At 39.7% G+C, this 115,343-nt stretch carries 105 protein-coding genes, 1 tRNA gene, 1 other RNA gene and 6 pseudogenes (1 of these 113 running past the window's edge); 62 read left to right on the top strand and 51 right to left on the bottom strand.

Annotated elements, in window-relative coordinates; genetic code table 11:
• From ACQ86H_RS22770 to ACQ86H_RS22760, 3 genes and pseudogenes are all read left to right on the top strand, one after another.
• On the top strand, positions 1-2,548 hold the 3' portion of the coding sequence (locus ACQ86H_RS22770; RefSeq protein ID WP_431292592.1) for a glycosyl hydrolase 115 family protein. The gene continues 266 nt to the left of window position 1, outside the view; 2,548 of the gene's 2,814 nt are visible here — the last part of the coding sequence; its start codon lies beyond the left edge, outside the window; the stop codon is at positions 2,546-2,548.
• Between the two features lie 64 nt (positions 2,549-2,612).
• Positions 2,613-4,132: pseudogene (locus ACQ86H_RS22765) on the top strand (glycosyl hydrolase 115 family protein); the annotation flags it as partial.
• 393 nt (positions 4,133-4,525) lie between these two features.
• Positions 4,526-5,596: a hypothetical protein gene (locus ACQ86H_RS22760; RefSeq protein WP_431295454.1), complete on the top strand. Its 1,071-nt coding sequence runs from the start codon at positions 4,526-4,528 to the stop codon at positions 5,594-5,596.
• A 247-nt stretch (positions 5,597-5,843) separates the two neighbouring features.
• Here ACQ86H_RS22760 and ACQ86H_RS22755 read toward each other — a convergent pair whose 3' ends face one another.
• From ACQ86H_RS22755 to ACQ86H_RS22745, 3 genes are all read right to left on the bottom strand, one after another.
• Complete coding sequence (locus ACQ86H_RS22755) at positions 5,844-7,013, bottom strand: alpha/beta hydrolase (protein WP_431292591.1); 1,170 nt, start codon at positions 7,011-7,013, stop codon at positions 5,844-5,846.
• Between the two features lie 413 nt (positions 7,014-7,426).
• A complete protein-coding gene (locus ACQ86H_RS22750; RefSeq protein WP_431292590.1) occupies positions 7,427-8,542 on the bottom strand; it encodes an alpha/beta hydrolase-fold protein in 1,116 nt (371 codons plus the stop codon).
• A 321-nt stretch (positions 8,543-8,863) separates the two neighbouring features.
• Positions 8,864-9,454, bottom strand: a complete 591-nt coding sequence (locus tag ACQ86H_RS22745) for a GIN domain-containing protein (RefSeq protein WP_431292589.1) — start codon at positions 9,452-9,454, stop codon at positions 8,864-8,866.
• A 386-nt stretch (positions 9,455-9,840) separates the two neighbouring features.
• Between ACQ86H_RS22745 and ssrA the strand changes: the two genes are divergently transcribed.
• Positions 9,841-10,206, top strand: a transfer-messenger RNA (tmRNA) gene (gene ssrA / locus ACQ86H_RS22740).
• Between the two features lie 249 nt (positions 10,207-10,455).
• On the opposite strand, the gene ACQ86H_RS22735 is transcribed toward ssrA, so the two are convergent.
• On the bottom strand, positions 10,456-10,647 hold the full coding sequence (locus tag ACQ86H_RS22735) for a hypothetical protein (RefSeq protein ID WP_431292588.1): 192 nt from the start codon (positions 10,645-10,647) through the stop codon (positions 10,456-10,458).
• A 500-nt stretch (positions 10,648-11,147) separates the two neighbouring features.
• Here ACQ86H_RS22735 and ACQ86H_RS22730 point away from each other — a divergent pair, with 500 nt between their 5' ends.
• The 23 genes and pseudogenes from ACQ86H_RS22730 (at position 11,148) to ACQ86H_RS22620 (ending at position 41,103) form a co-directional block, all read left to right on the top strand.
• Complete coding sequence (locus tag ACQ86H_RS22730; protein WP_138820400.1) at positions 11,148-11,339, top strand: hypothetical protein; 192 nt, start codon at positions 11,148-11,150, stop codon at positions 11,337-11,339.
• A 561-nt stretch (positions 11,340-11,900) separates the two neighbouring features.
• Positions 11,901-13,571: a catalase/peroxidase HPI gene (gene katG / locus ACQ86H_RS22725; protein WP_431292587.1), complete on the top strand. Its 1,671-nt coding sequence runs from the start codon at positions 11,901-11,903 to the stop codon at positions 13,569-13,571.
• Positions 13,572-13,579: 8 nt separating this feature from the next.
• Positions 13,580-14,176, top strand: a complete 597-nt coding sequence (locus tag ACQ86H_RS22720; RefSeq protein ID WP_431295453.1) for a peroxidase family protein — start codon at positions 13,580-13,582, stop codon at positions 14,174-14,176.
• A 545-nt stretch (positions 14,177-14,721) separates the two neighbouring features.
• Entirely contained in the window at positions 14,722-15,450 is a 729-nt protein-coding gene (locus ACQ86H_RS22715) for a hypothetical protein (RefSeq protein ID WP_431292586.1), read from the top strand.
• Positions 15,451-16,167: 717 nt separating this feature from the next.
• Positions 16,168-16,614: a carboxypeptidase-like regulatory domain-containing protein gene (locus ACQ86H_RS22710; protein WP_431292585.1), complete on the top strand. Its 447-nt coding sequence runs from the start codon at positions 16,168-16,170 to the stop codon at positions 16,612-16,614.
• On the top strand, positions 16,608-19,367 hold the full coding sequence (locus ACQ86H_RS22705; RefSeq protein ID WP_431292584.1) for a SusC/RagA family TonB-linked outer membrane protein: 2,760 nt from the start codon (positions 16,608-16,610) through the stop codon (positions 19,365-19,367). The genes ACQ86H_RS22710 and ACQ86H_RS22705 overlap by 7 nt, the downstream gene beginning before the upstream one ends.
• Before the next feature lie 26 nt (positions 19,368-19,393).
• Positions 19,394-20,950, top strand: a complete 1,557-nt coding sequence (locus ACQ86H_RS22700) for a RagB/SusD family nutrient uptake outer membrane protein (protein WP_138820404.1) — start codon at positions 19,394-19,396, stop codon at positions 20,948-20,950.
• Between the two features lie 362 nt (positions 20,951-21,312).
• Positions 21,313-21,810, top strand: a complete 498-nt coding sequence (locus tag ACQ86H_RS22695; RefSeq protein WP_025142534.1) for a phosphoheptose isomerase — start codon at positions 21,313-21,315, stop codon at positions 21,808-21,810.
• A gap of 179 nt (positions 21,811-21,989) precedes the next feature.
• A complete protein-coding gene (locus ACQ86H_RS22690; RefSeq protein WP_431295452.1) occupies positions 21,990-22,676 on the top strand; it encodes an acyl-CoA desaturase in 687 nt (228 codons plus the stop codon).
• A gap of 1,104 nt (positions 22,677-23,780) precedes the next feature.
• Positions 23,781-24,116 carry a DUF1475 family protein gene (locus ACQ86H_RS22685; protein WP_431292583.1) on the top strand — a complete coding sequence of 112 codons (336 nt, stop codon included), beginning with the start codon at positions 23,781-23,783 and terminating at the stop codon, positions 24,114-24,116.
• An 88-nt stretch (positions 24,117-24,204) separates the two neighbouring features.
• A pseudogene (locus tag ACQ86H_RS22680) lies at positions 24,205-25,004 on the top strand (DUF1295 domain-containing protein).
• A gap of 150 nt (positions 25,005-25,154) precedes the next feature.
• On the top strand, positions 25,155-26,186 hold the full coding sequence (locus ACQ86H_RS22675; protein ID WP_138820408.1) for an SAM-dependent methyltransferase: 1,032 nt from the start codon (positions 25,155-25,157) through the stop codon (positions 26,184-26,186).
• Entirely contained in the window at positions 26,170-27,558 is a 1,389-nt protein-coding gene (locus tag ACQ86H_RS22670; RefSeq protein ID WP_431292582.1) for an NAD(P)/FAD-dependent oxidoreductase, read from the top strand. The genes ACQ86H_RS22675 and ACQ86H_RS22670 overlap by 17 nt, the downstream gene beginning before the upstream one ends.
• 183 nt (positions 27,559-27,741) lie before the next feature.
• Positions 27,742-28,547: pseudogene (locus ACQ86H_RS22665) on the top strand (DUF1365 domain-containing protein).
• Positions 28,548-28,561: 14 nt separating this feature from the next.
• Positions 28,562-29,185, top strand: a complete 624-nt coding sequence (locus tag ACQ86H_RS22660) for a class I SAM-dependent methyltransferase (protein ID WP_431292581.1) — start codon at positions 28,562-28,564, stop codon at positions 29,183-29,185.
• 35 nt (positions 29,186-29,220) lie between these two features.
• Entirely contained in the window at positions 29,221-29,799 is a 579-nt protein-coding gene (locus ACQ86H_RS22655) for a class I SAM-dependent methyltransferase (protein WP_431295451.1), read from the top strand.
• Between the two features lie 197 nt (positions 29,800-29,996).
• Positions 29,997-32,201, top strand: coding sequence for a TonB-dependent receptor domain-containing protein (locus ACQ86H_RS22650; RefSeq protein WP_431292580.1), 2,205 nt, complete (start codon positions 29,997-29,999; stop codon positions 32,199-32,201).
• 101 nt (positions 32,202-32,302) lie between these two features.
• Positions 32,303-32,443, top strand: a complete 141-nt coding sequence (locus ACQ86H_RS22645) for a hypothetical protein (protein WP_431292579.1) — start codon at positions 32,303-32,305, stop codon at positions 32,441-32,443.
• A gap of 378 nt (positions 32,444-32,821) precedes the next feature.
• Positions 32,822-35,893, top strand: a complete 3,072-nt coding sequence (locus ACQ86H_RS22640) for a SusC/RagA family TonB-linked outer membrane protein (protein ID WP_431292578.1) — start codon at positions 32,822-32,824, stop codon at positions 35,891-35,893.
• 11 nt (positions 35,894-35,904) lie between these two features.
• Positions 35,905-37,338: a SusD/RagB family nutrient-binding outer membrane lipoprotein gene (locus ACQ86H_RS22635; RefSeq protein ID WP_431292577.1), complete on the top strand. Its 1,434-nt coding sequence runs from the start codon at positions 35,905-35,907 to the stop codon at positions 37,336-37,338.
• Between the two features lie 81 nt (positions 37,339-37,419).
• Positions 37,420-39,504 (top strand): S9 family peptidase, encoded by a 2,085-nt coding sequence (locus ACQ86H_RS22630; protein WP_431292576.1) that lies wholly within the window; start codon positions 37,420-37,422, stop codon positions 39,502-39,504.
• Between the two features lie 307 nt (positions 39,505-39,811).
• Positions 39,812-40,282, top strand: a complete 471-nt coding sequence (locus ACQ86H_RS22625) for a hypothetical protein (RefSeq protein ID WP_431292575.1) — start codon at positions 39,812-39,814, stop codon at positions 40,280-40,282.
• Complete coding sequence (locus tag ACQ86H_RS22620; protein ID WP_431295335.1) at positions 40,201-41,103, top strand: transposase; 903 nt, start codon at positions 40,201-40,203, stop codon at positions 41,101-41,103. The genes ACQ86H_RS22625 and ACQ86H_RS22620 overlap by 82 nt, the downstream gene beginning before the upstream one ends.
• Before the next feature lie 369 nt (positions 41,104-41,472).
• Here ACQ86H_RS22620 and ACQ86H_RS22615 read toward each other — a convergent pair whose 3' ends face one another.
• The gene (locus ACQ86H_RS22615; RefSeq protein ID WP_431295450.1) at positions 41,473-42,126 is read right to left on the bottom strand and encodes an ABC transporter substrate-binding protein; all 654 of its coding nucleotides are present in this window, start codon (positions 42,124-42,126) and stop codon (positions 41,473-41,475) included.
• A complete protein-coding gene (locus tag ACQ86H_RS22610; RefSeq protein WP_431292574.1) occupies positions 42,123-43,106 on the bottom strand; it encodes an ABC transporter substrate-binding protein in 984 nt (327 codons plus the stop codon). Before ACQ86H_RS22610 ends, ACQ86H_RS22615 begins: the two co-directional genes overlap by 4 nt.
• A gap of 46 nt (positions 43,107-43,152) precedes the next feature.
• On the opposite strand from ACQ86H_RS22610, the gene ACQ86H_RS22605 reads away from it, so the two are divergent.
• Positions 43,153-43,605, top strand: coding sequence for a hypothetical protein (locus ACQ86H_RS22605; RefSeq protein ID WP_431292573.1), 453 nt, complete (start codon positions 43,153-43,155; stop codon positions 43,603-43,605).
• A gap of 183 nt (positions 43,606-43,788) precedes the next feature.
• On the opposite strand, the gene ACQ86H_RS22600 is transcribed toward ACQ86H_RS22605, so the two are convergent.
• Entirely contained in the window at positions 43,789-45,126 is a 1,338-nt protein-coding gene (locus ACQ86H_RS22600; protein ID WP_431292572.1) for a sigma-54-dependent transcriptional regulator, read from the bottom strand.
• Between the two features lie 287 nt (positions 45,127-45,413).
• On the opposite strand from ACQ86H_RS22600, the gene ACQ86H_RS22595 reads away from it, so the two are divergent.
• From ACQ86H_RS22595 to ACQ86H_RS22555, 9 genes are all read left to right on the top strand, one after another.
• On the top strand, positions 45,414-47,882 hold the full coding sequence (locus ACQ86H_RS22595; RefSeq protein WP_431292571.1) for a PIG-L family deacetylase: 2,469 nt from the start codon (positions 45,414-45,416) through the stop codon (positions 47,880-47,882).
• 100 nt (positions 47,883-47,982) lie between these two features.
• Positions 47,983-48,234 carry a hypothetical protein gene (locus ACQ86H_RS22590; RefSeq protein WP_431292570.1) on the top strand — a complete coding sequence of 84 codons (252 nt, stop codon included), beginning with the start codon at positions 47,983-47,985 and terminating at the stop codon, positions 48,232-48,234.
• A complete protein-coding gene (locus ACQ86H_RS22585) occupies positions 48,192-48,800 on the top strand; it encodes a sodium:solute symporter family transporter (RefSeq protein ID WP_431292569.1) in 609 nt (202 codons plus the stop codon). The genes ACQ86H_RS22590 and ACQ86H_RS22585 overlap by 43 nt, the downstream gene beginning before the upstream one ends.
• A 49-nt stretch (positions 48,801-48,849) precedes the next feature.
• Complete coding sequence (locus ACQ86H_RS22580) at positions 48,850-49,674, top strand: sodium:solute symporter family transporter (protein ID WP_431295449.1); 825 nt, start codon at positions 48,850-48,852, stop codon at positions 49,672-49,674.
• A 91-nt stretch (positions 49,675-49,765) separates the two neighbouring features.
• Complete coding sequence (locus ACQ86H_RS22575) at positions 49,766-50,389, top strand: class I SAM-dependent methyltransferase (RefSeq protein ID WP_431292568.1); 624 nt, start codon at positions 49,766-49,768, stop codon at positions 50,387-50,389.
• A gap of 125 nt (positions 50,390-50,514) precedes the next feature.
• The gene (locus ACQ86H_RS22570; RefSeq protein WP_138820420.1) at positions 50,515-51,033 is read left to right on the top strand and encodes a DUF2911 domain-containing protein; all 519 of its coding nucleotides are present in this window, start codon (positions 50,515-50,517) and stop codon (positions 51,031-51,033) included.
• Positions 51,034-51,751: 718 nt separating this feature from the next.
• Complete coding sequence (locus ACQ86H_RS22565; RefSeq protein ID WP_431292567.1) at positions 51,752-53,842, top strand: glycoside hydrolase domain-containing protein; 2,091 nt, start codon at positions 51,752-51,754, stop codon at positions 53,840-53,842.
• Between the two features lie 65 nt (positions 53,843-53,907).
• The gene (locus ACQ86H_RS22560; protein WP_138820422.1) at positions 53,908-54,099 is read left to right on the top strand and encodes a hypothetical protein; all 192 of its coding nucleotides are present in this window, start codon (positions 53,908-53,910) and stop codon (positions 54,097-54,099) included.
• Positions 54,100-54,240: 141 nt separating this feature from the next.
• Entirely contained in the window at positions 54,241-54,699 is a 459-nt protein-coding gene (locus ACQ86H_RS22555) for an NUDIX domain-containing protein (RefSeq protein ID WP_431292566.1), read from the top strand.
• On the opposite strand, the gene ACQ86H_RS22550 is transcribed toward ACQ86H_RS22555, so the two are convergent.
• Positions 54,688-55,791: a DNA alkylation repair protein gene (locus tag ACQ86H_RS22550; RefSeq protein ID WP_431292565.1), complete on the bottom strand. Its 1,104-nt coding sequence runs from the start codon at positions 55,789-55,791 to the stop codon at positions 54,688-54,690. The genes ACQ86H_RS22555 and ACQ86H_RS22550 overlap by 12 nt on opposite strands.
• Before the next feature lie 172 nt (positions 55,792-55,963).
• Here ACQ86H_RS22550 and ACQ86H_RS22545 point away from each other — a divergent pair.
• Positions 55,964-56,385: pseudogene (locus tag ACQ86H_RS22545) on the top strand (NAD(P)-dependent oxidoreductase); the annotation flags it as partial.
• Positions 56,374-56,817 (top strand): NAD(P)-dependent oxidoreductase, encoded by a 444-nt coding sequence (locus ACQ86H_RS22540; protein ID WP_431295448.1) that lies wholly within the window; start codon positions 56,374-56,376, stop codon positions 56,815-56,817. The pseudogene ACQ86H_RS22545 and the gene ACQ86H_RS22540, both read left to right, overlap by 12 nt.
• Positions 56,818-56,906: 89 nt before the next feature.
• Here ACQ86H_RS22540 and ACQ86H_RS22535 read toward each other — a convergent pair whose 3' ends face one another.
• The 5 genes from ACQ86H_RS22535 to ACQ86H_RS22515 form a co-directional block, all read right to left on the bottom strand.
• On the bottom strand, positions 56,907-58,118 hold the full coding sequence (locus ACQ86H_RS22535; protein WP_431292564.1) for an ATP-binding protein: 1,212 nt from the start codon (positions 58,116-58,118) through the stop codon (positions 56,907-56,909).
• Positions 58,119-58,222: 104 nt separating this feature from the next.
• Positions 58,223-58,498, bottom strand: a complete 276-nt coding sequence (locus ACQ86H_RS22530; protein ID WP_431292563.1) for a DUF1634 domain-containing protein — start codon at positions 58,496-58,498, stop codon at positions 58,223-58,225.
• 136 nt (positions 58,499-58,634) lie between these two features.
• Positions 58,635-59,468 carry a sulfite exporter TauE/SafE family protein gene (locus ACQ86H_RS22525; RefSeq protein ID WP_431292562.1) on the bottom strand — a complete coding sequence of 278 codons (834 nt, stop codon included), beginning with the start codon at positions 59,466-59,468 and terminating at the stop codon, positions 58,635-58,637.
• Positions 59,469-59,479: 11 nt separating this feature from the next.
• Positions 59,480-59,692 carry an FCD domain-containing protein gene (locus tag ACQ86H_RS22520; RefSeq protein ID WP_431295447.1) on the bottom strand — a complete coding sequence of 71 codons (213 nt, stop codon included), beginning with the start codon at positions 59,690-59,692 and terminating at the stop codon, positions 59,480-59,482.
• Between the two features lie 59 nt (positions 59,693-59,751).
• A complete protein-coding gene (locus ACQ86H_RS22515; protein ID WP_431292561.1) occupies positions 59,752-60,129 on the bottom strand; it encodes a FadR/GntR family transcriptional regulator in 378 nt (125 codons plus the stop codon).
• Between the two features lie 328 nt (positions 60,130-60,457).
• Here ACQ86H_RS22515 and ACQ86H_RS22510 point away from each other — a divergent pair, with 328 nt between their 5' ends.
• Genes ACQ86H_RS22510 through ACQ86H_RS22500 form a run of 3 tightly spaced genes read left to right on the top strand, consistent with a single transcriptional unit; the run spans position 60,458 to position 65,283 of the window.
• Positions 60,458-60,847 (top strand): BlaI/MecI/CopY family transcriptional regulator, encoded by a 390-nt coding sequence (locus ACQ86H_RS22510; RefSeq protein ID WP_138820429.1) that lies wholly within the window; start codon positions 60,458-60,460, stop codon positions 60,845-60,847.
• A 32-nt stretch (positions 60,848-60,879) separates the two neighbouring features.
• Positions 60,880-62,805, top strand: a complete 1,926-nt coding sequence (locus ACQ86H_RS22505; RefSeq protein ID WP_431292560.1) for a M56 family metallopeptidase — start codon at positions 60,880-60,882, stop codon at positions 62,803-62,805.
• 30 nt (positions 62,806-62,835) lie between these two features.
• Positions 62,836-65,283 (top strand): outer membrane beta-barrel protein, encoded by a 2,448-nt coding sequence (locus ACQ86H_RS22500; protein ID WP_431292559.1) that lies wholly within the window; start codon positions 62,836-62,838, stop codon positions 65,281-65,283.
• Between the two features lie 557 nt (positions 65,284-65,840).
• Here the strand turns inward: ACQ86H_RS22500 and ACQ86H_RS22495 are convergent.
• From ACQ86H_RS22495 to ACQ86H_RS22465, 7 genes and pseudogenes are all read right to left on the bottom strand, one after another.
• Positions 65,841-67,083 (bottom strand): annotated as a pseudogene (locus ACQ86H_RS22495) (gluconate:H+ symporter).
• Between the two features lie 156 nt (positions 67,084-67,239).
• Positions 67,240-67,422 (bottom strand): hypothetical protein, encoded by a 183-nt coding sequence (locus ACQ86H_RS22490; RefSeq protein ID WP_431292558.1) that lies wholly within the window; start codon positions 67,420-67,422, stop codon positions 67,240-67,242.
• Between the two features lie 159 nt (positions 67,423-67,581).
• Positions 67,582-69,315 (bottom strand): ABC transporter permease, encoded by a 1,734-nt coding sequence (locus tag ACQ86H_RS22485; RefSeq protein ID WP_431292557.1) that lies wholly within the window; start codon positions 69,313-69,315, stop codon positions 67,582-67,584.
• 14 nt (positions 69,316-69,329) lie between these two features.
• Positions 69,330-69,659, bottom strand: a complete 330-nt coding sequence (locus tag ACQ86H_RS22480) for a hypothetical protein (protein ID WP_431292556.1) — start codon at positions 69,657-69,659, stop codon at positions 69,330-69,332.
• Entirely contained in the window at positions 69,659-69,811 is a 153-nt protein-coding gene (locus tag ACQ86H_RS22475) for a hypothetical protein (RefSeq protein ID WP_431292555.1), read from the bottom strand. Before ACQ86H_RS22475 ends, ACQ86H_RS22480 begins: the two co-directional genes overlap by 1 nt.
• Positions 69,808-70,113 carry a hypothetical protein gene (locus tag ACQ86H_RS22470; protein WP_431292554.1) on the bottom strand — a complete coding sequence of 102 codons (306 nt, stop codon included), beginning with the start codon at positions 70,111-70,113 and terminating at the stop codon, positions 69,808-69,810. The genes ACQ86H_RS22475 and ACQ86H_RS22470 overlap by 4 nt, the downstream gene beginning before the upstream one ends.
• Entirely contained in the window at positions 70,106-70,795 is a 690-nt protein-coding gene (locus tag ACQ86H_RS22465; RefSeq protein WP_431292553.1) for an ABC transporter ATP-binding protein, read from the bottom strand. The genes ACQ86H_RS22470 and ACQ86H_RS22465 overlap by 8 nt, the downstream gene beginning before the upstream one ends.
• Before the next feature lie 120 nt (positions 70,796-70,915).
• On the opposite strand from ACQ86H_RS22465, the gene ACQ86H_RS22460 reads away from it, so the two are divergent.
• On the top strand, positions 70,916-71,581 hold the full coding sequence (locus ACQ86H_RS22460) for an arylesterase (protein ID WP_431292552.1): 666 nt from the start codon (positions 70,916-70,918) through the stop codon (positions 71,579-71,581).
• A gap of 181 nt (positions 71,582-71,762) precedes the next feature.
• On the opposite strand, the gene ACQ86H_RS22455 is transcribed toward ACQ86H_RS22460, so the two are convergent.
• From ACQ86H_RS22455 to ACQ86H_RS22420, 8 genes are all read right to left on the bottom strand, one after another.
• Positions 71,763-72,428: a hypothetical protein gene (locus ACQ86H_RS22455; RefSeq protein WP_431292551.1), complete on the bottom strand. Its 666-nt coding sequence runs from the start codon at positions 72,426-72,428 to the stop codon at positions 71,763-71,765.
• On the bottom strand, positions 72,428-72,649 hold the full coding sequence (locus ACQ86H_RS22450) for a hypothetical protein (protein WP_431292550.1): 222 nt from the start codon (positions 72,647-72,649) through the stop codon (positions 72,428-72,430). Before ACQ86H_RS22450 ends, ACQ86H_RS22455 begins: the two co-directional genes overlap by 1 nt.
• Positions 72,649-73,650 (bottom strand): hypothetical protein, encoded by a 1,002-nt coding sequence (locus tag ACQ86H_RS22445; RefSeq protein ID WP_431292549.1) that lies wholly within the window; start codon positions 73,648-73,650, stop codon positions 72,649-72,651. The genes ACQ86H_RS22450 and ACQ86H_RS22445 overlap by 1 nt, the downstream gene beginning before the upstream one ends.
• 145 nt (positions 73,651-73,795) lie before the next feature.
• Positions 73,796-74,212: a hypothetical protein gene (locus ACQ86H_RS22440; protein ID WP_431292548.1), complete on the bottom strand. Its 417-nt coding sequence runs from the start codon at positions 74,210-74,212 to the stop codon at positions 73,796-73,798.
• 90 nt (positions 74,213-74,302) lie between these two features.
• On the bottom strand, positions 74,303-74,770 hold the full coding sequence (locus ACQ86H_RS22435; protein ID WP_431292547.1) for a hypothetical protein: 468 nt from the start codon (positions 74,768-74,770) through the stop codon (positions 74,303-74,305).
• Between the two features lie 55 nt (positions 74,771-74,825).
• On the bottom strand, positions 74,826-75,392 hold the full coding sequence (locus ACQ86H_RS22430) for a hypothetical protein (protein WP_431292546.1): 567 nt from the start codon (positions 75,390-75,392) through the stop codon (positions 74,826-74,828).
• A gap of 56 nt (positions 75,393-75,448) precedes the next feature.
• Positions 75,449-75,979 (bottom strand): hypothetical protein, encoded by a 531-nt coding sequence (locus tag ACQ86H_RS22425; protein WP_431292545.1) that lies wholly within the window; start codon positions 75,977-75,979, stop codon positions 75,449-75,451.
• 10 nt (positions 75,980-75,989) lie between these two features.
• On the bottom strand, positions 75,990-76,319 hold the full coding sequence (locus tag ACQ86H_RS22420; protein WP_132400116.1) for a DUF4870 domain-containing protein: 330 nt from the start codon (positions 76,317-76,319) through the stop codon (positions 75,990-75,992).
• Positions 76,320-76,548: 229 nt separating this feature from the next.
• Between ACQ86H_RS22420 and ACQ86H_RS22415 the strand changes: the two genes are divergently transcribed.
• Together ACQ86H_RS22415 and ACQ86H_RS22410 are read left to right on the top strand one after the other, a co-directional pair.
• The gene (locus ACQ86H_RS22415) at positions 76,549-77,754 is read left to right on the top strand and encodes a hypothetical protein (protein ID WP_431292544.1); all 1,206 of its coding nucleotides are present in this window, start codon (positions 76,549-76,551) and stop codon (positions 77,752-77,754) included.
• 140 nt (positions 77,755-77,894) lie between these two features.
• Positions 77,895-78,392 (top strand): helix-turn-helix transcriptional regulator, encoded by a 498-nt coding sequence (locus ACQ86H_RS22410; RefSeq protein WP_431292543.1) that lies wholly within the window; start codon positions 77,895-77,897, stop codon positions 78,390-78,392.
• Between the two features lie 16 nt (positions 78,393-78,408).
• On the opposite strand, the gene ACQ86H_RS22405 is transcribed toward ACQ86H_RS22410, so the two are convergent.
• The 3 genes from ACQ86H_RS22405 to ACQ86H_RS22395 all read right to left on the bottom strand — a co-directional run bounded on the left by ACQ86H_RS22405 (position 78,409) and on the right by ACQ86H_RS22395 (position 80,132).
• The gene (locus ACQ86H_RS22405; protein WP_431292542.1) at positions 78,409-78,936 is read right to left on the bottom strand and encodes a hypothetical protein; all 528 of its coding nucleotides are present in this window, start codon (positions 78,934-78,936) and stop codon (positions 78,409-78,411) included.
• A gap of 120 nt (positions 78,937-79,056) precedes the next feature.
• Positions 79,057-79,659 carry a suppressor of fused domain protein gene (locus ACQ86H_RS22400; protein WP_431292541.1) on the bottom strand — a complete coding sequence of 201 codons (603 nt, stop codon included), beginning with the start codon at positions 79,657-79,659 and terminating at the stop codon, positions 79,057-79,059.
• 140 nt (positions 79,660-79,799) lie between these two features.
• Complete coding sequence (locus ACQ86H_RS22395; protein ID WP_138820443.1) at positions 79,800-80,132, bottom strand: DUF4870 domain-containing protein; 333 nt, start codon at positions 80,130-80,132, stop codon at positions 79,800-79,802.
• Between the two features lie 236 nt (positions 80,133-80,368).
• On the opposite strand from ACQ86H_RS22395, the gene ACQ86H_RS22390 reads away from it, so the two are divergent.
• Together ACQ86H_RS22390 and ACQ86H_RS22385 are read left to right on the top strand one after the other, a co-directional pair.
• Positions 80,369-81,418: a hypothetical protein gene (locus ACQ86H_RS22390; protein ID WP_431292540.1), complete on the top strand. Its 1,050-nt coding sequence runs from the start codon at positions 80,369-80,371 to the stop codon at positions 81,416-81,418.
• A 312-nt stretch (positions 81,419-81,730) separates the two neighbouring features.
• Positions 81,731-82,189, top strand: coding sequence for a helix-turn-helix transcriptional regulator (locus ACQ86H_RS22385; protein ID WP_431292539.1), 459 nt, complete (start codon positions 81,731-81,733; stop codon positions 82,187-82,189).
• Between the two features lie 100 nt (positions 82,190-82,289).
• On the opposite strand, the gene ACQ86H_RS22380 is transcribed toward ACQ86H_RS22385, so the two are convergent.
• The 3 genes from ACQ86H_RS22380 to ACQ86H_RS22370 all read right to left on the bottom strand — a co-directional run bounded on the left by ACQ86H_RS22380 (position 82,290) and on the right by ACQ86H_RS22370 (position 84,509).
• Positions 82,290-82,829, bottom strand: coding sequence for an AAA family ATPase (locus ACQ86H_RS22380; RefSeq protein WP_431292538.1), 540 nt, complete (start codon positions 82,827-82,829; stop codon positions 82,290-82,292).
• A gap of 365 nt (positions 82,830-83,194) precedes the next feature.
• Complete coding sequence (locus ACQ86H_RS22375) at positions 83,195-83,671, bottom strand: hypothetical protein (RefSeq protein WP_431292537.1); 477 nt, start codon at positions 83,669-83,671, stop codon at positions 83,195-83,197.
• A gap of 352 nt (positions 83,672-84,023) precedes the next feature.
• Positions 84,024-84,509 carry a hypothetical protein gene (locus ACQ86H_RS22370; RefSeq protein WP_431292536.1) on the bottom strand — a complete coding sequence of 162 codons (486 nt, stop codon included), beginning with the start codon at positions 84,507-84,509 and terminating at the stop codon, positions 84,024-84,026.
• Positions 84,510-84,918: 409 nt separating this feature from the next.
• Here ACQ86H_RS22370 and ACQ86H_RS22365 point away from each other — a divergent pair, with 409 nt between their 5' ends.
• From ACQ86H_RS22365 to ACQ86H_RS22355, 3 genes are read left to right on the top strand one after another with little or no spacing between them, the layout of a single operon-like run.
• The gene (locus ACQ86H_RS22365) at positions 84,919-85,794 is read left to right on the top strand and encodes a universal stress protein (RefSeq protein WP_431292535.1); all 876 of its coding nucleotides are present in this window, start codon (positions 84,919-84,921) and stop codon (positions 85,792-85,794) included.
• Positions 85,795-85,850: 56 nt separating this feature from the next.
• Positions 85,851-86,888: an alcohol dehydrogenase AdhP gene (adhP, locus tag ACQ86H_RS22360; RefSeq protein ID WP_431292534.1), complete on the top strand. Its 1,038-nt coding sequence runs from the start codon at positions 85,851-85,853 to the stop codon at positions 86,886-86,888.
• Between the two features lie 30 nt (positions 86,889-86,918).
• Positions 86,919-87,347 (top strand): pyridoxamine 5'-phosphate oxidase family protein, encoded by a 429-nt coding sequence (locus ACQ86H_RS22355; RefSeq protein ID WP_431292533.1) that lies wholly within the window; start codon positions 86,919-86,921, stop codon positions 87,345-87,347.
• Between the two features lie 131 nt (positions 87,348-87,478).
• On the opposite strand, the gene ACQ86H_RS22350 is transcribed toward ACQ86H_RS22355, so the two are convergent.
• From ACQ86H_RS22350 to ACQ86H_RS22315, 8 genes are all read right to left on the bottom strand, one after another.
• Positions 87,479-87,563: transfer RNA gene (locus ACQ86H_RS22350), tRNA-Ser, on the bottom strand.
• A 172-nt stretch (positions 87,564-87,735) separates the two neighbouring features.
• A complete protein-coding gene (locus tag ACQ86H_RS22345) occupies positions 87,736-88,176 on the bottom strand; it encodes a DoxX family protein (RefSeq protein ID WP_246862714.1) in 441 nt (146 codons plus the stop codon).
• A 556-nt stretch (positions 88,177-88,732) separates the two neighbouring features.
• Positions 88,733-89,557, bottom strand: coding sequence for a response regulator transcription factor (locus ACQ86H_RS22340; protein WP_138820452.1), 825 nt, complete (start codon positions 89,555-89,557; stop codon positions 88,733-88,735).
• A complete protein-coding gene (locus ACQ86H_RS22335; protein WP_431292532.1) occupies positions 89,542-89,907 on the bottom strand; it encodes a sensor histidine kinase in 366 nt (121 codons plus the stop codon). The genes ACQ86H_RS22340 and ACQ86H_RS22335 overlap by 16 nt, the downstream gene beginning before the upstream one ends.
• A gap of 1 nt (position 89,908) precedes the next feature.
• Complete coding sequence (locus ACQ86H_RS22330) at positions 89,909-92,047, bottom strand: ligand-binding sensor domain-containing protein (RefSeq protein ID WP_431295446.1); 2,139 nt, start codon at positions 92,045-92,047, stop codon at positions 89,909-89,911.
• A gap of 164 nt (positions 92,048-92,211) precedes the next feature.
• Complete coding sequence (locus ACQ86H_RS22325; RefSeq protein ID WP_431292531.1) at positions 92,212-92,709, bottom strand: ligand-binding sensor domain-containing protein; 498 nt, start codon at positions 92,707-92,709, stop codon at positions 92,212-92,214.
• A gap of 99 nt (positions 92,710-92,808) precedes the next feature.
• On the bottom strand, positions 92,809-93,510 hold the full coding sequence (locus ACQ86H_RS22320) for a TlpA family protein disulfide reductase (protein ID WP_431292530.1): 702 nt from the start codon (positions 93,508-93,510) through the stop codon (positions 92,809-92,811).
• Positions 93,489-94,325, bottom strand: a complete 837-nt coding sequence (locus tag ACQ86H_RS22315; RefSeq protein WP_431292529.1) for a hypothetical protein — start codon at positions 94,323-94,325, stop codon at positions 93,489-93,491. Before ACQ86H_RS22315 ends, ACQ86H_RS22320 begins: the two co-directional genes overlap by 22 nt.
• A gap of 585 nt (positions 94,326-94,910) precedes the next feature.
• Here ACQ86H_RS22315 and ACQ86H_RS22310 point away from each other — a divergent pair.
• The 12 genes and pseudogenes from ACQ86H_RS22310 to ACQ86H_RS22255 all read left to right on the top strand — a co-directional run bounded on the left by ACQ86H_RS22310 (position 94,911) and on the right by ACQ86H_RS22255 (position 108,228).
• Positions 94,911-95,408 (top strand): carboxypeptidase-like regulatory domain-containing protein, encoded by a 498-nt coding sequence (locus ACQ86H_RS22310; protein ID WP_431292528.1) that lies wholly within the window; start codon positions 94,911-94,913, stop codon positions 95,406-95,408.
• Positions 95,342-97,435, top strand: a complete 2,094-nt coding sequence (locus ACQ86H_RS22305; protein ID WP_431295445.1) for a SusC/RagA family TonB-linked outer membrane protein — start codon at positions 95,342-95,344, stop codon at positions 97,433-97,435. Before ACQ86H_RS22310 ends, ACQ86H_RS22305 begins: the two co-directional genes overlap by 67 nt.
• A gap of 74 nt (positions 97,436-97,509) precedes the next feature.
• The gene (locus ACQ86H_RS22300; RefSeq protein ID WP_431292527.1) at positions 97,510-98,112 is read left to right on the top strand and encodes a hypothetical protein; all 603 of its coding nucleotides are present in this window, start codon (positions 97,510-97,512) and stop codon (positions 98,110-98,112) included.
• A 19-nt stretch (positions 98,113-98,131) separates the two neighbouring features.
• Positions 98,132-100,036: a RagB/SusD family nutrient uptake outer membrane protein gene (locus tag ACQ86H_RS22295; RefSeq protein ID WP_138820456.1), complete on the top strand. Its 1,905-nt coding sequence runs from the start codon at positions 98,132-98,134 to the stop codon at positions 100,034-100,036.
• 12 nt (positions 100,037-100,048) lie between these two features.
• Positions 100,049-100,750, top strand: coding sequence for a DUF3823 domain-containing protein (locus ACQ86H_RS22290; RefSeq protein ID WP_431292526.1), 702 nt, complete (start codon positions 100,049-100,051; stop codon positions 100,748-100,750).
• Between the two features lie 245 nt (positions 100,751-100,995).
• Positions 100,996-101,961 (top strand): glycoside hydrolase family 43 protein, encoded by a 966-nt coding sequence (locus ACQ86H_RS22285; protein ID WP_431292525.1) that lies wholly within the window; start codon positions 100,996-100,998, stop codon positions 101,959-101,961.
• Positions 101,962-102,079: 118 nt separating this feature from the next.
• Positions 102,080-103,117 (top strand): glycoside hydrolase family 43 protein, encoded by a 1,038-nt coding sequence (locus ACQ86H_RS22280; protein WP_431292524.1) that lies wholly within the window; start codon positions 102,080-102,082, stop codon positions 103,115-103,117.
• 119 nt (positions 103,118-103,236) lie between these two features.
• Positions 103,237-104,211 (top strand): 1,4-beta-xylanase, encoded by a 975-nt coding sequence (locus tag ACQ86H_RS22275; protein WP_431292523.1) that lies wholly within the window; start codon positions 103,237-103,239, stop codon positions 104,209-104,211.
• 328 nt (positions 104,212-104,539) lie between these two features.
• Positions 104,540-105,286, top strand: coding sequence for a sugar-binding domain-containing protein (locus ACQ86H_RS22270; RefSeq protein ID WP_431292522.1), 747 nt, complete (start codon positions 104,540-104,542; stop codon positions 105,284-105,286).
• Positions 105,235-105,414: pseudogene (locus ACQ86H_RS22265) on the top strand (hypothetical protein); the annotation flags it as partial. The gene ACQ86H_RS22270 and the pseudogene ACQ86H_RS22265, both read left to right, overlap by 52 nt.
• A 36-nt stretch (positions 105,415-105,450) precedes the next feature.
• Positions 105,451-106,392, top strand: coding sequence for a glycoside hydrolase family 2 TIM barrel-domain containing protein (locus tag ACQ86H_RS22260; RefSeq protein ID WP_431292521.1), 942 nt, complete (start codon positions 105,451-105,453; stop codon positions 106,390-106,392).
• 294 nt (positions 106,393-106,686) lie between these two features.
• Positions 106,687-108,228, top strand: a complete 1,542-nt coding sequence (locus tag ACQ86H_RS22255; RefSeq protein ID WP_431292520.1) for a glycoside hydrolase family 43 protein — start codon at positions 106,687-106,689, stop codon at positions 108,226-108,228.
• Between the two features lie 373 nt (positions 108,229-108,601).
• Here ACQ86H_RS22255 and ACQ86H_RS22250 read toward each other — a convergent pair whose 3' ends face one another.
• The 9 genes from ACQ86H_RS22250 to ACQ86H_RS22210 form a co-directional block, all read right to left on the bottom strand.
• Complete coding sequence (locus ACQ86H_RS22250; protein WP_431292519.1) at positions 108,602-109,096, bottom strand: hypothetical protein; 495 nt, start codon at positions 109,094-109,096, stop codon at positions 108,602-108,604.
• Positions 109,065-109,598 carry a hypothetical protein gene (locus ACQ86H_RS22245; protein ID WP_431292518.1) on the bottom strand — a complete coding sequence of 178 codons (534 nt, stop codon included), beginning with the start codon at positions 109,596-109,598 and terminating at the stop codon, positions 109,065-109,067. The genes ACQ86H_RS22250 and ACQ86H_RS22245 overlap by 32 nt, the downstream gene beginning before the upstream one ends.
• A 38-nt stretch (positions 109,599-109,636) precedes the next feature.
• Positions 109,637-109,804: a GNAT family N-acetyltransferase gene (locus ACQ86H_RS22240; RefSeq protein WP_431295444.1), complete on the bottom strand. Its 168-nt coding sequence runs from the start codon at positions 109,802-109,804 to the stop codon at positions 109,637-109,639.
• A complete protein-coding gene (locus ACQ86H_RS22235) occupies positions 109,804-110,079 on the bottom strand; it encodes a hypothetical protein (RefSeq protein ID WP_431292517.1) in 276 nt (91 codons plus the stop codon). The genes ACQ86H_RS22240 and ACQ86H_RS22235 overlap by 1 nt, the downstream gene beginning before the upstream one ends.
• A gap of 75 nt (positions 110,080-110,154) precedes the next feature.
• Positions 110,155-110,904, bottom strand: coding sequence for a hypothetical protein (locus ACQ86H_RS22230; RefSeq protein ID WP_431292516.1), 750 nt, complete (start codon positions 110,902-110,904; stop codon positions 110,155-110,157).
• A gap of 184 nt (positions 110,905-111,088) precedes the next feature.
• On the bottom strand, positions 111,089-111,688 hold the full coding sequence (locus ACQ86H_RS22225; RefSeq protein ID WP_431292515.1) for a hypothetical protein: 600 nt from the start codon (positions 111,686-111,688) through the stop codon (positions 111,089-111,091).
• Positions 111,689-111,834: 146 nt separating this feature from the next.
• The gene (locus ACQ86H_RS22220) at positions 111,835-112,260 is read right to left on the bottom strand and encodes an MOSC domain-containing protein (RefSeq protein WP_431292514.1); all 426 of its coding nucleotides are present in this window, start codon (positions 112,258-112,260) and stop codon (positions 111,835-111,837) included.
• Positions 112,254-112,658, bottom strand: coding sequence for an MOSC N-terminal beta barrel domain-containing protein (locus ACQ86H_RS22215; RefSeq protein WP_431292513.1), 405 nt, complete (start codon positions 112,656-112,658; stop codon positions 112,254-112,256). The genes ACQ86H_RS22220 and ACQ86H_RS22215 overlap by 7 nt, the downstream gene beginning before the upstream one ends.
• An 11-nt stretch (positions 112,659-112,669) precedes the next feature.
• Positions 112,670-114,961, bottom strand: coding sequence for a mechanosensitive ion channel family protein (locus tag ACQ86H_RS22210; RefSeq protein WP_431292512.1), 2,292 nt, complete (start codon positions 114,959-114,961; stop codon positions 112,670-112,672).
• Between the last annotated feature and the right edge of the window lie 382 nt (positions 114,962-115,343).

Raw genomic sequence — 115,343 nt, 5'->3', positions numbered from 1 at the left:
GAGTAAATCCACCATTTCCGGCAAGTGGGAGAGTTTTATCATATCAACAGTTAAAAAACCGTTTCCTGGCGTTGATCAGGCCCTGGTTATTGCAGGGAGCGATAAACGCGGAACCATATATGGTATCTATGAATTGTCTGAACAGTTAGGCGTATCTCCATGGTACTGGTGGGCTGATGTGCCGCCAAAAACCCGGAAAAGCGCTTATGCTGTTTCCGGAAGTTACAGCTCAGGTGAACCGGCAGTGAAATACCGCGGAATATTTATTAATGATGAAGCCCCGGCAATGACCGGATGGGCAAAAGAAAAGTTTGGCGGGATGAACAGTAAGATGTACACCCGTATGTTTGAGTTGCTGCTCCGCCTGAGGGGCAATTACCTTTGGCCAGCCATGTGGGGTAATGCATTTAATGAAGATGATTCCGAAAATCCACGTCTCGCTGATGAATATGGCATTGTAATGGGCACTTCTCATCATGAACCAATGATCCGAGCGCAACAGGAATGGAAAAAGCACGGGGTTGGCGCCTGGAATTATGCCACAAACCCTCAGGGCTTAAATGCTTTCTGGCAAGAGGGGATTAAAAGAAATAAAAACTATGAAAGCCTGGTCACCATGGGGATGCGGGGAGATGGAGATGAACCAATGGTTGAAGGAGGTGATATGGCATCCAATGTTAAACTGCTGGAAAATATCATAACCGAGCAGCGCAAAATTCTTTCTGAAAATATGGAAAAGTCCGTAGAAAAGATACCACAGCTCTGGGCTTTATACAAAGAAGTAAAAGATTATTACGATTTCGGAATGAAAGTTCCGGATGACATTACCCTGTTGTGGGCTGATGATAACTGGGGCAACTTAAGGCATTTGCCCACGGCCCGGGAGCGTAGTCGGACCGGGGGATCCGGAATATATTATCATTTTGATTATGTTGGTGCGCCCAGAAATTATAAATGGCTTAATACCACCTCCCTGCCAAAAGTTTGGGAGCAGATGAATTTAGCCTACAATTATGGCGCCGACCGTATTTGGGTAGTCAATGTGGGTGATCTGAAACCAATGGAGATTCCGATAGAGTTCTTTTTACGGATGGCATGGAACCCCAAAGCGATGAGCCGGGAAAAGCTGCCAGGTTTTCTGCTGCACTGGGCAACACGTGAATTTGGATCTGACCAGGCGAAAGAAATTGCAGGTTTGGTGCGCTTGTACTCTAAATATACAACCAGGCGCAAACCTGAGCTGCTGGGGCCAGAAACTTTTAGTCTGGTAAACTTTAGTGAAGCGCAGCGCGTTGCCAGGGAATGGAGCGCATTAAGCGAAAGGGCAGAGCAGGTGAATAATAAATTGCCACAACAATATAAAGATGCGTTCTATCAATTGGTTCGTTATCCGATACAGGCGATGAAAACGGTGACGGATTTATATATTGCTGTTGGAAAAAACAGGCTGTATTTTAAGCAGGGAAGGGCTGCCACAAACCTTCAGCGTAACCTTGCTCTCGATCTTTTTAAACAGGATCAGCAGCTTAGTGATGAATATAATCTTAAAATGGCAGGGGGTAAGTGGAATCACATGATGGATCAGGTCAGGATTGGTTATACGAGCTGGAACGATCCAAAGAAAAATATCATGCCCAAAACAGAAGAAATCGAGGTGCCTTCAAAATCAGGCTTCGGGGTAGCTGTTGATGGTTCATCCGCTAGCTGGCCATCAAATGCTCCGGCGCCTACGCTTCCGCGATTCGAATCTTTAAATAAATTTCAGTCCTACTTTGAAGTTTTTGCAAAAGGATCCGCTCCAGTCAATTTCGAACTGGAATCCGATAACTGGATTCGTTTGAAAAAGGAAAGTGTTCCCGGAACAAATGACTACAGGGTACTGGTGGATATTGACTGGGCGAAACTAAGCGGTGGAAAGCATCAGGGTAAAATCCAAGTATCAGACGACTCGACGGTGGTGGTGATTAAAGTTGAAGCCAGCAAGGCAACACCTAAGCAATTGGCTGAAGCAAAAGGAAGCTTTGCAAGTTTAGGTGCACCAATTGCATTTGAGGCTTTTCAGGCAAGTAAAAAGGTAAGCAGAAATGGTGTAAGCTGGGAAGCTATACCCGGTTATGGAAGAGGAGATGCAGGGATGTCGATTTTTCCTGTCACTTCAGCTTCGTTGGGTAAGCCTGGTAACCCAACATTAGCATATCCTGTTTTCTTTTCTGAAAGCGGGGAGGTTAAAATTGATCTTGTGGTGGGGCCTACTGTAAATTTCTCCCCGGAAGGATTAAGGGTGGGGATTTCGGTAGATGGTGCGGCCCCTCAAATCCTGACCATTATAGCCAGGCCTAGTGCTTCAGGGTCTGATGCAAGTTGGGCAAACGCGGTCAGGGATAATGCAAGAACGCTTACTTCTTCACATTTCTTTAAAGTTCCAGGCAGGCATACCTTAAAAATATGGATGGTTGATCCGGCAGTAGTGCTGGAAAAAATAATAATATATAACGGGAAACTTCCGGCTAGTTATTTGGGCCCGCAAGAAAATAAGCTTATTCAATAGCAATTATAACCATGCAATTACATCAGTTAAACATTGGCATCAACCTTTTAATGAATTGAGAAATATGAAACTTAAGTTCCTGAGCTTATTCACTTTTACTTTATTTTTACTCCAGCATACACTGGCCCGGCAGCTCACGGCGCCCCCTTTGGCGGGTCTGCCTCAATATATTACTACGGTTGCAGCAAAAAAATCTTTTAAAATCGCAGCCAACAAAGTAACGGCCAGAATATATGTGGATCCTCAGGACTGGGAAGGCGTAATTAGGGGGGCAAATGATCTCTCTGCAGATATTGAACGGGTAACAGGCCTAAAGGCTGCTGTTTATTCACAGGTAAATCCAGTAATAAAAAGCATCCTTATTGGCACGATTGGAAAAAGTAGAATCATAGATAAACTAATTGCGGAAAAGAAGCTTAATGTATCAGCCGTAAAAGGAAAGTGGGAGTCTTTTGTCATTCAGACCATTGATGGTGATCTCATCATTGCAGGCAGCGATAAAAGAGGTACACTGTACGGAATTTACGATATTTCTGAGAAGATCGGAGTTTCTCCATGGTATTGGTGGGCAGACGTACCGGTAAAAAAGAGTTCTGCACTTTTTCTGAAAGCAGGACGATATGTTCAGCAATCACCAAAAGTCAAGTATAGAGGGATTTTTATAAACGATGAATGGCCTTCAATGGGTGGGTGGACGAGCGCTAAATTTGGGGGATTTAATAGCAAGATGTATGAAAATATGTTTGAACTCCTGCTTCGCCTGAAAGCAAACTATCTCTGGCCGGCGATGTGGAGTGCTGCCTTTCATTCCGATGATCCTGATAATTTTATTCTTGCCGATAAGATGGGAATTGTTATTGGAACATCTCATCATGAACCTATGGCCCGCCCACATCAGGAATGGGTCAAAAACAAAAACAAATATGGCAACGGAGAATGGGATTTTGAAACCAATAAAGCAGGTATTGAGCAGTTTTTTAAAGAAGGCGTTGAGCGCATCAAAACCAAGGAAGAGATCATCACCATTGGAATGAGAGGCGATGGTGATGTCGCCATGGGTAGTGGTGATGACCAGGCTAATATCAAAACGCTAAGACATGTGGTATCTGCCCAGCGGAATATAATTGGACAGGTGTATGGTAAGAACCCTGCGGAAGTACCTCAATTATGGGCTGTTTTTACTGAGGTGCAGCGCTATTATGATGCAGGTTTAAATGTTCCTGAAGATGTGATTCTGCTTTTATGTGACAATAACTGGGGGTATATCCGTAGAACCGGACCGGAGCAGGAAAAAAACGGAGTGGCGGACTTGGGCTGTATTATCATATTGATATGAATGGGGGACCCTGGAACGACCGGTGGGTAAATACCACAACAATTCCCAAATTAAGAGAACAGTTTAATTTGGCCTACCAAACCGGAATCGACAAGCTCTGGGTGGTAAATGTAGGGGACTTAAAACCAAAAGAATTGCCAATCGATTTTATTATGCGCTATGCATGGAATCCAGAGGCGCTGCCAGCGGATAAAGTGATGGATTATACAACCAGCTGGGCTGCTCAGAATTTTGGCCCCAGCTATGCTGCAGAGATTGGAGGTATTGTATCAGACTATTCTAAATATAATTTATACCGTAAGCCCGAAGTTCAGTCTACAAGAATATTTAGTGTCGTAAATTATCATGAGGCAGATTTGGAGGTGAAGAAATGGAGGGCTTTAACAAGAAAAGCAGAAGAATTGGCTTTGAAAATTTCTCCCCAATATCAGGATGCCTATGATCAGCTTGTGCGCTATCCCACTAAAGCATCGGCAGGGGTGGCAGAGATTTACCTGGCTGCTGCTAAAAATAATTTATATGCAAAACAGGGAAGAGTAACGGCCAATGATTATGCACTCCGGGTTCGCGAACTTTTTGCCCTCGACAGTCTTCTGAGTGAAAATTATAATAAGCGCATTTCAAAAGGTAAATGGGATAAGATGATGTCAGATAAACATATAGGTTATTCGATGTGGTCGATGCCAAAGGAAAATAAGTATCCTGAGCTGGTCATGGTGAAACCGCTCAGTAAGGCTTCCATGGGGATTGCAATTGAAGGTTGTGAAAACGCATGGCCTGGGAATGAAAGGGCAGTCTTGCCTGTTTTCGATCGCCTGCTTAAGCCATCCTATTATATTGATATTTTCAATAAAGGAACAGGGTTTTTCAGCTTTACAGCAACCCCTGACATGGGCTGGATTAAACTCAGCGAGACTGAAGGCTCTGTAGCGACCGAAAGAAGAATTCAAGTTGAACTTGACTGGAATAGCATGAGCATCGGAACAGCCAAAGGGAAAATAACCATTAAGTCTGGTCGGGATTCGGTTACCGTCGGTGTTGAAGCGATCAATGCCAGGTTGCCTGTTATAACAGAACCTTATTTCGGAAACTTTAGTGGCTCAGAGTTTTCAATACCTGCCCCTCTGTTCAATCGCAACGTTCCGGGCAGTAAGGCTAGGTGGGTCCTTTTACCAGACCTTGGGCGTGCTGAGGGAAATATGGGTATCTATCCGGTTACTGCTCCAAGCGTGAAAGCGTCTGAAGCACCATACCTGGAATACAAAGTGTTCATCAACAATACCGGCAAAGTCAGGATATGTCTGGGCATACTGCCTACACAGGATATCAATCCTGCCAGGGGCCTGCGCATCGCAGCTGGACTAAATGATCAGCAGGCTATTGTTCTTGATGCAAGAAAAGGTTTTGCAGATACTTTTAGTGAATATACGCCTGAGAATTTATCCAGATCGAAAACGCTGAAAGCCATTCAGCCTGCAAATCCTGGTATCAAATTAATTTCCAATGGCCCGCGAAGAAATGAAATTTTTGATAATTTAAGGTGGTTGGATTTCGAACTTAATGTGGAGCGGGCAGGCCTCCAAAATCTTCGTATTTACATGGTGGACCCGGAAATTGTATTAGAGCAGATTGTTGTTAATCCTGACAACAGGTTTCCAAGTTATTTTGGAGCACCTGTTATGCAGCATATCCCGGGAAAAGAACTAGATTAAGGAATATAACCCTCAATAAACCTGATATCAATATATCCATAGGAGGATAGTCAAGCATTAATTTACTTAATAAGTAGTGCAAAAAAACATCGTACACTGATCTTCCGTATTTGTCATTGTATTCATAACCTGGCAATGGGAGATCATCAGTACGGCTTATCTGGCTGGATTTACCTGTGTTTGAAAGGAATTGTCGCACAGCCCTGCAAAAACATAATTTTCTGGCTTTCAAAAAGACCAGCATAACCTATCTAAATAACAAGGGCGCAAAATTTTGCAGACTGCGTCTCCAGGTAAGCCATTCATGGGCTGTTTTTGGAGATTCGTAATAAGTGTACCTGATTCCCTGCTGTTCCAACATCGCCCTGAAAGCCCCTACAGATTTGGGGAAAGGGGCAGGTTCTTTGGTGCCTAGTCCCAGCCATAATAACTTGAGTCTCTTGTTCACCTCAGTTCCACTCTTAAACTTTCCTTCCATAAATACATCCGGATCGATTACATCTGAACTGGGATAATTTGAGGTGCCGCTGAAACCGCCATAATAAGCGAACTTATCCAGGTTTTTCATCACGATGCGCATCGTTTGATTTGCACCCATTGAAAGCCCCGCAATAGCCCGGTGTTCGCGGTCGGCCAGGGTGCGGAAGCGTTTATCGATCATTGGAATCACTTCTTCAATCAGTACATCTTCAAAAATCGAAATCCCCTGTCCTTTTCCCGGTGTCTCAGTTGCTTCTGGTTTAAGTGCGTAACCATTGTCTGTAACAATGATCATCGGCTTTGCCTTATTTTGCGCAATTAAATTATCCAGGATTAAATTCGCTTTTCCCTGATTAACCCAGCCCGTTTCATCTTCGAAGCTTCCGTGTTGAAGATAAAGCACGGGGAAACGGGAATTTTTGTCCTCGTAATAACTTGCCGGTGTATAGATGAAACATCTTCTCCAGGTTTGAGTTAAATTAGAATAGTAAATATTTTCACTAACCAGGCCATGGGGCACCTTTTGCAACGCATAAAATGCTTCATCATAAGCCGGAACTTCGATGCCACTGCCCAGCCTCCCTGCACCGTAGAAATAACGGCTGTTTGGATCCGGAATTGAGGCACCATCCACGTTGAGCTGGTAATAATGAAAACCTTCGTCCTGTGGTTCGGATTCGCCTGTCCAGAGGCCTTCCCCGTTTTTTATCATCTCGTATTTTTTCCCAGCCAGATCCAGCTGGACTTTAGCCGCCTGAGGTGCATATAGGCTTACCCTAACTTTGCCTTCATCGTTTACCTGGGGGAATAATTTGCCGGGCTGATTGCTTTCAGCTGGTCTGAATACTTTTAAATCAGACTTCATTTCAGTCTGGGCTAAACAAACCTGGCTAAATAAACAGCCGGCAAAGAGGAAAATAACATTTTTAGCTTTCATGTTTGATAATTAGCGTCTGCTTAAATTAAATAAAATTCATTTCGTATGTCAGTCTGAGCATAGTCTAAGGCCATTTCAACCTATTAATAAAGCAATCGAGTACGCCACCATTGGCAGATTAAAAAATCGCCGTCATTTCGACTGAAGTGCAGCGAAATGGAGAAATCTTTGAACTGGAATTGCAATAAATCTTTAAACTATGTTAAAAGATTTCTCCACTGCGGTCGAAATGACGCTCCTTGTATATCTATCATCAACCATCCGATGTATTTGAAAAATACTAACCTCTACCATTGACAGACCATTCCAAAAAAGGTCGTCATTATAAGGAGGAACGACGAAGCAATCTATCATGCAAGTAATTACTATAAAGATTGCTTCCCCCGAAAATCGGGGCAAGCTGTCAGCTTAATCTATTTAAATAATAGCGGAGCAAGTTCACACAGGCTCCGGCGCCAGGTTTGAAATTCGTGGCCGGTATTTTCCGAAACATAGGAAACTGCATTATGGCCTGCTTCTTTTAATGCCGAAACAGCATTTTTTACGCTTTCAGGACGTTCCTTGCTTCCACAGCTAATAAAAATTAATCGCGGTTTTGCTTTGTCTTTCAGCTCAGCAGGGTTGTATGTTCCGCCACTAAGCAGCGCATAATAGCCAAAAAGTTCCGGTTTGTTAAGTGTAATGGTATGCGTCTCCATCCCACCCATCGATAGTCCTGCCATGGCACGACCGTTTGCTGTGGTTATGGTTGAAAAGTTGGTGTCTATATACGGAATGAGTTCCTCGGTTAATACGGTTTGAAAACCATCAATCTTAAAGTCTTTCATGCGTCCCCATTTGGTTTCATTGGTCATTCCGTAGGTCATCACGATGATAAATGGCTTACTTTTCCCTTCTGCAATCAGGTTGTCCATAATCAGGTTCGCCCGGCCCTGGTTACTCCAGGCGGTTTCGTCTTCGCCCCATCCATGCTGTAAATACAGCACCGGAAAACGTCGTTTATCTTTGCCGTAGCCTGGCGGTGTGTAAACGTATGCCCTGCGCGATGAATTTGTGCTTTTTGAAGGAAAAAGGATTTGCTGCACATTTCCATGGGCTACATTTTTATCTGCGTAGAAATCTTCATCCTTTGCAGGAATTTCAATTCCACTTTCCCAACGCGAAGAGCCAAAATAGTTCATAGCACCGGGGTCATTAAATACTCCGCCATCAATGGTCAGATGATAATAGTGAAAACCTTCGTCCATGGCCCCGGCAGTGGTACCCGTAAAAAATCCGTCAGCAGTTTTGGTGAGCTTCGTTCCTCCCTGTCCTCCAAGGCCAAGGCTTACCCTGATACTGTCTGATTGAGGTGCTTTGATTCGGAACCTGGCGTAGCCTTGTGAATTGACCTGCGGGAATTGCTGGCCGGGCTGGTTCGTTACAGCAGGTTTAAAGTCTTCTTTAATTGCCTCCGGATTGTTTTGAGCCTGGCATATTCCAAAGCTAAGGCTTGCTCCTAAAGCAATTATAATAAATTTGAATTTCATAATATTTGGTTAATTAAGTTGTTTTGGCTCCTTAACTCCGAGATGAAGAATTAAACAGATTCATAAAGATAATAGATGTATGCATTGAGGCATGCTTAACTTGTTTAGTTTTCTAGCAGAAATGTTTAACAGCATCCATTAACCGGTTCTTTATTTTAATTATTGAATTGTTTAGTGTTGAAAATTAATGAGTTATGTGATTTTCAGTATGTAGTTCAGTTTGTAACCTTGCAGATACGTTTGATCAAATATTTAGCTTTCGTGGCGAACAAAAAAGGCGGCCTGTAAACAGACCGCCTGAACCGAAATATAATTCTTTTTTTATTTGCTAAGAGAGGCTAATGCATTTTCAGTGTTTAAGCTGGTTTTTGTATTAGCTGCAATAAATTTGTCCATCATCAGCTTTTGTCCTTTGCCCATTACCAGCGTATGGTCGCCGGTTGAACCGCTTAAGGTTAAATCAGCGTGATCTTCAATCACTGTATACAATCCTTCGGTTTGTGAGTTTAAGTCTAGTGATGCATTTCCGCTTAGAAAAACCTGCAGGTATTGCGTATTAATTTTACCCTGTGTTTTTACTTTGGCATTATCCATTGCATGGATGCGGTAGATCTCATTTACATAAATAGTAAGTTTCGCGGTGCTGTTATCCAAAGCGCTAATTTCTAAACCATCTCCGCTCTGCGTAACCTTAACTTCGCCGGTATTCTCATCTGCATAGCTGATGCCGGTACGTTTTCCCTGTATAATGGTCAGCTCTACATTTCCTTTTACTTTGATGCGTTTGAAGCTCAATACTTTTGAAGCGTGAACAGGTTTGATGGTTTCAGTTGCGTTAGCTGATAATACTGCTGAAGTAGATAATACCAATGCTAAAGATGAGGCGAATAATGTTTTGAATAAAGTTTTCATATACTTTGAGTTTTATTTTTATAAATGTTTTTATTGTTGTTTTGATATTAAGACGTGCAGCCACCGGAAACGTTTCAGCACAAATTACAGCATTATACCAGCCTGGGAAGCTAATCGACCAACGCCCGGAATTTAAAGACAAAAAGAAGCTTGTCGCTGTGTATTTTCCAGGTTTTCTTTCCCGGATTGCTGATTAGATATCTTTTTTACTTGGAGAAATCAGTCTTATCCTTTTCTGTGTGCTGATGCTCTTGCGGTTTGGGCAACAATCAAATCTATATTGATCCGGAGCAGGTCTTTCTATGGGCAGATGATATGAATTGTTATTTACCGCAGTTTTTTGTATATTTGTGGTCTGGTATTTTTTTACCAGGAAAACTTTCTCTGGGGCCGTTCTTGGATTTGACGGGGTGGCGAAAGTTATGTTAGCATGCAGTGCGTTGTTCGGAGAGCACTTAAAGTGAACGATCACATTTTAGTTGGCGAAAATACTTACGCCTTAGCTGCTTAGTTTAGAACTAATTAGCTTTTGTCCCTCTAACTGCTGCATTGTTGGGTTAGAATCCGGGGCATCGAAACAACAAAGCTGGCTTTAAGGAGATGCGACTTAAAGTGAGATCAAGTATCTAAGGATTTAAATAAGGTCGGTTTTCAGCCCGTTTATTTCCCGAAAATCAATTGAAAAATAAGCATGTAGAAGGTATAATTTATCTCACAACTGGACAAGGGTTCGACTCCCTTCGGCTCCACAAATTTTCATTAAAAGCTGCGAAATTTCCACGATTTTCCGCAGCTTTTTTCTTTCCCATACAAAATCCCATACAATTCTTTTGCATAATATGTTTTATAGATTTATAGTGCATAAATGGAAATTATTGGTTTTTAAATTAGAATGCGATGAAAATGCAAAGATTCCTTACAATTCTGGAAGTATTAGATTATTTAACTTCACAAAACTATAAAGGAATCTTTCGAAAAGAAAATCTCTTTTTTATTTCAAATCACAATAAACTAAATAGCCTGTTCGTGCTCTGATTGGGCATTTCGGCAAAAATGGCCAGCCGTTCCGCATTTAAACTGTCACCCCATTTCGCTTTAAAGTGACCACCTGTTTCGGGGCAAACTGGCCGTTCTGATCTTTCGATCAGCTTTTTCGCAACTGGCTTTCGGGAATAATTTTTCAATTTCTGCATAAAATAAAGGCTCCTGGGAGCATATCTACTATTCGGGATGACTACGGTCACTTCGCTGTTTTGAAGGGGGTATGGCGTTTTTTTACGCGTTCCAGTACCTGCGAATGGATTTTGATCGCTAGAAAGGTCTGAATTGAGGATAAATCCGGCAGTAAGATGGATTAAACCGAAAAGTCCTGAGGAAAATGGATTTGGATCCGAAGTGTATATTTGTTCGGAGGGAAAGGAACTTAGATGTGCATCATCCGGTAATCAATTTGGTGGCCAGTTTGGCCCGAAACAGAGGGGTCACTTTCACCGAAATACACAATTTATAAAATGAGCGAAAAAGACATATTGTTACTAATTGAGCTTGCAGAGAAAAAACTCGCTGAAGTAGAAAATATGTCAAAGACAGAAGCTATTTATCTTTGAACGACGCTGGTATTTTGACAAAAAAAGGCAAGCTGATGAGTGCCTATTCTGAATTAGAGGAAGAACCAGCTTAAGCATTATCATTAATGTACGATCAAAGGCATAATATGATTATTGGCTTTCATGGCTGTGATGAAAGTAAAGCAAATCCATTAGTAAACGATCCAGATACGATTTCATTTAGTAAAGAAAATTACGATTGGCTTGGTCATGGGTTATACTTTTGGGAAAATAATTGCGACAGAGCTTTAGAATTGGCTAAACATCACTTTACCTAAAATAGCCCACTTAAATACAAGGGAAACAAATTTCAATTTTGCACTATAAAAAGGGGCTATTATGCATGAGGCTGAAAAACCTCATGCCAACAAGCTTAATCCTTTGGTTTGTGGATGTGCGGCTTCAGATCAGGATGTTTCGGTTTGGTCTCCGGCAGAACTCTCCTTCTCTTATCGTCATTCCCCTCCTCTGTTTTGGGCTTAGGCCCAGGTTTGATTGCTTCCATAATAAATTTTAAATTAATAATTAGTTCTCGGACCAATATAAGCCCTATACAAAGCTAATCTAACCCGGATCAATTAATTTACGGTTTCCCATAAATGGTAGATATATTGGAATAAGGATACCGCCTTAAGCAAAGGAAAGATGTTGAGGACTTTATGAGATAATGCAATAGATAATTGCAAAAAGAAATTGCTGATATACCATAGTAATAGATGTTAACTATTCCGTTATAGAATTAAATGATTGTGATTAGTTATTTCAATTCTCTAAATTTATCATTATCCTGATCGACCTGTTAAAAAGGATGAGTATTTCACTAACAAAATAATATACAGATGGAAAAAGAATCAAACGATATCAGCAAGTGTCCGTTTCATAATGGCAGCATGAAAAGTAATGTAGGTGGTGGTGGCACCAGAAATGGCGACTGGTGGCCGAAGCAGTTAAAGCTGAATATTTTGCGTCAGTATTCTAACTTATCCAACCCAATGGATGGCGAATTTAATTATGCTGAGGCTTTTAAAAGTTTAGACCTGGCTGCGTTAAAAGCAGACCTTTATGCACTGATGACCGATTCGCAGGATTGGTGGCCGGCAGATTTCGGTCATTACGGAGGTTTATTTATTCGCATGGCCTGGCACAGTGCCGGAACATACCGGGTGGGCGATGGCCGTGGTGGTGCTGGTGCCGGATTACAACGTTTTGCGCCGCTGAACAGCTGGCCAGATAATGTGAGTCTCGATAAAGCGCGTAGATTACTTTGGCCGATTAAACAAAAATACGGTCGCAAAATTTCATGGGCAGATTTAATGATTTTGACCGGTAATATTGCCTTAGAATCAATGGGTTTTAAAACCTTTGGATTTGCTGGCGGTCGCGAGGATGTTTGGGAGGCTGACGAATCGGTATATTGGGGTTCGGAAACTACCTGGCTGGGTGGCGATCTTCGCTATGGACATGGCTCTGATGGTGCAGATAAAGCACACGGTGTGGTGGTTACAGATGATGACGCCGATGGTGATGTACACTCCCGAGATTTAGAAAAACCACTTGCAGCCGTGCAGATGGGATTAATATATGTAAACCCTGAAGGACCTGATGGAAACCCGGACCCGATTCTTGCCGCTAAAGATATCCGCGATACTTTTGGCCGTATGGCGATGGATGATGAAGAAACGGTGGCCTTAATTGCAGGTGGACATACTTTTGGCAAAACCCATGGTGCCGCTTCAGCAGATCATGTAGGCAAAGAGCCTGAAGCCGCTGGTATAGAAAGCCAGGGTTTGGGATGGAACAACAGTTATGCTTCTGGCAAAGGTGCTGATGCGATTACGAGCGGACTAGAAGTAATCTGGACCACCACACCAACGCAATGGAGTAATAATTTTTTCGAAAACCTTTTTGGATTTGAATGGGAGTTGACTAAAAGCCCTGCCGGTGCACACCAATGGAAAGCTGTAAATGCTGAAGCGATTATTCCTGATGCATTTGATGGATCGAAAAAACACCTGCCAACGATGCTGACCACCGATCTTTCTTTAAGATTCGACCCGGCTTATGAAAAAATATCAAGACGTTTCTTAGAAAACCCTGAACAGTTTGCTGATGCATTTGCAAGGGCATGGTTTAAGTTGACCCACCGCGATATGGGCCCTGTGGCACGTTACCTGGGGCCAGATGTACCGCAGGAAGAATTGCTGTGGCAGGATCCGATACCTGCTGTTGATCATGTATTAATTACCGAAAGTGATGTTGCCGCGTTAAAGGCAAAAGTACTGGCTTCAGGATTGAGTGTGGCCGAACTGGTTGCTACCGCCTGGGCTTCGGCTTCTACTTTCCGCGGTTCTGATAAACGTGGTGGCGCTAATGGTGCGAGGATCCGTTTGGCACCACAAAAAGATTGGGCGGTTAACAATCCTCCGCAATTGCAAAAAGTATTGGGCGTATTGGCGGGTATTCAAAATGAATTTAATGCAGCACAAATGGACGGTAAAAAGTTTCTTTAGCTGATTTAATTGTACTGGCAGGTACTGCTGCTGTTGAAAAAGCAGCCGCCGATGCCGGACATGCTGTTACTGTTCCTTTTACGCCAGGCCGGATGGATGCCTCGCAGGCACAAACCGATGTGGAATCTTTTGGTTATTTAGAGCCAGCGGCAGACGGTTTCCGTAACTACCGTAAAGCTAAATCGCCGGTTGCTACCGAAGAATTCCTGATTGATAAAGCCCAGTTGCTTACTTTAACCGCACCAGAATTAACGGTATTGATAGGTGGTTTGCGTGTATTGGATACCAATTACGACGGTTCTAAAAATGGCGTCCTGACTACAAAACCAGGTCAGCTTACCAACGATTTCTTTGTGAACTTATTAGATATGGAAACCGCCTGGAAAGCCGTTGCAGAAGACAAAGAACTTTATATCGGAAGCAGCCGTTCTACTGGTCAGCCAAAATGGACGGCAACCCGCGCCGATCTGGTATTTGGTTCTAATGCCGAATTAAGGGCAATAGCAGAGGTGTATGCAAGTTCAGATGCACAAGATAAATTCGTGAAAGATTTTGTAGCCACCTGGAATAAAGTAATGAATTTAGATCGTTTTGATTTAAATTAATTAGAAATACAAGGCAAAATTTAAGAGCCTGTTTAAAAAATTAATAAAATTAATTCGTATGTCAGTGTGAGCGTAGTCGAAGACCCTTTCATCGCATTAATAAAGGCAATCCATTACGCTTAACGTTACAGCAAAGTGCTTTGTCATATTTGCTATAAAAATTTGAACAGGCTCTAAAGACACCAATTTTGCAATGCCCCTAAAAAGTTACACACTTTCTGGGGGCATTTTTATGATAAAGAAAAAAACAGTTTAGAATTTCTTCTTTTCTTTAAAATCCCGAAAATTTATTACCTTTGCCGCATTCCTGATGAACAATCTTTTAATGTTTAGGAATTATGACAGCATATATCTACATATAGTCCCCTTCACAAATTGCCTTATCGGCGATAATTTACTATAATTTGTTTTTTATTTGATTGATTGCCTCAAGGGCTGTTCAGTTTGTATTGTACAACATTTTATTTTCCAAAGAAGGGGTATATCCTTGCTCAAGGATGAATGGAGACCCACATTCAAGTTAAAGGAAATTAAATGAAAGTCCGATGGACACACATGAATTGCCATGCAGGATTAGAAGCGCACGGCAGAAAAAGCGGTCGGTAAAAACAGACCGCGACAAACAATTAATCAGGCTGAGTAAAAGAAGATCGGAGCTTTGGATACAAAGACGGGCACTGCCGATGGTACCACTTGACAAGCCCTATCAAAGAGGCTGGAAAAGATATTTTGTACTCCGTGCAGATATTGCATTTAGTGTAAGAGCTGAATTTTATACCACATTGCTGGCTAAGATCAATACAGTTGAATACCACCACGATAAAACATTTAAACGAAAAAAACGCCGTAAAGGAAGGTATGGATATGAAGTCAAAAAGCAATCGCTGCGCGAACTCACCCCATATTTATGGGAAAGCAGTAGTTTAGGCCTTACCGAACAGGAGAAGGCGTGTTTTAGCCAGGTTGAAATGTACAATGTTCGCACACGCCAGCAGGAAATCAGGTATGTTTTTAACGAACCGTGGCGGTATAGGTTAAAAATTGCACCCAATATGGTTACACACAAAAAATTACTGGATACCGACCTGGTAAGGGAGCTTGATCTTATTAACAACCACATTAGAGGCAATAATTTTTGGGGACGCATGCATTCGTTAACCAATGGACGAAAGTATAACTCTTGGCGGTATTATCAAGGGTTGGCAAAATACAGTACAGTAAAGAAAATCCCGAAGTATAGATCGAAAGAAACGTATTTGGAGTTAGATTTTTAAAATTTTATCAATAACTAAAACAAAACTCAAACTTATTTGTCTTTTAATTTCATTAGTTTGTTTGGTTTAGTTTTATTGGTGGATGCGAATAAAACAAAATAATTAGCCTCATAGAAATATGGGGCTTTCTCATTTATATACGGCATTAACCTATACGCCATATTGGTAAAAGCAATATAGATGACTGTTGCTGATAAGAAACCAGTTGCGCTTTCTTTTGATAAAAAAACTGATTTTTTTTATCAAATTCTTAAAAATATACTTAAGTAGGTGAGGCTTAATGAATTCAGTTCGCACCATTTTTTGATTTACCAGCAATATTTATTCAAAAATTTTGTTGCCTGTAAAAGTAATCATACTGTATTCTGACTTATACGAAAATGTAATGCTAATGATTGAAATAATATTCTTGATTTTATGATAAAATAATTAATATTGAGTTGATAAATCGATTTATCAATAACCAAATATGACGATGAGCTTAAGAATATTTATGCACTGTGGTGCAGTACATGTCTGTGTAGTTTATTTGTATGTAGTTTTAATCCGATTAAAATATGATCTCCCATCACACACAATTGCTTTTAACCTAAAGCCTTCCGATTAAAAATGATGATTTGCCGTCAATTGTTTTTTATTGAATAATTCATAAAACGTTTTATTTGCTGGCAGTTTGAACGATATATTATTAACTAACCATTTACTAAACCTAAACCAATGAAAATTAATCTACTAAAGATTTCAGGGCTTTCTGTGCTTTTTTTGCTCAATAGCCCTGCTTTTTCGATGAATCCGGTTGCTAAAAAATCCGAGGGATTTTCCGGACCAAATGTAACTTTTGTGCATATCCATAACCGAAAAGTAATTACCGGAACCGTATCAGACGAAAAAAACCTTCCTATTCCCGGAGTAGGCATCAAAAACATTTCTTCAGGTAAAACTGCGGTAACTGATGAAACCGGTAAATTCAGTATTGAGGCCAACCCGAATGAGGTGATCCGTTTTTCTTATGTGGGTTATCAAAATAAAGATGTTACCGTAGGGAGCGAAGCCAATATCAGTGTTAAAATGCTACCTGCTGAAGCCAATAAGTTAGATGAAGTGGTGGTAATTGGTTACGGATCGGTGAAAAAACAGACCTTACAGGTTCCGTTGGTGTGGTAAAGGCCAGCGAACTTCAGGAACGTCCGTCGTCATCGTTAAACCAGGCACTCGCTGGCCGTATCTCGGGCGTACAGGTAAACACCAACTCGGGTAGACCCGGCGGGCAAACGAATATCAAAATCCGTGGCTTTAGTTCAATCAATACGAGCAATAATCCGCTTTATGTGGTAGATGGTGTGGCTTTGCCGGTGGGATCGCAAACACAGAATAGTAACGCTATTGATTACATTAACCCAAGTGATATCGCTTCTGTAGAGGTGTTAAAAGATGCATCCTCAACAGCCATCTACGGTGCGAGGGGTGCAAATGGGGTAATTTTAATTACGACCAAAAAAGGAACTGCAAATGCCCAGCGTATTACCTATGATGCAGATTTTGGTGTAAATACACTGGCCGCACACCATGTAAAAATGCTTGATGCTTTTGAGTATGTTAAAGTGCAGGATCTGGCTTATGAGAACATTAAGGTTTACGATCCGGTAGGTTGGGCAGCGGGAAGTTACGCATCTACACCGATTCCAAAAGCAGCCAGAATTGCCTTACCTCAGTTTTTCGATAGTAATGGAAATCCATTATATAATACCGATTGGTTAAAGGAATCTACACAGAATAAACTTTCGCAAAATCACCAGCTGGGTTTTACAGGTGGAAACGAAAATAGCACTTACGGTGTTTTTGCAGGCTATCGCGATGACCAGGGGCTTTTGCTGAACTCTTATTTAAAACGTTATTCGGGCAGATTTAATTTCGACAGTAAAATTAAACCCTGGTTAAAGGTAGGCGGTAATTTGAGCTACAATAACCAGAACGAAAACATTGTTGATCAGGGAACGGGCGGCTTAAATTCAGTCCGCATGATTACGGAAGCATTCCCTTTTCTACCCATTAAACTGGCAGATGGCAAGTGGGGCGACAATAAACTGATTCCATGGGCAGAAGGAGGCTCCAATCCGGTACACATCTTAACCGATCAAAAATATGGAATGGTTACCCAAACTGCTTTGGGGAGTATTTATTCTACCATTAGTTTTAACAAAGATTTAGAATTCCGTACCCAGTTAGGTGCCAATATTGTGAGCCGTAACATTAACGAGTACAATGCCAAACAATTATACGGGATCTCTGATGGACAGAATGGAACGGCGAATGTAACCAATGATCGGGAAACCTTCTGGTCGCTGGAAAACTATTTAACCTATAACAAACGTTTTGCCGAATCGCATGCCATTAATGCCTTATTGGGGATCTCCTGGCAGGCCACCAACTTCTTTAGCAATACCAGCCATGCCGAGAATTTTGTAACCGATTTTTATGGAAACAATAACATGGGCTCCGGAAGTAAATCGATTACGGTGGGCTCCAGCCGGAACCGGTCGGCTTTTAACTCTTATTTTGGCAGGTTAAACTATGCCTTTAAAGATAAATACCTGGTTACTTTTACAGGCAGGGTAGATGGCTCATCCAAATTCGGAGAGAACCATAAATTCGCCTTTTTTCCTTCGGCAGCACTGGCCTGGAAAGCCTCAGACGAAGATTTTCTTAAAGGAAACAAGACCATCTCTAACTTGAAATTAAGAACCAGTTATGGTTTAAGTGGTAATTCAGAGCTCCCTGCTTATCAGTCGCTTGCTACATTGGTTAATAACTCAGCCATTATTAATGATAGCAGGGTAACAGGTATTGGTATTGGCAGGTTGGCCAATCCGGACCTGGTTTGGGAAAAAACAGCACAGGTTGATGCAGGTTTAGAGCTTGGCTTATTGAACAACCGTATTAATTTAGAGGCCGATCTTTATTACAGAAAAACAACCGATATGTTATTGGATGCCCCGGTTCCACGTACCACAGGATACTCGGTGATCAGGAAAAATATCGGATCTATGCAGAACAAAGGTTTAGATTTAGGGATTAATACGGTAAACGTACAAACTGACAATTTTACCTGGAAAACCAGTTTTAATATCTCCCTTAACCGCAACAAGGTACTTTCTCTGGCCACTCCTGATGATATTTTTGGAGTGGGTAACCCAAATTTCACCAATCAAACCGGTATCATCAGGGTAGGTGAGCCTGTGGGTTCATTCTGGGGGCTGGTACGTTTAGGCACCTGGAGCGAAGCCGAAAGGGCAGAAGCAGCCAAATTTGTGAGTTACCGCGGAGGTAAAACCTTGCTTCCAGGCGATATTAAATATTTGGATGTAAACGGCGATCATGCCATTACGGATGCCGACCGCCAGATTATTGGTAACGGAACGCCAAAAGGCTGGGGATCGTTTGGTAACGCATTCCGCTATAAAAACCTGGAGCTGATTGTAGAGCTTCAATATTCTTATGGCAATGATGTGCTGAATATGACCCATCACTCAGGTGAAGACAGACAGGTACAGGCCAATAGTTTTGCCAGCGTATTAAATGCCTGGACTCTCCAGAACCAAAATACACCGATTGCCGCAATCAGGGATCAATCTGCCGGATATGTAACCAACGTTGATACCCATTGGTTAGAAGACGGTTCTTTCATCCGTGGAAAAAACCTTTTACTGAGTTATACTTTTGATAAAACACTTGTCGAAAAATTACGCTTAAGCAAACTCCGTGTTTATGCATCTGTTCAAAATTTCTTCCTGGCCACCAGGTACACTGGTAACGATCCTGAGGTTACTACCTATGGAAATGCATTTGCTCAAGGTCAGACATTTTTCGATTATCCAAAGCCAACTACTTTTATGGTAGGCTTAAACATTGGATTATAAACATTAACTAAAGAAAGGATATCAACATGAAAATAAACATAAAAAATATCGCTGCTTTGTTGTTGCTCAGCTGCGCTATAATCGGGAACGCGGGATGTAAGAAGTTTTTAGATGAAACAGATCCCACCAATCTTTCGCCCGATAATTTTTATACTTTACCAGAACATGCAGAAGCAGGCATTGCTGCCGTTTATGCAGAGCTTCGGTTTATTGGCAACGGGGCCGGTATTTATTCCAACAACTGGCAGATGCTGGATGCGCCAACCGGCATACAATCTACCGAAACCGCACAAAACTCCGATCTGAACAATTTGTATTCACTCATTTATGATGGCACAAACTTGCATGTTAACCAAAACTGGAATGGATTTTATAAAGTAATTGCACAAGCCAACCTGGTGTTGGATAAAGTTCCGGGCATTAACCCGATGGACAATGCACAGAAAAAAAGGATTTTGGGAGAGGCTGCTTTCATCAGGGCCTGGGCCTATTTTTACCTGGTGCGTTTATGGGGCGATGTGCCTTTAATCACTAAACCGATTACCAGCCCTAATGACCCTAATTTTTCTCCTTCACGTACACCACAGGAACAGGTTTACAAACTCATTGTTGATGACCTGGTGGCTGCAGAAGCGGCCGGTTTGCCTTTTATGGATGCCAGCGGGCGTGTTTCTACAGCAGCAATTAAATCTGAACTGGCAAAGGTATATTTAACCATGGCCGGACAACCCCTTAACAAAGGAGCGACTTATTATAAATTAGCAGCAGATAAGGCCAAAGAGGTAATCGATTATTCAGCAGGTAATCAGGCATCACTTGGTTTGTTCGCTAATTATGGAGCCCTGCATGACGCAAAGAATGACAATAAAGTAGAACATTTATTCGGAATCCAGTACAATGATGCTGCCGGATCTGGTAACCCCCTGCAGTCATCTTATTTACCTTTGCACCAGCCATTGGTTTCTAAAATTGATGGAATTGGAACGGCTATTCCAACGGCCAGTTTTTATGGCTCGTATGAGGCAGGAGATTTAAGGGCTAAAAACAGAGAAGGTTATTTCTTTACCGACTATTATACCGATGGATTTAAAATGCCGCTGGTTAACCGTGGTAAACCTTATATTTTTAAACACTTCGATCTGGTTGCAAATGGAACACTAGGCGTAGAGGGAACAAGCAGGAGCGATCTGAATATTCCACAGATCCGTTATGCCGAAACCTTATTAATTTATGCCGAAGCACAGAACAGGGCAGATGGTAGTCCGAATGTTGCTGCTTATGCTGCGGTAAATACGGTGCGAAAAAGGGCGCAACTGGCTGATCTTGCGGGCTTGAGTCAGACACAGTTTGAAGAAGCTGTTTGGAGAGAGCGCTGGCATGAGCTGTGTTACGAGGGCATTACCTGGTTTGATATGGTCCGCCTGCGTAAAGTGTACAATGAAAGCACCAATAGTTTTGATAATTTTGTTGGCCACATTAATAAAAGTGTAAACCAACCGTTGCAAACCAAACATTTATTGTTTCCGATTCCTACTCCGGAAATCAAGAATAACCCTAACCTGACTCCAAACCCAGGTTATTAAAAAACAGTATTTTATTGTTTCTAATGGTGGGTTCACACCTACCATTAATAATTTTTTAACAAAAACGGGTGCCCGATATTCGGATACCCGTTTTTAATTAGGTGAGAGAAACATTAATCAAAGTCTTCATCTCCTGACTAAAGCGCAGTCAAATCGAGATCTAAATAATCAATAATTACCATCTCTAATCAGTGTATAAATGGATTTTGAGGCGATTCATGAATTGCGCTTAAAAAATTAAAGGCGGGAAAGAGATTTTTTAATTTATTAGGCTTATTTTTGCGGGAAATTATGGAACCGCACAGGAGATGAGTGAATCCCTGTTAACCTCAACAATCATTAGAAAAACTAATATTTTATCAATGACAAACGACAAAAAAGAAATATTCGAAAGCGTAGCGCAACGTTTAAAAATTGAAGGTTTTAATGTAGTAAACCGCGATGAAACCCGTCCTTGGGGTGGTTTCTTTGTAATAGACGAAGCGCAGGCGCAACAATTTGCAGATACTTATTTTGATGGATTAAATGTTGAAGACCTTAAAATTGGCGGTAAGTTAAGCCCGAAAATTTTAATCGTTGCACCAAATACACGTCTTTCTTGGCAATATCACCACCGCAGAGCTGAGATTTGGCAAGTAGTAACTGGTACTGTTGGCATCAAAACCAGCCAAACTGACGAAGAAGGTGAAGTGAAAAAATACGCGCCAAAAGACCAGATTAAATTACAACAAGGCGAACGCCACCGTTTAATCGGTTTAGAAGACTGGGGTGTTGTTGCAGAAATATGGCAACATACCGATGCTTCAAACCCATCAGATGAAAGCGATATTGTACGTGTTCAAGACGATTTCGGTAGATAATAATTAATAAAATAATAGAATCCTGTTCTATATAGTCGAGCAGGATTCTTTTTATCTAAACGTTTAATTTGGAGCATTTTTCTACTCGATTAAAACTAAACGCTTTCAAAATACGTTTATATAGCATACACCCCATACATGATCATCCTTATTTTTTTCTTTGCCATTGGTTTTTATCCCTGTTTAGCCAAACCTTTTTCCTTCACCGTTACTCTTCTCACAAGATGTTTAAAATGGAACTTTTTTGGGAACGGTTTTTCTACCTGGTATTGCTGATTTCGCAAGGTTCATCATTTCTAAATCCAAGAGCTTATGCCATCCTCCACCGGATGCACCATGCTTATAGCGATACGGAGAAAGATCCGCACTCACCACATTTTTTTAAGGATGTTTTCGGGATGATGATTGCAACGAAGAACATGTATATGAATTATCTGCAATATAAAATACAACCTGAACCAGCTTTTCAGGGGAATTATCCCGAATGGCCGATGGTTGATAGGATTGGAAATTCATGGGCCTGGAGAATAGCATGTGGTTTATTTTATATTGGCTTTTATATTGCTTTCGCCAACCATTGGTGGATGTACATTTTATTGCCGGTACACTTTTTAATGGGGCCGTTACACGGCGCAATTGTAAACTGGTGTGGCCATAAATACGGTTATTCAAACCATGATAATGATGATCATAGTAAAAACTCTTTACCCTGGGACTTTTTGTTGATGGGTGAGCTTTTTCAGAACAACCACCACAAAAAACCGAATAGCCCAAATTTCGCGACCAAATGGTGGGAATTTGATCCAACCTACCCGGTAATGAAGGTATTGCACTGGATGAAGATTATTAAAATTAGAAAGGTTTAAAGTTTTAAGGCCTAAGACCAAAGCAGAAAAAACTTGAGTTCTCCCTTTCATAATCTGTTTCCTCATTCCATGGTCTGTGTTCCCACAGGCCATTATTTAATTCTTTTAGAGTAACCTAAATAAATAGGTTTTTTGCCACTGAAGCACGGAAAACACGGAATATATCCTGCGCTCTGTCACCCTGAGCGGAGTCGAAGGGCAATATAGGAAGTCCTGGATTTTGTCATAAAATACTGTCCTACAGGTAATTATTTAATTTCTTTCCAGGAAACCTAAATAAACAGTTTTTTTTGCCACTGAACCACGGATTAATAGATTTCCTTTCTTGCACTGTTTTGTGTTAACTAAACCTGACAGCAGCGAAAATCCTTTTTGTTTGCAGTAACCTTACCTATACTGTCATGCTGAGGCACGAAGCATCTGCAGCCTATGAAACGGATACCTGCATCATAGCATAACAGCACCTCAAAAAGATTGAAGCGAATGGCAGGACTATCGCAACCGATAAAAACAGGACCCTGCTTTTAAGATAAAAATGCATTTATTTTTAGCCACGAAAACACGGAATATATCCCGCGCTCTGTCACCCTGAGCGGAGTCGAAGGGCAATATAGGAGTCTTGGGCTTTATCATAAAACACTGTCCCATAGGTTGTTATTTAATTTCTTTCCAAGCAACCTAAATAAGTTTTTTTGCTACTGAAGCATGGATTAATAGATTTCTTGGTGCACTGTTTTGTGTTAGCTAAACCTGACAGCAGCGAAAATCCTTTTTGTTTGCAGTAACCTTACCTATACTGTCATGCTGAGGTACGAAGGATCTGCGACCTACTAAACGGATACTGGAGTTTCAGCACAACAGCACCTCAAAAAGATTGAAGCGATTGGCAGGGCTATCGCAACCGATAGAAACAGGCCCTTGCTTTTCAGATTAAAAAGCATTTATTTTTAGCCACGGAAACATGTAACACACGGAGTATATCCCGCGCTTGTCACCGTGAGCGGAGTCGAAGGGCAATGTAGAAAATCCTGGGCTTTTACCATAAATCCTTTTTGCCTATCTTACCGTATATACTCCAATCTGTTTTAAAATTTAAACCACCGTATGATCAACTTACTCAAAATCATTTTCTCTGCCCTGTTAGTTTTTATGTGTTATAAAGTAATCAGCACTTCGCTGGAAAGTAACCTGTTCGAGCAATGGGATTTCCTGGGCGGTATACCCTGGATGCGCGCTACCCTCTGGGATTTTTATGCTAACATCTTCATTATCACTTTGTGGATGTTTTATAAAGAAAAAAGCATTATTCTTAAAATCTCTATTACCATTTTGTTCGTATGTTTAGGAAGCATAGCAACCTTAGCTTATGTTTTGGTGTATTTATTCAAACTAAAAGATGACGAAGGTGTTAAAGAATTACTTTTAAGGCGTGAGGTGTAGGGTTTAAGGTGTAGGGGTCTTACAAGAAGTTTATTTATAGCAATGCTGATTTTGCCTTTTGGGCCTTAAACCTTTTACCTTAAACCTTATGCCGCTCCAGACAGGACATCTACTATTCATCGCACTCATTTCGCTTTTTGCCTGTTGTTTTATTATGGCCATGGTTTGGCTTTGGGCAAAGAAAATTAAAAACGCAGGTGTGGTCGATGTTTTCTGGGCACTAAACTTCCCTGTAATTACAATCATCACATTTTTTTTATCTGATGGTTACGATCCCCGAAAAATTTTAATCTGTGGAATGTTTTTACTGGCAGAGTTACGCCTGGGCATTCATCTTTGGCAACGTGTTATCGGTCATTTAGAGGAAGAAGAGGGGAGGTACGAGCAACTCAGAAAGGAATGGGGCAACAAAGCCGACCGTAATTTCTTTGTTTTTTTCAGTTTCAGGCCATATCCAATGTAATCCTGGCTATTCCATTTTTTATCATTACGGCAAATCAATCGCAGGGTATCTCTATTTTAGAGTTTACAGGTGCGCTGGTTTGGGTAATTGCTTTTTTCGGAGAAATGATTGCCGACAGGCAGCTTGCAGCGTTTAAAAAAGATCCCCTCAATAAAGGCAAAGTATGCGATACCGGATTATGGTACTACAGCCGTCATCCCAACTATTTTTTTGAGTGGCTAACCTGGATGGGCTATTTCATTTTTGCATTGGCTTCGCCATGGGGCATTCTCGCCATCATTAGTCCGGCAGTTATATTGTATTTATTAACCAGGGTTACCGGTGTGCCTAACAACGAAGAGCAAAACCTGAGGAGCAAACCTGTAGCCTATAGGAAATACCAGGAAACAACGAGTGCTTTTTTTCCGTGGTTTAAGAAAAAGTAGTCAGAAGTTAGAGGTCCGAAAGACCGGGGTCTGGCTGCCAATATAAAACTGTAAATCAAAAATAAACAATCTGCTATTAGGCATTTTGCATATAAAATAACAACACCGGACCTCCGACTTCGGACTTCCGACCATCAAACTCCAAATTACATGTGGTACGATAAACTTTTAGAAAACGACAAACTTCCTGATACGGCCTTGCGTATCGGCATCAGAAAATTATGCAAACAGCGCCTGGATGATGAAACGCTTGGCGATGAGGAACTACAGCAGGAAAAATTTATGGACCTGGTTGCTGAACTGAAGCAATTGCCGATTGCGGTAAATACAGCTGATGCCAATGAACAGCATTACGAACTGCCAACCGAATTCTTTCAATATTGTTTGGGTAAAAATTTAAAATACAGCAGTGGTTATTGGAAACCGGGCGTTAAAGATATTGATACTTCAGAAGATGATATGCTGGCTTTAACCTGTAAAAGAGCCGATTTACAAAATGGACAGAATGTTTTAGAACTGGGCTGTGGCTGGGGATCGCTCTCATTGTATATGTCGGCTAAATTTCCGGAGAGCACTTTTACGGTGGTTTCGAATTCTGCAACCCAAAAAATCTTTATCGATGAAACTGCAAAACAGCGTGGAATACAAAACTTAACGGTTTTAACTGCCGATATGAATACGTTTACCATTGCCGATACATTTGACAGGGTAGTATCAGTAGAAATGTTTGAGCACATGCGCAACTATAAATCTTTGCTTAACAAGGTTGCTTCATTTATGAAACCAGATGGGAAATTATTCGTGCACATATTTACACACAAAAGCCTGGCATACAAGTTTGAGGTGATTGACGAAACCGACTGGATGAGTAAATACTTTTTTACAGGTGGGATTATGCCCTCTAATCACTTGTTTTTCTACTTTAACGACGACCTCAAAATCGATAAACACTGGGTGGTAAACGGAACCAATTACGGTAAAACCTCAGAGGCCTGGCTAAGCAATATGGATAGGCATAAAAAGGAAATCATGCCGATTTTAGAACGGACTTATGGTAAAGATCAGGCGGTGAAATGGTGGGTATACTGGAGGTTATTTTACATGTCGTGCGCCGAACTGTTCAATTATAATAAAGGAAACGAATGGATGGTGTGCCATTATTTGTTTGAAAAGAATAAATAATGTAAGAGGTAAGGATGTAGGATGGATAATGGAGTTAGCAATATGCCCATCATCTATTTTACATCATCCATATCACATCTTCGGTCATCCATATCACATTATCCATCTTCCATATTACATTATGAATAAACTCGCCATTATCGGCTCCGGAATAGCAGGCATGGGTTGTGCCCATAAACTGCAGCATAAATACGATATTACCCTTTTCGAAGAGCTCGATTATATCGGTGGTCATACCAATACCATTACGCTCGAAGAAGATGGACACCCCATTTACCTGGATAGTGGCTTTATGGTTTTTAACTATCAGACCTATCCAAACCTGACAGAAATGTTCGCCGAGATTAATGCGCCGGTCATTAAAACTGATATGTCTTTCAGTGTGCAATTTCTGCCTAAAAATTTAGAATATAGTGGTTCGAGTTTGAACCATCTTTTTGCGCAACGGAAAAACCTGTTTAATATTTCTTATTTAAAAATGTTGATGCAGATTAACCGCTTTAACAAACAAAGTGTAGAAATTTTGGATAAGCCCGAGTTTCAGGATTATTCGATCGGGCAGTTTTTTAAAGCCTTTGGTTATAGTGAGGATATGCTTTGGCAATATCTTATTCCGATGAGTGCTGCGGTTTGGAGTGCCCCGATGGAACAGATTTTGGATTTCCCGGCGGTTACGTTGATCCGTTTTTTCAAAAATCACGGGTTTTTAGGATTAGATACCCAGCATCAGTGGTACACGCTGCAAAATGGCAGTCAGGCTTACCGCGAAAAACTGATAGCGCCATTCCGCGACAGGATCAAAATCAATACTAAAATTGTTGCGGTAAAACGTTTAGAGAATGGTAAAGTTGAAGTGGAAAATCAAAAGGGCGAGAAATTAGAATTCGATAAAGTGATAATGGCCAGTCATGCAGACCAGACTTTTGAAATCGTAAAAGATAAAACAGCTTTAGAAACTGAACTCCTTTCTAAATTTAAATACCAGCTAAACAAAGCCGTTGTACATACCGATGAAAAGCAGATGCCCGAAACCAGACTGGCCTGGAGCAGCTGGAATTACCGGGTTGAAAAACAGGGCGATAAATTATTGCCCAGTACCATTTACTGGATGAATAATTTACAGGGAGTTTCTAAAAAGCAGAATTACTTTGTATCCATTAACCCAACAGGAACACTAAATCCTGAAAAAATTGTTAAAGAAATCGATTATCATCACCCTTTGTTTGATGTTCCTGCCATGCAGGCTCAGGAGCAATTGCACAAACTAAACGAAACCGGGCCGATATATTATTGCGGAAGTTATTTTAAATATGGTTTTCATGAAGATGCTTATAAAAGTGGTGTTGACCTGTGTAGGGAGCTTTTAGTTTAGTTAGTTCATTACAAGTAAGATAAGTATTATTTTGATTAGGGTTTAATTCAGTTTGTCATCCTGAATGCAATGAAAGATCTTTTCTAATGAAGATATCTTTAATTAAAAGATTCTTCGCTGCGCTCAGAATGACAGGATACTCAGAATGAAAATCAATCATAAATTTCGTAAATTGTAATATTAATGCAAATCAACTCATCCATCTATATCGCTAAAGTCATGCATCACCGCCTGGCACCCAAAAAACATTCTTTTAGGTACAGCGTGTATATGTTTTATATCGATCTGGACGAGCTGGAAATGCTCGCGCAAAAGCTTCGTTGGTTTAGCCTGAATAAATTTAATCTTTTTTCTTTTCGCGATGCCGAACATCTTCAGTTGCCAAAAGAAAATCCTGATCAAACCAAAAATACACGGCAGCATTTAGGAGATTATTTAAAAGAACATGGCGTTGATGGCAGCAGGCTTAAAATAAAACTCCTTACCAACCTCAATGTGCTGGGGTACAATTTTAATCCCGTTTCCTTTTATTATTGCTTCGATGAGGAAGGAAATCCGGTATGTTGTGTGGCCGAAATCAGCAATACTTACCGCGAAATGAAACTTTTTTTCTTTGGAAAAGAAGAATTGCATGGCGATACCTTTAAAAAAATCACTACCAAATATTTTTATGTTTCACCATTTATCGACCATGACGATTCCTTCGATTTTAACTTAAAAGTGCCGGCTGATAAGCTCGATATTAAAATTAACGACCTGGATAAGAATGATAAATTGTTTTTTATCAGTACCTTGATGGGAGAGAAAAAGCCATTAACCAATGCCGCTTTGCTGCGATATTTTTTTCTATGCCCTTAATACCGTTACAGGTTATGGGCATGATCCACTGGCAGGCACTTAAACTTTGGATAAAAAAATACCTTTTCATCCAAAAGCTGAAAACCCTGAGTTGCAACGCAACGTATATAAACCCTATAAACCACAAATAAAATAGATCAAAGTTATGAATACGCTTACCGCTGCCAGAACATCAAGAGGTTTTTTCGAAAGAATAGTGCTTAATGCGCTTTCTAAAATGACATTAGGCAAATTGGAACTTTCATTGCCAAATGGCGAAACACTGATTTTTGGAAACGGAGAACATAAAATTGAAGCACATATACAGATTAACCACCCTGATTTCTTTAAATCCATTGCGCTTTATGGAGATATCGGTTTTGGAGAAGGTTATACCTCGGGCCTTTGGGATACCACAAACATTACCAATGTAATTAAATGGGTAATCCTGAACATTGAAAATGCACCTTCGGTTACCGGGAGCAAGGCAAACTCCATTGCGCTGAATATTTTTAAATGGGTTAATAAAATCTATCATATACGCAGGGCAAATACTTTGGCCGGATCGCAGAAAAATATTTCGGAGCACTACGATCTGAACAATGATTTCTTTGCGACTTTTCTGGATAAAACCATGACTTATTCGAGTGGCTATTTTAATCCTGACGATTTAAGTTTAGAAGAATCGCAATATGCTAAATACGACCGCCTGGCCAGGCAGTTAAAAATTAAGGCAACCGACCATGTATTGGAAATTGGAAGTGGTTGGGGCGGTAATGCAATTTTTTAGCCAAAAATTACGGCTGTAAAGTTACTTCGGTTACCATTTCTAAAGAACAGCAAAAACTGGCGGTGGAGCGTGTTCATGCAGAAGGACTGGCCGGTCAGGTTTCAGTCATTATTCAGGACTATCGCAAAATTGAAGGTGCTTTTGATAAAATCGTATCTATTGAGATGCTCGAAGCCGTGGGTCACCAATATTTAGAAACCTATTTCGAAAAATGCCAGAAGTTATTAAAACCCGAGGGGATTTTTGCCTTTCAGGTAATTACCTCACCCGATTGTAGATATGATAAATTGAGAAACGGTGTAGATTGGATTCAGAAGCACATTTTTCCGGGCTCACTTTTACCTTCAGTAGCCGCCATAAACAAAGCAATAAATGAAACCGGCGATTTAACCATGGTCGATTTAAAAGATATGGGTTTGGATTATGCCCATACACTTCATTTATGGTATATCTCATTCAATAAAAACCTGAATAAAGTAAAAGCCCTGGGCTTTGATGAAACCTTTATCCGCAAGTGGAATTATTACCTGAACTATTGCGAAGCAGCTTTTGCCATGCGGAATATTAATGTGATGCAAATGGTTTATTCAAGACCAAACAATATTTCGAGGTAATCATATAATGTAAGAAATTAGGCGGATGACGGGAAAATTCCATCTTATATTATCGGTTTTATATTTTTCATGATTTCTTTTACCGGTAAAAGTGTAGTGTTTGCCGAACAATTAATGGAGTTGGTGTAAAAAGTATAGCGTATCATTGTAACAAAATGCAATTTGCGTAGACTAATTACAAAAGACCTACTCTTAAAATGAAAAAACTTTTACTATTAAGCTTTATCCTTGGAATATTTTTTAGCGCACATGCCCAGTTTCCCAGCGGCGGATTTGGTGGAGGACCCAAAAAATCTACAGTTACCGGACGTATTACTGCAACCATACTAGATTCATTAACTAAAAAGCCAATTGATTATGCAACGGTTTCTTTAATTAATGTAAAAGACAACAAATCTGTAAATGGTGGCGTAACCGACGAAAAAGGAAAACTAAGTTTACAGAACGTTTCTCCTGATTCATACAAATTGATGATTGGTTTTATGGGCTACAAAACAAAATCTGTTTTAGTTACCACCACGCCATCAAAACCTGATAATAATATGGGTACAATTTATATTTCATCAAGCGAAAATACACTGGCCGATGTTCAGGTCCAGGGAACCAAAGCCATTATTGAAAATAAAATCGACAGAATGGTGTATAACGCTGAGGCTGATGGAACAAATGCCGGCGGCGACGCTACTGATGTAATGCGTAAAGTACCAATGCTTTCAGTTGACCCTACAGGAAATATTCAACTTCGTGGTGGTGCTGTTCGTGTTTTAATTAATGGCAAACCTTCAGGAACAATGGCCAGTAGTGTTGCTGATGCATTAAAAATGATTCCGGCAGAGCAAATTAAAACGGTTGAAGTAATTACCAGTCCTTCTGCAAAATATGATGCCGAAGGCTCAGGAGGTATTATTAACATCATCACCAAAAAATCGAATGCTCAAGGCGTGAGTGGTTCGGTTAACGCTGCAGCAGGAACTCGCCAGAATAATGGTTCTTTTAATTTAACGGCAAAAACAGGCCGCCTAAGTGTGAATACAAGTTTGGGTACAAATTTAGCTTATGCTCAAAAATCACAAACTGAATTTATCACCAATACAACTTACCTGGATGGTACAACAAATAATATTTCGCAAAGTGGATTTTCTAAATGGAGCCGTAACGGATATAATGGTAGTGTAGGTTTGGATTACGATTTTAATGCTTATAACAATATTAGTACAACCGCAAAGTTTAATAGTTTTTCTAACGGTGGTCCAAGTGAAACAAATTATTTAATCAATAATGTGGCAGCATCTAATGTTGGAGATATGGACATGACGTTCAGAAACTTAGACTGGAATGTTGATTACCGTAAAACCAGTAAAAAAGAAGGAGAAGAATTCTCTATATCGGCACAATTATCAAATGGCAGAACACCTACAAGTTTCAGTAATTTACTTACTTCGGCTGCTTTCCCATCTGGTTTGCAAACGATAAGTAATAATAACGGTAAAAATAATGAGTATACCTTTCAAACAGATTATACTTACCCGTTCAACAAAAAAACAACTTTAGAAGTTGGTGCAAAAGCAATTTTACGCGATATACAAAGTCAGTTTGATAACACTGCTCAAGATTTTGAATATAACCAAAATGTAGGTGCAGCTTATGGTGTAATCAGTTTTGATTTAACTAAAAAATTAAAATTTAAAGGTGGAGTTAGAGCTGAGTATACCCGGATAGATTTTAATACGCAAAGCAGTGGTATTCAGAAAAATGATTATTTGAACTTATTTCCAAGTGCAATTATTTCGCAAAATTTAAAAGGTGGTGCTACGATAAAACTAAGCTACAACCGTCGCGTACAAAGACCGTCGCAATCTTATTTAAATCCTTTCCGTAACGAAAGCGACCAGTTTAATATTATGCAAGGTAATCCTCAATTAAACCCTGAGTTAAGTGATAATTTAGAGTTAGGATATAATACTTTTATCAAAGGGTCGATAATTAATGCCTCAATTTTTTACCGTCGCACAGTTGGCGTAATTGAGAATTCGATTTCACCAATTACCGAAAATGGTGTAAACAAGACATTAACTTCTTACATAAATGTTGGTACTGCTCCCGTTTACGGATTTAATGTTTTTGCATCGTACAATCTTAAACCAAAATGGACTTTAATGACCAACTTTTCAGGAAACACCTATTCTGTAACTAATAACGAAACCAATGTTAATACAGGTACTTTCTTTAACTTCAACTGGTTCGTACGCTCAGCATATGGGTTTGGTAAAGGTTATAACTTTGAGTTGTTTAACGTAATAACTTCAAAAAGACGTACCTATCAAGGTGTTACAGACCCATTTTATATCTATGGTGGGTCATTCAAAAAGAAATACTTAAGAAAAAAGGAAGTATTGGATTAGGGGTTTTAAATCCTTTTACAAAAGACCTTCACATCAAAACTGTTAATAATGCTGTTAATCAAAGAGGCACAATTTATCAAAGTCAAAACATTTATTACCCATTGCGTAACTACACAGTAAACTTTAGTTATACTTTTGGTAAACTTAAATTTACAGAGAAGAAAAAGATTAAAAACGACGATGTGAAACAAGATCAGCAACCAGGACAAGGAAGTGGAATGGGCGGTGGTGTTCAGCAGTAAAAATTCAATCTGAATATATAATATAAGTCTTTCCGGTAATTCGGGAAGACTTTTTTGCTTTAAGGGTAGTTGCTATTTGTATATAGTGTGAAATGTACAATAAGTAGGATTGTGGGTTTCTTGTTTTTGTTGTTTGGTTAATTTTGTTGAGTGTTTTGCGTTTTTAATCTCGGATTTTTGCCTGTTTTTGCAGGTAAAGGCTTTTTGTATCAAAAATTGTACGGAATTTAGCTTAGTTGATCGTGTTTTGTGCGTGTTTGTGTTTGTAAAAACCATATATTGCAATAACTAACAAATCCTTAACCTAAATAATTGTGATATGAGAAAAATCTTTACCTCACTTTTTTTCTGTGCATTTTACTGACAAGCCTATCCACAATGGCGCAGGTAAAAACCATAACAGGAAAAATAACTGCTGTTGACGATGGAGGTCCATTACCCGGAGCAAGTGTAAAAATCAAGGGCAGTACAACAGGTACTTCTACCGATTCCAATGGTAGCTTTACCATTCAGGTGCCCTCAACTAATGCTGTACTGGTCATCAGCCTTATTGGGTATAAAACACAGGAAATTACGGTTGGCAGTAAAACCACAGTTAATGTAGGGCTGGCTTCTGATGCGCAGGATCTACAGGAAGTAAATATTTCAACTGCATTAGGAATTACCCGACAGGCTAAATCTTTAGGTTATGCTGCACAATCTGTAAAATCTGAAGACCTGAATTATAATCACCAGCCTAACTTGCTCAATGCATTACAGGGTAAAATTGCAGGTGCTACAATATCCAGCACGGGTGGTGGTCCCGGCCAGGGAGCAAGTATCCGGATCAGGGGAGTTAACTCCATTGATCCTAACATTTCCGGCGATCCTTTATATGTAATAGATGGGGTGCAGATTGATAACTCTACCTCTACTGTTGGGGCTAATCCCGATGGAACCGCTTATGGTTCAAGAGGAGTAACCAATAGGGCTTCAGATATTAATCCGGAGGATATTGAAACCATCAATATTTTAAAAGGAGGTGCCGCTACCGCGCTTTATGGATTAAGAGGTGCAAATGGCGTTGTGGTAATTACTACTAAAAGAGGCAAGCAGAATGGCATTAGTGTTAATTTCAATAGTAGTTACGGCTTTGATGAAGTGTTGAAATCGCCGGATGTACAAACAGAATATACTCAAGGTGTTTTAGGTGTTTATACCAATCCTCCAGGCGGAATCGGACCAGCATGGGGCCCAACCATTGCCGAAGCGAAACTGATCGATCCTACTCACCCTGATCAATTGTTCAATAACTACGACCGTGCTTTTGGTACAGGTCAGCAGGTTAAAAATTCAATTTCGGTTGCCGGAGGAAGTGAAGCGATTAAGTTTTTCTCTTCTGTTTCGCAGTTGTATCAAAAAGGGATGATGCCAAATACCGATAATAAAAACTTCTCTGGACGTTTGAATACAGACTTTACCATCAGTCCAAAATTTAAGGCCGCTGTAAATATGAATTTCACCAATTCTGGCGGATATACTTACAGTGCAGACCGTTTTGGCGAAAGTTTGGCTTATTGGTCGCCGCGTTATGATGTAGCAGATTATCAGAATGCTGATGGTTCGCAAAAATACTTCGGTACCAATAATCCAATCTGGGGTACAGCAAACAACAGGTTTAAAGGTGATGTTAACCGGTTTATTGGTGGGGCAAGCCTGAGTTATGATCCTGCCAAATGGCTTAACTTTTCTTATCGCTTAGGTGTAGATACCTATAATGATAACCGTGTGCGCACTGCCCGCGGACCAATGTATGCTACTGAAGCTATGTATGATAATGCCCAGGGTTTTTATGGTGAATACAATACTAAGTTTAGAACCATTAACAGCACTGTCGTTGCCACACTTACTTCTAAACTAACTGATGATATTACCGGGACTTTAAGGCTTGGACAAGAGCTTTACGACCGTAAATCGAAAGAGGTCGGTACTTTAGGCAGTATTCTTGGTGTGTACGATTTCTTTAATTTAGCAAATGCGGGTGTACTTACACCAACGCAGACCTTGAAACAAAAAAGACTGATCGGTTATTTTGGAGAAGCGACTTTTGATTACAAAAATTATCTTTTCCTAACCGTAACCGGAAGAAATGACATCACTTCTACGTTGCCAAAAGCGAACAGATCGTTTTTCTATCCTTCAGCAAGTTTAAGTTATGTATTTTCCGATCAGTTTAAGTTACCAACTGTCATTAATCAGGCCAAGTTACGTTTGTCTTATGCAAGGATAGGAAAGGATGCGTCCGAGTATTCTACATTTACCGGATATTCGCCTTATACCCAGTTGCCAACCGGAACAGGTGGTTTAACCATTGCGCCAAATCTTGGCAATCCCGATCTTCGTCCTGAGTTTACCAATACCTATGAGGCTGGTTTAGAGATGTCATTCTTTAAAAATCGTTTAGGTTTCGATTTTACATACTATTATTCATTAAGCAGAGATCAGATCATCCAAACGCAGGTTTCTTCGGCAGTAGGTTATGTAACCAAATCCATCAATGCCGGCGATATCAGGAACAGGGGAGTTGAGCTGGTATTGAATGGTAAACCAATTGTATCAAAAGATTTCAGGTGGGATGTAAATGTTAATTTTTCGGCCAACAGAAACATGGTATTGAGTATGCCTAATGGCATATCTGAAATTGTTTACGGTGCCGCTAGAGGTTATGGCAATGCCGGAGTAACGATGAAACTGATCCAGGGGCAGCCTTATGGCAATATTTATGGCAGTTATTTTAACCGTTATTATGGCAGTACGCCGGAAGATCCGATTGTACTGGATAAAAGTCTTCCATTACTGATTGGAGCAAACGGATTCCCGAGCATTTCAGGTGGCAAGCAAAAATTACTGGGTAATTCGCAGCCAAACTATATCATCGGTATGGGCAATACTTTCAAATATAAAAATTTCAGTTTAAATGTATTGTTTGATGCGCGTTTAGGATTTGAAAAATACAACTGGTTAGAGGATTTTTATTCGGCCTTCGGATTGCCTGATTATACTGCTGACAGAAGGTCGTATAAGGTATTTGATGGTGTATTAGCCAATGGAACACCAAACACCAAACCAGTATGGCTGGGGCAGAATACAGTAGATGGTGTTAATTATGGAGAAGGTTATTACCGCATCTATTACCGGAACGTTTCTGAGCCTTTTGTAAGCGATGCCTCATGGGTACGTTTACGTTCTGCAAGTTTAACGTATAATTTGCCGGAGAACTGGTTGCCGGCTAAATCAATCAAAAATGCTTCACTGTCCGTTACCGGAAATAATTTATGGTTATGGACGAAATATTATGGTGTAGATCCGGAATCGAGTTCTTTCGATTCGGGTAGTAATAATGATGGCTCTGCCGGATTTACGTATCCATCTGCCCGTACAATTATGTTTACTCTTAATGTTGGTTTTTAAATAGAATTACGATGCAAAAAATTATAAAATATACATGGTGCGCAGCTATAATTGCAACACTAGGTTTGCAGAGTTGTAAAGACGATTATTTAGATAAATTGTCTGATAATCCGAATCAGGTTCCCGTGCCAACACTCAATGCACTGTTGGCTACATCAACTTACAAAATCGGAAATAACAATTACCTTATCGGAAGTATTGTCGCTCCTTATGTGCAATATACCGCCAGTCCTTCAGCTAACGCCGCTGGTGATACCTATCAGGCCATTGATTTTAGCACTACTTGGGATGCACTTTATTTTGCCATGGCCGATGCTAACGAAATGAAAAAACTGGCAGTTGCTCAAGGCTCCAGCGAATATAAAGGTGTGGCTGATGTAATTATTGCCTATAACCTTACCCTGATAAATGATTTATGGGGAGATGCTCCGTTTTCGCAGGCTTTCGATATCAACAACCTTAAGCCAAAATACGACAAACAACAGGAGGTATATAACCAGGCTATCGTACTATTGGATGAAGCCATTGCTGAACTTGCCAAAACCAATGCAACAGTTAAACTGGCACCTACAAGCGATTTAATTTATGGAAAAACTCCCGCCACAGAAAGGGCAAACTGGTTAAAAATGGCTTATGCTTTAAAAGCCAGATTATTGAACAAAATTAGTAAAACCAGTTCTTATAATCCTGCAGCAGTATTGGCAGCGCTAAGTAATTCCTTTACCACTAATGCAGATGATGCTGGCATGGCTACTTTTAAAGAGCGTAATCCATGGGCGAATGTGGCACTATCCAATTCGCAACAATCGCTGGGTGGATGGCTTTCTGAGCAATTTATTGATGCCCTAAACGGTAAAACTTTTACCGTTTTTGACCCGCGCATCGAAAAAATTACCGATAAAACCGTTAATAATACTTACATCGGAACCGTAAATGGTGCCGGTAACCGATTACCTGGTGCAAACACCACGAAAGATGAATGCTATATTTCTAGTAACTCTCCATGGACCAGCAACACATCACCAATACTTATTGTTACCTATGCCGAGTTGAAATTTATCGAAGCTGAAGCTTATTTCGATACCGATAAAACGAAAGCCTACGCAGCTTATCTGGCTGGTATTGGTGCTAATATGGATAAATTAACGGTTTCAACAACTGCTAGAGATGCTTATCTGGCCAATCCTGTTGTTAGTGTTGGTGCTGCGGACTTAACAAAAGACCTGATTTTTAAAGAAAAATACATTGCAACCTATTTAAATCCTGAAGCATGGAACGATGCCCGTCGTTTCGATTACAAGTACAAGGATTTTACCCTGCCAGTTAATTTTGCGCTTCCAACCTTTATCCGTCGTTTGGATTATCCACAGGGTGAACGTAGTAAAAACGGAGCAAATGTTCCGGCAGATGTGGCAAGAACAACCAAACTGTGGTGGGATCAGTAACATGCTTATAAAAAACAATAATCAGAGTCCTAACTGCACATCGGTTAGGGCTTTTTTAATTTATCTGCCCCATATTAAGTAATGAAAAAATCGCTGCTTATCCTGCTCCTGCTAATATCTGCCGCTAAAATTTTTGCGCAAAACTTTACACTGAAATCAGTTTTAAGTTATCCTTTTCCGACACAACTGGTAGCCTCGCCTGTTGGCGCTAAAATCGCTTGGGCCACAAACGAGCAAGGAAAAAGAAATATTTATACTGCTGAAGCGCCTGATTACAAAGCAATAAAAAATACCGGTTATAATGATGATGACGGGCAGGAATTAACCAGTTTATCTATTTCTGCAAATGGCAAATGGATTGTATTTGTACGTGGAGGAGATCATGGTGGAAGAGATGGCGGACCGGTTAACGCAAATTCATTTCCAATTGCACCAAAAATACAGGTGTTTGCTGTGCCTTTTGGTGGTGGAAAAGTTATTGCAATTGGTGAAGGAGATAATCCCGTTATTTCACCAAATAGCGAACAGGTGCTGTTTAGCAAAACAGGTCAGGTGATGGTTGCCCCCATTGATGGATCGTTTCCGGCCAAAAACCTGTTTTATGCAAAAGGCATTAACACAGGTTACAGATGGTCGCCGGATGGGAAGAAGATTGTGTTTGTATCCAACCGGACCGATCATTCTTTTATAGGTATTTATACCGATCAGCAAACCGCGATACAGTGGCTGTTACCATCTTTTTCTAAAGATAATGCACCAGTTTGGTCGCCAGATGGCCATGCGATTGCTTTTATCCGCACGGCAGGAACAGGCATTGAAACGGATTCGATTTTAACCCGAAAACATCAACCCTGGGCTATATGGACGTTTAACGTAAATACCGGAGAAGGAACACAGATTTGGAAAGCTCCCGAAACGATCAGGGGCTCTTATCCTTCGATTGATGGTGGTACCAATTTGCAATGGGCCGACGGTAAGATAATATTCACTTCGTATGAAGATGGTTGGCCGCACCTATATGCTGTTAATCCTGATGGATCAGGCCGTTTATTGCTTACCCCCGGTAATTTTGCCATTGAAAATGTTAAACTGAGCAATGATAAAAAAACATTGGTTTTTGCAGCAAACACAGGTAAAGAAGCCGATGATTTAGACAGGAGACATATTTACAAAGTATCCGTAAATAAGGCAAACATGGAGGCATTGAGTTTTGGTAAAGGTATTGAAGCCTATCCGGTAATTTCGGGAGATAACCGTACTTTTTTCTGTCTAAGTTCTACAGCAGAACGCCCGCTTTTACCTGCTGTATTAAATGATAAAAAGGCAGTTAAACTCATCGGCGAATCACTTATCCCTAACAATTTCCCCATCAAAGAAATGGTAATTCCAAAGCACGTAAATTTCAAGGCAGCCGACGGCAATATTGTATACGGACAATTGTTTTCTCCCAAAAAAGGAACTAAAAACAAGCCAGCAATCGTATATGTTCATGGTGGTCCTCAACGGCAAATGCTTTTGGGCTGGAACCCGATGGATTATTACTCCATTGATTATGCTTTAAACCAGTACCTGGTGAATATCGGTTTTATGGTTTTATCTGTAAATTATCGTTTGGGTATTGGTTATGGTTTTGATTTTCATAAACCATTAAATGCCGGGGCGCAGGGAGCCGCAGAATATCAGGATATAAAAGCAGCAGGCGAATGGTTAGCGAATCAGAAAAACATCAATAAAAATAAAATTGGCATTTATGGTGGCTCATATGGCGGCTACTTAACTGCGCTGGCGCTTGGAAAAGATGCTAAGTTGTTTGCAGCAGGCGTAGATATCCATGGCGTAAATTATCGGTTTAGCAATCCGGGAGCCGAAGGAAAGGAACCTGCCCCAGATGCTGCACTAGCCGCAAGTATTGCCAAATTATCATCTCCGGTGAGTTATATTAACACCTGGACATCGCCAACATTGATTATCCATGCAGATGACGACCGCAATGTTGCTTTTAATCAGAGTGTAGACCTGGCCAAAAGGTTTGAGGATAAAAAAATGGTATTCGAATTTTTAGTTATTCCGGATGATACCCACCACTGGATGAAGTTTTCTAACGGTTTAAAGGTGAGTGAGGCAACTGCCGATTTTCTTAAAAGGAAGTTAATGGAGAAGAAATAGATTTTACTGTTACTTTTTTTGACGCGATCATCATGCTGAATTTATTTCAGCATCTTTCCTGTTAAACCGCCTTGCTATAAAGACCCTGAAACAAGTTCAGGGTGACAACCGTTCATGCAAGCGCCAAATAACCTAATTAAGCACATTATTAATCGAACTCAGGTTAAAAGATCTCTCCATTTCGCTGCGCTACATCCGATAGCTCCTAATGTCCGCAGGTTAAAAAAAGATGCTGCAAAACCTTGATAAATAATGTTTTGCAGCAATGTAATATTCACTTAAATTAGTGTTGACCAATATTACTGCTGTGAAAATAAGAAATTCAAATCCAATATCCTCTTTCGGAGGCATAAATTTTGTTTTTGACTACTTAAACAAATTAGAAATCGATAAACTTTGCCATGCCCATCTGCCCTGCGTTGCTGCCCAAAGCAAGTATTCCTGGAAGGATGTTTTCTACTCACTTAAATCTGTTTTTCTCTGTGGCGGCGATAGTGTTGAAGATCTTCATACCCACTTAAAAAGTCATTTTCTCGACAATCCTTATCTTAGACTGGCAAGCCCCGATACTGTTTTGAGAAGACTCTCCGGGCTTACCGAAGAAACAAAAACCTGTGTAACCAAGCGGGGTGTGGTTACACATCAATATTGTACCAACCAGACCCTTGAGAACTTTAATCTGGAAGTCCTCAAAAAATCGGGGTTCTTGATTCCCAGGAACTTACCCTTGATTATGATAACACGATCATTTTCAATGAAAAACAGGACAGTAAAATGACCTACAAAAGGGATTATGGCTATCAGCCAGGTGTTTGTACCGTCAATGAGCAGTTTGTACTTTATATCGAAAATAGAAACGGAAATTCTGACGCAAAGTCATTTCAAAGGGATACGCTGGAAAGAATTTTTAATCTGCTTGAAACAAAGAAGGTAAAAAAGATTAAAAACTTTCGGGCAGATGCGGCATCCTACCAGTATGAGGTAGTTACTTTGCTGCAACAAAAGGTAGAACACTTTTACATAGGATGCAGAAACAGCTATGTCGAGAAATATTTTCCTCAAATTTGCAACTGGAAAGTGATGGAGGACAAAAATGGCCTGCTGGAAGTAGGGTACACGGACATCATTCCCTTTATAAACCAGGCCAGGGAACAAAATCAACAGCCACAGACATATCGACTGATTGCTAAACGAAGATTGAAAAAAGATGGCCAGGTAGATTTGATTACCCAGGATGCCTATGAATACAGGGGAATTCTAACCAACAACTTTGAAATGGATGTTGTTGACCTTGTCCATTTTTATAATCAGAGAGGGAGGATGGAGCGGCAATTTGATATCCTTAAAAATGATTTTGGATGGAATAACATGCCTTTCTCTACATTAAACAAAAACCTGGTTTTCCTTTATCTTACAGCGATCTGCAGAAACATATATAATAAAATCATTGATTATTTTTCACAAAAGGTAAAAACGCTGAAGCCATGTTTCAGACTAAAAAAGTTTCTTTTTAGATTCATTATCCGGCCAGCCAAATGGGTTAGGCAAGGCAGAAAGCTGAAATTAAGAATTTACTCAATAGATCATAGCTACCCATAGGGCCAGGATCACTAAAAGAAATAATAGCGCTAATATTGTTACCTGAAATACAGCCAGGAGGGGACCTCTATTTCATTTTTATGCCTAAAATAAAATTTAGATCCCAAATCTGTTCAGAAATGCCAATCAAAAATGAACTTCCGCCTGTAAATATAATTATCGTGGAATAAAATCAGGTGATATTCATTTTTAGAACTTAGTAATATTCAGATTAAGACAGACATGCGGATTTTAGGAGCTATCGGATCTAGATGACGATCTTTCTATAAGGATCTGTCAATGGTTGCTTATTAAAGAACAATATTTATTGAAGAACTGTTAAAGGTCTTCGACAGGCTCAGACTGACAACGTTTAAGTTGACGATTCTTCTATTTCTTTTTAATTCTTTTCAAAATCATCAGGCTCAGCGGATTGAAGGAATACCCGCTAATATTGTTTTGCAGCATCACTACAGATTGGTCGTAGAAAAGCGGAACAACAGGGGCATAATCCATTACGATCTGATCCATTTTACGGTACAGCTCAAACCTTTTTTCATTATCGGCTTCGTAATAGCTTTTTTCGAACAGCTCATCGAACTCTTTGTTGTAAAAAGCGGTGTAATTTGGTCCATAGGGAACTTTGTTTTTTGAGTAGAACATGGAAAGGAAATTCTCTCCATCGCCATAATCGGCTAGCCAGGAACCTCGGAAAAAGTTCACACTGTTTTTAGACATTAAATCCCTAAGGCTGGCACTTGGACTTACATCAATCTTAACTTTAATACCTACTGCAGTAAGCTGCCCCTGAATAAATTCGATCAGATCTTTATAAGTTGTAGTGGTGTTTAAGGTGACTTCTCCCATGCCTTTTCCTTCCGGGAAACCAGCTTCCGCTAAAAGTTTGGCAGCAAGTTTTGGGTTGTAGGAATATCCCCGGACAGCAAGGCTATCAAAACCAGGCATACCTTTAGGAATAAAACCAGATGTTGCCGCAACACCAATTCCATTTCTCAGGTATTTAATCAATCGGTCACGGTCTATAGCATAATTGATGGCCTGTCTGATTTTTTTAAGCGCAACGGCGAATTCTTCACAATCGAAAGACTGGTATCAACTAAAATACCAACATACTCGGTACACAGATACGGGCTTTTGGTCAATGTAAATTTTCCTTTGTATTTCGAGGTCATCTTTCCGCTTTTGGTCAGGATATCATCGCGATAACTGCCATCTACATTATAGTAAAAATCCAGGTCCTTTTTCAGGAAACTCATAAATCCACTTTGTTTATCGGTAATAAAACTGGCTTTCAACGCATCAAGATAGGGTAATGCCTTTCCTTTTTCATCTTTTTCAAAATAACGTTCGTTTTTTAAAAGCACCAATATTTCCCCTTCCTTCCAGTATTTAAATCTGAAAGGGCCGGTACCAACAGGATGACTCCTGAAATCTTTACCATAATGTTCTATAACTTCTTTGGGTACAACAGAGCAATATTGGGTGGTGAGCAAACTCATAAAGGGTGGGAAAGGGCGTACCAGTTTAATCTGGAAAGTAGAGTCGTTCAGCGCAATAAAATTGCTTTTATCCTTTACCTTGTCGCTAAAAATCCACCCACCCGATGAGGCCACTTTTGGATCAATTAACCGGTAAAAACTGTATGCAAAATCGCTTGCAACTACTTTTCGGCCTTTTCCATTTTTAAATATCGGATCGTCGTGAAAATATACATCATTGCGCAGATTAAATGTGTAAGTAAGTGCATCTTCCGAAACCTGCCAGCTTTTGGCTATGCAGGGAAGGGTTTGCAAGGATGAATCGATCTGTACCAAACCATTAAAAATCTGGTTAGTCATCCAGATGGCATTCTGGTTGCGTGCAAAAGCCGGATCAATAGAGGTTAAACCCTGATCGAGGTTGATGTTGAATACTTTTTTGTCATGATGATCAGCATTCTCCTTACATGAAAAGAATAAGATTACACAAAAAAACCAAAATATATACTTAAATGAGCCTCTCATGCGATCAGGAATGTTATTTTTGCACAAATTAATAAATTTAATGCAGATGTCTTTTTTAAACGATTTATTTATTGGCCTCGATGAAGCTAAACAGGAAGAATTGCAGGAACGTTTAGATTTAGTGGAACACAAGATTAAATTTATGGATAAAATGCCTGTAGCCTGTATAGATACCGGTAATTATCCAGGCTATCTGTTGTCAGAAGAAATTGCATTGGCAGGAGGCATGTTAGAAACCGATATTTTAAGTGCCGTTTTCATCATTTATTATCAGCCGGGCAAAACGCTTACTGATTTAATGCGGGAAGTTCCTTCTGTATTAGATGCCGATTGGCCAGCCGTAAAAAATAACCGGATAATCCTATTGAACGATGATGTAGAACGCGAGAGAACTGCAGAAAACGCCGTTTCTCTAATAGAAGATATTGCTGAGATGTTGCATCCGGGGTCCTTTATTTTCGGCCATGAAGGCGACAAGTGGATCAGGTTTGGCGCTTAGGATTTGAGATGTTAGATATGAGATTTGAGACTAAATTTGCAACGTTAAAACATTCCAACTTTAAGTTTTTCAATACTTATCGGCTAAATATAGTATCTATTAGATCAGAATATCTGACAGTATGAGTATGGCCTGGCCAGATTTATGCATCATAAACCTTCCGCCCCCTCAACCTTCCGTCCTTCAAACCTCCCTTATCTGGTATTCCTCTATTTTTCGGTAAAGTGTAGTTAAACCGATTCCCAATAACCTTGAAGTTTCAGTTTTGTTCCCCTTAGTGTGGATAAGCACCTTTTGAATATGCTGTTTTTCTATTTGTTGCAGGTTATAATCGTTTTCTATTGGTGTAAACTCAAAGAATTCGGGTGGGAGAGCCGTGGCACTTAATACATCGCCATCTGATAAAATAACTAAACGCTCGACTACATTTTTTAACTCACGAATATTTCCTTTCCAACTGTGTTCGCTCAATATGGATAAGATTTTATCGTCCATTTTTGGTGCTGGTCGATTTACCTTATTGGCAAATTCTTTCAGGTAGTACGCGGCGAGTGCAGGGATGTCGGCTTTACGCTCACGTAGTGGAGGCAAGGTGATGGTAAAAACTGAAAGCCGGTAATAGAGATCAGACCGGAATTTTCCTGATAGTGCATCAGCTTTTAAATCTTTATTGGTGGCCGCTAAAATCCGAACGTTTACCTGTTGTGTTTGGGTATCGCCTACTTTGATAAAAGTCTGGCTTTCCAGAACACGCAACAATTTTGCTTGCAAATCGAGGTTCATCTCGCCGATTTCATCCAGCAGCAAAGTACCGCCATTTGCTTCTTCCAATAACCCTTTCTTGTCTTTATTGGCACCCGTGAAGGCCCCGGCTTTATATCCGAATAATTCGCTCTCCAATAAATCCGGACTAAAACCACTGCAGTTTAAGGCCACAAATGGTTTTGCTGACCTAAGACTTTCGTAATGGATAGACTGTGCAAAAACTTCTTTTCCTGTTCCGGTTTCACCAAGCAATAAAACGGTAGTATCGGTTGTGCTTACTTTTTTTGCCAGATCAACGGCTTCCTTTAATGTTTTTGACTGACCGATAATTGTATCGAAGCTATGTTTCCTCGTGATTTTGTTTTCGAGATCGGAAACCCTGCGCTGCAGATTTGATTTATCCATCGCTTTGTATAAAAGCGGAATAATTTTCTCGTTATCGTCGCCTTTTACGAGATAATCAAATGCCCCATTTTTGATAGCCAAAACACCATCGGCAATGGTGCCATAAGCGGTAAGGTTAATAATTTCTACGTAAGGTTTTATGGCTTTGATATCTTTAACCAGCGCAACACCATTTACATCGGGAAGCTTTACATCACTGATGACAATGCTAACGTCATTACTTTTTAAAAGCTTTAGCCCTTCTTTTCCGGTATTGGCCTGTAAGGTTTTAAAACCTTCGAGCTCTATAATCCTGGAAAGTAAACTGCAAATTTTCTTTTCATCATCAATGATGAGGACCATCCCATTCATAGGTTAAATTTATGCTGCAATATTAAGGATAAAAACACCGAGGCAGATAAAATTTGGATAAAAAACTAGTAAAGGTTAAACTTGTTTTGAAATTCCCTGGTTCTGTATCTTCACAGAATGAAAGGATACTAAAAATAATGGTCTGTGGGTAATAGGCAATGGATGGCGCTTAAGACTTTAGGCTATGGACTCAGGACTTCAGACCAAACTAATTTGTACCTTTTTCGTTTCGGAGGCACTAAAGTAAAAGCTTTTTGAGCATATTTGAATTTCGCAAAACAAATAATATGTTTAAAAGATTAACTGCCATATTCACCCTATGTTTACCGGTAATGTTCTGTGCGGCGCAACAAGTTCGCCCGGCAAAATCTTCAGAGATTTATAGAGAACTCAAAACCTTAAAACACCTGCCTAAAGTTTTATATTTAGCAGCCCATCCGGATGATGAAAATACAGGCTTACTTTCGTGGTTAATTAACGATCAAAATGTAGAAACGGCCTATTTATCACTTACCAGGGGAGATGGCGGGCAAAACCTTTTGGGTACCGAACAAGGCGCAGCCCTGGGCCTGATCAGAACGCACGAACTTTTGGAAGCACGGAGGTTAGATGGTGCACAACAGTTTTTCACCCGGGCCATTGATTTTGGTTTTTCAAAAAATACCAACGATACTTTTAAACAGTGGGATGCCGATAGCATTACGGCTGATGTGGTTTGGGTAATCAGAAAATTCAGACCTGATGTGATCATCTGCCGTTTCCCGCCTACCGTTGCTGCAGGACATGGACAGCATGCTGCTTCTGCAGTTGTTGCAGAAAAGGCTTTCAAAGCTGCCGCCGATAAAAATATGTTTCCCAACCAGCTGAAATACGTTTCAGTTTGGCAACCAAAAAGATTGTTGTGGAATACCTTCAGGTTCGGATCTGTAAACACTACAGCCGAGAATCAGTTAAAAGTAACCGTTGGTCAGTACGATGCACAGTTGGGCATGGGGTATGGCGAGTTGGCCGGTTTAAGCCGAAGTCTGCATAAAAGCCAGGGCGCAGGAACACAATCCGTGGCTGGTGTACGCACTGAGTATTTTACCAATATTTTGGGCGACCCTGCAAAGCGGACACTATTTGATGGATTAAACCTTAACTGGTCGGAAAAAGGAATTGGTGATATTGATGAACTGATTGACATTGTGTTGTTATCTTTCAATTACAACCAGCCAGATAAAAGCCTGCATGGACTGTTGATGCTGAGAAAGAAAATTGCCGAATTACAGGATCCGGGGTTAAGAAAAGATAAACTGGCGGCTATCGATCAGATTATTTTAAGTTGTGCAGGTTTTATGGGCGAAGTGGTTACAAACCAGCCCGAAGCCATAGCAGGCAATGGATATAATTTCCGTTTAAATTTAATTTCGAGATCAGCCACTCCGGTAACGTTAGTAAGTGTAAACTGGTTAAACCAAACAGATAACCTGAACAGGACTCTATCTAACGATTCGCTGATTACCATTGAACGTAAAATTCAGGTTCCAGCTGATGCGGCAATTACCGAACCTTATTGGCTGGCCAAACCAGCAAAAGATGCTGCGACTTTCAGTGTTGCCAACGATACCTTAATCGGATTACCAGAAATGCAGTCGCCACTTAATGTGTTGTTGTCGCTAAAGATTGAAAATGAAAAATTTGAGATTAAACTGCCCTTATCTTATAAAAAATTAGATCCTGTTAAAGGTGACGTTGTAGAAACCCTGCGGATTATTCCACCGCTTGATTTGAGTTTTGCCGAGCCTGTTTATTTTGCTAAAGAAAAAGAAGCGTTAAGTGTTACACTCCGTTTAAGAGCAAATAAAAACATCAATTATGGTAAAGTGAGTTTTAAGATTGGCAATCAGGTGATAAAAACCTTTCAGGGAATCAATTTGCCAGAGAATACCATCACCACCAAAGATTTTCTGATCCCGGTTGAAGATCTGGCCAAAATAAAAACCAGTCAGAATAAGCTTGAAGCTGTTTTCTCGTCAGAAGCGAATGAATATTCCAAAGGTCAGGTATTGATCCAATACCCGCATTTACCAACCTTGCAGTATTTTGTGCCCGCTACCACCTGGTTGATCAAAGGCGATGTGAAGGTATTGGCCAAAAAAATTGGATACATTGAAGGAGCAGGCGACTTAATCCCTGAATTTTTAAGACAGGCTGGTTTGCAAGTAGATGTACTTAATGAAGCCGATATCCTAAATGCTTCAAAACTGGCCACTTATGATGCCGTGGTAACTGGTGTAAGGATGATCAATACTGAGAAAAGGATTAAAAACTGGCAAACTGCATTGCGTAATTATGTAGAAAATGGCGGAACCATTGTAATGCAGTACAATACCACACAGGACATGGCCTTACAGGATTTCGGGATTTATCCATTCTCGATTAGTGGCAAAAGGGTTACCGAAGAAAATGCGGAGGTTAAATTCTTGAACCCTGGCCATAAACTCTTAAATTATCCGAATAAAATTACTGCCGAGGATTTTAAAGGCTGGGTGCAGGAGCGTGGAGCTTATTTCCCTGATCAATGGGATGCCAAATACGAACCCCTTTTCGAAATGAACGATACCGGTGAAGAGCCGCTTCGAGGCTCAACCCTGTATGCTAAATATGGCAAGGGAAATTTCATTTATACGCCTCTGGCATTTTTTAGACAATTGCCCGCCGGAAATGTTGGCGCAGCCAGGTTGTTCTTTAACTTTTTATCAGCCGGGAAGTGATGAAAAACCGACTTAAAAACTGGAACACCTGGTACATCCTTTTGGCACTTGCACTGGTATTTCAGATTGTATTTTATTACCTGTTTACTAAATTCTGGGCATGAGTAATATCGATTGGTCCGTACTGATATTTACTTTACTTGCTGTGGTAACCTATGGCGTTTTTATTGGTCGCGGGCAAAAAAGTAATGCATCCTATTTAAAGGCCGATAATAAAATGCCCTGGTACATTGTGCTATTGGGTATTATGGCTACACAGGCAAGTGCGATTACTTTTTATCAGCACCAGGGCAGGCCTATACTGATGGCATGCGCTTCGTGCAGTATTATTTTGGTCTGCCCCTGGCAATGATTGTGATCTGCATTACTTTCATCCCGATTTTTCAACGGTTAAATGTATATACAGCCTACGAATATTTGGAGAATCGTTTTGATAAAAAAACAAGGGTTTTAACTTCATTGCTATTTCTGTTCTCGCGTGGATTATCAACGGGGATCAGTATTTACGCACCCAGTATAATCCTATCCAGTGTTTTAAACTGGAATATTTATTTAACCAATATCCTTACCGGCGGCATTTTATTGATTTATACTTATGTAGGCGGAGCTAAGGCAATTGCACATACACAAAAACTACAGTTTTTGATTATCCTGGGTACCATGGCATTCGCCGGATACCTTTTGGTGCTGCACATGCCTGATGGAATCGGATTTAAAGATGCGCTTTACCTGGCCGGGAAATCGGGTAAATTAAATGTAATTACCACCGATTTCGACTGGAAGGATAAATACAATATCTGGAGTGGTTTAATTGGAGGTTTTTTCTCGCACTGTCTTACTTCGGCACAGATCAGAGCCAGGTTGGAAGATATATTACCGCGAAAGACAATACCAATGCTAAAATGGGATTATTATTAAATGGATTGGTTAAAATACCGATGCAGTTTGCTATCCTCTTAATCGGTGCATTATTATTTGCTTTTTCTCTTTAAAACCGGCACCAATTTATTTCAATGAACGGTCCTATCAGTATTTAAAAGAAACCCAACCTCAGCAAGCCGCAGCTTTCGAAAAGGAACACGATGTTTTAGCGCAGAAATTTAACCAGCAATCAAAAAATATCCTTGTAGAAAAGAAAAAGCAATCACCATCTCTAAATTCTTCGATAGAGAATTTTAAATCGACCCAAAAACAGGTAAAAGAACTGCACGGCAGAGTAGAAGAGGCCATCAACAAATCGAACTACAATGCAGAAAAAACCGATACCAATTATATCTTTTTATATTTTGTAAAGAATACCCTTCCCGTTGGGATGATCGGTCTGCTTTTCGCTGTAATATTTTTGGCCAGCTGGGGCTCTATTTCAGCAGCATTAAATTCGCTGGCTGCCTGTTCTTTAAAAGATGTACACCTCATTTTCGGTAAAAAAGAAGTAGATGACGAAACTGAATTAAAATATAGCCGTTTGCATACTTTAGCCTGGGGTATTTTTTCGATAGCTGTTGCCATGTTTGCTACACAAATGGGTTCGCTGATTGAAGCAGTTAATGTATTGGGCTCGCTTTTTTATGGACCAATCTTGGGTATTTTCCTGGTGGCATTCTATTTTAAAAAGATAAACGGCTCCCTGGTTTTTATTGCAGCCATCCTTTCCGAAATTGCCGTCGTAGCAGTATATGAGTTCGATATTGTTTCATTTCTCTGGCTCAATGTAATCGGCGCAGCAGCAGTAATTATGTTCTCGGTAATTGGCCTCTTGTTTGCTAACTCCAAAACCGTAGCCGACAGGTAAAGTTAATTTTTACGTTCAGCAGATATTCATTCGCCGGGCACAAGCCTAAAATGTAATACCTTTATTTTCGACAAAATAGATAACGCTAAATATGAACGACGCTTGGGTTGACAGGTGGAATGACCGATACAGGACCGATGAGTTTGCTTATGGCGAACAACCGAATAACTATTTAAAAGAGCAGTTGGTGCAACTCAAGACCGGAACAATACTTTTTCCGGCAGAAGGCGAAGGCCGAAATGCTGTTTTTGCAGCTAAACTCGGTTGGAAGGTTTCGGCCTTTGATATTAGTATTGAAGGAAAGAACAAAGCACTTCAACTCGCAGAAAACAATAACGTTAGCATTGATTACCAGGTGGGCGAACTTCAGGAGCTGGACTATGAAGCTGAACAGTTTGGTGCCATTGCCTTAATTTATGCACACTTTCCAGCGGCAATTAAATCAACCTACCACAAAATACTTAGCAATTATTTACGCAAGGGCGGTTTGCTTATTTTCGAAGCTTTTAGCAAGAAACATCTTGATTATCTTGCCAAAAATGAAAAAGTTGGTGGCCCGAAAGAAATCGATATGCTATTTTCTACCGAAGAAATAAAAGCTGATTTTGAAAATTATGAGATTATTGTATTGGAAGAAAAAGAAATTGAACTGAGCGAAGGTTTGTTCCATAACGGGCAAGGTTCTGTAATTAGGTTTGTGGGTCGGAAAAAATAGAAAATCAGAAGTGAAATAATAAAGCATTTCCAGCGTTTTTAGACACTGGGATTATAGTTTTATTCAACCGAAAGCCATAAATTCGTAAAATCAAAAAAACAACAAAAACAAATAAATATAATTCTATGAAAACGATGATTAAATCAATCGCGTTGCTCTTTACAGCAATTACCGTTTCTGTAAGTGCAATGGCTCAAGATGCTCAGCCTAAGCCAAGTCCCGCGGCTACAGCAACCGGAAAAGTTAAAGGTGCAACCATCACCATCAATTACAGCAGCCCAGCCGTAAAAGGACGTAAAATCTGGGGAGGCCTGGAAGCATTCGACAAAGTATGGCGTGCTGGTGCAAACGAGGCTACAACTTTCGAAACCGATAAAGATATCGTGGTAGAAGGTAAACCTTTGGCTGCAGGAAAATACAGCTTCTTTTTAATTCCTAAAGAAAGCGGAACGTGGACAGCCATTTTTAACAAAGAACCGAAACAATGGGGTGCTTACAAATACGAAGAAGCAAAAGATGCTTTACGCGTAGAAGTTAAAACCAAAGCATTAAAAGCAACACAAGAACGTTTGGTTTACAAAATTACCAAAAGTGGTTTCTCTTTAGATTGGGATAAAATTTCTGTTCCGGTTAATATTAAATAGTAAGATAAAATTATTTTCAAGCCGTCCTGATTTTACATTTGGACGGTTTTTTTATGCTTTTTTTGGAAAATGACTGGATTGTAACTCTTGGCGGCTTGTAGTCCCGCTTTCCATTACTCCCGACTTAACGTCGGGATTCATTGCAATCGGGTTTAGAACCAGGGGTTTATGCACCCTGCAGCCTAAAAAAATGAAATACTACTGTAGCCATCTAGCCCCGGTTGAAGCGTTTACCCTGCAGCAACGAGGTACGAGGCAGCGAAGCGTAAAAGCGAAAAACGGGAGGAAACTTCTTGTTTAGTACAGGCTTTGCGCTTCAATTAAAATCGATAGTTTTTTATAATGAAAAGAATAGATTGTGGTTCTTGGCGGCTTGTAGTCCCGCTTTCCATTATAAGTCCTCGCTTCGCTGTGGGCTTTTCATTGCAATCGGGTTTAGAAACAAGAGTTTGTACACCCTGCAGCCAAACAAATGAAATACTGCTGTAGCCACCTAGCCCCAGTTGAAGCGTTTACCCTGCAGCAACGAGGTACGAGGCAGCGAAGCGTAAAAACGAAAAACGGGAGGAAACTTCTTGTTTAGTAAAGGCATTGCGCTTCAAAATAAACAAACATATTTGTTAAAGCATTTTCTCCCATTTTGTAAAGAACCTAACACATAATATCAACTTCATGTTAAAATGTTATTTTAGGCCGAATTACAAACCAGCACCCTATAATGAAGTTTCCCTTTAAATTATTGGCCTTATTGCCGCTTCTTTCATTAAACGTTTTAGCACAACAAAAAGCACAGCATTTTTCTATTAGAACTGCTAAACCTGTTGATCAGGTGAATGTTTTTCTAGGCTCTTCTGCCGATCATGGGCAGATGTCGCCAGCTGCATCGGCACCTTTTAGTATGTTGAGCATTGGTCCGCAGACTTACCCTAAAACACATACGGGGTACGAATACCTGGCCAGGAAATTCGAAGGTTTTACACACAACCGGTTTGAAGGTGTAGGCTGTCAGGGCTCGGGCGGTAATATTTTCATCAAACCATTTTTAGGTAACGATCCGGCACAGTCAGAGCTGATTAAGGTTTCTGAAAAAGCCAGTCCGGGATATTATGAAGTTGGTTTTGAAAATAACATTAAAGCCAGTTTTACCGTATTAGGCAAGGCTGGAAAGCATGCTTATCAATTTCCGAAAGGCCCTAAAGGTTTTTACCTCGATTTAGGTTATGCTTTTAACGGTGCTTTTGTAGCTGAATCTCACGATGTGAACGGTAATACGGTAAGCGGATGGATTACCTCAAGAACAACCTGTGGTGCAGGTAAATACAAGATGTTCTACTATATGGAAATCGGCGATAATGTGTCATGGAAAGTAATCGGCGATCATAAAATGATTGCCATGCTCAAAGGAGCGGTAACTTCGGCAGGAATCAATATCGCCCTTTCTTCTGTCAGTGTCGAAGCCGCAAAAGCAGCTATCAATAAAAATCCGTTCAATACCGTAAAAGAACAAAGCAACGCCGATTGGAATTCAAATCTTTCTAAAATTACCGTAAATGGCGATCTGGAAAGTGCAAAGTTGTTCTACTCGCTTTTATACCGTACCATGCAGTCGCCTTATGTGATTTCTGAAACCGACGGAACATATCGCAATACAAAGGGTGAAATTCAGAAAGATAAAGAAATCCGTTACAACGGCTGGGCGATATGGGACAATTACCGTACACAGTTACCCTTGCTTTCGCTAATTGAACAAGACAGGTATGCCGGAATGGTGAGTTCTATTGCTGATCTGTATAACTCAGGTAAAAAAGATTATGCTGGGCAGAATGAACCCTCAAATACTGTACGCTCAGAACATGCCATTGTGGTTTTGCTTGATGCCTACCGTAAGGGCTATCCGGTTGATTTTAATAAAATTGCAGATTCACTAGAGAAAGAAGCAAATGGCCTGGATTATAAATCTCCGGATAAAGCTTTAGAATCGAGTTACGATAACTGGGCATTGGCAGAAATCTTCAGGATTTTAAAGAATAAAGAAAAATCTGATTTTTATCTCAATAAAGCACTTGAATACAAGAAATATTGGAACAAAGACTTTAAAGATATGACCAAAAATGATGTTGACCGCATGCAGGCCCGCGGTTTATACCAGGGAACCATTTGGCAATACCGGTGGTTTGTGCCTTATGATTTTAAAGGATTAATTGAATTGGACGGAGGAGAAGAATCTTATCTGGCAAAACTGGATGAATTTTTTGCCCGTGACTTATACAACCATGCCAATGAACCAGATTTGCAGGTGCCATTGATGTATAATGTTACCAGGTCTGGTTATAAATCGCAGTACTGGATGCATCAATTGGCGACTGATACGGTAATCCAGAATTACTTTAACGATAACAGCCGCGGAATCGGCAGTTACATCGGCAAAATTTACAGAAACCAGCCAGATGCTTATCTTCGTACGATGGACGATGATGCCGGAGCGATGAGTGCCTGGTATGTTTTTGCGGCAAGCGGTTTTTCTCCTGCCTGCGTAGGGTGGCCGATTTATTATTTAAACGTGCCTTTATTTCCATCGTTAAGCTATAACCTGCCGAATGGAAAGACTTTTACGATCGAAACTGAAAATTTTAGCTTGAAAAATAAATATATCAAGGCTGTTTTTCTCAACGGAAAGCCTTTTAAAAAGAACTTTATCACCCAGGAAGAGATTAATTCCGGAGGAATATTGAAAATCGTTGCTTCGGCTGTTCCGGTTAAAATTTCGGATACCGAAAACTGGGTTTCGGATCTTGAAAAACAATTTTAAAAAATTAATAAAAAAGGGCAAACTAATTCCTGATATTTCTGTTGTTCTAGTATAAATTCAAGATCATGGCACCTTTAAAATTAAGCGAAGAACAAAATGCAACACTAGGCAACAAAAACACCTTAGAACAAGTTAATGAACAGCCTTTAGAACTTCATCCCGAAGCGTATAAAGTAAAAGGCCCATCACCTGACAAGATGAAGACGGTATCGTCATCATTAAGGAACTATGCTCACGGTTTGTACGGATTGTTGTAAAAAACGCCTCCCAAAAATCTCATCATACCAGATTATATAAAGCAGCCAAATTTTGAAAAATTTGGCTGCTTTTTTATTAATTTGAAAGAAGTCAAGTTTTAAAAACTTGACTTCTTTGGATACAATTCCTACCTTACCCTTATGAAACTAAGCGCCGGAATATTACTCTTCAGAAGAAAAGATCAGCAGGTCGAATTTTTTCTGGTTCATCCCGGTGGGCCATTCTTTGCCAAAAAGGATCTTGGTTTTTGGACTGTGCCAAAAGGAGAATTAAATGAAGACGAAGAATCTTTAACGGCTGCCATCCGCGAATTTAGAGAGGAAACAGGCCAAAGCTTAACCGGGAATTTCATTGAATTAACCTCTATTATACAAAAGGGAGGTAAAAAAGTATTATGCTGGGCAGTGGAAGGAGATCTCGATCCTTCAACAATTGTTAGCAATACCTTCGAAATAGAATGGCCGCCACGATCTGGTAAAAAACAAAGTTTTGCAGAAATAGACAAAGCCAATTGGTTTGCTTATGCTGATGCCGTTACGCACATTAACGAAAAACAAATCGCTTTACTTGATGAATTAAAATTAAAGTTAAGCCGTTAATTCAAAATGCGAGATTTCCTTTTCGGCACCATTGATAATCATCGAAATCTGGTGGTCGCCTAAATGAAATTTACGTGTGGTAATCAGTACAAATTTTTGTTTTCTGATGATGTTTATTGTTGCACCCGCAGGATAAATCCTTTCTGAAATTTTATATACTTTTTTGGTGTTCTGCCCATTTTGTTTTTTATAATAAATGGCGTATTCCAATCTTACTTTTTGTCCGGAGGTGTTTTCATTGAGGATAGCAAACGAAAACTCCAGGCTTTCGCCAATCCTGATCTTGGGCGTTAAGATTTTGAAATCTTTTAATAAAATCCCTGCATCATCTAAACCATAATGTTTAAGGATATCAGCATGGCCCTGTTTAAGTAATGTACGACTGCCATGTTTAATAATAGCATCTGTTTCGGCACCCAAACCCGACCATTTTTTGGCCATATTTAAAACAACCTGGGGATGATCTTTTGCAATATCATTTAAGCTGTTGGCAACACTCCGTCTTACATATTCTGATGGATCTGTTTTAAGATTTTCCAGTATCGGTAAAATGGATATCGGGTCTTTTTTCAGAAACGGAATACCCATGGCCCATGGTAATCTCGGACGGCTGCCTTCGCTGGCGAGCCTTCTCACTCTATGGCTTTCGTGCAGCGACCATTGCTGCATCCTTAAAATCATTTGATTTTCGTACTTTAATATAAAAGGACGCACTGCAAATTCACAGCTTACGAACTGGGTGACAAACTCAAGTGCCTCAACTGAGTTTTCAAAATCGTTTATGCCATAAGTTTCAATATAATCTGGCAGGAACATATAAGCCAGTCCATCTTCCCCGATTCCCTGTATTCTTAATTGTGTAATTATTTTTTTGATCAGTTCAATACTTTGTGGGTAATCATCCGGTAAAAAACCATGCAAAACCTTCGAGGTATGTTTCATCCGCTCTTTAAGTTCCTTTGATTCAAATTCAGGAATAAAAACCGCTTTAATAAATTTCCCTTTATCAAATTTTGGAATGCAAATCTCTAAGGCATTGCTTAAACGATCATAAAAAGCAGGAGAGTATAAATCTTTCAGTAGGCTGGCCATATTTGCAAATTGCTTTTGTGTTATCAAAATTTATTAGCGACTAATTTACTAATTTTATTAGTATTTTGGTGCGTATAATTCGAAATAAATCATTTTGCGGTAGTATTTTTACCAACTGCTAAATAATTTCAGCTTTTTCTTTACCACATTTGTTTATCATAAAAACAACGACATGAACACTACAAAAATAGGTTGGATTGGCTTGGGCAATATGGGGATTCCAATGGCAGAACGATTGATAAAAGCTGATTACGCAGTTACCGTTTATAACAGGAGTAAGGATAAAGAAACTGCTTTGAAAGAAATGGGTGCATTGATTGCCGAAACGCCCAAAAATCTGATTAGCCAAACAGAGGTAGTAATATTAATGGTAGCTGATGATGCTGCAATTGAGCAGATTTTTAACGGACCAGAGGGCCTTTTCAGCGCAGAAATTTCAGGTAAAATTATAATTAATATGAGTACCGTTTCTCCTGCTATTTCAAAAAAATGGACACGCTGTGTAAAGAAAAAGGAGCTCAATATTTAGATGCACCGGTTTCTGGAAGTGTAAAACAGGCAGAAACAGGACAATTGGTGATTATGGTGGGTGGCGATGAAACTGCTTTTGAACAGGTGAAACCCATACTAGAAAAAATAGGTAAAATGGCAGTACGCCTGGGCGATACAGGTGCAGGTAATGTGGCTAAACTGGCCATTAATTCATTATTGGCCCTATATACCCAGGGTTTGGCTGAAACGGTAGTATTTGCCAATCAACAGGGAATTGAAACTGAAGACCTGCTTAATCTGCTCAATAATGGTGCTATAGCTAACACCTTCACCAAAATTAAAGGCGATGCCATTATAGCCGATAACTATAAGCCTGCTTTTGCCCTTAAACATATTGTAAAAGATTTAAACCTCGCCAAAGCAATCGGACTTGATTCACCTTTGGCCAAAACCGCATTAAATACTTTTGAGGCAGCAACCGCCAAATATGGAGAGGAAGATTTGATTTCCGTAATTAAACATGTTAAAGAGTAAAGAGCGCTTTTTAATGCTAAAGGAATAACCATAGGAGGTTTTGATGCTTTCTTATGGTTATTGTATTTGAATAATTTAATCTAACTATATTAGTTATCGCTCTGTTGAGATAAGAATTCGAGTAGGTTTTTCTGCATTATACCGTCTTTGTTTTGCCCGAGTAGGATATCATTTAAGGTAATAACATATTTTGGATAGTTGTCTTCTATTTTTAAAAGATTTCCGAATTCCCTGGTCGCAGTGTTCTCACTCTGTATAGTCAGGCAAACTTGTATGTACATCTTTTTGCCGTTTTTTTCTGCCACGAAATCAATTTCGTTGTCGCCGAGTTTACCCACAAAAACATTAAAGTTCTGTTGTCTTAAGTGTAAGTAAACTGCGTTCTCCATTAATTTATGGATATCTGCCAATTGATTAAAACCAATAATGGCATTTCGGAGGCCTAAATCTTCAAAGTAATATTTTTCTCCTATTTCAAATATTTTTAGCCCGCCCACTTCAGAGCGCTGAACTTTATGCACAAAAAAAGTATTGCTTAATGCCCGTAGGTAATTTATGGTTAGCTGGGTAGAAATATCCACCTTTTGGGATTTTAAATATTTGCTGATATTGTTGGCGGAAAATAAACTCCCCATATTATCTGCGAGATAGGTAACCAGATTTTCTAAAAAGGAGACATTACGGATGTTCTCTCTGGCTACAACATCTTTGAGCAATATTGTAGAGTAAACACTTCGAAGGTATTCGTATGGTAGGTTCTCTTCCAGCCCAATATTTGGTAAAAATGGCATTCCCCCATACTTAAGATAAAGCATAAGTGAGTCTGATTTATTTTCAAGTTGATGAAACTCAAGAAATTCGAGAAAGCTTAAAGCATGGATCTGAAAAACCATGTACCTACCTGATAAATGAGTAGCAAGTTCACCAGAAAGCATATTGGCATTGCTACCCGTACAATAAATATCGCAGGTATTTTTTGCCAGTAAACTCCGTAAAGTCCGTTCAAATTCTTTTACTTCCTGAACCTCATCGATAAAAAAATAGTTGTTTTTATCTGACGGGAATTTGTCTTTAAGGTAAGCAGATAAATCTTCATGTGTTTTAATGCGCGAAAAATCATCCACCTCCATATTGATGTATACAATATTGGCATCTTCATCGGTGGCCTTTATGTTTTCAATCAACTCAAGCATAACATAACTTTTACCTACCCGCCTTTGACCAGTAAGTACTTTAATTACTTGTTTATTGATAAACGGTATAATCCGATTTGTATAAGTTGGCCTTTTTATGAGTTTCATGTATATCGTATACTTTTGCCAAAAATATAAAAAGTTTCATGTATATCGTATACTTTTATGTAAAAATTAAAAAGTTTCATGTATACCGTATAAATATAGAATGGCTATATTTTTAATCCACCAAAAGTGCTGCCTAAAATTATGGTTAGTACAATTAAGGTGATTACAACATATAGTTTATCCTTTTCAAGTATAAAAGCAAACAAAGAGAATACAATGCGCATGACAGGAGTAATGATCAATAGCAATACGCCGAACTGGATAATGGCCATCGGCTTAAAAGTAAAAAGCCCCATAAAAATCCCATCGAAAGTGATGAATTCATTTTCTTCACCTTTAAAGATATGGTAATCAGGCCGGACTTGTGTACCGTTTTGCACCAAAAAAGTATGCCACCCAATAAAACAACCAGGCTGGCGGTGATTACACCAAACCTTAACAGTTTGCCTACAATTTTTTCTACATCGCGGTCTTGTATAGGGTGAGTTGAGATGATATTTTTCATTTTCATTTAAATTAAAATTTGTGGTGATAACCATTGTAAATCATTTCGAGTGCAACGAAAGTGATGGCGATACAGAAAATAATCCTCAAGGTCGAAGGATTAATTTTGGTCAATAATTTGGCTCCTGTAAATGCTCCGCCCAATACGCCAAGCACTACAGGAAATGCAATCCCCGGATCTATATAGCCACGTTGCAGGTAAACTACAGCACTGGCTGCTGCGGTTACACCGATCATGAAATTGCTGGTGGTTGTACTTACCTTAAAAGGAATTTTCATTGCCGTATCCATTGCCAATACCTTTAACGCACCCGAACCAATCCCCAATAAACCCGACATTACGCCAGCTACCGTCATGATAGAAAAGCCAGCGCCTACATTTTTAAGCTTATACTCAACCGGTCCGGTTGGTGTTGGGTAGCTGCTATTGAGTTTTAATACCGTTGAAAGTTTACTGCCCTCTGTTAACGCTTCCTGGTTCTTTTTTCTTAAAGTCATAGCTGCTGAGAAAAGCAAAACGCAGCCGAAAAGAATGGCTATAGTATTTGTAGGAGTATAAATGGCGATTAATGCACCAACTACTGCGCCTACGGTTGTTGCAATTTCCAAAAACATACCTAAGCGGATATTGGTAATACCTTCTTTTATATATGCGCTTGCAGCACCTGATGAATTGGCAATAGAAGCAAGTAATGCTGCACCGATGGCATAGCGGATGTCGACATGAAAAACTAGCGTAAGCAGGGGAATTACAACTACTCCACCACCGAGCCCGGTTAAGGAGCCTACAAGACCTGCAAGGTATGCCCCGAGGAGTAAGATGAGGGTAAAAGTTAAAATTGACATGATTTTATAATTTAATGATTGTTGTTCAATATGGTCGTGATGATTTCGCGGGCAGCATCGGCATTCCTGTTATTGATGGCCTCAAATAACGCCTGGTGTAAATAATGGCTCATCGCAAAATGTGAAATACCGGAAGGTGCACGTTTGGCAAAAAAATCGCGGATAATTACGGTGAAACTTTCATAAAGATCGGCGAGTACACGGTTTCCGGATGCACTGGCAATAGCCAGGTGAAATTCGATATCAGCATTGGCACATTCAGTTCTTGATTCGCTTTCGATAGCTAATTTTCTTTTTCAAGTGCCTTAATAATTGTCTCTAAGTCTGATTCTGTACGGTTTTTAGTGGCTAAACGAACAATTTCCTGCTCGAGCAAAGCCCGTACCTGGTTAATTTCTTCAAAGTCAGAACTGCGTAAACGTTGCTCAATAGGCTCGCTAGGGGTGGCATTAACTTTTGTTCCAAAACCTTGCTGTACGGTGAGGATTCCTGATAAGGTTAGCGATTTTATTGCCTCCCGAATCGTAGAGCGGCCAACACCATATAATTCCATTAAGGCTGGTTCTGAAGGAATTTTCTCTCCGACTTTAAATTTACCTTTATTAATATCATTCCTGATTTTGAAGGATATCTGTTCAAAAAGTCTGCTTTCTTTTTTCATGGTTTTGAATCAATAGCGCAAACATACGATGTTTATTTTAAACATCAGATGTTTTGTGTCTCATCAATATCATTTTGTTTTGAATGGGATCTCCGCTGATCTGAATAAAATAGTTTGATGATTGTAATAAAAAATTGTTTCTTTTCAGCCTTTTGTATCAAACTGGATTAGTAAATGGCATGCTTTTGAAGATGAAAGGCATAATGCAGTGTTTTAAAGAAGAATACTAAATTATTTTAATTGACTTAAAATGAGTATTTTAATAATGTTTATGAAAAATAAATAACCTAATATTTGTATCGTACGAAAAATATCGTACCTTTAAAATATGAAAAGTAATCAAACTGAAAATAATCTGCCTGAACCTACCAAAGCTGAATTAGAAATTCTTCAGGTGTTATGGGAGTTCGGTCCATCTACAGTTCGGTTTGTAAATGATAAATTGAACGAACAGCGCGAGGTAAATTATACCTCAACCTTAAAGCAAATGCAGATTTTAACCGAAAAAGGGATATTAAAACGTGATGAAAGCCAAATGAAACACATTTATATTCCTGTTGAGGCTGAGGAGAAAACTAAAGTTCAATTGTTGGACCGTTTCGTAAATACCTTATACAAAGGTTCTGCATCTCAGTTGATGATGCAGCTTTTGGGGAATGAGAAAACATCAAAAAAGGAAATCGAAGAGATTAAGCGGCTATTGGATGGCATGGACTAATCAACCAGAACAGATGTTAAAGAACTATAATAATGGAATTTAAATTAATCAACCTCCTGCCTGAAAACTGGCTTCATGCCCTTGGCGCTACCTTGTTCCATTCTTTGTGGCTTGGTGTAATTTTAGCTCTGCTGGCCGGTTTGGTCATGTTTACTACCCGTAAGGCAAGTGCTACATGGCGTTATAACCTGCTTACGGTATGTTTAGCTTTATTTGTTATTGCAATAGGTATCACTTTTTGTCAGGAGCTTCAACAACAGGCTAACCATGGGCAGTCGCAGACTGTTCATCAAATCGGAATTAACCTGCCAAAGGCAATTGGAGATCAACAAACGGTTACAAATGTACAGCAAGATATGTATTCCGGACTGAACAGAATCCTTTCCTTATGGAATGCTTATGCCTATCAGATTGTATTGGTGTGGTTCCTGATCATCTGTGGGAAAAGTATCCAATTAATGGTTGGTTTAAATGGCGTGTATCACTTGCGTAATCATAAAACTTATGCAGCAGGTAAAAAATGGGACGAGAAATTAAATGAACTGGCTCAAAAACTGGGTTTAAGCCAACAGGTTAAAGTGATACAATCAGGTATCGCCCGGGTACCCATGGTAGTAGGGCATTTTAAGCCTTTAATCCTGATCCCTTTGGGTTTACTCAATGGTTTATCAAATGCAGAAGTAGAAGCCATCTTCTCTCATGAACTGGCACATATTAAACGCAAAGATTACCTGGTAAACTTATTGCAGAGCTTTATCGAAATTGTATTCTTCTTTAACCCAGCGGTACTTTGGGTATCGCAATTAATAAAAACAGAGCGCGAGCATTGCTGCGATGATTTGGCCATCGCCTGTGTAAACGATCGCAAAAACTACGTTCAGGCCCTTATTGTGTGCCAGGAATTTAAGCAGCGTGCACCTGCTTATGCCATGGCCATGAGCGGGAACAAAGGTAGCCTGCTGCACAGAGCAAGCAGGATGTTATTCAACACCAATTCAACTTTAAACAAAATGGAAAAAACAATATTAACCATCGCTTTGGTATCGGTTGTAGTTTGTACTGCCGCTTTTAAAAGCGTTGGTAATGCAAAAACAGTTGCCAAAAATGAAATAAGCACTTCAATTATAGCTTTACAGGATACGACAAAGAAAAAAGCCAGGTCTGCTGAAGGAAAATCTGCAGATCAACTTGAACGGGAGATCAATGCAAAATTGGACAGTCAGCTGAAAAAACTGAATGAAAAGCAACAACAAACGAAAGAAGATATAAAGGCAATACAAGCAGATGAAAAAGCCAGATTAGATGATGAAAAAGCAAGGCTGGACGATGTAAAACAGGCCAAGGAAGACGCTAAGCAAGCTGTTATTGATGCTAAGCAAGCCGAACTGGACCGTAGGCAGGCTATTGCCGATGCTAAAATTGCCGAAAATGATTCGAAACAAGCCATTGCTGATGCTAAACAAGCTGCTGAAGATGCAAAAGAATACAGGAAATGGGCAAAAGAATATAAATCGAAAGGTTATGGAATAATACAAACGGTACCTCGTCCACCAAAGGCGCCAAAAGCACCGAAAGCTGCAGTTGCTGTGCCGGCAGTTCCTGCTGTACCTGCTACACCAGCAAGCGCTCCAACTCCACCAACTCCTCCAACGCCGACTACTCCACCTGTTTATGGCGAAAACGGCAGTACGAGGACCGGTTCACAGCGTATAGTGACCTCAAAAACCGTAACCAATGGTGATGGACATGATTATACCAACGATATCAATCGGGAATTAATGAAAGACGGCATCATCAGCAGCACCAATAAACTATCATACAAACTCAATAAAGATGAGCTGATTGTAAACGGTGTGAAACAAAATACCGACATTCAGAAAAAATACAAAAAGAGGTTTTTGAAAAATGACAGTCACTCGCTGATGTATAATTTCCTGATCGAAAACAATAAAAACTAAATTCTCAAAGCGCTAATCCAATCCCACATCATGAAATTTACACTCATGGCTTTTTTAGCCGTATGGATGAATATTGCCCTTACTTTTGCTCAAGCTCAACCACCTACATCCAGAATTTATGGACGTGTATTAGATGCTGAAGGAAAAAATATCGACTTTGCTACTGTAGCCTTGCTAAAAGATTCGGTATTGCTCAAAACCACTTTCACTGAAAAGGATGGCCTGTTCAGTTTTGATCAACTGGCTTATGGGAAATACCTGATTAAAATATCGGTGGTTGGTGCGCCGATTTATAAAACCGATACATTGGTTTTAGATGCGAACCATCAGGTTGTAGCCTTGCAGGATATTAAAATGAGCACGGGCGCCAATAATTTAAAAGAGGTCAATATCTCGGGGCAAAAAGCTTTTGTTGAACGGAAAATAGATCGGACTGTGGTAAATGTTGATGCGCTGATTTCTAATGCGGGAACAACGGCCCTGGATGTGCTGAGCAAATCGCCCGGTGTAAATGTGGATCAGAACGGGGTAATTTCGCTTAAAGGGAAAAACGGGGTAGCCATCTTTATTGATGATAAACCAACTTACCTGTCGGGTGCAGACCTGGAGAGTTATTTGCGCTCGCTGCCTTCCTCTTCGCTTGATCAGATTGAACTGATGACGAATCCGCCTGCCAAATATGATGCTGCCGGCAACGGAGGGGTAATCAATATCAAAACTAAAAAAACCAAAACTGCTGGGTTTAATGGAGGCATTAACCTGAGTTTAAATCAAGGCGAGCTAACGCGTTCGAACAACAGTTTTAACTTTAATTACCGTAAGGATAAAATCAATGTTTTTGGGAATTTAAGTTATAACCTCAACAACAGTTTTACCGATCTGGACCTGAACCGAAAATATAAAAATGAGGATGGTAGTGCCAAATCCTACTTTAATCAGAATTCTTATTTTCGCAGGCATGGCAATATGCTAAACCTGAAAACAGGACTTGATTATTATGCTTCAGATAATACGACCTGGGGTGTGGTGTTGACAGGTATGAACCGGATTTCTAAACAGGTAAACAACAATACCAGTAATTTATCCAATGCATCAATGCAGCTCGATTCGGTAATCAGGGCCGAAAATATTGACCAGATTAAATACCAGAATGCGGGGATAAACTTAAATTACAGGCATAAGTTTAAACAGGCCGGCAGGGAACTTACATTTGATGCGGATTACCTGCTTTACAGCAACCAAACAGATCAGACCTATTACAATTTCAGTTACCTGCCGAATGGCGCATTAAAATATCAGGACGTATTAACGGGTAACCTGCCTTCTAATATTGATATCTATACGGCTAAAATGGATTATTCGCATCCTTTGGAAAATAAGTGGAAGCTGGATGCGGGTGTTAAAACAGCTTATACCAAAACGGATAATATAGCCGATTACTTTAATACCTCAAATGGAAAAACCAGTGCCGATTACGAAAAGAGCAATCACTTTTTATATGAGGAGAATATCAATGCGGTTTACCTGAATATGAGCCGGGAAGGGAAGCGGTTTTCACTCCAGGCTGGCCTAAGGTATGAAAATACGGTTTCTAACGGGCGTCAATTAGGCAATCTGATCAAACCTGATTCGAGTTTTAAAAGAACCTATAACAGTTTGTTCCCGACGGTTTATTTTTCTTATAAACTGGATACTGCCGGAAATAATGAGTTGGGCTTAAATTATGGACGTAGGATCGATCGTCCGTATTACCAGGATCTGAACCCATTTTTCTCTCCATTGGATAAATTTACTTATTATGTTGGAAATCCATTCTTAAAGCCATCATTTACACAAAGTTTAGAGCTTTCGCACACCTATAAAAATAAAATCACCACCACTTTAGGTTACGGCTGGGTGAGGGATGAGGTGAACGAAACCATAGAGATTGTAGATGGTACGTATTACAGCAGGCCAGCTAACGTGGGCAAAACCACGGTAGCCAATATTTCGGTAAATGCAGAGATCGACCTTACCAAATGGGTTAAACTGAATGCCTATGTGGAGTATGCAAAAATAGTTTCGAAAACAGATTTTTATACGGGCTTTCTGGTTACCTATGGAAGTTACTTAAAGGCAAATCCAAATCTGCAGTTCAAAATCAGTCCAACATGGAATGCTGAGGTCAATATGCGTTATCAAAGTAAGCTATCTAACGTACAGTTCTTTTTGGGAGAAGTGCATGAGTTTGGCGCAGCGGTGCAGAAAAAACTCTCATCAAAAAGCACATTGAAGTTAACCGCGAACGATATATTCAGGACCAGGGTTTACAATGGGGTAATTAATAACCTGGCAAATACAGAAGCAAACTGGGTTAACCGTCAGGATTCGAGATCGGTTGTGGTGAGTTATAGTTACCGTTTTGGTAAGGCTTTTTCTTCGCCGGCAAAACACGAATCTTCTGGTGCAGATGCAGAAAAGAACAGGGTAAAGAATTAACTAAATAGATCGTCATCCCGATGCGATAGCTATTGCATGGAGCGTAGCGTTATGGATCTGCTGCGATTTGTACCAGTTTCTTGTTGTTTTGACCACCTAAGCCACTTGAGGGAAGCTAAGTTTAACTCGAAAATAGGACAAATCAAGAACAATCAATTTCCATATTCTCCGGGGCCCCGTGGTAAAAATAAGAATGGTTCGTGGGGATACGAACCATGGCTGCAGACGAAAAATTGTGATTGTAAAGCCAATTTTTCATTGGCTTTTTTGGAAAGCAATGTCTGTGGTGCTTAGGTTATGCTAGTCCCGCCCTTTTCTTAATTCCGTGAAGGACGGAATAACGCTGTCGGTCGGGTTTATTTCACCCTAGACAGTAGTACTGTTTAAGCCCTTTAAACCCGATCGGAGCGGGATGCCGATTTCTTCAATCGGCAGAAGCGGGAGCGGGACTGTTTTAGCCAAAGAATTTCTGTAATTGCTTTTCCAAAAAGATTAAAATATTAGCTTGCATCGAGCAATGGTGGGTACATGCTTCTCTAAATACCAGATCCAATTTTCTAAACAAACTGATTCAATACCAATACCCCAACAAGGCCCAAAACAGAAACCAAACTTTCCATCATGGTCCAGGTGCTAAAAGTTTCTTTCAGGTTCAGGTTAAAATATTCTTTAAACATCCAGAAACCGGTATCGTTTACGTGAGAAAACATTAAACTTCCGGCACCGACTGATAATACCATTAACTCCGGCGGTGCTCCGGGGCCAATTAACGGGAGTACCATTCCTGAAGCAGTTAAGGCGGCTACTGTTGCCGAACCTAAGGTTACCCTCAGTGATGCGGTAATTAACCATGCCAGTAATAATGGAGATAAATTTAGGCTGCCAGTAAGTTGTTTCACCGTTTCGCCCATACCACTATCGATCAAAATCTGTTTAAAGGCACCGCCAGCTCCAATAATAAGGATAATCATCGCAATACTTTTAACGCCTTCGGCACAAGATTCCATGGCTTTTGCAATAGAAGTTTTTGGAGTGCCAATGCAATAATAACCGAAATTAATAGGGCTGCGGTAGGATCGGCTAAAAATATAAATAATGGTTTACCGATATAATCTATCCTGATGCTGTTCCCAATGGTTCCGGCGATGATTAAGAATACTGGCAGCAATGCCGTAATAAAACTCCTTGAAGCCGAAGGAAGGTTTTCTTCTGCTTCAATGTTAAAGTTGTTAACTGTTCCCGACTGATTTCGTTTGAGAATCAATCGTGGAAAATAGATTCCGGCAATAACCGCAATAGGTACGCTTAAAGTTAAGCCGTAAATTAATGTTTTACCAATATCGGCATGAAAAATTCCGGCTAAAGCAACAGGTCCGGGGTGAGGGGGTAAAAAACCATGTGTGACCGAAAGGGCAGTAGCCATTGGGATACCAATGTATAATTTTGATAGCCCTGTTGTGGCTGAAATGGCAAAAACCAACGGGATTAACACCACGAAACCGGCATTGTAAAATAAAGGAATCCCCACTAATAAGCCGGTTAACAGCACAGCCCATTGAATGTTCTTTTTGCCAAAGGCCCCAATTAATATGAAAACGATTTTTTTGCCGATCCGCTGTCTTCAATCAATTTGCCCATCATTGCGCCTAGTGCCAAAACCATTACCATGCTGCCCAGTGTGGAACCTATACCATTGCTAATGGAGTTCATTACCTTTGTAGCAGGCATCCCCAATAAAAGCCCTGTAATAATCGCCACAGCAATCAGGGCAATCATTGGGTTAATCTTTTTCAAGATCATCACGAAAAGCAACAGGATGCCGAAGAGTAGGATAAGTAATGACATTTGGTTAGGGTTTAGGTAAATGTGATTAAATGTAGCTTTTACCACAGATGCACACAGATAAACACCGATTTTAATATTATCTGTGTCTATTTTTCATTTTTTTAGCGCTTTTTACTTTTTAATAGTAATTGTCCGTCCGGTAACAAGGTTAAATTCGTAAACCCGGTAAAGGCCATCGTCACTAATTTCTATATTTTCTACCAGGCCTGTTTTGCTAAAGGTATCGGTTACCATATCGCCAATTTTTACATCCTGAAGAATATCGTTTGGCGTATCGTTGTTTAATCTGATCATAAAAGTAAAAGTATCAATTATTAATAAAACTGTAAGATAGTTTAAATGAATTGAAAAGCGGATAGCGTTTGGCGGATGGTGTGTTTGCGGTACATCACGAGTATCTTCATCAAAACTTAAATTCTTAACACTTTTCGCGTGGCGCTAAACGCAACTCGTTTAACTCTCTGTTCTCAAAATCTTCAAGGGCGGTTGGTTCAGAATACTTCTCGTGCTCAACACACCTGTAACTACCACGAGCGATACAATTGAGCCGAACAACAACAGGGTTGGCACAAGAGGAGGTACAAAGGCGGCATCGAAGGTGAATTTAGCCAATGCCCAGCTTCCGCTTATGCCCAGAATTAAACCGGCACCTGCCGCAAAAGCACCTAAAAAGAAATATTCGATCGCGTTTATCGCTAAAATCTGCTTTCTGCTCGCACCCATGGTCCGCAATAAAATGCTTTCTTTTATCCGCTGATTTTTACTGGTTAGCACTGAAGATATTAAGACAATCCATCCGGTTACCATACTAAAGCCTGCCATGAACTGGATTACGAAACCGATCTTACTCAAAAGTTCATCCAGGAGTTTCAATACCAGATCTAAATCGATAACTGATACATTGGGGAATTTTTTTACTACCTCTCCCTGGAAACGAGCTGAAACTTCGCCCGATGGTACCCTGGTCATTAACACATGAAACTGTGGCGCTTCTTCGAGTACGCCAGCCGGAAAAACGACCCTGAAGTTGGTCTGCATCCGGCTCCAGTTTACTTCCCTTAAACTGCCAACAACTGTAGGGATCATCATACCCTGCACGTTAAAAAGGATTTTATCATTCAGACCAACATTAATAGATTGGGCATAACGCTGATCGAGAGAAATATAAACCGTTTCATTCGGTTTTATTTTTCCGGTCCATTTGCCTGCTGTAATTTTCTCTGCTGCCGTTAAAGTATCCTGGTAAGTAGCCCTGATCTCATTGCGGTAAGCTCTTCTGTTATTGGTATCGGCACTGGCTTTCTTTCCATTGATTTCTTCGATCCTCATGGTAATTACCGGTACCTGGTTCATTAACGGTAGCTTGAAAGCTTTGGTTAAACTGTCCAATCCTTCTTTTTGGGTATTTTGGATATCAAACATCACCATATTGGGCTGGTTAGCACCTGATGAAAGCGTAACGCGGCTCATCAATATGCCCTGAACAAAAAACAGGGTGCAGATAAATGCTGTTGATAAACCTATGGAAACCGTAAGCATTAAGGTTTGGTTATTCGGACGGTAAAGGTTAGCAAATCCCTGTCGCCATAAATAACTGGATGAATCAGGTAAGAGTTTTCTCACCAGGAACATCAATAATTTAGACAGCACAATTAACAGCACAAAAGCAATGGCTATGCTCAACGTAAAAGCCAGTGTTTGTATCCAGGTTTTCATCTGCAAATTGGTAAAGCCGGTAATAAAGGCCGCCATTAGCAGGTACACCAACCAGGTGAGCGGATCTCTTTTGCCCCCTGCTTTTTCGAAAGATATCCTGATGGCATTTAATGGAGAAATTTTTCTGACAGATAGGAGTGAAGGGAGCGCAAATAGGATCGAAATAATCAATCCCAGTAAAATTCCCTGACCAACAGCTGGCCAAGAAACTTGCATGGTAATTTCTACCGGCAGAAAATCTTTCAGCACCAGGGGCAATAAAAATTGAATGCCTGTACCCAAAATGGCGCCCAAAACCGAGGCGATTAACCCGATGAAAAACACCTGGATGAGGTAGATTAAAAAGGCATGCCTTGATTTTAAACCTAAACACCGTAATGTGGCAATGGCGCTTAATTTCTCCTGAATGTAAACATGGATAGCACTGCCAACACCAACGCAGCCTAACAGCAAAGCAATAAATCCTGACAAGGCAAGAAATCGGTTTACATCTTTAAACGATCTTCCGGTCTGTTCTTTTCTCGACTCAACTGTATCGGCATCAAAACCCTCTTTTTCCAGCTGAGCATCCTTTTTTTCACCCAGGCATCGATACCAGACGGATCGTTATACCTGAAATAAAATTTATTATTGATGCGGCTTCCGGTTTTAATCAGGTTAGTTTTATCGAGCAGCTGCAGTGGAATATATACTGTTGGGGCAATGCTGGCGCCGATCCCGGTTTGTCCCGGTGCCTTGGTAAGTGTACCCAGGATTTTAAAATTTAGATCACCGACTTTGACTGAATCGCCTACTTTGGCATTAAACTGTAACATCAAAGTTTGATCAACCAGGGCGTTTCTTCCGGTTTGAAAGTTTTTGCAGCTGCCAGCGGAATGGTTTCAATCGTGCCATAATATGGGTAATTGCCTTCAAGGGCTTTCATCTGTACCAAACGGCTACCTCCACTTTTCTGGAAATAGATCATGGAGGCAAATGTTTTCTCCTGCGAGCGCTCATCACCAAGGGTATCGAGCATTTTTGCATCGCTTTGCTTATCCCTTTGCGGCTATCCAATACCAGATCAGCACCCGTAAGTTCTTTGGCCTGTGCATCGATATCCTTTTGCAGGTTATCTTTAAATGAGTAAACGGCAACAAGGGCGGCAATGCCCAAAACGATGGACGAGATAAAGAGCAATAAACGCGCACGGTTTTTCCTGCTATCCCGCCAGGCCATTTTGAACAGCCACGAAAATTTAATGCTTTGTTTCGGGAGGCTATTAAGCATAAGTAGGATTTTCGTCTGAAATGATTGCTCCACCTTTAATTTTGATGCTTCTTGAGGTTCTGGCTGCCAGTTCAAGGTCGTGCGTTACGATGATCAAAGTGGTTCCGGCATCTTTATTTAAATCAAAAAGCAGTTTGATTACTTTTTCGCTGGTTTCGGCATCAAGGTTTCCAGTAGGTTCATCTGCAAAGAGAATGGCAGGTTGGTTGGAAAATGCCCTTGCTAACGAAACGCGCTGCTGTTCTCCACCCGATAATTGGATCGGATAATGATGCGAACGGTCTGCCAGGCCAACTTTATCCAGCAGTTCCAGAGCATGAGCTTTAATATTTTTTGCGCCTCTTAATTCTAAAGGAACCATTACATTTTCCAATGCGGTTAAAGTAGGCAGCAGCTGAAAATTCTGGAAAATAAAACCAACATATTGATTCCTCACAGCAGCGCGCTGATCTTCATTAAGTTTTTCCAAAGCAATTCCATTGAGTTCAACAGTTCCGCTACTGGCCCGGTCTAAACCCGCACATAAACCGAGCAGTGTAGTTTTACCACTTCCCGATGGGCCGGTAATGGCCACGGTTGATCCTGCCGTGATAGAAAAATTAATGTTATCCAAAACGGTGAGTTCCCGCCCGGCACTTTGGTAAATTTTGCTTACATTTCGGATGTTTAATATGCTTTCCAATAGCTGATTTTTTTAGGGTTTGCGTATAGATTTTGGTCAAACATAACAGGGAGCTACCTGTTAGATAATGGTTAACGATAATTAGATATAGATTTATTAGATATGTTACGAAAACGATTAATGGGCCTATTTGTTTTGAGCCTGATCCTCTTAAGCTGTGGAAACCAACAAAGTAAAAGCAATACAGATAAAACTTTAGATTCGGCTGACCAAAAAACATCGGTTGCAGTTGCTAAAAGGAAAAATATCCTCTTTTTTGGCACGAGCTTAACAGCAGGTTATGGACTCGATCCAACGGAAGCTTACCCGGCATTGATCCAGAATAGGATTGATTCTTTAAAAATGCCATACAACGTAATTAACGGCGGTTTAAGTGGCGAAACTTCTGCAGGTGGCAAAGGAAGGATAGATTGGCTGCTTAAACAACCTGTTGATATTTTTGTACTCGAACTGGGTGCTAATGATGGGTTACGGGGTTTGCCAGTGGCACAAACCATCAAAAATTTACAGGATATCATCGATCGCGTAAAAGCCAAATACCCAAATGTAAAACTGGTAATAGCGGGTATGCAGGTGCCACCTAATATGGGCGCTAAATATGCTTCTGACTTTAAAAACATATTTCCTGATTTGGCCAAGAAAAACCAAATGGCTTTGATTCCATTTTTACTGGATAAAGTTGGCGGTGTGCCGAAATTAAACCAGGCAGATGGTATACACCCAACAGCAGAAGGGGATAAGATTTTGGCAGAGAATGTTTGGGTAGTATTGAAAGGGTTGTTGTAGTTTTCTTGTTTTTTTAACCACAGGAGGCCGCGGAGAAAGGGCGCAAAGTACGCTGAGTTGGGTGCAATAATTTAGACTGAGCGTCATGCTGAATTTATTTCAGCATCTTTCCTGCCATAAAGACCCTGAAATAAATTCAGGGTGACGACCGATAATGGCTACAATTAGCTTATTCATATTCTCACTCCTGTCTAAAACTTTTTAACGTGCCATTATTATTAAACTGGATATCATATCGCTCACGGGTGCCGTTTATTGTTCTTGGTGCCCAGCGCATGCGATTATCCCAAATGGTGATATAAGCATTTGATGTTGGCTTTGCACCTTCAATCTGATCAGTTTTAGCATTATAAATCTGTATGACTTTACGTGCGTCTGCAAAATGAATTTCGCTTAAAGGAAATGTCCGCCGTTCGATATCTGTGGCCAACACGGGTTTAGGCGCAGACCATGCTCCCTTCCGATATTCGTAAGCATCAATATATTTAGAGTTTATGGGATGTTGCAACATCAGGTTTATGGATCCATCCTCATAAAAGTGAATGGATTGATATACCAAAATTCCTTTATTTCGGTACTGGGGCAATTTTTTCAGTTGATCTTCTGCCTTTTCTAGTGCTGCAGCACCTAATATTCCCTTTTTAACCTTTACCAGCGGTTTATCTGTATCAATACTTTTGAGGCCGCCTTGTGGCATCTTCATTTCTTTTAGAAACTTGTTTACCCTTTTTTGTATTTCTTTGGCTGCTGAGGGATCATTCTTTTGCTTGAGTAATTCAATGTCCTGGAACATCTCTTTTGCTTTGAGCTCCATTTCGGGTGTATTAACGGTGTTGCCGTTTATCACTATCGTTTTTCCTGCCGGCGCTGTACAGAAGTGGTTGTACTGGTTTTAGTAGTTCCTGTATACTCGCCATTTGTACCAAAGTGATTTTCTTTATTATATTTTTTGGCTAAAGAATCGTTAGGATGAAAGGTCTCATCTACACTTTTGGTGATCTGTCTGCAGCTCAAAGTAAGCAAGCTGAAGAGTACAATCAGGCTATAAAATTGCTTTATGTTTTTCATCAGAATTCTCCTTCAACTTGATTTAAATCTTTCTCGAAAGCAGCTTGCTGTGGATCCTCTTTGAGGTAAAAAATAGAAACATATTCCTGCCTGGTGATATCCAGATCGAGCAGATTTACAATCCTTCTGATATTTACCCTGTGTTTTTGGTAAAACTGATCTGTAAATTCGAGCTCAAAATTGATCATTGGCTGCTCGTTGATGTAGGTTCCATTTTGGCTGGCTTTTAACAATCTGGCGTTAGTTTGTGTACCTCTAAATTTAATCTGGAAAAATTTATCAGGTTTGCCGTTAAACTTTCTGAGGATAAAAGTTCCGAAACCACGGTAAAGAAGAAGCGTAAATGCACAGGTTAATAAAGGATGGCCAATACACATAAAACGCCAGCCCATACCCTCACTTTCCGAATCATAAGAATAAACATAATAAGCAACAACAATGGCAGCAAAGCTTAGCCAGGCCAGGTTAGTAAGAACAATAATCACCTTCCTCATGCTTACCTTTGTAGAGGCAAAAATAAAATAAGGAGCATTTTTTACCTCTTTATCTAACAAAATACCGACGGTTTTGCCAACTTCGTAACGGCGTTCGTAGGGGTTTGCATCTTTTACCGAAGTTTTTACAGTAATAGTACTGCCCACCAGATTTTTAAACTGCAGCGTAAGTTCATAGCTATTGTAGGCTGCTCCCGGTTTCGAAATTTTTACAGATTTTAATATTTTGGCCTCACGTGGTTCGCCGGTGGTTTTAAGTTTTTCTATGTTCCGTTTGATCAAAAAGTTGCGGACTACCCATTTCCGGTAATAACCAATTAACAATACGGTCCATAACAGGATAGATATGACAAACAAAGCAAGCGAATACCATGGATTGCTGTCCATCAGGTTGGGCATGTTTTCGCTTTTGATCATGTAATATAAAAACATGGGGAATGGGAAAGCGAAAAAAAACATGTAAATGATCGAGAATATCGAAAGTCCTTTACTGATGTCGTAGTTCATTACTGCTTATTTAATTTTAATATTTTGTATTGTTCAAAACTTGGTCCATAGAAGAAATCGATGATTTTTGGATCTGTTATGTGTATACCGAGTATTGATAGGAGCTTTTTTGTGTCATGGAATGGATGTTAGGTTTCTTAGTTTATCATACGCTATGGTGGATTATTTTTTCTATTTCCGTTAAAATCTCTGTTTCAAATGTCTCTTGTCTTATCTGGCTTTTTCGGTTACTGCCAAAGGGTTGACTAATAGCGAAGCTTTTGCCATATTTATTCTGTTTATGCGATAAGGCATAATGTAGCAGGCCACCTTCTTGTACCTGAAGGATATGCACGTCTTCAAAAGCCATAATTTTACGGGTAAATAATCCAGGGATTTTTTTAGATACCTGTCTTGTGTATTGATCAAAAATATAGGTAACATTAAAATGGAATATGAAGTCATAAAGTGCTGTTAGCGCCGATACTAAACCAATGGCCATTACAGCCCAGTGAGTATCATGGTAGAGATGAAGCATTGGGGTTACCACAAATATTCCTACCGCAAGGAAAGTAAAAAACAAAATTTTGCCTTTGTAATCTCGTTCAGGCTGAAAACTTAGACGCCACTTTCTATTTTTTGGTTATATCCTGTCATAATTAGTGTTGCAATTTTAATTTTGTGACGAGCCCATTATCGTACTTACTTCTTCACTAAGTTTTTGCAGGGGTTTTGCGGTAAATAAAGTTTGTGCCAGTAAAATATGTCTGATTTTATTGCCCTTTCTCATTACCATAATGGCCTGAATACTTACGGTAATGAAATAGCTTTTTTGTTTTGAGATGAGGAAATGGTCAAAATCATCAAAACTATAACTGACCGGGGCGCTAAAGAAAAAACGCTTACGTTGTATCTCACGGTTGTGCTGATCAAAAGCAATAAAGCCTGTTGTACGTAAGATACCCAATAGGCCTATAAGGGCGAAGAAAGTAACATATAAAAATGTTGCCCTGCTGGTGCTGTATATCAATATGGCTATTATGGCCGCAACACAACCAAAAGTAATGGTGTAAAAAAGTCCTTTTTGTACTTTTAGTTTATAAGTATTACCTTCTTGTTCGAAATATTTAAATGTTTGCATGTTGGTTTAATTGCTTGAAAATGAATTTGATATTCTGTAATATCGATCGTTCTTTTTAGTCTACATTAAAATACTGTCCAAACCATTTATCAAATTTTTCTTTGTATTTTTCCTGGGCTGTTTTAATCAGACTGTCAGGTTCTTCAACCTGCCCGAGGTTATAATCGCCTTTCATCCATTTTAAATATTCGCCTAAATCTTCAGGCTCTTCATAGCTGTTGTCATCTTTATAGAAATAAGTTTGATCATATTCCACCCAGATTTCGGTACCGTAGGTGAGCAGGTGCAAAAGCTGTAAAATGTTTTCCGCAACAACATGAACACCACCTTCATCGCCAAAAACTACGATAGGCATCTGGTTTAAGGGGTTGTTCGTTCCATCTTTCCAAATGGCATAAAATGAGCCTGTACCATTGGCCTGGGCAAAAGGGAATAATCGGTTTAAAAAATCTGCATCTTCGCTCCAGCTACGTAGTCCTGATTTATCGTCGATAAAAACACCAAAACCATTCGAATAATTTTCAAAAGAGGAGATATTATTCTGGAAATAAATCAGTTTTTCAAGTTCGACAGGGATTTCTGTTAATCCTAAATTTTGTTTGAAATCGGTGATGTTGATCATGGTAGGTTAGTTAATGATAGAGTTATTGAATGAAAGAATGAGTGAAGCATTAACAACTAAAAAGGCATCTTTTTTACCTCAATGCCATTATCCTTTGCATAAGCTTCTGCAATGTCCCAAAGCGTATTGTATTTTTGTACAAAGGCATCATAACTTTTGTTATCCATTTCGGTTATGGCCACACTAATATCGTTTTCCGGTGCATGGCTATCGATCATTTTTGCAACCATCAGGTGGTCGGTTTCATAGCTTCTTAACACAAAGGCATAAAGATCAAGCGCCGCATCAATCATTGGTTTTGTTTTTTTAGTGGGCTGTAGATCTTTTATCTTTTTAACATTAGCCACTACTGTTGCGATTGAGTTATTTCGAAGATATTTCTCACAGGTGTTAAAATCTGGCGTGTTTGTGCCTCCCTTAACATATCTTAGATAAGTATTGAAATATTGCCCGCCAAAACGCGATATGGAATTGGTATTCAATGCTACCCGGTCAAAATATTCTTCGGGTGTGTTTAATGAAAATTCGCATGCGGTGATGGTTAAAACCATCACCATTAGCATGACATTTTTGAATTTGAGGCGCATAAACTTCTTATTAATATTTACTAACGAATGAAGACTTGTCTTCAAACCATTTACCAATAAGTGGAATAGGTTTTAATGCACCATTGGCGGCATTGATAATCCCTATGATCCAAAGAATGATAAATGCATAACCCACAAATCCTAAAAAAGATAAGGCAGGTACGATACTGGCAACTATGGTAAAGGCTATATTGAAAATAATGCTGACAATAGCAAGGCCTAATGACTGTCTTAAGTGGTATTTAAGCAAAGTATCAGCTTTATCTTTTCCAATAAAATAAGCTACTAACCAACCAATAATGGTAATGTAAGAAACGATTGAAAGGGTTTTGTTGTCCATGATTTCTGTTTTTTAGATTGAAAATTATTTGATTCAAAGTTGAGGCTAATCCTTAGGTTTTTAAAGCTTTTGCCGCCTACAGAGCATCTACTGCATTTTATAAAAACGTCTACAATACATCTACAGGTTTGCTTAATATCTTGTTTTACAGTGTTTTGTTGATTTGTTTTATTTTTGTTTTTCGTCTACAACTATATTCTGCCTTCAATCTTTATGCTAATTTTACGATATGAAATACCTGGCGCTGAAAAACATAATATTCTTAACAGGCATATTTTTTTGCTGTTTTAAAGCTGGTGCGCAGACTATATTGGATAGTACAGCGCTCGGTAACCTTAGTGAAAAGGATAAACCTGCCCTGCTCTCCCAGCTGGCAGAGCGGAGCAGGATCAATGGCGATTATATGAGTGCTATCGCAAAGGCGCAACAAGGAGTTGCTATAGCTTTAAAGTTTAAAAACTTCACCGAAGCCACAAAGGCTTATACCGTTAAGGTGAGTGTGTACGCCACTACTAAACAATTTATATTGTCAAAAAAAGCAAGTGATAGTACTTTGTCCCTCGCACAACAATCGCACAAGCCCATTGCACTAGCCTACGCTTACTATGCGCAGGCCTTATTCTATAATGCCATTGATAATAGCGAGCAGATTACCAAATACTGTCAGCTGGCACTGAAATCATTGGGAAAAGAACCTGATCCTTACCTTAGTGCCAAGATATACTATCAGTTATATATGCTCAACTCACGTCGGGATGACGTTAAAAATGTGAACAAATATGCACAGGCTGCAACTGATAATGCCTTACAAACTACCGATTACAACCTGTTGAGCAACTGTTATATCGCTTTATCAGTTGCTGCCGATTATAATTATGCCGGTACTAAAAAAGAAGTTTTCCGGGATAGCGTCCTCTATTATTTAAATAAAGCACAAAGCCTTTATGAGCAGTATCCTAAATACGTTGCCAGAAAAACGTATGGCATTGCCTGTATCAACGTTGCCGATTATTATTTAAGATATTTCTCTGATACAGATCAGCAGGCAAAAAACAATGCCATCCGTTATGCCGGTATGGCGAATGAAGTAATGAAAGGGGCAATAAATGGTGAGGAGATCAGAGCAAGCAGTTTGGGGATTTTAAGCGAATATGCCAAGAGAGATAAAAACTTTGTAATGGCGGAAGCTTATTTGCAAGAGGCTTACAGCGTAATGATCAGTAAAAAGGTACCTTATTATTATACTTTAATTAATATAGTAACTGCGCTCTCCAGTTTTTATGAGCAAAGGGGGAACTATGAAAAAGCGCTCGAATTCCAGAAAAAAACAACAGAATACAGTAATAAACTATTTGATGAAAAAAAGACCTTAAATGCCCAGAAACTGGAGGTACAGTACGAAACTGAAAAAAAAACAATGAGGTTAAGCTATTAAAGCAGAGTGAGCAATATGCGAGGCAGCAAAAGTACCTTTATATCGGTATTGCAGTTGCTTCGGTACTGGGTCTGATATTTATGTTCCGTTCTTACCACTTTAGGTTAAGGTATTCATTACAGCGCGAAAAGCAATTGCATTTGGAAAAACAGGACGCTGAACTGCAGATGAAATTCGAAAAAGAAGAGCAGGCGAGGCTAAAGGCAGAACAGCTGTTATTGGAAAGCCAGCAGCAACAATTGCAGAAAGAAGTTATGGCCAACCAGTTACAGCTGGAACATAAAAAGGAAATGCTTTTTCAAATCAAGGAAAAACTGAGCGATAACCATCAGCTCAACATCAATAAAATCTGGAACGAAGAACTGCTTTTGGATAACGACTTCGAAGAAGCTAAATTTCAGATCCAGCAGGTACACCCCGAATTTTTCTCTTTGTTGAACCAAAGGGCGCAACAAAAACTTACCGCGCTTGATCTAAAACTTTGTGCTTACCTCCATTTAAAAATGGACGCCAAAAAAATTGCCCAGCTCATGCATATCGAAGCCAAAAGCGTGCGTATGAGCCGCTACCGGATAAAGCAAAAGTTGGGTTTGGGTAAGGATGAAGACCTGAAGCTGTTCTTGCAGGATATGGGCTAGCATGCACTTTAGGGCATTAATCCAAGTGGTTGACCGAATTAAACCGTTTTTGTATTTCGGATAATTGCTTTTCTCTTTTATTAATTAGTTTATGCATTTCCGATTTGTACTTTAATAATTGCCCCTGTTTTGCTATCGCATTATCCCTCAACTGCACCGTATTTGCTTTATTCTGACTTAACTGCTGTATGGCGATTTCATGGCGATCAAAAATTTCCAGCTGTTTAACCGCTTCGTAATAGCTAATTGCTACTTTTTTTAAAGCATTGCCATATTTGATATCATTTGTTTCTACAGCATTTATTTTATTGATAATCTGATTAAAAGCCCGTTCCTCTTCGTCAACCACCTGAAGGGCGCATTTAAAATCGCCATCAATTACACATTTGAGTTTTTTTTCGTTAAGGCCGTTTTTGCCCGCCATCATATTAAATACAGTCCTTTCGGCTGATCCAAGGACTGTATTTAGATGTTTTGCTTTTTTTGACTGACAAGAGATTAAACTTAAAATCAGCAGCGCTAAAAGGATATTTCTTCTTATCATAGCTTTTAAATGATTAAGTATTCAAAAATTCCGGATATGATTTACCAATCCTGAATTTTGAATATTATTTCCGGTTCAGGTCGGTAATTAGCAGGGGATTATCCTTTTTCAGATTTTCGATCAGTTCCTCCACAGCCCCAATGGTGGGATTTTTTTCAGTTCTTCTACCTCAGCATCGGTAATGCCAACCAATTGGAGAAAACTGAGTTCGCCATGAGGGGTTTCAATTTTTCCCAGTTCCGGATCCAATGCAAAAACAAAGCCCGTTATTTGGGTATCAGTATTTAATCTTATTGGTCCATTGGCAGGGATGAAATGGTTCTCCTCGAACCATTTACCACTCGAAAACACATACCTGGCTAAATTATTCATCACCTGTATGGCCCAGATGGGATCGTTTTCATCATCTTTAAATGGCGCTAACCTAAAGGTAAATTCAAAACCCCACTTGCTAAATTCACCACCTGCCTTTTCTTCATTATAATACAATTCGCTCATGCCATAGCTGATGATATGGCGGTGAAAGCTTTGGTGGTTGCTATCGTAAATACTGGCCCCATCTATCGGGTCGGTTCCGCCAGCCACATAATGGATTCCACACAACGGCGGGTAATGGCGTGCTTCGGAAGTGCCATAAATTTTTTCAAGTTGATCATCTATTGCCTGCCATCCAGGGGTATCATCGGTTGTAAACTGTTGTCTGTATTTTTCAATGGTCATCATAAGGTTGATTAAATTTTAAAATGCTTTCAAAGATTTTGCCATTTTAATTTTATATGGGGCTGCTGCAGTTTTAAATCTGCACACCGATAACAAAAAAGCTACTGTCTGAAATACCATTTTCTTTTTAAAGATGTTTAAGTTCAGGCAGTAAAGTTGAATTTCCTTTCAAATACTTTTCCAATTAATGGAACAGGCTTCTCTAAACCATTATTGGCGGTTACTATGCCTAATAACATTAAGATAAAAGGGACCAATAAAATAAGGTAAAATACAAAACCTAAGGAAGGGATTATGGCCAGAATTATACTGCTCAGGACACTCAAGAGGATGGAGGTAATAATAATCCCAAGCGACTGACCCAAATGATAACTGGCCAGGGAGCTTTTTTCGGTCGATTTTTTAAATTCCAGGTAAGAAATGATCCATCCGATGAGCGTAATGTAGGCAACTACTGCAATTGTTTTCTGTTTCATAGGTTTAAATTTTAATGAATTGAACAATACAAAATTACTGGAGCCTTTGTGCTTAACCAAGAAAAGGGACCCTACACTGCGACTACCAATTTTTGAAATGGTGTCTACAAGGAGACTACAAAATCCTTTAAAACGGTTTAATTTTAATTATTTGTTGTAATTCTGTTCCTGTAAAATGTTTCTTTTTTATTTTTGATTATGCAGCTACCACTGAAAAAATTATTAAATGTCTTACTTTGTCTTTTACTTTTTTTAAAAGTGCTGAAGCACAAAAGATCTATATCGATTCCTTAAATAATTTGTTGGCACAGAACAGCATTTCTAAAGAAGAAAAGGTTAATCTGCTCTGCAAACTGGCTAAGGCAAATTTTGAAAAAAACCTTCAGCTTTCTTTTCAACAAGCCAATGAGGCCCTTAAGGTTGGAGAAGGGTTAAGGGACGGAAAAAGTAAAGCCATGGCTTATGCGACACGGGTTCATTTGTATGTGTGGAAAAAGGACTTGAAAAGTGCCTATGCAAGTTTAGATAGCGCCATGTACTACGCTCATAAAACAAAAGATCGCGTTGCACTGGGTTTTGTATGGTTCAGAAGTGGTTGGTTAGACCTGGTGAACGATGATAATGATAAATCAATAGCAAAGCTGCTTAAAGCCCTGGATTTTTTAAAGGGCCAGCATGCAGATGAATACGAAAGTACGATATACCATTATCTGGCCAGTTTTTATGGCTATGGCAATGATCCGTCAAAACAACAGAAATATGCCCGTTTATGTTATTTAAGTGCAATTGAAAGTAAACAGATTGACCTGTTGAACAACGCTTATCTTACTATCGGGCAAACTTATTTTGACCGATTTAAGCTTGATACGCTGAAACGCAATTTGCTCGACTCGGCATTGTTTACCTATAAAAAATCACTCCAGCTTTCAAAAAAGCAGGAGGGCCGCATGCTCATTTACAGTAATACTGCTGCGGCAGCTTTAAATACTGCCAATGTATATTTTCAATACTTTCCGCCTTCATACCGCGATAGTGCCGAAAAATATGTCGATATCGCAATGGGTATTGCTACAAAAACAAATTTACTGGAAGTTTTATTAAACTGCTACGGCTTAAGGAGCGAATATGCACTGCGCGACGGAAACTATGATGAAGCAGAAAAACTATTACTCACCGGATTGGCTAAAATTTCTGGTGGCGTAGTAAAAATGCCGCTAACTCAGGCCAGGATATATCAGGGGCTCGCAAGTATTGCCGAAAAAAAGGTAATCAGCAGGCTGCCTTAAACTATTTGAAGCAGTATTTTAATTATTATAAAAAGGCTTTTGATGAAGAAAAAATTAACAGCACCATTAGGATAGAAGCACAATATCAATCAGAAAAAAAGCCCAGGAGATTGCCTATTTGCACCAACAGACCAAGTATACCAAAAAACTGAATATTTTTTACATTATTTCGGGATTGACGGGAATTGCTGCATTGCTTTTATTGCTCATGTCTTACAATTATAAGCTAAAGGCATCAATTAGAAAACAAGAGCTGATTGATCAGGAAAAAAGGCTGCAGAATTAAGGGCACAGTTAAAAGAGGTTGAAGCGATGCAACTTCAAACTGAGCAGGTTTTACTTAAAGAGCGTCAGGAGCGATTGGAGAGAGAAGTATTGGCCAGTAATTTACAAATTGAAGAAAAAAATGAACTACTGGAGCTTATACCAGAAAAGATAAATATTGAAAGCCACCTTTCGCTTGATGAACAGATTAAACGGATTGTGAATCAGCAGAAAAGGATGGATAAAGAATTTGAAGAACATAAGACAGATTTTTTTGATACTAATCCTGCTTTTTTTGAACGCCTGCAAGAGAAAGCAAACCAGACACTTACGCGGCTTGATTTAAAATACTGTTCTTATATGCTGATGGGTTTAACCAATAAAGAGGTTTCCATCCGTTTAGGTATCGAACCGAAAAGTGTGCGTATGAGCCGTTACCGGATTAAACAAAAATTGGGTTTGGGAAAAGAAGAGGATTTGAACCTGTTTCTGCAGCAGTTAGGATAAGTGCCAGGTAGATTCAATAAAAGAAGGGCGAAACAATATTTTGAAAAAAGCCTTTCCCGAAAACAAAACCTCGGGATAATAAATATTGATTGCATGATTTTTAAACACGATCAACAACCTCTAAAATACGTCTTAACCGTTCCGATACCGTTGTATCGCCAACAATTTTTATTACAGGGCAGTTCAGGCTTTCCAGCCAACGTTCGTGGATCCCGATATTTCGGCCTGTAAAAGAACGGTCGTCGTATTTTGATGCCCAATCTATAAATTCCAGGAATAATTTGTGCCGTCGCGCATCTTCATAAATCTGATTTCCATAACGTTCTATTTCCCTTTGCACCAGGCGTTCCATCCTGATTTCTTTTGGCAGGTAAAGGAAAACCGCAAGGTCAAACATTTGTTTCCATTCCTCTCCCCAGCTTACCAGCGAGCCGCCCACAATATAGTTTTCTGATTTTCTTAATTCGTCCTTAAGCAACCTGCTCCGTAATTCGGCTTCTCTCTTTACGGTATATGGAACAGCAGATTTTTCCCAGAAAAAACTATCTGTATCAAAATAAGGGATATTTAACCGGACAGATAAAGTTTCGCCCAAAGTGGTAGAGCCTGCACAGGATGCACCAAGGATGTGGATTTTCATGGCATAAAGATATTGCAAATTGTTTTATCGTTTTGTTAAAACTTGTAAATGTGGTGAGGTTAAAGGCATCTTCTTTTGGATAACTTCTCATTAAAAAGGGTATATTTAAGGAATTGTGGATCATCGAGAGCACCTGTTCGCGAACTGCTTATGAGTATAAGTTTATCCTCACTGCTTTCCATAATTCTCAACGTGTTAATATGCGATCCTGCTTCGGTTTTAACAATAAGCCTATTGGTAGACACTGGGCCTACTATCAAATTAAGGAACAGCCACATTCACTGAAATACACAATAAATCACCAAAAGCAGGAAACAAACATTTTTAGTGACATTCCCAATAATTATACTCCGCCAGAGTGTTGTTTATTTAAGAGTGCTGTAAATCCTGTTCTGAAATGGATTTATCTTTTTATCTGAATAATAAGTGGCAGAGACAACATGCCCAAGTACGGCATGCAATTCAAGTAAAATAGAGTTTTTCATTTTCGGATTAAAATAGATTACATAATAAAATTCCGGTGGCTGTTCAGGATCCAGATAAATCCCCTTTAAGCTAAAACCCGAAATCTTTTTATCAAGTTTTTGTAGATCTTTGGAGCTAAAATTGGTTTCCTTTAAGTACTTGGTTGGAGCCTCATTTCTATTGTATGAAACAAGAATGTCACCAGACTTTAACCATTCCAAAGTGAAATTGCCAGCCGGCATTTTATGCATAGGCTGCCAATAGGCTCTATTGTCCTTAGTTTCCAAACTCATAGAGAGATATGGTGCCGAAACCTGTCCATATGTTCCCTGCCAAATCACAAAAAGAACGAATGTTGATAAGATATGTTTTATCATTTTAATTGGATTGAAGACCTGTACATGTGGCTCTACCGTTTAAACGGGTTCTTGGATCAGCAGGATTGTTATTCTGCCAATAATCTATGTTAAAAGTAAGGTCAAAACGATATAAAGAGATTTGATTACGTGCCCACTCTACAGAAATACCAAGTGATATTTCGGTGCCTGCTTCATAAAGTTCAGACTTTAAGCCGCCTTTAACTAAGGTTTTGCCATCTGTTGTTCTGATTATAGTTCTTTTTTACAAAATATCACCTGCAGCATTGCCCCGGATCTCTGAATATATAGCAAAGACATTTGCGTAAGGCTAAGCAGGTCTTTCCATTTCACCTACCGCTGGGCCGCTTAATTAGGCTGTAACAGGACCACTCACCGTTGGGTCAAGATGGCTCACATTTGGACCCCAGCTAAGGAGTATTTTTACGGTAAGTCTATTTTTCCGTTTAACAAAATAAAAGTCTGCAGTCACATCATATCTCGCTCCATACCATTCGTTTGCAAAAATAATATTACCTGGATTATCGAAAAGATAATAAACATCGTCATCACTATCATCATAAAATCCGGAGTCATCATCTGCATTGGCTACCGATGAAGTACTGGCAATTTTAGGAATTTTTAATTTGTTGGCTTGCAATAAACTATCAAATAGTTTATTGTTTTCAGGATTAGATTTGAGCAATTCATAATCTTTCTTAGAAATTTTTGTAGAGCTTTTGGGAGATACATTAGCTGATTTTGACATCAGATCATCTTTAGTAATCTCCTTCTTACAAGATGTAATGATTGAGAATGTTAAAAAAATTGAGCTTAGAATTAAAATAGATTTTTTCATTTAATTGATTTTATTGTACGTTTATGTACTCTGGCGGAATACTTTGATAGCACTACTTACTATGACAAGTTCGTCAACCCAATGTTGTATGTCGGCTACAAATAAATACTTAACAACTGAGGATTGTAGGTCTTATTACTTAGCCCCGGCAAGGCCTTTCTTGTGCTTTCGTTAAACTCATTAATCGTTCAAATTAAAAAAACTAAAACACCTGGAGCCCTTTTGATCAGGCAATGGAAATGACGATCCAACTATATCTTTAATCATAAATCCTTTTTTATTACAAAATGTGATCTGGGAATCACTATTCCTCGCTACATTTAGTTGAAAATCATTTAAATAGCTGATGCTGCTCACATTTTTAACATGGGTTTTTTATAAACTTTATGCTTAATAAACAGAGCGCAATATGAAAAAGATCCTGGTACCTGTTGATTTCTCTCCAGCAGCAGAGAACGCAGCTAATTATGCAACTGATCTGGCCTACAACATTGGGGCAAGGATAGAACTATTCCATGTTTTTCAGGATCCTGTGGTGTCTCCCGCTGCAGCATCAATGGTATGGCCTTATGAAGCGTATAGCCAGATGGAAGATGATGCTAAAACAGCATTGGAGAAATTGCTTCATAAGGTCGAAAAGAAATACGAAGCCGCCTATCACGATTATAGCCTTAAGCCAGAATTATATGCGAGATCTGTTCGCGGAGAAGTGGATGATGAGGTTTATAAATATTTTACCGAATGTAAAATGAACCTTGTGGTAATGGGATTAAACAGTGCAGGCAAGTTCTCCAAAATTTTGATTGGAAGTAATGTCAGAAAAATGATTGAGCGCGAAATACCGCTTTTATTGATCCCCACAGGCTACCCGTTCAGGAAGCCTAAAAAAATTGCTTTCGCCACCGATTTTAGCCATAGTGATATCCATGTTTTATGTGCGCTTGCCGAGTTTGCAAAACCTTTTAATGCTGATATACTCATTATGCATACAGGTAATTCAAGATCAGATGAGGTAGTTTACAAAGAAACAATGGAAGGTTTTTTAAATCGGGTTGCCGATAGGGTCAACTATAGAAATATCTACCACAGGCACGTAAACAGTGAGCGGATTAAGGATGGCCTGGACTGGATCGTAGAAAATGGTCAGATCGATATGCTGGCGATGGTACACCGGAAACACGGATTTTTTTATCGCCTGTTTAATGGCAGCTATACGCTGAACATGTCTGATCATATTCAGATCCCGCTTCTGGTTTTGCCGCCTGAACATCGCATTCCGATGTAAAGCCAGGCGATCATTGCATAAAACTTAATTGTACAATCTATTCCTAAACAAAAAACATGTATCCTAAAACAATGAAAGCCGCTGTTATCCATCAATATGGAGGACCTCTGGCCATAGAAGAACTTAAGGTCAGACCGCTCAACCCATACGAGATCCTGGTGAAAGTAATTTCATGTGGTGTATGCCATACTGACCTGCACGCCTGTAATGGAGACTGGCCGGTAAAATCAAAAATGCCATTGGTGCCTGGTCACGAAGCCATCGGTTTGGTAGCCGCCATGGGGCATGATGTTAAAAGTGTTAAAGAAGGCGATGTAGTCGGCGTTCCATGGTTGTATAGTGCCTGTGGCTGTTGCGAATTTTGTTTAACAGGTTGGGAAACATTATGCTATGACCAGCAAAATGGTGGTTACAGCGTTGATGGCGGTTTCGCAGAATATGTAATTGCAGATTCCAGGTATGTTGCACATTTTCCTTCACACGTAAATTTTGCAGAAATGGCACCAATTATCTGTGCCGGGGTTACCGTTTACAAAGGTTTAAAAGAAACCGAGGTAAAAGCAGGCGAATGGGTTGCCATATCGGGTATTGGCGGATTAGGCCATCTAGGGGTTCAATATGCAAAGGCCATGGGTTTTCAGGTTGCTGCAATTGATGTTTCTAACGATAAATTGGAAATGGCCAGAAAACTGGGTGCCGACATTGTGGTCAATGCGCTTGAACAGGATCCTGGCGAATTTCTTAAAAAACAAACCGGGGGAATGCACGGTGTATTGGTAACTGCAGTATCGCCTATCGCTTTTAGTCAGGGGCTTTCCGCATTGCGCAGAAAAGGCACTTTATCGCTAAATGGATTACCTCCTGGTAGTTTCGACCTTCCCATATTTGATACCGTGTTGAACAGGATAACCATCAGGGGTTCTATTGTAGGTACGAGAAAAGACATGCAGGAGGCTATCGAATTCGCCGTAGATGGCAAGGTGAAGGCGCAGATTAAGTCTGCAAAACTGGAAGACATTAACGAAGTATTTGAACAAATGAAAATGGGAGAGATTGAGGGAAGGGTTGTTTTAGATATTTCGGGAACAGCTTAGTAATAAATATTCAACATTAATTTTTGAAAAATGTTAGGAAAACTAGAAGAAGAGGAAGTTGAAAAGCTCCTTAAAGAGCAATATATAGGTCGTTTAGGCTGCCACGCCCATGGGGTGAGTTACATTGTGCCCATTAATTACGTGTACCGCAACGGTACGGTTTATGCCCATTCTGCTCCCGGACAAAAAATCAGGATGATGAAAAGCAACCCACAGGTTTGCTTCCAGATTGACCAAATCCGTGACACCTTCAACTGGAAAAGTGTGGTGTGCTGGGGCAAATTTGAAGAAATCACCGATACTTCAGAAAAACAAAATGTTTTGCAGGGAATTATCCACCGGATGATGCCCTTAACAAATACACCATCAGAGCAGCCATCGCATGGCACGGGCAAAACAGATGCGCATGATGAAGAAATTATCGTGTTCAAAATTGTACTGCACCTAAAAAACGGGTAGATTTGAGGTTAATGACAAGAGTAATTGATTCATTTAGTTTAAAAGAATATGTTCAGTATTCGAATTTAGGACAAGATGTTTAAATGAAAAAAGCCTGAAATCATGCGATTTCAGGCTTTAGTTTTTTCAGGCGGAGAGCGAGGGATTCGAACCCCCGGACCTGTTACAGTCAACAGTTTTCAAGACTGCCGCATTCGACCACTCTGCCAGCTCTCCGCTGCAAAAGTAGGAATTTGAAGCAAATCTGCAAACGATTTCTGATCAAATATTTTAATTAATATTTTAAGTCTTGCTAATCATTTAGTTAGCGGGTATAAAAAAATCAAAAAGCATCAATATACAGCTAATTTAAGCTGTTTATACCGGGATTTTGTGTTTGTATTTTGAATTAAGCGGCCTGTTTTGGCAAGATTTTCTCGTGTTCGACAGATAAAATTCCATTTCCTTCGATAGCAAAACAGATTAATCCAACCAATACGGAAACTGAAAACCAAAATTCTGAGTAGGGTTTAAAAATGCCTCCCGAAATATTGATAAAGAATACTGCCCCGATCAGTATTGGTAAATTAATCAGGCAGAATGTACGCGTATAGGTGCCCAGGGTAATGGCTAAACCACCAATTAGGTGTAATACGATAATGAAATGTGCCAGTAAGCTGATGCTTATTGCTGTACCTAAGAAAGCACCTCTCATTAAATTGCTAAAGGTCTGCATATTGATGTAAAAATCAATGCCCTTCCAGATTAAAACGAGGCCTAATAAAATTCTAAAATAGTCTAACCATTTTGGGTGGTGGTGATCGCCCCAGTTTTCGATTTTCTTAAGCATATTCATGACTTATATATTTTGGTTAATACAATTTACGCATAATAAAGGATAATAACAATGGCTGGCTAAATGTTTGATTTTGAGATGGAAAATAGAAGGAATTGATGCGCGAAAAGAAAGATCGTCATTGGGAGTAACCATCAGTTCAGTGGCCAGAAAAAAATAGGAATGACGTCCTATATGCGCTTTCTAACGTATTGGGTTTAATATTTTGCGTCCTGCAAAACTCATTGAGCTAAGATGTCTAAGGTGGTCGTAAAAATTAAAGACTACGCTGTTTAATGAACCACCTTAGACACCTAAGAACATCTAATTCATTAAATAATCCTTTAGGCTTTCACACCATATAAGAAATATAAGAACACGTAAGCTTATATGGTCCTTAAATGTCTTATATGGTCAAAAAAATAACACTGAATATCAGTTTTTACATGGACGTCATTATAAGGTACGAAGCAGTCTTACAACGATCGCTGCTAGCGTGTGCATTAAGATTGCTTCGTCGGCTGAAAAAGCCTCCTCAATTAAGATTCTTCGCGCTTTTAAACCTTTAAAATTACCCCTTCTTCTTTTCTGTTATCCTGCTGTTCAAATAATCAGTAGGCGACATGCCAAACTGTTTGGCAAAATTCCGCCCGAAATGCGATTGGGAGCTATAACCCACCAATTCTGAAATTTCGTAAATTTTCAATAACCCTTCGTTTAAAAGTTCAGCAGCTTTTTTTAACCTCGCTAAATTAATCAGTTCATTGGGGCTAAGGTTAGAAATAGATTTAATTTTCCGGTATAAGGTTGGCCGGCTCATGTTCATCTTTTCTGCCAGGTGTTCTACATCCAGATCCTGATTGCTGATGTTTTTGTTAATGGTGTCCTGTAATTTTTCCAAAAATAGCTCATCTGCTTTAGAATAGGCAATACTTTTCAGGTGGAGGAGGGGAGAATTGGAGAAATATTCTTTGATCTTGTTTCTGTTTTTAAGCAGACTGGAAATCTGCACCTGCAAAAACTCGGGCGAAAAGGGCTTTTCAACATAGGCGTCGGCGCCAAGCTCTAAACCTTCAATTTTAGATTGTAATGAATTTTTTGCGGTAAGCAGTATCACTGGGATATGGCTGAGCTCCAGGGTCGATTTTACTTTTGCACAAAATTCAAAGCCGTCCATCTCAGGCATCATCACATCGCTGATAATGAGCTGAACGATTTCACGCTGTAAGATTTCCAAAGCTTCAATCCCATTCCTGGCCTGTAGTACATGATATTTTTCATCCAGATCATCCGAAATGAAATCAAGAATATCTTCATTGTCATCAACCAATAACACAACAGATCTGTCCATATCTTCAGTATCTTTTATGATCAACGTACCTATAATTTCTTCCATTTTCCGTTCAGGTTAAATTCTATAAGTTGGTGGATAGGCAGTTCTAATACAAATATATTAAAATCACCATCATTAAAATCTAAATAAAGTTCACCTCGATGCAGTTGCGCAAGTGATTTCGAAATCGATAAACCTATTCCCGTTCCCGCCTTTATTTCGGTTTCCTTACCCCTAAAAAAAGGTTCAAATATCTTATCCTTAATCTCTTTAGAGATTCTATTCCCATCGTTTTTAACCATCACCACAAACTTATCGTAATCCTGTAATGATAAGTGAATTTGTACACTAGCTTTCCCATATTTTAGGGCATTGTCTACCAAATTGCTGATGATTTTGTAAAAAGCTTCCACATCAATATAGGCATGGATTTTTTTCAGGTAAATGAAGATTGTAGCTAATATCCTGCTGTTCTGCGGCAGGTTGGAACTGCAAAAATATATCTTTTAAGATTTCAGAAATATCGGCTTTTACAAAGTTTAATGAAAATTCGCTGGTTTCGGTTTTTCTGAAATCCAATAATTGGTTGGTTAATTTGAGCAACCTATCCGTATTTCGACCCATAATGCGTAAATTCTTTTCTATTGCGGGTACGGCATCGGCCTGTTTAATCAGTTTTTCCATCGGTCCGATAATCAAGGTGAGCGGTGTCCTGATCTCATGGGCGACGTTGGTGAAAAATTCGATCTTCGCCTGATAAACTTCTTTTTGTTTTTCATGTTCAAAAACTTCCATCCGCCTGCTGTTCTTTAATGCAATTTTTCGATGGTACCTTCGCACCAGGGAGAAAATTATTCCGCTTATAGCGATCAAATAAAGCAGATATGCCAGGGGGCTGAGGTAAAAAGGAGGACTTATTTTGATCAGAAGTTTAACATTTTTGGTGCTCCAGATGCTGCTTCCTTCAACCAAAGCTTTCACTTCAAAAATGTAATTGCCCGGGGCAAGTTTGGTAAAATAAACCTTCCTGTTGGTTTTTAAATACTCCCAGTTTTTATAAAGCCCTGTCATTTTGTAGGCATACTCCGTCATTTCAGGAGATAAATAACTTAATGCAGCAAAATCGATACTAAAAGATGATTGGTTATGGTTAAGTTCGATGGTATCGGCAAAAACAATCGATGTATTAGCAACAGAATCTTTCCCATTTAAACCTATTTCCAGGCTGTTGATCTGAAACCCGGTTAAAAATACCGCGGGCTCATAGTTTGTTGCCTTTAAATTGGCCGGATTAAAGCTTATCAACCCTTTTACACTCCCAAAATAGGTTCGGCCATCTTTATCCTGATAGGCAGAACTGTAGTTAAACTGATCAGTAAGCAATCCGTTGGCTTTAGTATAGGTTTTGTTTAAACCTGTAGAGGGGTCAAAATGGATAAGCCCCCTGGTGCTGCTGATCCAGAACTTATTCCCCGCATCTTCTTCGATACGGAACAGGTAATTGCTGGGGAAACCATTTTTTATTCCATAACGCTTAAATTGATGTGTTTTTTGATCAAACCTGCAAAGTCCACCACCATCAGTAGTTACCCAAATGTACTGTTTGCTATCTTCAAAAATACTGTTTATGCTGTTATGGCTTAAACTTTTTGCATCCCCTGGGCTATTTCGATAGTTCACATGTCCCGGTCTGGATAAGTTAAACTTAAATATACCGTCGTTAAAACTGCCTGCCCAGATATTACCTTTACTGTCTTCCATAACCGAATCGTAAAAAATAAAAGGAAGGCCGGCAATAGGGTCGAAATCATCTCTTTTGCGGTTATAAAGATAAATCCCATTAATGGTTCCAACTAAAATTTCACCCGACCGCGTTTTACAAAAAGTAACAATAAAATTGGTACGTAAGGCATTTCCAACACCTGCCTGGTAATGTTTAATCACCTTTTCTGTTTTCAGGTCTAAAACATCCAATCCATGTTCAAAAGTGCCAATCCAGAGCTTGTCTCCGTCAACCAATAAACCGTGGATATTGGAATAGGCAATGCTTCCGGGTTTTCCGTCGGGTAAAAAGTGTTTAAACACCCCTGTTTTTACGTCGAGTTTGTTCAGTCCGGCATCTTCAGTACCAATCCATAAATTACCATCCTGATCCTTTGTAATTTCCCTAACATCGCTTCCGCTGATGGAATTTGTACCTTTTTGCGGAAAGTATTTAGTGAACAGCGAAGTATGGCTCGAATAGTAATTTACTCCTCCAAAGTAGGTGCCGGTCCAAACCCCTCCTTCGCGATCGAGGCAAATGCTATAAACGGCATTATCGCTTAAAGAATAATCGTTATTATATTGTTTTTTAAGGTGGATAATTGCTCCACTTTTATCATTATAGATGTAAATGCCCGATTCTGTAGCAATCCAAAACTCATGCGGGCCTGTTTTTTTAATGTCCCGAACAAAAATTGGCGTTTGGTCGTCGTTTAATTTGAGTATATTTTTTGATGTTAAGGTAACAGGGTTGAAAAGTTTAACACCCTGATTGGTCGTGCCGACCAATAAATTTCCATCTTCAGTTTCTGCAATTCTGGATACCCAGCCATATTCGGTTTTGGCATTTTTTCCATTAATATTAAACTGCTGAAAACTATTCGTTTTGGGATTGTATTTTTCTAATGTTCCCTTTCCGGTACTGATCCATACACTGCCATCTTTTAAAATGGTTACCAGTGAGGCATCGAACCGTGCATTATGGCCAAAAACCTGTATTTTCCTGGTACGCTTTTGATATAAATATATCTTAAATGAAGATAAAATCCATAAATTTCCACGCAGATCGCTTGCCAGATCTGTAATCCGCATCCCTTTAGTTGCTGCAATAATGGCGAAGCTTTCTTTTTTGGATTGTATTGATACACACCGTTATTTGTACCAACCCAAAGTGTTTGTTCGTGATCATGGTGAAGTGCAGAAATCAGATCGTTGCCCAAACTGCCAGCTTTTTCGGTATCGTGGCGATAGGTTTTAAAAGAATAACCATCAAACCGGTTCAGCCCATCTTTAGTGCCAAACCACATAAAGCCATTTCCATCTTGCACACTGCAAAAGGCCGTATTATTAGAAAGCCCGTTTTCTACCTGGTAATGCCTGAAATAGTAAGGCTGGGCCAAAAGCAGGCTGGCCGAAAGTAACAGACATACAAGGATGATGAGTTTTTTCAAGATATATTGGTCAGTAGCTTCAAATATATTAAAGAAATGCTTTGCTTTCAGGCTAAATTGAATTTGAGCCGATACGTAGAAAGATGGAGACAGATCGGTCTAATGCGCTAATGCTTCTTCCAGTTGTTTAATCAGGATTTCTCTGTTCATGGGGTAACCTGCTTTTGATAGCTCATAGGTTCCATCCTTTTTAATGATTACATAAGTTGGGAAACCATTGCCCTTCACTTTTTGCATAATATCTTTCGTTAATTTTAGATTTGCAAGGATATGAAAGCCCTCCATATTAAAATAAGGGATAAGTTTTTTCCAGTCACTTTCATTATTTTGATCATGGTTGGCAATGTACAGGTAATCAACACCTTTATCTTTAAAATGGTATTTTATGGCCTGTCCGTTGGTTTCGAGTTCAGATCTGCATGGGCCGCACCAGGTTCCCCACATATCCAGTAACATTGTTTTGCCTTTATGGATGGCTAAAACCTCTTCGAAGGTATTCAGGTCTGATCCATTGTTTTTCTCAATGATCATTTTGTCATTCAAAGGCTTCTGTTCTCTTATCAAATAAGCCTCAACATAAGGTTTAATCCAGTTAATATATTTGCTTTTTGGGAAGTGGGATTTAAAACGGTCGAAAATCTGTGGGACATTTTTATAATAGGATTCATCGATTGCGTCATTAAACAATGTAATGTAGAGTATTTCTGCCGATTGTCCTGAAAAGTATTTATTGATTATTTTTTCCTCAAGAAGGTTAGTGGCATCATCAGAATAGGCAATCATACCCTCTTTCTGATCCATATTGTACCATTCGCGAAAAAGTTTTCAGGTTCATCGGACGCCATCATCCATAGTTTTTCTTTTTTGCGCAATAAAAATTCTTGGATCAGGCTCAGGTAATTCGGGGTATAAACAGCCAGTTCATTATTGATTGATTTTTCATTGATGAGACTATCCTGGATTTTTTCCCAGCTTAACATGGTACTGCTATGGCTACCCTGAATTTTGAATTTATTATTCTCTTTAAATGAAAAATAGGTTTCCGCTGCGAAATACCTTTGGTTTAATCGCCAGTCTGCAATAAATTTTTTGGTCGGCTTATACTTTTTAACATAATTATCGAAATTTTGCTGCAGTCTAATTTCTTCTTTTTTGATGGCGCTAATTACCCGAGTAGGCGTAGTATCGCCATAAAACTCTTGAACACTAAATGTTTTTTTGATTAGTGCAATTGATGGTTGGTTATTTTCGGCACCTTTTCCAATAACGGTGATTCCGAAATCTGGCCGCTTAAAATCTATTTTTATGTTTAACTGGTTTCCAGGTTCAATATATAAGTTATAAAATAAATATTCCCTGTCGGTCCTGCCCATACACCGGAGACCGAAAAAACCTGCTCTTTTTAGCTCAAGGTTTAAACTGGCTAATTTTTTCTTATTCAAGTTTACCACCATCTCCTTGGGTTCGGGGAATTCGGCTTGAAAAATTTGCTTGGTATCCAGCAACGAAAATTCTTCTGCTTTCGAATTTGCAATGCTTACAGTAATGCTGGTTTTTTGTGCAAAGCCAATAATTGTCCACAATATCAACAAGGATGTAAATAAAGACTTTTTCATCTAAGAGGTGTTATATAGATTATTCAAATCTATATAAAAACTGTTCACGAACAATGAAATAAATTATTTTGTATAATGTTTCTTAACGAAACCTTTCGATTTTTATTTGTGAAAGCCTTAAAGATCGAAACTCAGTTTTATAGACCTGAAACTGCCAACGCCAACTGTCAACTGCAAACTGATATGGGCGTTACCTAAGCTGCGCAAAGGTCGGGCTTTTTCAGGGCTGCGCTTCTCTCCGGTACCGATGAAGGATCGGTACTGAACCCTTACAATCCCTAACGCAAAACCCACAGCTTTATAAACCTCTGTTAACTAAACCTGATAAAACGTAAAACCTATGTGCATCTTTTTTATCCGTGGTTAACTTATTGCAAAACGTTACCCTAAGTAAATTATCTGTGTGTATCCTTCTCATCTGTGGTTAATTATATTTCTGTAATCCCTCCACACAAATCGAGACAAAATGGAGAAATTTTGATACAAATACGTATCCCGCTCTAATGCTAAAAACCGAATCTTTGAAAAGAATTAAATCGAACTAAAACCATTTACTTCTAGTTATAACCAAATCACTAACCAAATATGAAAAGAAGTTTATTTTCCTGTTACGGCTTTTTAAGCCCGGATTGGTACTTGCGTCAAAAGCTGTTTTTGAAAAGCAAAATCCGTTCTGCTATTTTAACCTCAATTACCTTACTCTTATTTTCATTTCAGCTTATTGCACAGGAACAAGCTACTGTTACGGGTACTGTGACCGATGAAAAGGGCGAAACAGTTGTAGGTGCCAGCATTAAAATCAAGGGAACCAGCACGGGGGCAACCACTGATGCTGACGGAAAATTTAAAATCCAGGTGGCCGATAAAAATGCAACCCTGATTTTTATTTATGTAGGTTATGTTAATCAGGAAGTCGCCCTGGCAGGACGTTTTCAGGTTAATGTTAAACTTAAACCTTCCAACAACGATCTTAGCGAAGTGGTGGTAGTGGGTTACAACACACAGAAAAAGAAGCCATTACCGGTGCCATTTCCTCCATCAGCAGCAAAGACCTCGAAAAAGTACATGGCGGTTCAACTGTAAGTACGGGCCTTGCTGGCAAACTGCCCGGCGTTTCGTTCAGGATGCCTGACGGTAGACCGGGATCGAGTGCCAACATCCAGATCCGTAACATGGGTAATCCATTGTACGTAATTGATGGTATCCAGCAGGATGCAGGGCAGTTTAATAATATTTCGCCCAATGATATTGAAACGATTAGCGTACTTAAAGACGCTTCGGCCGCTATTTATGGTAGCAGGGCCGCTAATGGGGTAGTTTTGGTAACGACCAAAAGAGGTAAAAACAGTACGCGTAATACTTTTAGTGTTGATGCTTATACCGGATGGCAGAACTGGGTACGTTTCCCTGAAACGACTGATGCTTACCAATGGATGTTAGGAAAAGCTACTGCAGAACTAAACCAGAATGGCAAAACAGATATTACTCCGGCAGAACTTGAAAAATGGAAAGCAGGAACAGAATATGGCTATCAGAGCCAGAACTGGAGAGATATCATCATCGCGCCCAATGCGCCACAATCTTCAATTAATTTAAGTGCTTCCGGTGGTAGCGACAAGGTAAATTATTACTTTTCGGGTACGCACCTGGATCAGAAAGGGGTGTATGGAACGGCACGTGAGTTCGATTTCAACAGGACCAATATTCAGAGCAATATTGAAGCTAAAATAACCGACCGTTTTAAAGTTGGGATGTTGATCAACGGCCGTATCGAAAGCCGCGATCAGCCAGGGGTACCGGGCGGAGATGATTACTGGGCTGCCCGTTTTGCACTTTTGAGAAACAGGCCGACTGAACAGGCTTATGCCAATGGCAATCCAAATTATCCGAACGATATCGGACACAATACTGAACAGTTTGCCGTACAGAGCAAGGCCTTAACCGGTTACTGGAAATCTGACTGGAGGGTTTTACAGACCAATTTATCAGCAAGTTATGATACGCCTATTAAAGGTTTGGAGATAAAAGGTTTATACTCTTATTACATCGCCGATAATGTAATCAACGGTCATGAGTATACCTACAACGTGTATACTTATCATCCTGAAACCGGTGTTTACGAAGAAAAAGTAGGAAGTTCTAACCCATACAGGGAACGTAGAAACGAAAAGATTTACACCAATACCTACCAGTTACAGGCCAACTACAACCGCACTTTTGGTAAACATACCGTTGGTGGTGTCTTGGTAGCAGAGCGTTTAGACCGTTTTAGAACCTATACTTTCCAGCATGCCGTACCACAGACCAATATTCTGCCTGTTTTGCAGTTTGCAGATATGGATGGACAGGATTTCGCCGATATCCAGGAAGAAGAAGCCCGTATTGGTTACGTTGCAAGGATAAATTATAACTATGATAACAAATATTACCTGGAACTTTCTGGCCGTAGAGATGCCTCATGGAAGTTTGCACCAGATAGGCGTGTAGGTTATTTCCCTTCTGCATCCATTGGTTGGAGAATTACTCAGGAGAAATTTATGAAATCGCTTTTAGGTGAAAGCACGGTCTTAAATGATTTGAAACTCCGTGCTTCCTACGGTGTACTTGGAGATGATGATCTGGGTATTGACCCTTTCGCTTACATCCCGGGGTACCGTTATAACCAAGGCACTGTGATTCTGGATGGGAAGAATATTACCACTTCAAGGGATAAAGGACCGATCATCAATAACCTGAGCTGGCTGAAAAGCAAAATAACAGATATCGGTTTAGATTTTTCATTGTTTAACAGTAAACTTAGCGGAACTGCAGATTATTTCTACAGAAAACGTACTGGTTTAAAGCAGGTTAAAAATGATGTGGTGGTGCCAATTGAACTGGGATACCCACTGGCAGCAGAAAACCTGGAAAGTGACGCTCAGTTCGGAGCCGAATTCGCCTTAAATTACAGGGATAAGATCGGAGAATTCAACTACAATGTAGGAGGAAACATTTCCATTAGCCGAAGAAAGTTTTTAGATCAGTATAAACCGCGTTACGGCAACTCGTGGGACAATTACAGAAATAGCTATAACCAGCGTTATACAGATATTTTTGGGGCTATGAGGTAACCGGACAGTTCCAGAATATTGACGAGATCAATAACTACAAAGTAAACATCGATGGGCAGGGAAACCGCTCTTTATTGCCGGGCGATTTAATTTATAAGGATCAAAACGGTGACGGTGTGATCAACGACCTGGATCAAAGACCGATCGGATATACCACAACAGGACAGCCAAACATCGGCTTGGGTTTTACCATTGGTGGTTCTTACAAAAGCTTTGATTTTACAGCCGATTTTTCTGGCGGTGCGATGTACTCCTGGAACCAGAACTGGGAACAGCGCTGGGCATTTCAGAATACAGGTGCTTTGTTGCAGAGTTTTGCTGATGACAGCTGGCACCGTACTAACCCATACGACCTGAACAGCGCATGGATCCCTGGGAAATACCCTGCATTACGCTTCAATGATGGCGGACACAGCAATTATAATAAAAACTCCACTTTTTGGCTACACAATGTAAGGTATCTGCGTGCCCGTACGCTTGAGATTGGTTATACCATACCCAAAAGATGGGCTGAGAAAATCAAGATCCAGAATGCCAGGGTATATGTAAACGGATATAACCTCTTTTCTATCGATAACCTGAGCGATTATGGCGTGGATCCGGAAATTGCAGACGATAACGGCCTACAATATCCACAGAACAAGTTCTTTAATATCGGTCTTAAACTAACGCTGTAACATGAAAAAGACTAATCAGATGAAAAAAATTATATATGCATTTGCTGCCATTGCCTTTTTGAGTTTTGCGCAGTCTTGTAAAAAAGATTCAGAATTTTTAGATAAACAACCAACCAGTACCTTGCCCATTGATGCGGTATGGAAAGATCCTAATTTGGTACTAACCGTTGTTGGCGATCTTTACGATCGTTACCCGGATTACCAGACCATCGAGGGGTGGTGGGCTTTTACAGATTTTGACGAAGGTTTTGCCTCTGCTAGTGGTGACTATTTTCGCCACCAGAATTTAGAGTATGGTTATGATGCCTGGAGATACTGGGATATGGGTGTTTATGGTTATGTCCGCGACTTGAATATGTTTATTAAACGTGGGCAGGAATCTACCGCTTTGAAAGCAGAAGACCGCGATCGTTTCCTGGCTGAAGCGCGCTTTATCAGGGCGGGGGTATATTTCGAAATGGTAAAAAGAATGGGCGGTGTACCGTTAATCACAACCGTTTTAGATTATAATTACAGCGGCGATCCAAGTTACCTTCAGTTTCCAAGGGCAAAAGAAACCGAAATTTATGATTTTGTAATTTCAGAACTTGAAGCTGTAAAAACCATACTGCCCGATAATCCGACTGTACAGAGCAGGGCTACAAAAGCTGCGGCACTAGCCATGGAATCGAGAGCAGCATTATATGCGGGTTCAATCGCCAAATACAGCAACTCACAGTTAAGCCTGCCAGGTGGAGAAGTGGGTATATCATCGGGTCTGGCCAATGCTTATTTTACCAAATCCTTAGCTGCCGCAAAAGAGATTATCGATGGCGGCAAATATTCGCTTTACAAAAAGAACCCTAATTTATCTGAAAATTTCGCCGCGCTTTTTACTGATAAAGGCAGTAATCCGGAAGTGATTTTTGCAAAAGATTTTAAATTGAAAACCAATAAAGCTCATGGTTTTACCATCGATAACCAGCCACGTTCTTCTGCAGAGGAAGCGCAGGGCGGGCGGTTAAACCCATCTTTAAACCTGGTGCAGTCTTTCGAAAAACTGGATAACACTTATGCATCGCTGGCTTCGGTTGATGGAAGTGGTAACCCAGTTTATTACAGTGGTATTACTGATATTTTTGTAGGTCGTGATGCACGTTTGGCTGGAACCGTGATTCTTCCGGGAACGCAGTTTAAAGGTAAAACCGTTGATATCTGGGCTGGCTATCAATTAGCCGATGGCTCTATCGTAACAGGTGATAATTTTGGACAGACCAAAACAAATGTACTTCCGGGCAATGCAGGTTCGGTACAGGTGGTTGGTGCCGATGGTCCTGTAGATGGACTCGAATTCAGTGCACAATCAGGTTTTTATGTACGCAAATATTTAGATCCGGCAACAGGTTCAGGCCAGATCGGTACCCGGAGTGATGTTTGGTGGATCCGCTACCGTTATGCCGAGGTATTGCTAAATGCAGCCGAAGCAGCTTTTGAACTGGGCGATCCCACTACAGCAGCTAACTACATTAAACAAGTGAGAGACCGTGCAGGATTAACTGTTGCTTTAACCCCGGCGCAGATCACTTTCGACCGTATTGTACACGAGCGTAAAGTAGAATTAGCTTTTGAAGGACATGAACTTTGGGATATGAAACGCTGGAGACTGGCTGATAAAGTTTGGAACGGCAATAATATGTCAGCAGCCGATTTCATTAATGCAAACAATATTGGCAGCGCAACACGCACCAGTACGCAAGTATTTGGTTTGTGGCCGTACAAATATTATAATCCAGGCAATGCAAACCATTTGAAATATGTTTTTAAGGTGATTAAACCAAGCCGTGTAACTGCTGCACACCGTTTCCGTATCGGAAATTACTACTCTTCAATCGGGCAGGATGTACTTAACGGAAACCCTAAAATTGTAAGAAACCCTAACCAATAAGCAGATATAAATATGAAAATTAGATTTTATTTCGTGATAGGGGCAATTATTGCCGTCCTTTTTGCTTCATGTAAAAAAGACAACTACGATGCACCTGAAGCCGATTTTACCGGACGGATTGTTTATAAAGGAGAACCCATCAGTGTCCAGTACGGTCAGGTTAATTTCGAACTCTGGCAGTCGGGTTTTGGTAACTATTCTGCACTGAACGTTAATGTTAGCCAGGATGGAACCTATTCTGCCAAATTATTCAATGGAGATTATAAATTGGTTTTTTCGCCGAATCAGGGGCCATTTTTATGGAAAAAGAACGCTGCTGGTAGACAGGACACCATTGCGGTAAACATTAACGGCAGTAAAATCATGGATATCGAGGTAATGCCTTACTACATGATCCGCGGAGCCACAATTACCGCTGCAGCAGGCAAAATAAATGCTTTTTGCAAACTTGAAAAAATCATTACCAATGCCGATGGGAAGGATATAGAAAACGTATCGTTGTATATTAATAAAACACAATTTGTTGATGGCAGCAATAATATCGTTACCCAGCAGATCAGTGGTGCAGCCATTGCCGACCTCAATAACCTGAACATGAGTGTTACGATCCCAGGCATTACACCCACTCAAAATTATGTTTTTGCCAGGATAGGTGTTAAAATTGCCGGTGTTGACGATTTGATTTTTACACCTGTAAGTAAAATAGGTTTTTAGTTAAAAGAGTAAGCGTATTGTAAATGTAGAATTGTCATCCTGAGCCTGGCGAAGGACCTTCCTTTATAGGCGAGGCATTTCGACGGGCTCAACGTGACCTATTTGAGAGGTCGGTCGTCATTCCCAATCAGGTTGGGAATGACGAACTATCGAAATACTATTCTATCCTAAAATTGGATATAATACTTTTTGAATATCATATATGTCTTAATAATCAGTATCTTACCCTTAGCAGATCATATTAAATGAAATATATTTACGCCCTTTTTTTATGCTTCTCACTCTGTTCCATTAGCAAAGAAATACTTGCAAAACCGCTAAATGATACCCTTTATCTAGCCGATCCGACCATTTTTGTTGATAAAGGCAATTATTATCTATATGGTACCAGTAGTGATCAGGGTTTTTTGGTTTATTTTTCAAAAGACCTTAAAACCTGGAGTAAAAAGGCAGAAAATAATGGATTTGCTTTAAAAAAGGGCGATGCATTTGGGAGCAAAGATTTTTGGGCGCCACAGGTATTTAAAAGAGGAAATACTTATTATATGGCCTACACCGCCGATGAACAGATTGCTATTGCCTGGAGCAAAAGTCCTTTAGGTCCATTTAAACAGGAAACGTTAAAAGCCATTTCTGGCACGGGAAAACAGATCGATCCCTTTGTATTTACCGATGCTGATGGGAAAAATTATCTTTATCATGTAAAACTGGCAAATGGTAACCGGATTTATGTATCCGAACTGAAGGCAGATTTTTCGGATGTCATCCCAAACACCGCAAAAGAATGTTTATCAGGAACCGAATTTTGGGAAAATACCCCAAAAACCGATTGGCCGGTAACTGAAGGTCCAACGGTACTCAAAAAAGATCAGCTTTATTACCTTTTTTATTCAGCAAACGATTTTAGAAATCCCGATTATGCTGTAGGTTATGCCACTTCAAGCTCGCCCAAAGGGCCTTGGATAAAATATGCAGGTAACCCGATCATCAGTAAAAAATTATTAAAAATAAACGGTACTGGTCATGGCGATTTTTTTACCGATAAAAATGGGGCTATGCAGTATGTATTTCACACTCATCATAACAATCAAAAAGTATCGCCGAGGGCTACAGCTACTATAAAGGCTGCTTTTGCGAAAGATAAAAATGGTACTGAACAGATGCAGGTCGACCCTAAAAGTTTTCGCTTTTTAATGCAGGGCGTAAATTGATTGCTTTTGTAGAAATATTGAAACAAAAGAATGCGGGTTTCAGAAAAGAAATCACTTTTTTTAAAGATTGAGAAAATACAGTAGTCTGAAAAAAAACAGCAGGTGTAAAGCGTTAAAAATGAATAAATTGAAAATAAAATTACTGTTCGTACTGTGCCTGTTGGTAATGGAAGGGTTAAATGCACAAACATTTACCAATCCCCTGTTGCCATCCGGTGCCGATCCTTATAGCTATTATAAAGATGGTTATTACTATTATACCCATACCACTGGTAACCGCGTAGACCTTTGGAAAACCAAAACCCTTGATGGCCTTAAAAATGCCGAGCGGAAAACCATCTGGAAAGCACCTGCCGGCACGGTGTACAGTAAAGAAATATGGGCACCTGAAGTGATGTTTTTGAGGGGAAAATGGTATGCTTATTTTGCTGCAGATGATGGCAAAAATGAAAACCACCGCATGTACGTATTGGAAAACGCTTCCATCGATCCGATGAAGGGGGAGTGGGTATTTAAAGGCAAGATTGCCGATCCTACCAATAAATGGGCCATAGATGGCGATGTAATCGATTTTAAAGGCCAGTTATACATGATCTGGTCCGGATGGGAAGGAGACCAGAACGGTAAGCAGGAAATTTTTATCGCCAAACTTAAAAATCCATGGACGGTTGATGGGAACCGCGTAAAAATTTCTACCCCAAAATTTGACTGGGAAAAAATAGGCGACCTGGGCGGTGGTGCCCACGTTGATGTAAACGAGGGGCCACAGTTTCTGGTACATGACAGTAAAATTTTTATCGTCTATTCAGCCAGCGGCTGCTGGACTGATTTTTATGCACTGGGCATGCTGTCAGCTTCAGGAAAAAGCAATCTGCTCGACCCAAAATCCTGGACGAAAGCCAATCAGCCCGTTTTTCAACAATCACCAAAAGATGGCGTTTACGCTCCGGGGCACAATTCGTTTTTTAAATCTCCTGACGGGAAAGAAGACTGGATCCTTTACCATGCAAACGATAAACCAGGGCAGGGCTGTGGTGGCTTCCGTTCTCCAAGGGCACAAAAATTTACCTGGAATGCTGATGGTACACCAAATTTTGGAACTCCGGTAAAACCGGGCGAAAGTTTAACCTCACCATCAAACCACCATAATAACTAATCAGATATAACCGATATGAACCTAAAAAACTATGTTGTCCTTGCTGTAATGAGCCTAAGCATCAGCACGGGCTTTGCCCAAAAAACAAAAAAAGCGCCGAACCTGCAAAAGTATGGTCGGTGGAGAAAGCCAATGCCTGGTATAGCGAGCATAAATGGCTAACTGGTGCAAATTACATTCCATCTAATGCCATCAACCAGTTGGAGATGTGGCAGGCAGATACTTTTTCTCCCGATCTGATCGACAAAGAGCTGGGCTGGGCAGAAGGTATCGGCTTTAATACGCTTCGTGTGTTTTTATACAGTAAAGCCTGGAGCCAGGATCCGACAGGTTTCAAAAAACGCATAGATCAGTTTTTAATCATTACCCAAAAACATGGCATTAAGCCAATATTTGTGTTCTTTGATGATTGCTGGAACAAAACTTCGGCCATTGGCAAACAACCTGAACCAAAAACAGGTATCCACAATTCGGGCTGGTTACAGGATCCCGGCGATCCGGCTTTTAAAGAAGAAGCTAACTTCCCCGAGCTGGAAAAATATGTAAAAGATGTGCTTAGCCATTTTGCACACGACAAAAGAATTTTACTTTGGGATTTATATAACGAACCCGGAAACAGTGGAAAGTTGGAAGCAACTATTCCTTTGTTAAACAAAACCATCAGCTGGGCACGCGCAGTTAATCCCGATCAGCCTATTTCTATTGGGTTGTGGAGCTGGGGATTTGAAAAACTGAACGCCATACAACTTGCTAATTCGGATATCGTAACCTACCATAATTATGAGTCACCAGAGTGGCACCAACGTACCATCGACCTCCTAAAGGCCAATGGCAGACCATTGATCTGCACCGAATATATGGCGCGATCACGCAACAGCCGTTTTTCCAATATTCTCCCAATGCTTAAAAACGAGAATGTTGGCGCTATCAACTGGGGTTTTGCCGCAGGTAAAACCAATACCAAATATGCCTGGGATACTCCACTTGCCGATGGATCTGAGCCGATCGAATGGTTCCACGAAATTTTTCAGCCTGATGGTACGCCTTACCGCCAGGACGAAGTTAACCTGATCAAAAAACTCAATAACAAATAAATATTATCAGTAGGGTGATCAGAAGAAGAACTTTATAAAAATTATTATCAGTCTGAGCGGAGTCGAAGACCCTTAGTTGAAAAAAAGTCCTTCTACAGGCTGCCATTGACAGGTTTCACTAAAGGGTTCGTCATTCTCGCGTAGGCGGGAATCTTAAAGCTTATTGCATTAAGATTCCCAATCGGGTTGGGAATGACAACTCCTCGCAGCCTATCAATTCAAAAAATGTGATTTATATTGATTTTTACGAAACAAGTAAACCCTCAGGAAACTATTCTCTGCTCAAATTAGCAACATTACCCAACCTCAACACTCAAATTTTAAACCAATGAATAAAAAAGTATCTATTTTCTTATCGCTGATGGGGCTTTCGCTTTCCCTGTCCGCACAGCAGCAAGACAAATCGTGGTCGATGGTGAAAGGAAAAATATCTTCGCCATGGGCACAGGATGTTAACCCTAAGAAAGTATTACCAGAATATCCCCGCCCTCAGCTTGAGCGCGCTGGTAACTGGAAAAACCTGAACGGCCTTTGGGATTATGCCATTTCTGAAAAATCGCAGCGTCCGGCCATTAATCAGGGTAAAATACTTGTTCCATTTGCGGTAGAATCAGCACTTTCGGGGGTGGGTAAAACTGTCGGGAAAGACAGTTTGTTATGGTACAAAACCACATTTACGGTTCCTTCGAATATGAAAGGCAAAGAAATTTTACTTCATTTCGGTGCTGTTGACTGGAGAACAACTGTAAGCCTTAACGGCAAAGAGGTGGGGAAACATGAAGGTGGTTTTGATCCTTTTAGTTTTAATATTACGCCATTTTTAAATAAAAGTGGTAGCCAAACCTTAACTGTAGAAGTTTGGGATCCGACAGATGAAGGACCTCAACCGAGGGGCAAACAGGTTAAAAGACCTGAAGGCATATGGTACACTCCGGTAACCGGTATCTGGCAAACGGTATGGATCGAAGCGGTAAACAAATCACATATCGATCACATTAAAATAACCCCTGACATTGATCATCAATCATTGGCTGTTACACCAGTTTTAACGGGGCTGCTTCAGGCGATCAGGTAAAAGTTTCGGCCTGGGATGGCACAACAAAGGTTGCCGAACAAACCGGTGATGGCAATGCCGCAATTACCTTAAAAATTGCTAATCCAAAGTTATGGAGTCCCAAGAGCCCGTTTTTATACGATTTAAAAGTAGAGCTACTGGCTAAAAACAAAAAAGTTGATGAGGTGAAAAGCTATTTCGCCATGCGTAAAAGCTCGATCGGGAAAGACAAGAATGGCATACAGCGAATGTTATTGAACAACGAATTTGTTTTTCAGTACGGTCCGCTTGATCAGGGATGGTGGCCGGACGGTCTTTACACCGCACCGACCGATGCTGCTTTGAAATTCGATGTGGATAAAACCAAAGAAATGGGCTTCAATATGATTAGGAAACACATTAAGGTAGAACCAGCCCGTTGGTACTATTATTGCGATAAAGCCGGAATGCTGGTTTGGCAGGATATGCCGAGCGGCGATCTGGGTAATGGCTGGGAAAACCGTCCGGGTATTTTAGACCATGGCTCGGATCAAAATAGGACTGCTGAATCAGAAGGTTATTACAAAAAAGAATGGAACGCCATTATTGATGCACTTTATAATGTGCCTTCTATCGTAGTGTGGACACCTTTTAATGAAGCCTGGGGGCAGTTTAAAACCGTAGAAATTGCCAAATGGACCAAGGAGAAAGATCCTACCAGATTGGTAAATACGGCCAGTGGGGGTAATTTCCATCCAATAGGCGACATTATCGATCTGCATAACTACCCACATCCTGCAATGCCAAGTCCTGATTATTTTGGAAAAGAATATGCGTTGGTGTTAGGTGAGTTTGGAGGTCTTGGTCTTCCTATCGACGGGCATGTGTGGCAACAGAAAAATAACTGGGGTTATCAAAGTTTCAAAAATAAGACTGATTTATTTAACAAATACGCAGAGTTTGCCAAACGTTTGGAGCAATTGATCCCGCTAGGACTTTCGGCCGGAGTTTACACCCAGACTACTGATGTGGAGGTAGAAACCAACGGATTAATGACCTACGATAGGAAAGACATCAAATTCTCGGAAGCACAGATGAAATCCCTGCACGATAAATTATATCAGATTAACGTACCGGTGCAGAAATAAAATGCTATAAAATCGTCATATCAACTGTGCTGCTCTTCGCTCTATTGACAGCATCCACTACTGTGGTCGTCATTCTCGCGCATGCGGGAATCTTAAAGCGCTTGCATTACGATTATTTATCAGTTTTCCTTTTTACTCAGAGGCATTCATGAGCACTCCGTGGTCCCAATCGACCCGATAGCTAGGCTATCGGGTTGCAAATGACGATCTCTTGCAGTCTAAAATTCTGAGTAAAAAAGCTGTCACTCATATTGATTTTTATACAATAAATTACCACTCTGAATGACGATTTTTTTGAATAGATTTATTAATGATATTGATGAGAAAAAAATAAACCTTTCGTGGTATGCTGCCTTGGCGGTAATCGCTAAACTGCTCTTGATTACGAATATTTTATCGGCACAAACTATAATAGAGTCTGTAATTGCCGGAGACTTTGCCGATCCATCTATTATCCGGGCCAATAATCAATATTATGCTGTGGGCACCTCTTCGGAGTGGGCACCTCATTTTCCTATCTATAGTTCAAAAGATCTGCTGAACTGGAAACAGACAGGTTATGTTTTTGCCAAGGCACCAGCATGGACTTCGGGTTCTTTCTGGGCGCCTGAGTTTGATTATCATGATAAAACCTATTTCATTTATTACACCGCGAGAAGAAAAAAAGACAATGTTTCTTGCATTGGGGTGGCCACCTCGAAATATCCAGATAGAGGTTTTGTTGATCAGGGTATTATTATTGATTATGGAAAAGAAGCAATTGATGCTTTTGTTTACCTTGAGGGTAATACGCGTTACATTACTTTTAAAGCTTATGGTTTGGACAAACGACCAATTGAAATTTTAGCCTATAAGCTAGCCAGAAACGGACTTACAGTTAAGGGAAAGCCTTTCACTTTGCTTAAAGACAATCAAAAGATAGGCTTAGAAGGACAGAGTATTCTAAAAAAAGATGGCTATTATTATCTTTTTTATTCTGCCGGAAACTGCTGTGGAACGCAATGCGATTATAATGTAAGGGTGGCCAGATCAAAATCTTTTGCCGGACCTTACGAGCTTTATGCTGCCAACCCCCTGTTAATGGAAAATGAATACTGGAAATGTTCAGGGCACGGCACGTTTGTAAAAGCCACAGATGGAAAAGATTATTACCTCTACCATGCCTACAACAAAAAGACCAATGTTTTCTCGGGCAGACAGGGCATGTTGGCCCAATTGAGCTGGCCAGCGAAAGGTGGATGGCCGGTTTTAAAAGAACAATCCGGACCAACCCTTAACCGGGATTTGAAATTGAACTTCACCAGGCCTGAAATCAATAAAAGATGGCAGTGGGATTTTAGAAATTCAACTCCCAAAATTCTGCAGCAAAACGGTCAGCTTCATTTATCTGGGCGTATCAATAAAGATAACCTTTCAGGTATTGCATTAACCCTAAGGCCCGTATCCGGGATTTTTGAAGCAACTACTGCCGTAACAAATACCAATAACGCTTTAAAAGGTTTAGTGTATTATGGCGATGCAGGCTCGGCTATAGGCATTGGCATATCCGGGAATGAAATAGAATTTTGGAAAGTTGAAAATAAAGCCATAACAGTGCTTTCAAAGCTACAAGTATCAACAAAAGTTCCGGTTGAGCTTAAAATGAAAACCGCAGAAGATTTAAGCTTAATGGTGTTTTTTAAGCAGGGAAACCAGGAATGGAAAAATATGCCGGCCAAGGAAAAAATTACAGTTAACTTTTTACCACAATGGGATAGATGCCCGCGTATTGGTCTTCATTTTAATGGAAGTGTTAATCAATATGCTGATTTTTCCTCTTTTGGATTAAAGTATTGATTGCTGTAAAAGCTGGCGACAAGCTAATTTAAAATCCTTTCTATTCTTTTTAGAAATGAGTGTTTAGTAGTACTTCGGGAACAGCGGCCCCGTTATTCGCTTTTATCCCGATAGAAATAATCGGGATGCCCGCTACTACCGGGTTTATTGAACAAGCGTTGTTGCACAAAACCCTAAACCCTCCTTCATGCTTTAAATGCCAGCCCATAATCTTCGTATAGGCTGCCCCACATAGATCCGATCGTTATCTGATGAAGCGTACAAGAAGCAAAATAAGCGAGAATGAAGAATCCGATGAAAAATGAAATCCCCGATTTAAAAATAAACAAATGATCTCTTATTGATTATGAGGAGATAAATTATTCCAGCAAAACTATGCCCTCGCCAGCCTAAACTCATTATAACACATTATAATATTAAATCCGAGGAGAATGATCGTCTCCGAACTCACTTTCAATCTATTGATGTCAACTCCTAAAATAGAAGAAATAAACAGCGTAGAGAAAACCAGTATTGCGCTCAAAAATATACTGATAAAGGCCGAGCGTAGTAACATTGTGATCCTGAATAGGTTTGCCTGAAAGAAATATTCGGGGTTGCGGATCATCTGTGCCAGATTGACCATAATGAAAAAGCCGATAAGCAGCACGTAAACGTTCATATAGGGCGTGGCATTATCCCATTTCAACAGGTTGAAATATCCTTTGGATCCAAAATAAGCAATGATTCCGAGGCAGATCAGGGTTTTAAAAACTATCCAGAATTTTTCGCCTGAAAGTAGCAGGTATAATTTAGGGTATTTAACGCTGTCAACATGGTTAGCGATTCCCAATAATTTAGCAGATGGAGGTACAAAGGGATTGAACATGCCTAAAAGTATAAAGCATAATCGTACTCATAAATTGAAAAATGGCATCATTGATCAGCCGCTCCATTTTTTCCTGATTAAGTAAGGTATCGTTCGAATAGGTAAATATCGATAACGAGATAAGTATAATAACCACAAGGTGAAATATGAAGCCAGCATAATTACTTAAACCGGGTTTGTTTAGTTGCTGGACTTCGGTAGTCTGCTGTTTGTTACCTGATGAGAATTTAGCAGATAGTGATTTAAGCGAATCGGCGGTACCCCTTGCTATAAGCGCAATGGCAAGCACAAAAATTCCGATACCGATGATAAAACAGGCAATACCTGCGGCCTCAAAGCTGTATAGCCCCAGTAGAAAAATAACTGCCCCAATGCTAAGCGCTACATGTTTATATTTGATTTTGGTAAATCCATGCATGTTGAGCAGTTGGGTGTAAAATAATCCAAATGCAGCACCTATTGCTATGGCCATTAACAGTTTTCCTGTGATATTTTCGAGCATAATTTAGATAAAAGCTGCTTGTTAGCGATTATTGAATTTTACATCTGTAAAGCCATCGAAAGTATAGGAAAAGGTTTTCCTGCACCATCCCGCTCACTTCGTTCGATGGTTACAAAACCAAGTTTTTCATAAAAACCTACCGCCTGGTCATTCTGCTCATTTACATCAACCGTGTTGGCACCATGTGCCTTTTTGGCAAAATCAATCAGCGTTTTGCCGAGTCCTTTCCCCTGGCATCGGGATGGATAAAAAGCATCTGGATAAATTTACCATTTAAACCTATAAAACCCATGATCTCTTCTTCAACTTTAATACCGTACAGTTGTACCTGATCAAAATATTCAGTTAAAATCAACGAGCGGTAGGTAATAATATCACTTTCAGAGAGAAAATGATGTGTTGCCCTAACAGAACTTTCCCACAATGTAATCAGTTTTTCGTACTGTTTTTTGCCCGCCGGTTCAATTAACACTTCTTTCATGGTTTTTCATTCTATCTAATATATATTCAGTTTCAGCAATAAAATTTTCTATCGGATTGGTCTTGCCAAAGTCGGCTAAAGTGAGTTCGGAAGTGCCTGATGTTTTTTAAACTTTAAGCGCACATCAGTACCGTTATAAAGCCCGTTATAAGTTTTGCGTACAGTACTGAATCCTGCGAACTTATCGAAAGTATAGCTTTTAAACAATAATCCAATCCGGTATACCTTAATCTTTTGCGTATCTACATCGAAAACAATTCTTTTGGTGATGGTGAGCACGAAGAGCATAATAGGAATTAACACAATAACAGACAGTTGCCGGTCGCTGTCAGTTAGTTGCATTTTGGTAAAGAGGTTATACCAAAAATAACAGGCAAAAAAGCCGAAAAATATAAGCGCAGGCAAATATTTTACACTGCCACCATGCTTTAAACGAAAATTATTATGATCAGCAATGTAATAAGTCAATATGCCCAAATCAATCGGATTAGGTTGCACAATTACCTGTTTTACAGCTTTTGAACTGATCATGTTTTTTATGGCGCTTAGTATCAGGCTATCGTAATGCTTTTTATCCTTATCGCCTTCATTGCTGAATGATGGGGAAATACGGTAACCCTTACCAAAGCGGTCATCTTTACTTTTGAGGTAATAAGCCAGTCCGAAACGGACTTGTGGATCAATTGAGGCCACCTGATCAAAGCTCATCAACTGCTTTTTGCTATAAATGGTTTTAAGATAAACAGCTTGGTTAAAAGCATCGAAAATCACTTTTCTTTTACCATAGGTAAAAAATGGGATACATGCCAGGATCAGTGGTAGCATAATAAAGTAGCCTGCAAAATATTGAGTCTCGATGTCCCCAATATTACCTTTTAACCATAATTAGGATTATAGTTAAGGGCATTGCCAGCAACAGCGCAACAACTGATAGGCCAACAGGAATTAAAAATGCAAATGGCTTAACCGTAATGGATTGTTTATCGATATGATAATACTTTGCCATAACTTATAAGCGCTGTTGCTTTGCCCTTTTTCTTTTAACAACACCAATAATGTACATCAGGATAAAGAACGGTATAAGCAGTATCCACGGATTATCGCTTAATCTCCCCAACAGTGTGATTTTGGCATCGTCCCAATCGTGGATGTCTTTTTCGACCAAAAGTTCATTTTTTAAAGTCAGTTTAAAAATGGTTACTTCTCGTTTGTCGCCCATTATAAAACGGGATATAGCTTTGCCTACACCACCCTCACGTGCCGCTGAAAGTTGCGATTTTAATACTTTTACCTCTACCGTATCTCCTTGCTTAATTTTCTCAGCCAATGCTTTTTCATCATCAGTATTGCCCTGCCATGGTAAGCGGAGGCTAATTTCTTCTTTTTCGGGTTTAATAAACAGATAGGAAATCAAAACGCGGTCGTTCTGTTTTTTTTCCATTACCCAAAGTTCTTTCACCACAAATTTTTTCGTGGTAAAATCAGCTTCTGTACGTGTATTTGCTTCGTTGGTGGTTTGATCGAAAGTGTTGAAAATCCAAAAGGTTACGCCGGATAAAATAATAAAGACTGCGAGAACTGCAATGATGATTTTTTTGTCATAGAACAATAATTAAGTATACGTTAAATTATTTTGCCCCTGTAATGATGGAGAGCGCAGCTAGTAAACGCATGGTTCACTAAAAAGTTTGTAACCTTAGATTGTTTTATTTCTTTAAAGCGTTAAGGATAAAACATTAAGCGTAATCGGGAATCTTATTGATCTTCGATCCTCCAATCAACAATCTTTAGTTCATCGCCAACACTAATAATTCCTGAAGACTGGTGCAACAAATTTTGCCCGAACAGGATTTTTTTATTAATGGTGCGGTAGCCGGCCAAAGTTCTCAGCGGCTCCTGTCCTTTTTCGCCTGTTTGCTGATCAATGGTAATGAGTACACATCTGGAACAGGGTTTCACAGCAGAAAATAAGGTTTCGCCAATATAAAAAGTATTAAAACGGTCTTCAATATGTGGTGTGCCGCCAGTAAATACAAAATTAGGGCGGAAACGGTCCATCTTGATGGAGCTTTGAAGCTTTTCATTCAATCCATCTAAAGAAGACTGACCAATCAGCAGACAAGGATAACCATCAGCAAAACTTACTACTTCATTATTCGATGCATATCTTGGGTCTACCATTCTTTTTCTGCCACTGGCATTTTTACCAGTTTTACTTTAAATTTCAGGAAATCAGAAAACCAGCTGCTTACCTCGGTATTTACTTCAATACCAACAGTGGTATCATTCCAGATCACAACCGGAATTTGTATACCGTTATCTTCCTGCAGATCAAAAGATATGGTTTGGTTGCTGTTTATTTTATGTGATATGATCAGCCTGTTGTCATTGATATTCACCGCTAGCAGGGCCAGTTCAAAATATTTCCTTTGTGTGATAAACATGCCTTCCTCGTCAACAAGCATCCATCTCCTGTCGTACTGCAGGCCTTTTTCTTCCAATTGGGCTTTTTCAAGACTGATACCGCCTAATGATTTAATAGGGTAGATATATAATTCGGAAAGGAAAAAATTGTTCATGTAATCTATTATTATAAAATTTCAATTCCTTTTTGTTCGAAAGCTTCAAAAATCTGCGCATTGATCATACTTTTGGTCAGATCAGCCTTTGAAATATCCTTACACCAGAAATAGATATTGATACTGCTATTCAGCTTACTTACCGGGCTGATCATAATAATGGGCTCTTTGCTGATAAAAACATTACTGTTCTCTCCAATAATTTCTCTGATCAGGCTTACCACTTCAGTAGAATTAAAGGGTTTTGCAATCGATAAAGAAATATCTACCCGCATCTGGTTATTGCTTAGCGTCCAGTTGATGATGTTGTTAGAAAGAATAGAACCGTTGGGGATAATAATTTCAGCGCCTTCATCGCTAAGCAGGGTGCTGGAGCGTACACCGATTTCCTTTACCCTTCCTTTTTTATTGCTCAGTTCTACAATGTCGCCTATTCGGATGGTTTTATCAAAAATAAGGATAATCCCCGATACAAAATTGCTTACAATATTCTGTAAGCCCAATCCAATTCCAACGCCCAACGCACCCAGGATAACCGTTATTTTATCTATTGGTAGCCCGGAAGCTGCAATAGCGATTAAAAAGCCTCCAATCAATAACAACAAACGGGTTACCAGTAATTTAGAACGCTCCCCTTTATTATCCTCAAAACTATCATCGCCCGTATCGCCAAAGAAATAAGCAATGTATTTCTGCAAAAAATTGGCAATCCAGATAATACCCAAAAACAATACAATGCCCCCAAAGGTAAAAGAGAAACTGCCTATAGTTCTTTTTTCAGTGAGGATTTCCATTATCGATTCGTATAGTCCGTTAAAAATATTCAGGTTGGTGGTAAAAATTACAAACCAGATTAGGGTAGCACCAATACCTGTAAGCCTTTTAAGCCCCGCAATTACAGGTTGCCAATCAAAATATTCCGGAAATCCCTTACGTATCCTGCTGCTTTTCATCTGTAGTAAAAAGGCTTCTACCAATACTTTAGCCAGGATGGTTAGCGATATGGCATTTAAAAGTGAGCTTACCCCGGTTGAATAAAAGATCTGCGTGAGGGTAAAGCGACCAAATAGATTACAAAACGTGGCAATAATGGCAAAGCCAACATAAATAAAACCCGTGGTCAGAATCATTTTGTATCTTTTGGTTTTTTCATCTAGTATTTTCCATACCATAACCCCATAGGCAACTGAACTGGTAGTGAGGAACAGCAGGAGCCAGCGCTGATATCTGGGTGGCATACCTAAAAGACGTAAGAAAACCGGTGCAAGAAGCAGTATCACAAATATGCACCAATAGTAAAATAACTTTGGGTTTAACTTTTTGCGGAAATATATCGTGAGCAGGATAGCGAGAATAATCTCTACGGTTTCTATGTAGAGTGCGGGCGCCCTCAGATCGAAAATAGGCGCCAGTGCAAAGAGCATGATGAAGGTGATTAAATAAGGCTGCGGACTAATCAGCGAAAAACCATCAAGGGTTTCTAAACGGCCCAGCTTTTTTACGCTTCTAAAGTTGAAGAATACCCACAAGAAAAATATGGTACAGGTAAAAAGTAATAACAACCGGCTGCTTCTGGTGTATACAAAATAATAGCCGGATATTTCTTGCTCTCCCTGAATAAACCTACGGAAGCCCATGCTTTTATTGGCCGGTTTATTTACCGATTCCCATAAATAACGGCGCTCTTTACCAAAAGCTTTAATGCTCACCGCATCAAGCTGGCTATCGGTAAGATACATTAACTCTTTTATATTAATGAGGTTAGAAGAGGTTCTGGCCTGTAGATTATTGATTGATAAGGTAGTTGTTTTCAGCAGGCTATCCATCACTATACGTTTCTTCTTTAGCTCTGCAAATTCACTTTTAAACATAACCTGTATAGCAGGTACTGTAAACACTTTAATCAGTACAGTATCCTTACGCAGGTTAAGAATTTCGGTTTTTAAAGCCCTTAATTCCTTTTCATATTCATCAAGGTCTGATAAACAATCTTTGTTATTGCTTTGTAATTCTGCCAATAAGGTTTGGTCCATCTGCAGGTTTTGCAGATTTGGAGACCGGTCACGCTGTGTTAAGCGGCTTTTTAGCAATGCCAGCGCGGCTTCATCCTGTGTTAAGTGTGCCGCTATAGGCTTGAGTTTCTTAAATGAACCAACGGTTACCGGAACTTTATTAACGGTTTCAAATACTTTTTCCAGGTGAGCAAGATAATCGCCCTTCGTCAATATTGCAGAATCGGAAAGAATAGATACATCCTGCCCCTTACCAGGTAACCTATCTTTTTGTGCAAATGCATTACTCATAATAAGAAAGGTAAAAAGCAGGGGTATCAGATTTCGGAACAGTATAGGGAAATTATTTATTGTTATCATTGGATTTAAAGAAGTATTGGGAAATATCCTTTATTAAGGATATAGGTTGCCAAAAATAAGGATTAGAATTGATTTTACGGCCGGTGGTTTTGGCTATTTCATTTGCACTGAACCTTGAAAAATGCGATAGCATTAATGCTAGAGAGAATTTGATGAAAATTTATACTGTTGTTTAGTAAAAATTAAATAATTTCAATTCAGCATATTAATAGCGATATGCGCACACTGGAGTACAGCTTGTCTACAGAGCAGTGTAAAAGATAGTAAGAAAGACCATCAGTCTCCTTAATTTTGGAAATACCCTTGTGAATAC

Source organism: Pedobacter sp. P26, from assembly GCF_050632135.1.
Taxonomy (GTDB): Bacteria; Bacteroidota; Bacteroidia; order Sphingobacteriales; family Sphingobacteriaceae; genus Pedobacter.
The sequence above is the reverse complement of the archived record's forward strand: the minus strand, read 5'-3'. Positions and strand labels throughout refer to the sequence as shown.

Coding starts and splice junctions, on each gene's coding strand:
- ACQ86H_RS22760 (WP_431295454.1), top strand. CDS start 4,526: ATGATGTCAGATAAACATATAGGTTATTCGATGTGGTCGATGCCAAAG.
- ACQ86H_RS22755 (WP_431292591.1), bottom strand. CDS start 7,013: ATGAAAGCTAAAAATGTTATTTTCCTCTTTGCCGGCTGTTTATTTAGC.
- ACQ86H_RS22750 (WP_431292590.1), bottom strand. CDS start 8,542: ATGAAATTCAAATTTATTATAATTGCTTTAGGAGCAAGCCTTAGCTTT.
- ACQ86H_RS22745 (WP_431292589.1), bottom strand. CDS start 9,454: ATGAAAACTTTATTCAAAACATTATTCGCCTCATCTTTAGCATTGGTA.
- ACQ86H_RS22735 (WP_431292588.1), bottom strand. CDS start 10,647: ATGCAGAAATTGAAAAATTATTCCCGAAAGCCAGTTGCGAAAAAGCTG.
- ACQ86H_RS22730 (WP_138820400.1), top strand. CDS start 11,148: ATGTACGATCAAAGGCATAATATGATTATTGGCTTTCATGGCTGTGAT.
- katG (WP_431292587.1), top strand. CDS start 11,901: ATGGAAAAAGAATCAAACGATATCAGCAAGTGTCCGTTTCATAATGGC.
- ACQ86H_RS22715 (WP_431292586.1), top strand. CDS start 14,722: ATGGACACACATGAATTGCCATGCAGGATTAGAAGCGCACGGCAGAAA.
- ACQ86H_RS22710 (WP_431292585.1), top strand. CDS start 16,168: ATGAAAATTAATCTACTAAAGATTTCAGGGCTTTCTGTGCTTTTTTTG.
- ACQ86H_RS22700 (WP_138820404.1), top strand. CDS start 19,394: ATGAAAATAAACATAAAAAATATCGCTGCTTTGTTGTTGCTCAGCTGC.
- ACQ86H_RS22695 (WP_025142534.1), top strand. CDS start 21,313: ATGACAAACGACAAAAAAGAAATATTCGAAAGCGTAGCGCAACGTTTA.
- ACQ86H_RS22685 (WP_431292583.1), top strand. CDS start 23,781: ATGATCAACTTACTCAAAATCATTTTCTCTGCCCTGTTAGTTTTTATG.
- ACQ86H_RS22675 (WP_138820408.1), top strand. CDS start 25,155: ATGTGGTACGATAAACTTTTAGAAAACGACAAACTTCCTGATACGGCC.
- ACQ86H_RS22660 (WP_431292581.1), top strand. CDS start 28,562: ATGAATACGCTTACCGCTGCCAGAACATCAAGAGGTTTTTTCGAAAGA.
- ACQ86H_RS22650 (WP_431292580.1), top strand. CDS start 29,997: ATGAAAAAACTTTTACTATTAAGCTTTATCCTTGGAATATTTTTTAGC.
- ACQ86H_RS22640 (WP_431292578.1), top strand. CDS start 32,822: ATGGCGCAGGTAAAAACCATAACAGGAAAAATAACTGCTGTTGACGAT.
- ACQ86H_RS22635 (WP_431292577.1), top strand. CDS start 35,905: ATGCAAAAAATTATAAAATATACATGGTGCGCAGCTATAATTGCAACA.
- ACQ86H_RS22630 (WP_431292576.1), top strand. CDS start 37,420: ATGAAAAAATCGCTGCTTATCCTGCTCCTGCTAATATCTGCCGCTAAA.
- ACQ86H_RS22610 (WP_431292574.1), bottom strand. CDS start 43,106: ATGAGAGGCTCATTTAAGTATATATTTTGGTTTTTTTGTGTAATCTTA.
- ACQ86H_RS22605 (WP_431292573.1), top strand. CDS start 43,153: ATGTCTTTTTTAAACGATTTATTTATTGGCCTCGATGAAGCTAAACAG.
- ACQ86H_RS22600 (WP_431292572.1), bottom strand. CDS start 45,126: ATGAATGGGATGGTCCTCATCATTGATGATGAAAAGAAAATTTGCAGT.
- ACQ86H_RS22595 (WP_431292571.1), top strand. CDS start 45,414: ATGTTTAAAAGATTAACTGCCATATTCACCCTATGTTTACCGGTAATG.
- ACQ86H_RS22590 (WP_431292570.1), top strand. CDS start 47,983: ATGAGTAATATCGATTGGTCCGTACTGATATTTACTTTACTTGCTGTG.
- ACQ86H_RS22585 (WP_431292569.1), top strand. CDS start 48,192: ATGCGCTTCGTGCAGTATTATTTTGGTCTGCCCCTGGCAATGATTGTG.
- ACQ86H_RS22575 (WP_431292568.1), top strand. CDS start 49,766: ATGAACGACGCTTGGGTTGACAGGTGGAATGACCGATACAGGACCGAT.
- ACQ86H_RS22570 (WP_138820420.1), top strand. CDS start 50,515: ATGAAAACGATGATTAAATCAATCGCGTTGCTCTTTACAGCAATTACC.
- ACQ86H_RS22565 (WP_431292567.1), top strand. CDS start 51,752: ATGAAGTTTCCCTTTAAATTATTGGCCTTATTGCCGCTTCTTTCATTA.
- ACQ86H_RS22560 (WP_138820422.1), top strand. CDS start 53,908: ATGGCACCTTTAAAATTAAGCGAAGAACAAAATGCAACACTAGGCAAC.
- ACQ86H_RS22555 (WP_431292566.1), top strand. CDS start 54,241: ATGAAACTAAGCGCCGGAATATTACTCTTCAGAAGAAAAGATCAGCAG.
- ACQ86H_RS22550 (WP_431292565.1), bottom strand. CDS start 55,791: ATGGCCAGCCTACTGAAAGATTTATACTCTCCTGCTTTTTATGATCGT.
- ACQ86H_RS22540 (WP_431295448.1), top strand. CDS start 56,374: ATGGTGGGTGGCGATGAAACTGCTTTTGAACAGGTGAAACCCATACTA.
- ACQ86H_RS22535 (WP_431292564.1), bottom strand. CDS start 58,118: ATGAAACTCATAAAAAGGCCAACTTATACAAATCGGATTATACCGTTT.
- ACQ86H_RS22525 (WP_431292562.1), bottom strand. CDS start 59,468: ATGTCAATTTTAACTTTTACCCTCATCTTACTCCTCGGGGCATACCTT.
- ACQ86H_RS22515 (WP_431292561.1), bottom strand. CDS start 60,129: ATGAAAAAAGAAAGCAGACTTTTTGAACAGATATCCTTCAAAATCAGG.
- ACQ86H_RS22510 (WP_138820429.1), top strand. CDS start 60,458: ATGAAAAGTAATCAAACTGAAAATAATCTGCCTGAACCTACCAAAGCT.
- ACQ86H_RS22505 (WP_431292560.1), top strand. CDS start 60,880: ATGGAATTTAAATTAATCAACCTCCTGCCTGAAAACTGGCTTCATGCC.
- ACQ86H_RS22500 (WP_431292559.1), top strand. CDS start 62,836: ATGAAATTTACACTCATGGCTTTTTTAGCCGTATGGATGAATATTGCC.
- ACQ86H_RS22490 (WP_431292558.1), bottom strand. CDS start 67,422: ATGATCAGATTAAACAACGATACGCCAAACGATATTCTTCAGGATGTA.
- ACQ86H_RS22480 (WP_431292556.1), bottom strand. CDS start 69,659: ATGTTACAGTTTAATGCCAAAGTAGGCGATTCAGTCAAAGTCGGTGAT.
- ACQ86H_RS22475 (WP_431292555.1), bottom strand. CDS start 69,811: ATGATCTATTTCCAGAAAAGTGGAGGTAGCCGTTTGGTACAGATGAAA.
- ACQ86H_RS22470 (WP_431292554.1), bottom strand. CDS start 70,113: ATGCTTAATAGCCTCCCGAAACAAAGCATTAAATTTTCGTGGCTGTTC.
- ACQ86H_RS22460 (WP_431292552.1), top strand. CDS start 70,916: ATGGGCCTATTTGTTTTGAGCCTGATCCTCTTAAGCTGTGGAAACCAA.
- ACQ86H_RS22450 (WP_431292550.1), bottom strand. CDS start 72,649: ATGAAAAACATAAAGCAATTTTATAGCCTGATTGTACTCTTCAGCTTG.
- ACQ86H_RS22445 (WP_431292549.1), bottom strand. CDS start 73,650: ATGAACTACGACATCAGTAAAGGACTTTCGATATTCTCGATCATTTAC.
- ACQ86H_RS22435 (WP_431292547.1), bottom strand. CDS start 74,770: ATGCAAACATTTAAATATTTCGAACAAGAAGGTAATACTTATAAACTA.
- ACQ86H_RS22430 (WP_431292546.1), bottom strand. CDS start 75,392: ATGATCAACATCACCGATTTCAAACAAAATTTAGGATTAACAGAAATC.
- ACQ86H_RS22425 (WP_431292545.1), bottom strand. CDS start 75,979: ATGCGCCTCAAATTCAAAAATGTCATGCTAATGGTGATGGTTTTAACC.
- ACQ86H_RS22420 (WP_132400116.1), bottom strand. CDS start 76,319: ATGGACAACAAAACCCTTTCAATCGTTTCTTACATTACCATTATTGGT.
- ACQ86H_RS22415 (WP_431292544.1), top strand. CDS start 76,549: ATGAAATACCTGGCGCTGAAAAACATAATATTCTTAACAGGCATATTT.
- ACQ86H_RS22405 (WP_431292542.1), bottom strand. CDS start 78,936: ATGATAAGAAGAAATATCCTTTTAGCGCTGCTGATTTTAAGTTTAATC.
- ACQ86H_RS22400 (WP_431292541.1), bottom strand. CDS start 79,659: ATGATGACCATTGAAAAATACAGACAACAGTTTACAACCGATGATACC.
- ACQ86H_RS22395 (WP_138820443.1), bottom strand. CDS start 80,132: ATGAAACAGAAAACAATTGCAGTAGTTGCCTACATTACGCTCATCGGA.
- ACQ86H_RS22385 (WP_431292539.1), top strand. CDS start 81,731: ATGCAACTTCAAACTGAGCAGGTTTTACTTAAAGAGCGTCAGGAGCGA.
- ACQ86H_RS22380 (WP_431292538.1), bottom strand. CDS start 82,829: ATGAAAATCCACATCCTTGGTGCATCCTGTGCAGGCTCTACCACTTTG.
- ACQ86H_RS22375 (WP_431292537.1), bottom strand. CDS start 83,671: ATGATAAAACATATCTTATCAACATTCGTTCTTTTTGTGATTTGGCAG.
- ACQ86H_RS22370 (WP_431292536.1), bottom strand. CDS start 84,509: ATGAAAAAATCTATTTTAATTCTAAGCTCAATTTTTTTAACATTCTCA.
- ACQ86H_RS22365 (WP_431292535.1), top strand. CDS start 84,919: ATGAAAAAGATCCTGGTACCTGTTGATTTCTCTCCAGCAGCAGAGAAC.
- adhP (WP_431292534.1), top strand. CDS start 85,851: ATGTATCCTAAAACAATGAAAGCCGCTGTTATCCATCAATATGGAGGA.
- ACQ86H_RS22355 (WP_431292533.1), top strand. CDS start 86,919: ATGTTAGGAAAACTAGAAGAAGAGGAAGTTGAAAAGCTCCTTAAAGAG.
- ACQ86H_RS22345 (WP_246862714.1), bottom strand. CDS start 88,176: ATGCTTAAGAAAATCGAAAACTGGGGCGATCACCACCACCCAAAATGG.
- ACQ86H_RS22340 (WP_138820452.1), bottom strand. CDS start 89,557: ATGGAAGAAATTATAGGTACGTTGATCATAAAAGATACTGAAGATATG.
- ACQ86H_RS22320 (WP_431292530.1), bottom strand. CDS start 93,510: ATGGATCAGAAAGAGGGTATGATTGCCTATTCTGATGATGCCACTAAC.
- ACQ86H_RS22315 (WP_431292529.1), bottom strand. CDS start 94,325: ATGAAAAAGTCTTTATTTACATCCTTGTTGATATTGTGGACAATTATT.
- ACQ86H_RS22310 (WP_431292528.1), top strand. CDS start 94,911: ATGAAAAGAAGTTTATTTTCCTGTTACGGCTTTTTAAGCCCGGATTGG.
- ACQ86H_RS22295 (WP_138820456.1), top strand. CDS start 98,132: ATGAAAAAAATTATATATGCATTTGCTGCCATTGCCTTTTTGAGTTTT.
- ACQ86H_RS22290 (WP_431292526.1), top strand. CDS start 100,049: ATGAAAATTAGATTTTATTTCGTGATAGGGGCAATTATTGCCGTCCTT.
- ACQ86H_RS22285 (WP_431292525.1), top strand. CDS start 100,996: ATGAAATATATTTACGCCCTTTTTTTATGCTTCTCACTCTGTTCCATT.
- ACQ86H_RS22280 (WP_431292524.1), top strand. CDS start 102,080: ATGAATAAATTGAAAATAAAATTACTGTTCGTACTGTGCCTGTTGGTA.
- ACQ86H_RS22270 (WP_431292522.1), top strand. CDS start 104,540: ATGAATAAAAAAGTATCTATTTTCTTATCGCTGATGGGGCTTTCGCTT.
- ACQ86H_RS22250 (WP_431292519.1), bottom strand. CDS start 109,096: ATGTTCAATCCCTTTGTACCTCCATCTGCTAAATTATTGGGAATCGCT.
- ACQ86H_RS22245 (WP_431292518.1), bottom strand. CDS start 109,598: ATGCTCGAAAATATCACAGGAAAACTGTTAATGGCCATAGCAATAGGT.
- ACQ86H_RS22235 (WP_431292517.1), bottom strand. CDS start 110,079: ATGAAAGAAGTGTTAATTGAACCGGCGGGCAAAAAACAGTACGAAAAA.
- ACQ86H_RS22230 (WP_431292516.1), bottom strand. CDS start 110,904: ATGCTACCACTGATCCTGGCATGTATCCCATTTTTTACCTATGGTAAA.
- ACQ86H_RS22220 (WP_431292514.1), bottom strand. CDS start 112,260: ATGGTAGACCCAAGATATGCATCGAATAATGAAGTAGTAAGTTTTGCT.
- ACQ86H_RS22215 (WP_431292513.1), bottom strand. CDS start 112,658: ATGAACAATTTTTTCCTTTCCGAATTATATATCTACCCTATTAAATCA.
- ACQ86H_RS22210 (WP_431292512.1), bottom strand. CDS start 114,961: ATGAGTAATGCATTTGCACAAAAAGATAGGTTACCTGGTAAGGGGCAG.